This is a genomic window from Shewanella sp. MF05960 (genome assembly GCF_050849305.1).
GTDB lineage: Bacteria > Pseudomonadota > Gammaproteobacteria > Enterobacterales > Shewanellaceae > Shewanella.
On the sequence record NZ_JBOZPS010000001.1, the window covers coordinates 1 to 115,343 of the forward strand.

Sequence of the window (115,343 nt, forward strand, 5' to 3'; positions counted from 1 at the left end):
AAGATGAAAAGAAGATTTGCCTAAATCGATCCCAATTACTTTAATAGTAGACATGATGCTTCGCCTCTTTGATTAGCCTACCCTAAGTTTAGCTTAGGGGTGAGGCGGACCATCTAATTAAGCCCCACAGCCTAATGCCGTGGGGCTTTTTGTTTGGCTTATTGATTTACTTATTGATTAAATACAAAATTAAACCAATAAAAATGGCGACTCAATTGAGTCGCCATTTGTTTTTGAAGGCTTTTATTTACAAACGGTTGCTTACAGCAGTCATTTATAAACTGTAGCTGATAGCCAACCGATTTAAGGGCTGGCCTTCAACCTTAGCCAATCTTAACTCGCGCGTTACGGAACATGCGCATCCATGGACTGTCTTCGCCCCAACCATCTGGGTGCCATGAGTTAGCAACGGTTCTAAATACACGTTCTGGATGCGGCATCATGATGGTGACACGACCGTCAATGGTACAAATACCCGTTAAACCGTCTGGTGAACCGTTAGGATTTTCTGGGTACTGTGTTGCAATGTTACCGTGACCATCAACATAACGCAGTGCAATTGTGCCAGACGCTTGGGCAGCGGCAAGCGCTTGGGCATTGGCAAACTCTGCTAAACCCTCACCGTGAGATACCGCGATTGGCATGCGTGAACCGACCATACCCTCGAAGAATACCGACGGTGTTTGTTGTACTTCAACCAAACTAAAGCGTGCTTCAAAACGCTCAGAACGGTTGCGCACAAAATGTGGCCAATGTTCACTGCCAGGGATGATTTCTTTTAAGTTAGATAACATCTGGCAACCGTTACACACACCAAGCGCAATGCTTGAATCACGTTCAAAGAAGCGGCTGAATTCGTCACGAGCACGGCTGTTAAATAAAATCGACTTAGCCCAACCTTCACCGGCGCCAAGTACGTCACCATAAGAGAAACCACCACAAGCCACTAGGCCCTGGAATTCTTCTAAGCTGATACGACCCGATAAGATATCAGACATGTGTACGTCACGGCTTTCAAAGCCTGCGCGGTCAAATGCTGCGGCCATTTCAATGTGCGAGTTAACACCCTGCTCACGTAAAATAGCCATTTTTGGCGCGGCGCCTTTTAAAATATAAGGTGCGGCAACATCTTCACTCGGGTTAAAGCCTAATTTGACGGTTAAGCCCGGTGCATCAGCTTGCTGTTTAAGGTCAAACTCTTGCTTAGCGCATTCTGGATTATCACGTAACGCTTGCATGCGGTAGGTGGTTTCAGACCACAAAGTGCGTAATGCAGTGCGGGTGTCGGCAAAGATAACGCGTTTGCCATCAGTAATGCTGATCTTATCTGCAGCTTGTAAGCCACCAATGTGATGACAGCTCACACCTTTAGCTTCAAACTGCTTAGCAATGTCAGCGGCTTGAGCTGCACTAACTTGGATTACAGCGCCTAATTCTTCGTTAAACAAACGCTCTAAATCAGTGCCGTTTAAGCCTGCTAAATCGATAGTTAACCCTGTGTTACCGGCAAATGCCATTTCAACTAGGGTGGTAAATAACCCACCGTCACTGCGATCGTGATAAGCAATAACCGCCTGGTCTGATACTAGCTTTTGCATAACCTCAAAGAAGCCAGCTAGGTTAGCCGTGTTATCCAGTGTTGGCGCAATATCGCCAAGCTCGCTGTAAACCTGCGCTAAACATGAACCACCTAAACGGTTTTGACCGTTGCTCAAATCAAGCATCAATAATGCGCTATCACCTTTATCTGAGCGAAGCTCTGGTGTGACGGTTTTACGAATATCTTGCACAATACCAAAGGCTGTGATGACTAACGACATCGGCGATGTCACGGTTTTACTGACGCCATTGTCTTGCCATGCGGTTTTCATCGACATGGAGTCTTTACCAACAGGAATGGTAATGCCAAGGGCTGGACATAAGTCTTCCCCAATGGCTTTAACGGCTTCATAAAGCCCGGCATCTTCACCTGGGTGACCGGCTGGCGACATCCAGTTGGCCGATAATTTAATTCTTTTGAACGAACCAATATCGGTACCGGCAATGTTCATAATCGACTCAGCAACAGCCATACGAGCCGATGCATCAAAATCGAGTAGCGCTAACGGAGTGCGCTCGCCCATCGACATCGCTTCGCCGGTGTAGCTGTCATAACTTGATGCCGTGACTGCACAATCTGCAACAGGTACCTGCCAAGGACCGACCATTTGGTCACGATTAACTAAACCGGTTACAGAGCGATCGCCAATGGTGATTAAAAAGGTTTTGTCAGCAACGGTTGGTAACGTCAGAATGCGTTTAACTGCCTCAGTTAGCTCAATTTTAGTTTGATCCAACGCGGGTGACACTGCCTTAGCAGACACCACATCACGACTCATTTTAGGCGCTTTACCTAATAATACTTCAAGCGGTAAATCAATTGGCTTGTTATTGAAGTGACTGTCAGCAAGCGTTAAATGCATCTCTTCTGTGGCTTCACCTACAACCGCAAATGGCGCACGCTCACGAGCACAAATATCAGCAAACTGTTGCAGGTTTTCTGGGGCAACCGATAACACATAACGTTCTTGAGATTCGTTACACCAAATTTCAAGTGGGCTCATGCCAGGTTCGTCCGAAGGCACGTTACGTAAATTGAACACGCCGCCACGATTACCATCATTAACCAATTCAGGGAAAGCGTTTGATAAACCGCCTGCACCCACGTCATGAATAAATTGAATGGGGTTGGTGTCGCCTAATTGCCAACAGCGATCAATCACTTCCTGGCAGCGACGTTCCATTTCAGGGTTTTCACGTTGCACAGAAGCAAAATCTAAATCTTCACTCGATTGACCAGATGCCATAGAAGAGGCTGCGCCGCCGCCCAATCCGATATTCATTGCTGGGCCGCCCAACACAATAAGCTTAGCGCCAACAGTGATTTCACCTTTTTGCACGTGCTCTTCACGGATGTTACCTAAACCACCCGCAATCATAATCGGCTTATGGTAACCCCTTACTTCAACACCATTATGGCTCGAGACTTCTTGCTCATAGGTACGGAAATACCCGGTAATAGCAGGACGACCAAACTCGTTATTAAATGCCGCGCCGCCTAATGGGCCTTCAAGCATAATTTCTAATGGGGTGACAATACGATCAGGTTTGCCGTAATTACCTTCCCATGGCTGTACAAAACCCGGGATTTTAAGGTTGGACACAGTAAAACCATTTAAACCTGCTTTGGGTTTAGAACCACGACCCGTCGCACCTTCGTCACGAATTTCACCGCCAGAACCTGTTGCTGCACCTGGATATGGGCTGATTGCCGTTGGGTGATTGTGGGTTTCCACTTTCATCAACACGTGCATAGGTTCTGTATGGTAATTGTAAACGCCATCAGGATCGGGAAAGAAACGCCCTGCAACCGAACCTGTCATTACTGCAGCATTATCTTTATAAGCTGATAATACAAAATCTGGCGTCACTTCAAAGGTGTTCTTAATCATTTTGAACAATGATTTAGGCTGCACTTCGCCATCGATTGTCCAATCCGCGTTAAAAATTTTATGACGGCAATGTTCTGAGTTTGCTTGAGCAAACATCATTAATTCGATGTCGTTGGGATTACGATTTAAGCGAACAAAGTTTTCAACTAAATAGTCGATTTCATCATCTGCTAATGCTAAGCCTAACTTCGTATTCGCCACTTCTAACGCACGGCGCCCTTCGGCCAAAATGTTTACGCTGTTAAATTTAGCCGGTTCTGTGCGAGCAAATAACACTTGAGCGTCATCAAAGCTTGGCAACATGACTTCAACCATGCGGTCGTGCAATAAGCTTTGTAATTGTGTTTGCTGCTCGGCTGTTAAGGTGACTGACTCAACATAATAGGCAATACCGCGCTCTAAACGCTTTACCTTATTTAAACCACAATTTTGAGCGATGTCGGTTGCTTTAGATGACCAAGGAGAAATCGTGCCAGGACGAGGAGTAACAAACAGTAATGCACCTTGTGGAGCGTGCGATTCAATCGCTGGGCCGTAGGTAAGAATAGTTTCGAGTTGTAGACGTTCATTCTCATCGAGTGGTTCAGTCAAATTGGCTAAATGCACATATTCGGCATAAATTTGCGACACTGGAAGCGATGCGTTTTCACAAGCCTCCATGAGTTTTTGAACTCTAAATGCAGATAGTGCTGGGGCTCCGCGAATGATTTCCATCACGTCTATTCACCTTATAATTTATATAGGAGGGTCAGAATTGGCGCCATTATAGGGAATTGCACCATACAAATCACCTTCAAGCACGGGTGAAAACAGTGTTTCCTGATAGGAAAAATATCCCATGATAATAATGCTAAAGTGAATAGCATGACGACTTTACATCTGAATACAAAACAATCAAATATTGCTGCTTATTCATACAAGCCTAGGCGTTTAGGAAAACACCTGATAAAGTATCGCAAAAAAAAACGCTATCCCCCTGCATATTTAAAGGCTATTTACACTCGTTTTTCTCTTATTACTCTCGTGAGTTTTACGAACAACTTAAGATAACCAGTTAATAAATATGATTAAAACCTTATTTGTCATTTTACTCTGCGCAATACTCAGCGCCTGTCAGCCAGTTGATATTCAACAGGTGGATATTGCTGCGCCAGCGCAAAAACGTACGGTCCTTAAGGTCGGTACGCTTTATGGACCACAGATATATCTCAATTCTGAGTTAGGTGAAACCGGCTTTGATTTTGAAATGGCTCAACGTTTTGCCGATTACCTAGCGGTTCCGTTAGAAATGATCCCTTTTACCGATCGTAAGGCACTGTTTAAAGCGTTAAAAGATAATGATATCGATATTATTGCGGCAGGCATTGCCAAAACCCCTAATCGCAGTAAACAGTTTAAACTTGGCCCTACGCTATATAAAGTCAACCAGGTTCTGGTCTATAAAGAAGGCACGCCAGAACCCAAAGACATTGGCACCTTGTCTGGTGAAATTACCGTTATGGCGAACTCATCATCGGTAAATACCTTAACCCAATTACAAAAAGATCACCCAGAGTTAATGTGGAACCAGGTTAATGACAAAGATAACGAAGAGTTGTTTGCATTGGTTGCCAAAGGTGAATTGAACTACACCATTTCAGACTCAAATAGCTTATTAATCAACCAACGTTTTTTACCCGAGTTACGCGCAGGCATGATTTTGGAAGAAAAACTCGAAGTTGTTTGGTTATTACCGCCAAAAGACAGTGACCGTTTAATGAGTCAACTGCTGGCTTTTTGGCACAATGAAAAACGAGCAGGTACGTTAGAGCACCTCAACGAAAAATATTTTGGCCATGTAAAACGCTTTGATTATGTTGATACTCGTGCATTTATCCGCGCGATTGACAATATTTTGCCCGAGTATCGCAGCATGTTTGAAGAACACGCGGGTGAATTAGATTGGCGTAAACTGGCCGCAGCGAGCTACCAGGAATCACATTGGAACCCTACGGCTCGTTCGCGAACCGGTGTACGGGGGATGATGATGCTCACCCGCCCTACAGCAACCTATGTAGGCGTTGAAAACCGCTTGGATGCTGAACAAAGTATTCGTGGCGGCGCATTTTATTTAAAAGATATGATGGAACGTTTACCCGATACCATTTCTGAATCACAAAGAATTTGGTTTGCATTAGCAGCTTACAATATCGGATTAGGTCATGTTGAAGATGCTCGCCGCTTAACCGAGTCGATGGATAAAGATCCTAATGCCTGGCGTGATGTAAAAAAGGTTTTACCCCTGTTACAGCAGTCAAAGTATTACAAACAAACCCGTTATGGTTATGCCAGAGGCAGTGAAGCGGTTCATTATGTTGACAGTATTCGCCGTTATTACGACACTTTAGTGTGGGTTGATAATCAAACCAAACAGATGGAAGTGATCGACGAAAGCGACAGCATGGAAGTGATTGCCGAAGAAGTACAAATTAATACCAATGTGTCGGCTCAGCAGCCATAACGATTGCATTGTTAAGTGTGAAAAAATACTATGGCTTATCAACAGCGCTCACTTGCGGCGTTGTTAAGCAATTTAATTCAGCAACATGATTTAAAGGGTATCGGTATGAGAAGAAGAGCGATAAGCAACACCATGTCACGCCGTCGTGTCATGCTAAAAGTACATAAAAACCGCATTCAAAACCGTCAACGCGCACATTTTTTATTAGTTCAAACAGATAGTTAATCAACGATTAACTGCTCAAACAAATCAGTCTTCAACCTGTTGCTTTTTAGCGAACAGTTTGAGGGCTTTTTTTTCGGCTCGCCTGCGCTTAAAAAATGCACTTAACTGCTCTGCACACTCATCGGCTAACACCCCTGCACTCACGGCTAATTGATGATTAAACGCAGGATGTTGCAGTAAATCAATCACGCTACCCGCAGCACCGGTTTTTAAATCATCCGCGCCATAAACCACGCGCTTAATGCGTCCGTGGACCATTGCGCCCGCGCACATCGCGCAAGGTTCAAGTGTCACATACAAAGTCGTGTCTAACATTCGGTAATTATTAAGCACCTTACCTGCCTGGCGAATACATTCCATTTCGGCGTGGGCGGTGGGGTCGTTATTGATAATGCTTAAATTAAACCCACTGGCAATCATGACATCATCTTTAACTAACACGGCCCCAACAGGCACTTCACCTTTTAACTCGGCTTGCTCAGCTAGCTGCATAGCCAAACGCATCCATTGGCGATCAATAATCTGTTGAGCTTCATTCACAGGTGTATCGATAACCTCTGGATTAGCATTCGCATGCGAAGCTGAACAGGAAGAGAGATTGGGATCAAGTTGAGTGGCACACTCTGCCTTGGGAATATCTGTCACGCGATTAGCCTAAGTCATGGGATCTACTCGACTATTCTAACAAATAAAAAAGACGCCGCAGCGTCTTTTTTATTTAACTTCTACACAAGATTAACCCCGTTGGGTTATTCCCATTCGATAGTGGCAGGTGGCTTACCTGAAATATCGTAAACCACACGAGATATACCATCAACTTCATTGATAATGCGGTTTGAAACGCGACCTAAGAAGTCGTATGGTAAATGGGCCCAATGCGCTGTCATAAAGTCGATTGTTTCTACAGCTCGTAGCGACACAACCCAATCATATTTACGACCATCACCCATTACACCAACCGAGCGTACCGGTAAAAACACCGTAAATGCCTGGCTGACTTTATTGTATAAATCGGCTTTATGCAGCTCTTCAATGAAAATAGCATCTGCACGGCGTAACAGGTCGCAGTACTCTTTTTTCACTTCGCCAAGTACCCGCACGCCAAGGCCTGGCCCTGGGAACGGGTGACGATAAAGCATGTTATAAGGCAGACCTAGTTCTAAACCAATCTTACGGACTTCGTCTTTAAATAATTCACGTAGTGGTTCAACTAAGCCCATTTTCATATCAGCAGGTAAACCGCCCACATTATGGTGCGACTTAATCACATGTGCTTTACCTGTGGCGCTACCAGCAGACTCAATAACGTCTGGATAAATAGTTCCTTGAGCTAGCCATTTCGCATTTGCACATTTTTTAGATTCTTCGTCGAAGATTTCAACAAATACACGACCAATGATTTTGCGCTTAGCTTCAGGCTCAGCTTCGCCAGCCATCGCATCTAAGAAACGATTTTCAGCATCGACATGAACAATATTGAGTCCAAAGTGATCGCCAAACATTTCGAGTACTTGCTCTGCTTCGTTTAAACGCAACAAGCCGTTATCCACAAAAACACACGTTAACTTATCGCCAATGGCGCGGTGCAATAGCATCGCCACTACCGATGAATCAACACCGCCAGACAGACCCAGAATTACTTCGTCATCACCAATTTGTTGCTTTAAACGCTCAATCGCATCTTCAATAATTGATGACGGTTTCCAGTTTGCTTCACATTCACAAATGTCTAACGCAAAATGCTCAAGCATACGCTGACCTTGGCGAGTGTGCGTCACTTCTGGGTGAAATTGTACACCGTAAAAGCGTTTTTCTTCGTTGACCATGGCGGCAAACGGACAGGTGGCCGTTTTAGCAACGGTCACAAAGCCTTCTGGGATCACAGACACCTTGTCACCGTGGCTCATCCATACATCAAGCAATGGCTTGCCATCTGCACTTACGGCATCTTCAATGCTTTTAAACAATGCTGACGTGGTTTGAAGTTCGATTTGAGCATAGCCAAACTCGCCTTCGCCAACGCCTTGAATCACTTTACCGCCAAGTTGTTCTGACATGGTTTGCATGCCATAACAAATGCCTAACACTGGCACGCCAGCATTAAATACGTATTCAGGTGCACGTGGTGAATTATCAGCGGTTACGCTTTCAGGACCGCCGGCTAAAATAATGCCGTTCGGTGCAAATTCACGAATTTGAGCTTCGCTCACATCCCAAGCCCATAACTCACAATACACGCCAATTTCACGAATACGACGGGCAATAAGTTGAGTGTACTGAGAACCAAAATCGAGGATCAAAATCTTATGATCATGAATATTAATCATGGGTAACCTTTACAAATTGATTAAATGCCATGGCCAATACATTGGCCATAATGCGAGTAACAAAAGGGCGACAAACGTCGCCCTTGCCGTAATTATGAACGATAGTTTGGTGCTTCTTTGGTAATGGTCACGTCATGTACGTGTGACTCACCCATTCCAGCTGAAGTGACTCTTACAAACTGTGCTTTTTCATTTAAATCTTTAATGGTGGCACAACCGGTTAAGCCCATGCATGAGCGTAAACCGCCCATGTGCTGGTGAATAATTTCTTTCAACTTACCTTTGTAAGGTACGCGACCTTCAACGCCTTCAGGCACTAATTTGTCTGCGGCGTTGTCACTTTGGAAATAACGATCTGATGAACCTTGAGTTTGGCCCATTGCGCCAAGAGAACCCATACCACGGTATGACTTATACGCACGGCCTTGATAAAGCTCAGTCTCACCAGGAGCTTCTTCAGTACCGGCAAACATTGAACCCGCCATAATGCATGATGCACCTGCGGCTAATGCTTTAGCTAAGTCACCAGAATAACGAATACCACCATCGGCAATCACAGGGATACCTAACGCTAATACCGCTTCAGCAGCATCAGACACGGCTGTAATTTGTGGTACACCTACGCCGGTAACAATACGAGTAGTACAGATTGAGCCAGGGCCGATCCCTACTTTAACCGCGTTAACACCGGCTTCAACTAACGCTAGCGCGCCAGAAGCCGTAGCAACGTTACCGCCAACAATTTGTAAATCTGGGTATTTAGCGCGGGTGTCACGAATGCGTTGTAATACACCTTCTGAGTGACCATGTGATGAGTCGATCAACAGTACGTCAACACCGGCTTTAACAAGGGCGTCAACACGCTCTTCGTTACCAGGACCAGCACCAACTGCGGCACCAACACGTAAACGACCTAACTCGTCTTTACAGGCGTTTGGCTTACGCTCAGCTTTTTCGAAATCTTTTACAGTGACAAGGCCTTTAAGTTTAAAATTATTGTCAACCACAAGGACTTTTTCAATACGATGAGAATGCATTAACTTTTGCACTTCATCTAACTTGGTGCCTTCGGTTACTGTCACAAGGCGATCTTTTGGCGTCATCATGTCGGCAACAGTTTTGCTCCAGTCGGTAACAAAACGTACGTCGCGGCCTGTAATAATACCCACAAGTTCGTGTGCATCATTCACCACAGGGTAACCAGCAAAACCATTTCGCTCAGTTAATTCACGTAGGTCAGTTAAACTTGTCGCGGGAGTGACGGTAACAGGGTCTTGAACAATCCCTGCTTCATAGCTTTTAACTTTGCGGACTTCTTCGGCTTGTTGCTCAATACTCATGTTTTTATGAATAAAACCTAAACCGCCTTCTTGCGCCATTGCAATTGCAAGACGAGACTCGGTTACTGTATCCATAGCAGCAGACACTAATGGGATATTCAGTTCGATTTTAGTCGTTAAACGGGTTTTGAGAACAGCGGTATTAGGGAGTACGGTCGAGTGGGCAGGAACCAACAACACATCATCAAAGGTTAGTGCATCTTTCAGTAAACGTAGCATGGCAACATCTCCCTAGTAAGTAGGATTTGAGGTGAAATATTGCGGCGAGATTATACCTTGCATATTGCAGTTGGTAAATGGAAAATAGATTTTTATTACCGTTAGAATGAGAACATTCATGAGTGCCACAAAAAACAATGTTTACACCGTTTCGCAATTAAACGGCGAAGTGAGGCATATTCTTGAAGGTCAAATAGGTAAAATCTGGTTAAATGGTGAAATTTCAAACTTTTCCTCGCCAAGTTCTGGCCATTGGTATCTCACTTTAAAAGACAGCCAATCACAAATTCGCTGTGCGATGTTTAAAGGCCGTAATCAATCGGTACGCTTTAAACCTGTCAATGGTCAACAAGTCTTAGTTAAAGGCGCTATCAGCGTTTACGAGCCTCGTGGCGACTATCAATTGCTACTCGAGTCAATGTTACCTGCTGGCGACGGCTTGTTAGCACAAGAATTTGAAGCATTAAAGCTTAAATTAGCTGCAGAAGGTTTATTTGCCACAGAAACAAAGCGCCCTATTCCAAGCAATATTCAACGCATTGGCGTGATTACCTCTGCCACTGGCGCAGCGCTTCGAGACATATTGCACGTATTAGCCAGACGCGACCCATCTATCGAAGTGATTGTTTATCCAACCCAAGTGCAAGGTGCAGCCGCGAGCCAATTAATTTGCCAAGCCATTGCTACGGCAAACCAACGTCTTGAAGTGGATGTATTACTACTGACTCGTGGCGGCGGCTCGTTAGAAGATTTATGGTGTTTTAACAGTGAGCACCTAGCTCATGCAATTTACAATAGTGCCCTACCGGTAATTAGTGCTGTCGGCCATGAAATAGACACCACTATAAGCGATTATGTTGCCGATGTGCGTGCACCGACGCCATCAGCTGGCGCCGAGCTATTGTCTAAAGACAAAGGTAACAAAGCTGAAAAGCTGATATTACTGTTAGCCCGATTACAACAAAGCATGAAGCATTATCAGTTGCAACAAAATGGTCGCTTAACCCAATTAACCCACCAGCTTCAACGCCATGAGCCACAGCGAAAACTGCAACAATTTGAACAGCGCTTTGATGAAATGCAGATGCGCTTAGAGCATGCCTTACAACACAAACTCAGCCGTTTAACGTTGCGCCACCAGCAACTGAACAATCGCTTACAACAGCGATCGCCAGTCAACACCTTAACGCTTGAAACACAACGCTTGCAGTACCTCACGGAGCGATTTAACGACGCCAGCACCGACTACTTTAAGCAAGCCTCATTGCGCGTAGCTCAAGCAGCCCATAAGCTTGATACTGTTAGCCCACTGGCCACATTGAGCCGAGGCTATTCAATCACTAGCTCAAACAAACAGGTTGTCGAAAATGCCGAACTATTGAATAAAGGTGATGTGATTCATACTCGATTAAAACAAGGAAGTGTCACTTCGACTGTGACCAAAATATCGTTAAAATAATCCGCTATACAAGGCCAAGGAAAATATGCATTCGCTAAAGGAACTAGCTTGAAGAAAATTAATTACCGTAAATACAAAAATGCTGAACTGTTACATGCTCGATATCGGATTAATCAACAAGTATTTCCTGGAAGATATCAGCAATTATGTGATGAAATAGCTCGCCGCAAACAAAATGGCCAACTCAAAGTTGAAAAAAGTAGCGTGATCGATCATGTCAGCTTCTGGGATCATCGAGAGCTGATTATCGAGTTTACTCAAACCCACAAAATATTGCGCATCACTTTTCTGGTGCTGTATGTATTATCCAATATCATTGCTTTTACGTTTATTGCATCAAAGTATTGGGTAACCGACTTCAGTAAACTTCATCAATACACTGCTGTGCTCGATCAAGCAACATGTCGTAAAGATACAGTGGAAGATGAGGAGACAGGTAAAATTGATGAGTATTATGATGTCGTGGTTTCAATTTATCCTGAAATATTTTTAGCCCCAAACTTACCCGCCTCAACATGCAATAAGATTGCCGCAACATTAACGCCTGGCTCACAAATATCGATTTGGCATCAAGATGGACTTATTCATCTGCTGGTATTGGATCAAAGCACATTACTCAGTTATCGAGACATGAAATCAAAAATACGGGATTTCAATAGCCGTGGGTATTTATTCTTTTTATTCAGCTTATTTGGGATAGCTTTGATTTTCTTTAAATCGCTCTACAATGCGGTTTACCCTGGTACATATAAGAAATATTAGCTTCAACATTTTTATTTCTTTCAGAAAAAACTTTAACTGCGATAAATAGATAACAAAAAAGCCATCTTTCGATGGCTTTCATTTAAGTCGTAAATTAACTTACTCATTCGTTACTCAACGATGTGAGAAAGTTACTTACCAATCGGTGTTAATACAATTTCAACACGACGATTCTGCGCACGGCCATCGGCAGTATTATTGCTCGCAATAGGGCTTTCTTCGCCCATACCGGTTGATGACACGCGTGAACCATTTACGTTTTGGCTCGTGATGTATTGAGCCACTTCACTGGCTCGCACTTGCGATAAGCGTAAGTTGTAAGAGTCAGAGCCTGAGCTGTCGGTATAACCAATCACGTTTAAGCGCGTGTCGTCATATTCTTTTGCCACAAGTACTACGCTGTTTAATACTGACTTAGCGCGTTCACTTAACACCGTTTGATCAACGGCAAATGTCACTTCGTTTGGCATGTTAAGGATAATGTTATCACCACTACGAGTCACGCTGACGCCAGTAGACTGTAACTGCTTACGCAATTTCGCTTCTTGTACGTCCATGTAATAACCAATACCACCGCCTACAGCAGCACCCGATGCAGCACCAATCAGTGCGCCTTTACCGCGATCTTTTTTGCTTGCAGAGGCCACACCAATGGCAGCGCCGCCAATAGCACCAATAATTGCGCCATTCGTTGCTTTAGCATTTTCAGACTCGCCGGTGTAAGGGTTAGGTAATTGACAACCTGACAGCAACAATGCTGTACCCACTAAAGAACTGCATAACAACGATGTGTTTAACTTAACTAACATACTCTCTCCTAAAGACCTTGCCCGGGGAAAAGATGAGATAAAAGGTTATCCCAAGCAAAGGTTGACGACTCATTTTTGATAATAATAAAAACTCTTGATGAAAACGAAAGATTGATGAAAACGAAAAATGGCTACATCATAAAGTTCAAGTTTACCTGATGCACAACCAATCATTACGTTATTTTTTGTTCATAAAACTGCGACGGAACCAGGCAAAAGCGCCGAGCAAGCTAAAACTTAACCATGACAATGCGCCAGCATGAACCTCTTCGGTATAGACTTCTTCAACATACACCGCATCTCTGTCGCTACTTTCAAGTGGCAGGGCATACAATGCATCCACATCATCACTGCTAATCGTGGCAACAGGGTCGGCATAACCGAGCTCATAAAGATCGATTAACACGTCATAATGATCGGTTTGATAACCGTTCGCTAACGTCGTTAGCACTTCGTAATCGTCAAAGCTTGAATCGGCATTAAGGGTGAATACGTCAGTTGAGTAATAATGGATCCAAGGGCCACCATTTTGACTTAAATATAATTCTGCAAATACATCAGCTTGCACATCACCACCACTGCTGTTGATATCGGCATCAAAGGTCACGCTAAAGGTCTGATAAAAACCGTCGTAATCGTAATCTTCAAATAATCGCGACTGTGCGCCATAAAATGAAAAGTCATAATAAATCACCTGGTTTTGCTGAGCCAAGGCACGTTGCTGCTGACTGGCTTTAGTCGCTGCGGCTTTTTGATGTACCGCCATACGTTGTTCGCGGGTGACTTTAAGGCTGGTTTGCGCATTACCCGTTAATAACGTGGCTTGTTGATGTAGCTGCGCCACTCGTGTTTCTGCATTATTGTCAGTAGTGGCCGGAATCTCTAATTGCCTTGCCTGGCTTATCGCACCGCTCACTTGTTTTGTACTTATTTGGGCCGCTGGCACTTCAGCACTGTATACGCTGGCAGAACTCAATCCTAAGGCACATGCAACACATAAGCTTAATCCTAATTTAACCGTATTAAACGATGATGTAGTGTTGTTTATGTTATTTGAATGCTGGTTCATGGTGATTCCTCACAACCTTAAATGTTGCGGTCATTAAAACCCACCCAAAATGAACACAACCTGAACATTAGCAAATAGTTATCGCCATCTCGATATTCTGAGTGTCATTCAGTTAGTGTTCATCTGCATATCGGTATACTTGCCCAACAACACGTATTAACATCAACTGCTAGCGCAATTTTTTAAGTAGATGTTTCTATATAGAAAAGGATCTTTTACACTAAGAACAATGAGGTAAATAGGATTAACACTATGCAGCGTATGTTCAAGCTCAAGGCCATTCTTTTAGGCTTAATGTTAGTGATTTCATCACCCAGCTTTGCTGGCGCTTCGCTTGTTTTATCATTAAATTCTGCCGCCCCCTTTGCACTTGTACCTGGCCCTAAAGATAACCGTCAAGGCAATAACCTTGTGGTCAACAGTGCACAGCAAGCCATAAAAATTGCTAAGCGCAGCTATTCAGGCAAGGTGTTAAAAGTACAATCTAGCAGTGTAAATGGTCATCCTGGTTATCGCGTGAAACTCCTCACCAACGATGGCGTCATCTTTTATGTGTCTGTCGACGCCACGAATGGTTCAGTATCAAGGAACTAACTCATGAGATTATTACTGGTCGAAGATGACTTAGCCCTGCAAGCTAACATTAAGCAATACCTTATTGAGGCGCAGTACACGGTCGATGTCGCCTCAGATGGCGAAGAAGGATTATTCCAGGCCCAGGAATACCAGTACGATGTGGCGATTATTGATGTCGGATTACCCAAACTCGATGGACTGTCGCTCATTAGCCAATTGCGCGAGCAAAATATCAGTTACCCCATTATCATTTTAACTGCCCGTGATAGCTGGCAAGACAAAGTGATTGGCCTTGATGCCGGTGCGGATGACTATTTAAGTAAGCCGTTTCAGCTTGAAGAGTTAGTCGCAAGAATTAATGCTTTGATCCGCCGCTCAGCCGGTAAAGCCAGCCCTGTCATTCAAAATGGGCCTTTTAGTATTAATACTCGCAGCCTTGAAATTAAAATGCATCAGCAGGTGGTTAATTTAAGTGGTTCGGAATACAAGTTATTTGAATACCTTATGCTGCACCCTGGTTCGGTACATTCTAAAAGCAGTTTGATTGAACATATTTACGATCAAGATTTTGATCTCGACTCTAACGTTATTGAAGTGTTTATTCGTCGCTTGCGTAAAAAGCTCGACCCAGACAATCAATACCAGCTTATCGAAACACTGCGCGGCCAGGGTTATCGTTTACGCCAATTAGGGCAACATGAATAAGTTATTGGGCTCACTTAAAGTTCGCATTGTGGTCAGTGCATTACTGCTTATTTTAGTATTGCTGCCCATTATTGGCATTACCGTTAACAACGCCTTTGAAACCCAAATTAACGTGGCGGCAAAAAACCAGTTAAAAGCCTATGTTTATTCCGTATTAGCCATGGCCGAAGTGGAAAATGATGAATTACTTATGCCTGAGCACCTGCTCGAAAACCAATTCAATGTCATTGGCTCTGGTCTCTATGCACTGATCACCACCAAAGACAATCAATTACTGTGGACCTCAAATTCGTTTTTAGGCTTAAATACCCCCATTAACTTACCAAAGCCTGCAACGGGTCGAAACAGTTACGCCAGCATTCTCATTAACGATAAACCGCAATTGATCTACAGTTTCAGTGTCAGCTTTGCCACCAGCGAACAACCATTTACCATGACGCTGCACATCATTAAAAACCAACAAGAATACCAACAACAAATTAGCCAGTTTTCAAAAACATTGTGGACCTGGTTATTGATATTAATGGCGCTGTTATTTAGCGTGCAATTAAGTTGGTTATTATGGACCCTCAAACCCTTAGGCCAATTCAGTCAAGAACTCAGTGCAGTGGAACAAGGTAAGTCGATGCAGCTGAGTACTCAATATCCCATTGAACTGCAAAAAGTAGCAAAACAGCTCAATACCTTATTGCAAACAGAACAAAATCAGCGAAAACGTTACCGTAACGCCCTGGCCGATTTAGCCCACAGTTTAAAAACGCCTCTCGCCGTAATGCAAACTCAGGCGAATTTAAATGACGCTTCGCTAGAGCAAATTAATCGTATTAATCAAATTGTGGCGTATCAGTTAAAGCGAGCGCAAAGTGCTGCGGGAACGGGCTGGCATCTTGGGGTGAGTGTTGATGATATTGCCACTCGTTTGGTGCGTACCTTAAGTAAAATATACCAACATCAAGCGTTGAGCATTGATTATCAAGGTGATGCTGAAGCCCGCTTTAAAGGTGATGAGTCTGACTTAACTGAAATGCTCGGAAACGTATTAGACAATGCCTGCAAAGCAGCCAATAGCCATGTGTTATTGAGCGTTAAGCAATTAGCCAACAGCTTACTGATCAGTATTGAAGATGATGGTGCTGGAGTGCCTAAAGACAAGCAACAGCAAATATTTGAACGTGGTATGCGCGCCGACACTTACGAACAAGGTCACGGCATCGGCCTCGCTATTGTGCGCGACTTAGTTGACAGCTACCACGGCACATTAACGGTAGCTGAGTCGACGTCTTTAGGCGGTGCCAAATTTGAGTTCGAGTTTACCCATTAATAAAGTGCTGCAGCCTAGATAAAAATCATCGCACTCTTTTATTCCCTTTAGTTAACTTTCAGCTTATGTTCATCTTCAGCTCGCTATGATGAACATAACAGTCATCAATGACACTGGAGATAACATGAAAAAAGCCATTCAAACACCCGCTAAAGCGCTACTGGCGTTAGCTTTGGTTTGTATGCCATTAGCGAGTGTGCAAGCCGCGCAGCCAACTGAATCATATTCATACAATGCAGCTGATGATGTGGTGAGTGACGCTGAACTTGCGCAAATGCTCGCGCCTATTGCGCTATATCCAGACAGTTTACTCACCCATATTTTGATTGCCTCAACCTACCCGCTTGAGATTGTGCAAGCTAAGCGCTGGTTAGCCAATCAAGGTAATCGCGACACCAATCAAATTATGGCCGAAGTCGAGTCTCAAGATTGGGACCCAAGCGTTAAAGCGTTAGTGGCTTTTCCTAATGTACTCGAGCGTTTAAATAATGATTTGGTTTGGACGCAAAACCTTGGCGATGCCTTTTTACAAGACGAAGGCCGAATGCTCGATACCATCCAAGCATTAAGACAACAAGCAGATGAAGCCAATAACCTGGCAGATCTTGAACAGGTAAAGGTATCGCGTGTTGAACGCCGCATTATTATTGAGTCTGTGCGTCCTGAAATTGTCTATGTACCGTATTACGACAGCCGTATTGTGTATGGCAATTGGCGCTGGAACCGTTACCCACCGGTATATTGGCATGCGCCAGCCTACGTCAACTATCGCCCTAACCATCATGCCATTTTTTGGGACAGCGGTGTACGCATTAGCTTTAACTTTTTCTTCAGTGGTTTCCATTGGCATGACCGCCGTGTAATAGCCGTACCAGTACATAAAAACTACCGTTACTACACACCACGTAGAATAAGCTACAGCCATGGCGCACAACATTGGCAGCACAAACCTAAGCACCGTAAAGGTGTGGCTTATCGCAGCCAGGTGATCAGCAAACGCTATAACGGTCACTATGAAAAACGAAATAAGCCAGTGAGTTACTCGCACGAGCCAAAGCGTCAACTCGCTAATGAGCCGCGCCGTGTTACGTCGCGAAATGATTCAATTAAGGTGAGCGAGCAACGTAAGCACATTAACCAAAATGTGAAGCAAGACAAACGTAATGAGCACACTCGCGTGAAAAATGTGAGCCGTAATGAAGCTGCTGAACATAGAAGTACGCAGCTAAAACGTGAACTTAGCCAGCAACGTCAACCTACATCGCAGGTAAAATCGTTTGAACGTAAAAGTGAGCCAATGAAATCAACTTACAGCCGCGACAGAGAACCGGTGAGCCGCCAACGTGACGTAGTCAATACCAAGGCCAGAAATGAAGTTAAACCTGTGGCTAATGCTATTAACCAACCACGTGCTCAGCAAGTACAACAAGCACAGCGTAATGCTCGCGTTGAGCCTGTTCGTGAGCAGCGAACGCAAGCCGTGCAACAAGCGTCGCGAGCAATGAGTCAACAACGTGACAACTCAGCACGCCAATCGAGTCATTCACGAGACATTAAACCATCACGAGAAAGACAGTAATAAAACGAAAAAGATGAGTTGCTATAGGGCGCTCATCTTTTTTGTATTCAATGTTTCAATGACATTCAAAATGTAGGCTACACGATAATACTGACCTTGAGCCCGTGTGGCTCAACTTGAGTAAAATGTAACTCGCCGTGATGTAAACTAATAATATGCTGGCAAATGGATAAGCCAAGCCCTGCTCCTTGCGAGGTATTTTCATCCACGCGATAAAAGCGGTTTTTCGCTAAGCTGATTTCATCACTAGACATGCCACGTCCTTGATCGATTACCTCTATCAACGTTTGCACACCATGTGGAGTCGCTCGAATCGTAATTAACGACTCTACTGGGCTGTATTTACAAGCGTTCTCAATAATATTTTTTAATACTAATTCAAGATAAAATGGGTCTGCGTTAATGGTCATTCCGGCGGGAATATCAATATGCCATTCATAATCAGCTATGACATGTAATAACTGATTGACCACATTATCAATACTATTTTGCAGGTTACAGTCTGAACGATTAAGCGCTTCAATGGCATCAACTCGCGATAACAGCAGCAACTGCTCAACCGTATGATTTATCCTATTAACCCCTTCACCAATGGCATCAATGTAAGGCAATGTCATTTGCTGAACGTCTTGATGCTGAGCTGACAACACATCATTTAAGCCATCGCTGTGTAACTTAATAATCGCTAATGGGGTTTTGAGCTCGTGAGCGGCATCGGCACTAAATCGACGCTCACGCACTATGGTATCGGCAATACGCAACAAATAACTGTTAAGCGCTTTTTGCACAGACGCTAACTCCGTTGGTAATGTGAAGTTAATTGGCGTGAGATCTTGAGCAGGTCGCTTATCTAAATGACGCTCTAATAACTTAAGCGGTTTAAACAGAAAATAAATAAACAACAACATAAAAAACATCATTATTGGAGTGATAATCAATGGGGTTCGCCAGGTATTACTCACAATTAACGACACTAATTCCTGGCGCACATCATGCCGTTGTGCCGTAACAATCCACACTTGATGAGCCGCTGAAAAATAGCTATACACATGCCATAAATTGCCATTGATGTTGCGCGTATCATAACCTTGAGTGAACTGGGTTAACGTTTGCTCACCAGAACTGTCTGAATAGGCGAGTAATTGCCCGGTAGTCGACAAGAGTTGAAAAGACAATTTGTGTTCATAAGATAGGGATATCGGGTTGGCTTGTTCAGCAAAGGTTTCGATATTGGAATCATCAACATGAAATAATATAGGTCGTGTCACCAACTGGGTAAGCTGTTTTTCCGTGAGTTGATTAACATAAAACTGCTCAAGCATTTTTGCCGTTTGCACCATTTGCGCATCAAATAGCTCTTCAACTTCATGCATGGCATCGCGAGAACTTAATACACTCGAAAACGTTACTGTAAGTACAATGCCAAGTAGCATTAACACGCTGAATAATAATCGTAATGAGAACATAACATCCTTTAAAAATAGTCACGAAGGTTGACTAGTCACTTATGCACAATCGATAGTCGATAGTCGATAGTCGATAGTCGATAGTCGATAGTCGATAGTCGATAGTCGATAGTCGATAGTCGATAGTCGATAGTCGATAGTCGATAGTCGATAGTCGATAGCACCACCCTAAAGCGTCTCAGTCAAGATGTAGCCGATGCCCCGTACCGTTTTAATTAATTCAGTGGCCATTTTTTTCCGTAAATGATGTATGTGCACCTCAATCGAATTACTGCCGACCTCGTCCCAACCATAAGTTAATTGTTCGAGTTGACTGCGGGTTAATACACGCCCGGCTGATTGAGCAAACTCAAGTATTAACTGATACTCACGGCGTGACAATGACACTAATTCACCCCGAAAATGCACTTCACAACGAGTAAAATCTATGTCGAGTGCGCCGTAGCTAAATTGGTTATTGTCTAAACCATGTTGGCGCCGAATAATGGCTCGTAGTCGCGCAATTAATTCTCTAACATCAAAAGGTTTACTGAGGTAATCATCTGCACCAATATCTAAACAAGCCAAGCGAGTGTCAAAGTCAGTATTCGCTGTGAGCACGATAATCGGTAAAGAGACACCACTTCGGCGCCATTGTTTTAACAACTCGGCACCATCACCATCGGGTAAGCCTAAATCAAGAATAATCGCGCTAAAATCTTCGTTGTTGAGTGCAGCTTGCGCTTGCTTAAACGATGATAAATGATCAACTTGAATGCCTTCCTTAGCCAAACTCATTACCACGCCTTGGGCGAGTAATTTATTATCTTCAATCAGTAATACACGCATATTTTTTACCCTCTAAACACCTTAAAGTCGACACCTTGCTGTTGTAAAAAGGCTTCAGCCTCTGATCCTTTTAACATCGCCATGGTGGCTAACATTCCCGCCATCACACAATTAGGTGCAAGCACGGTGACAGACAAAGGCGCCTGCTCAATAGGATAACCCGTTGTGGGATTAATAATGTGGCCATAACGTTTTCCATCCACCTCAATATAACGGCGAGTCGTACCGCTGGTAGCTAGCGCACCTTGACGAATGGTTAAGAGTGCTGCGGCATTATCTAATTTTTGCGGGTTTTCAATTCCCACCTGCCAGCCATCGCTTTTGGTGATCGGACAGGCAATATCACCGCCAAAATTAACCAGCACTGAATAATTAGGCCAGCGCTGAGCAATCATTTGAGCCGCTTTGTCTACCGCATACTCTTTACCGATACCACCAAAATCGATACTCATCCCGACTGGCATATGAATATGGGTTTGCGTGATAGTGATATTGTTTAAGCCGACATGTTGTAAGGTTTGCTTAATATCATGTTGATGAGGGATTTTTTGCTGGCCATCAAAACGCCACAACACCATAAGTGGGCACGCACTGATATCAAATGCACCGTCACTCAATTGATAACATTGCTGGGCAAAATGCAATAAATGCAAGGTCTCTGCATCAACGGGGATCTCAGTACCGTGAGCATGATTTATCTGCCAAATGAGATTGTCTTCAATAAAACGGCTGAACTTTTGCTCAATCCGTTTAGCTTCCTGGTAAGCCATCTGTAGCATTTGCATGGCTACGCGCTCATCATTAACGGCCATCAGCACTTCACAAGGACTTGCCATTGCCTTAAATGAGCCTAAAAAACCCCATTTACGCGGCTGTAAGCTGATGTCACTGACTGTGTTAGTTTCAGAACGTGATAAATTGGCTGGCATAGCACTCTCTGTTGGCTGCATAACACTATCTTAATACCAATAGCCAGTAATTGATAATAGATTCAGTATCTTGAATATACTTCTATCTTAGATTGCCGTTACCAGTAAACAATGCCTTGCCTAAACACGTGTTAATTGTTGTTGAAATCGAGCATCTTCAAGTTGATTGGTTATAGACTTGACCATTATCACTCTTGCAATAATGGCCAAGTCTGTCAGCTTTGAGTTAAAGCATACTTAAAATGAATAACTCACTTGAGCAACAATCGCTTTTACTGATGGGAACAAATCATAGTTTTGTAACTGCCCCGGAATTTCAGTGCCGTTGTTTTCAGGATTTTGCTGATAATACTCAAGACGATAAGTCATCTCATGACCGCCAGATAAACGCTGCCCAAACTTAAGCCCAATGGTATAAGCTGTCATATCGCCAATGCGATAATCGGCGCTGGCATAGTCTGGTAGGGTATCGCCCATCATTAAGAAAGGTTGATAAAACTCAGCCGCTTGTTGTTGGTAATAACGTAAGTGTAACTGCCCATAAAAACTCGGACTAAAGTAATAGCGATAATGCGTTTCCAAGGTGTGCGAGGTAATGTCCCAATCATCGGTACTATAGCGATAAGAAAAATCAACCACGCCAGAATCTAATGCACCTTTTGTCATCACATACACGCTGTGCTTTAAACGTGAATCAGGTCTATTCTCGTAGCGATACCCTTGAGTAATCCCATTGCTATCGACTTCACTCAAAATTTTATACGGGTCGTTCATATAGCCAGACACACTAGACAGGCCATAGTTTGCTTGCATTAACCAATTGCGATTAAGAATTTGAGTGACACCCAACATGACATCCGATGTTTGCTTGGTATCATCGCCACTTAAACGAGTTTGATCAAACGCCGCTTGGTACTCTGCGTCACTGTTGTAGTTAGCCCGATAAACCATCTCACTAAAGGCAACAGGGCGGCCTCCTACAGGATCGACCACATCTTGTGTAAAAGCACCCGATAACGCCAGGGTGGTATTGTTTTTATTAAAGCTACGTTCAAGGCCAGCGTTTAATCCCATTGACAAGTAGTCAAACTCTTTTGAGCCATATACGCCGACGTTACCAGTCCAATCTTGATTAAACACTTCTTGCCAGTTAGCACTTAACTGCACTCGCGTATCGTGGAAAGTATCATCAAGTGGAGTATCACCTGCGCCAACGGTGTACTCGCCTTTACCAGATGGACGTGTAAACGTTTGGCTTTCACCTTGAGCCACAGCGCCCGATGCAGATGAGCCCGTTAAACTGTCGACTACCACTTTCATGTCTAGTAACGAGGTGTCACCAAACGCTTTTTGCACATTACCAATGGCCTCTACAGCTTGTACACGCTCTTGCTCGCCGTAATACATAATGGCAGCATCCACTTTCCAGTCATCATTAGCTGGTACAGTTTCGGCTGCATTGGCTTGGCCAATTAAACTACAACTTGCAATGGCTAAGGCGCTGGCAATGCTCTGTTTTGATGTTAGTTGCATCCACAACCTCCGCCCGCCAATGAACGACCACCGCTGGTACCTTCTTTACTGAAATAAATATGATCATCTAAAGATAAATCAAGTTTCTCGCTGTTTAATGCCATGTCTTTACGGGCAAATTGATCTTTTTCCCAAGGTTGAACACCTAAACTTGAGCATCCCACAAGACTGCTGGCAATGGCTAACGCCACGACCGTTTTGCAAAAGGGTTTAAACACGTTAGTCATGAGTTTACTCCTGTAATAATGTTTGGATTTCTTGCTCGTAGGCAGAAATGTTCTCTTCAAAAAAGCCCATATGCGTTTGCACTAATTCGCCTTGGCGATTAAACAAAAAGCTGCTGGGCATTCCTTGTAAATCAAATGCTTTGGCAACATCACCTTCAGGATTAAACGTCAGATTAAATGTGGCAGGTATTTTAGATAAAAACTCATGAGCTAATGCAGTGTCAACATCAAGGTTAATGGCCACAACCTCTAATCCCTGTTGCTGATATTTAGCTTGCATGGCATTCATCCAGGGGAATGACTTACGACACGGCCCACACCATGACGCCCAAAAATCGACGTATACCACTTTACCTGCATATTGCTGTAGGCTGACAGGTTTAGCTTTAGCATCTAACACAGTGTGATCTAATGAAGGAGCTGCAATTACCGCGGTACTGATACCAAGTGCAAGGCTCAGTAAAGTCGCGGTGATGTTTGAGGAGAGTGAAAATAACTTCTTTGGCATTATATTTTCGCCTAATGACTAGATGAATAACACACTAGATGACCAATCTTAAGGTTTACTTAAGCAATAAACTGCACTCACAAAAATAGCTCAAGACATTGTGTCGTGAGCTATTTAACCTCTCTAACCCTATTGTTGTAATCACCATGTTGGTCTTCTGCCATTTTGATTGTTTGTCACCACTTCAATCAGGCACATCGATGCAGCAATGGGAGAAGCAATGGGAGCAGACCATCACATCAGATTGATTAACCACCAATCATTTTAGAGACTAAACCTTTATCATGACTGGCTTCTGCCAGCAAAATACCTGCTAAATGCAAACTGATAAATGGGATAAAATACCACAATGCGAGTTTATGAATAGTTTCGACTTGTTGCTCTATGGCCTCTGGACCAAATTCAAGTAATAACCCAGTGCTCACTGACATGGCGACGCCGGCATAAAATAACCAATACACCCATGCTTGAAATTTTTGCTTCGTGGTCGCCTGAGCACTGAATGCCGATGGATAATGCAGGCCAAATTTAGCCATGTATGCAAAACGAGCAACAACAAATACGCTTACCGCATAGCCAAAGTAAATATGCCATTTAAACATCACACCACGGATCCCTTTTGCAATGCTAACGGCTTGCTTGTCGGTGATCAGCACATCAATTTTGGCTAAGCCCTGTGTAATCACCGCCGCCATATGATTTTTCTCCATCCACCCTAAGCGTAACAACACAGTGAGTAACATCACCATCATGGTCAAGGCTAATCCCCAATGCAACAGACGATGGAGTAACGGGAAATGAACTTGAGTACGCATATAAACCTCGATAGATTAAGATAACAACGCCATTATTACGTTATAACCTTAACAATCACTTACGGTTTATGGTTTTATACCAATTCTATTAAGTGCAATAAGATCTAATTGTGAGCGCAGCATAAAACGATTTATAAATAGGACTTTCTCATGACTGAGTTTTTTAAACGAACCCAAACGCTTGCATTATTCATTGCCGGCTTGGGTACCTCTTTGGGAGGGTTATATACATTAGCGCCGCAGTGGGCTTTAGCGCAGCTAAACCAATTACCGTATATTGTTAGCGACACGATATTTATCCAGCATTGGGGCTTTTTAGTATTGATGATGGGGTGCAGCTTTTTTATTGCGATATTTCGTAATCACTGGATTATCCCAGTGTTTTGGGTGGCGTTAATTGAAAAACTATTTTTTGTCAGTTTAGTTATAGGTTATTCAAGCCAACCTTTTACTAATGGCTTTTGGTTATCCATGGCAATGGACAGTGTTATCTGCCTGTATATTGCCGGCTACCTATTGAGCTGTAGACAATCGAAAACGAATACTCTCAAATAGCATCTACAGGTTCTTCACGGTCACATTTTTTACAGCTAAGCAGCATACCTAAATGTTGCTGACGGCCAAGATCGGTAGTGACCCATTCGCGGACAGTCCAGGGTGGGTCATGGCGCACATGTTGAAAATGGCCACATACTAACTGCGCAACCCAATGACACTCTTCATCTTGGTGATAACCCACTATTTGCTGCTGCATATACCTCTACCTTACGCTTTTAATATTTCAGCCACAAAAAAGCCTGAACAAGTCAGGCTTTTGTTATCTGTTAACGTTATTTTTTACGGTCACGAATATGTGTCATTGCACGCTTACGACGACGCTCTTGTCCTAAGGTTAACTTTTCAGTTCTGCCTTCAAACGGGTTAGAACCTTCATGGAAACGTAATTGGATTGGCGTACCAACCACTTTTAATGAACGACGGAAATAGTTCATCATATAACGCTTGTACGAGTCAGGCAGCTTGCTGACCTGGTTACCGTGTACCACAACAATCGGTGGGTTATAACCACCAGCGTGAGCATATTTCAGTTTAACACGACGACCATTAACCAATGGTGGCTGGTGATCATCTTGCGACATTTGCATAATACGCGTCAACATTGAAGTACTTACGCGGCGCGTGGCACTGTCGTAGGCTTCTTCGATTGACTCATACAAATGGCCAACACCGGTACCGTGTAATGCAGAAATAAAGTGAATACGGGCAAAATCGATAAAGCCTAAGCGGCGATCTAATTCACTTTTAACGCGATCTTTAATCTTTTGATCAATACCGTCCCACTTGTTTATCGCAATAACCAAAGCGCGACCCGCGTTTAAGGTAAAGCCTAATAAACCCAGATCTTGTTCTGCAATCCCTTCACGGGCATCGATAACTAATAGTACAACGTTAGCATCTTCAACCGCTTTCAAGGTTTTAATCACCGAGAACTTCTCGATAACTTCATGTACTTTGCTGCGACGACGAACACCAGCTGTATCAATCAATACGTATTCACGACCTTCACGCGACATAGGAATGTAAATACTGTCACGCGTGGTGCCTGGCTCGTCATAAACCACAACACGTTCTTCACCTAAAATACGGTTAATTAGCGTTGACTTACCCACGTTAGGCTTACCAATAATAGCAAGCTTAATCGGTAAATTCTGAAGACGAGTTTGCTCTGCTTCAGCTTCTTCTTCAGTATATTCACGCTCTACTTGCTCGCCTTCTTCGTCTAATTCACGAACAATGCCCATAGCCTCTGCATAAGGTGTTAGTGCGTAATCAATCATGTTGGTCACACCACGGCCTTGCGCAGCAGCCATTTGGTAGACTTCGCCTAGACCTAGAGACCAAAACTCAGCACAAGCAGAATCAGCATCAATACCATCAACTTTATTGGCAACAACAAAGGTCACTTTATCGCGACTACGTAAATGCTGAGCAATCGCTAAATCAGCAGCTGTCATACCAGCGCGCGCGTCTGTCATAAATAATACGACATCCGCTTCTTCAATCGCCGCTAATGACTGTTCAGCCATTTTTGTTTCGATCCCTTCTTCGGAGCCATCAATACCGCCGGTATCAACAACGATAAACTCGTACCCAGCTAAGAAAGCACGGCCGTATTTACGGTCACGTGTTAAGCCAGGAAAATCCGCTACTAACGCATCACGAGTACGTGTAAGACGATTAAATAATGTCGATTTACCGACGTTTGGTCGCCCCACAAGGGCCACTACAGGGATCATGATTTTGCCTCTAAAAAAACTTTTCAATAAAAAGCCCCCGGAACACTTCCAGGGGCTCTAGTGAAGACATTATACCTTAATTAATACTGAAATGGTCCTAGGACTTATTCAGCACTCGCGTCGGTATCTTCTTCAACTTTCATTTCTTGTTTGCTCAACGTGACAATGGCGACTTTTCCACTGCGACCTTGAACATAGATTTTGTCGTCAACCACTAGTGGCTGAGCGTATAAACCGTCGCTGTCGACTTGTATACGGCCGACTACATCACCACTGCTACGGTCGATGAAATGTAAATAGCCTTCTAAGTCGCCAACCACGATATAACCTTCAACAACCGCTGCTGCTGTTAATTCGCGATTTTTAAGCGTTGAATTGCTCCAAAGCTCTAAACCATTACGGCGATCAACTGAATAAATACGGCTATGGTCATCCACTAAATACAAGCTTAAACCAGCTTCAGCAAGTTCATTAAAGCTTGAGTATTTACGCGACCAAATAATACGGCCACTGCGTAATTCCATTGACACTAGGTTGCCGTTATAGCTAGCAACATATAAGTTTTCGCCAAGGATTAACGGAGTCATATCCACATCAGCCATACGAGTAAACTCGTTACCACCGCTTGGACTAAAAACCGGTTGTTCCCATGCGGCTTGGCCGTTATTTTTAACAACAACTGCCACTTTGCCGTCAGCTGTACCGACAAAGAATCCACCTGCTTCATAAGCTGCTGAAGAGGTACCACGTAATGTTAAGTTGGGTAGCTGACTTTCGTACGTCCAAAGCTTTTCACCCGTTTCAAGATTAAAACCTTCAAACGCGCCTTTAGCAGTATTTACCGCCACAACGTCTTCGGCCACCGTTGGCGCAGACAGTAATTCACCGTTAGCTTGGGCAGACCATAATACTTCGCCAGTGGCTTCATCTAACGCCACTAATAAACCGGTTTCGCCACCCACAAACACTTTTTTACGTGCAGCGGTTACACCCGCGGCTAAGCGAATACCGTTGGTTTTAGTTTTAAGCTTTTGCTCAAACTCATCGTTAAAGTTTTGCGTCCATAATTCTTCGCCAGTGACTTCATCAAAAGCAACAACAACGCCACTACGATCAGCAACAAATAATTTCCCATAACGGACGGTAGGACGAAGCTGCGAGTAATAATCGCCAACGCCGTTGCCTACACTGGTGTCCCAACTAATTTCTGGAAACACGGTTGCTTGAATATCAACTAATTCACTGACTGGCTCTTCTTCAACATCACTTGAAGAGCAAGCTGATAAAAAAGCAACACTTAGCCCAACGGCAAGCAGATTTCTACACCACGACTTCATTGGCTAAATTCCTTATGCCTTGTTTAGATTGTCTAGTTTCATTGTCAGCGCAGGACTGGCTAATGCGCCGCCATTATCTACCGCTGCTTGATAAGCTAACTTGGCTTTATCCAAATCACCTTGACGCACTAAAAAGTCGCCTTTTAATTCTTCACGCTGTGAAGCAAACGCTTCATCGGTCACTTGCTCAAGCGTGGCTAATGCCACACCTAAGTTATTTTGTTCAGCTTGTACACGTGCTAAACGGATGGTTGCGACCATACCTAAGCCTGAGCCTGGTTGCGCTGCAATCACTTTAGTGAATGCCGTTTCCGCTTTAGCTAAATCGCCCGCGTCAACCGCTGCTTTGGCAACCATTAATTCAAGCAGTGCTTGATAACCCGCTTGGTCATGCTCAGCAGTAAACGCTTCTGCTTGAGTTAAAAACGCAGCAGGATTAGTTGATTGCTCAGCAATAGCTTGAAACGTCTCAGAAGCTTGCTCTGCTGACTCGACTTTCATGTCTGAATAAGTGTTCCAACCATATAGGCCGCCAAGGCCTACCACAGCACCTACTGCAATTGAGGTACCGTAATCTTTCCAGAACTGCTTGATAGCATCTACTTGTTGTTCTTCTGTGCTATAAATTTCCATGTGCACTTCCCCTTTTAAATCAGTTCTGCAATTTTAGTTACCAGTTCATCACGGGCGACTAATTGTTGTTCGTTGTTGTTTCGTAATGGTTTAATAGCAACCTGATTATTGGCAATTTCGTTTTCGCCAATAATTAACGCATATTGAGCACCGCTTTTATCTGCGCGCTTCATCTGCTTTTTAAAGTTGCCACCACCGCAATGACTCATGACTTTAAGCGTTGGTAACTGTTGACGCAACTCTGCAGCAACTTTAATTGCTTCAACTAAGCAATTGTCGCCCATCGCTGTGACATATACATCAACTTCAGCTGCAATATCATTGGTTAGTTCAAGAGTTTCAAGCAGCAATACAATGCGCTCTAATCCCATAGCAAAACCCACTGCTGGCGTATCTTTACCGCCAAGCTGTCCGACTAAACCGTCATAACGACCGCCCGCCAACACAGTACCTTGCGAACCTAAGCTCGAGGTTACCCACTCAAATACCGTGCGGTTATAGTAATCTAAACCACGTACGAGACGCGGATTGATGGTGTATTGGATGCCAACAGCGTCTAAGAGTTCACATAAAGTTGAAAAATGTGTTTTGGTGTCTTCACCTAAGTAGTCCATTAACGCGGGTGCGTCAGCTAAAATAGCCTGCACTTGTGCATCTTTACTGTCTAGCACTCGTAATGGATTTGAATACATACGGCGTTGGCTGTCTTCATCCAACTTATCTTTATGTTGCTCTAAAAAGGCAATCAAAGCGTCACGATAAGCAGCACGTTCGGCCGGATCACCTAGCGTATTAAGCTCTAAGGCAACATGATCTTTAATGCCTAACTGATCCCATAAACGGGCAGACAACATTAATACTTCAGCATCAATATCAGCACTGCCAATACCGTAGACTTCAACACCAAATTGGTGGAATTGACGGTAACGACCTTTTTGAGGACGTTCATGACGGAACATCGGTCCCATGTACCATAAGCGTTGCTCTTGGTTGTACAGTAAACCGTGTTCATTGCCAGCACGCACTGTTGAAGCAGTACCTTCAGGACGCAGTGTTAAACTGTCGCCGTTACGGTCTTCAAAGGTGTACATTTCTTTTTCGACGATATCAGTCACTTCACCAATAGAACGTTTGAAAAGATCGGTACTTTCAACGATAGGCGTACGAATTTCGCTGTAACCAAATGCGCTTACTGATGAACGTAATACCGCTTCGACTTTTTGCCAAATTGGGCTTTGAGTAGGCAGAATATCGTTCATTCCGCGAATTGCTTGGATTTGCTTTGCCACTGTTACTTGTCCAATTTCGAAATTAGTTTGCACTAATAAAATGTAAATTGACTCGTTAAGGTAGTTGCTACCTTTAACAAGTTAGAGAATTATTCTGTTTTGTCGGCAATTTCAATACGATTAGCCATCATCGCCGCTTTTGCACGAATTTTGGCTTCTAAACCATCAACAATACTGTTGTTATCGAAGCGCTCTTTTTGACGCACACCATCATCGTAATAGCCGCTTTTAGCATGACCACCCGTTAAGCCAATGTGCGACACTAATGCTTCACCAGGTCCGTTTACAACGCAACCAATAATAGACACGTCCATTGCTGTGGTGACATCTTCTAAACGTCGCTCAAGTTCGTTAACGGTGCTAATTACATCAAATTCTTGGCGTGAGCAAGATGGGCAGGCAATAAAGTTAATCCCGCGGCTACGGATACGCAGTGATTTTAAAATATCAAAACCGACTTTGATTTCTTCAACAGGATCGGCGGCCAATGAGATACGAATGGTATCACCGATGCCTTCGGCTAAAAGCATGCCTAAACCCACTGCTGACTTTACTGAACCAGAGCGCATTCCGCCCGCTTCGGTAATACCTAAATGCAATGGTTGACGAATTTGTTTAGCCAGTAAACGGTATGAGGCAACGGCTAAAAAGACATCAGAGGCTTTGACACTGACTTTAAATTGGTCAAAGTTAAGACGATCTAATATGTCAACGTGACGCATAGCGGATTCAAGTAATGCCTCAGGCGTTGGCTCGCGGTATTTGTCCATTAAATCTTTTTCAAGCGAACCGCCATTTACACCGATTCGAATGGGAATGTTTTTATCGCGGGCACATTCAACCACACTACGAATACGCTCTTCGTTACCAATGTTACCTGGATTAATCCGCAAACAATCAACGCCATATTCTGCCACTTTTAAGGCGATACGGTAATCAAAGTGAATATCAGCGACTAACGGTACATTGACCGATTGCTTGATGATTTTAAACGCTTCAGCAGCATCCATTGTCGGCACAGACACACGCACAATGTCAGCACCCACTTTTTCTAATGCATTAATTTGCGCCACAGTTGCTGCTACATCCGTGGTTTTTGTATTGGTCATCGACTGTACAGCTATCGGTGCACCATCACCAATAGGCACATTGCCCACGTATATACGAGTGGAAGGTCTGCGAATAATTGGGGATTCGTTATACATGCAAATACGCTCTACTACTGATGCAAAAGCTCGTTATGCTTTTGGCAGGGTTAATCTTGCGACTCGACCGTTGGTAAACTCAGCAAGGCTGACTTTACTTCCGTCAAGACTAATACTGACGACCTGTGGTGCACCCAGTATGATTTTGAAAGGTTTGAGACCGCGGACTTCAACTAACTTAGCAGCTGTTTTGACACCATCAACCAACACTTTACCGTTAGCATCAGTTACGTTAATCCAGCAATCACCGCTTAACTCGATAGCGAGAACACCTTCAACACCAGTGCCAATAGCAGTACTTGCATTGGTATCGATAGTCGACGCAGTGCTTGCCTGGTTAAGGGTACTGGTTGATGTTGGATTTAAGGTACTTGCAGGCAAGGTCGTTGCTTGTGTTGCGCTCGGATTTGCTGAATTAAGATTACTGGCAGCATCAATAGCTGCATCACTTTCGGGTAATCCGTTTGAAGACGTTGCGTTATCAGTAGATGGCACTTGCTCTAAAGCATTTTCAGCGGCAATTTGCGCGCCTACATCCTGCTGACTAAGGCTACGAGTAATTTGTTGCGGCTCAGGCATGGCTGAGTCGGCAGCAATTTCTTCTACCGTTGGCAGTGAAACATCTACGTCAGTCAATAAAGACGACTTTTGAACCCACCAAATCACCAGCATTGCGATCAATACGGTAATGATAAAGTAAGTGACTAAATTAAGTCGGCTATTACGGGCTTGATGAGTGGTTTTTCGCGAAAAGCTTTGCATTGCCGGTGGAACAATTTCAGGCAACTGATGCTTTAAGCATTGTTGTATCTCATTAATATCAGCATGAACAAAACGTGCATAATTCTTAATATAGCCTCTAACATAAGTTGTTGAGGCAATATTTTCAAAAATGTCTTGTTCAATATCGCTGATAATTCTTGGACGCAAATGCAATTGTGTTGCAACGGCTTCGATAGACAACCCTTTTGCTTCACGAGCTGCCTTTAAGATAGCGCCAGCGGTAACAACATTTTTTAACAATGCCGCTTTTTCAGCGTCTTGTTCTACTTCGAATTCTTTAGTCATTAATTCAAGTTAGCTCTATAATTTTTGGCTTGTGGAGATGCAGGAAACTTCGCAATTAATAAAATGCCAAATCGTTTTACGGCTTCTTCGTTATTTGCCGCCTGCTCAATCTTGATCCCTAAGGCTAAACTTTCTGCAGATTCACTTACAACTCGATGGTATCTTGCGAGTTGTTCGCGCGCATCGCCGTAGTCAGCATCTTCCATGGCTAACTCGGTTAACTCTAATAACGTTACTTTTCTTCTTTGATCATACTTTAACGCCATATTAAAATACTGTCGCGCTTTTTCTTTATTTCCCGCTTTTCGGCTGCAGACCCCTAAATTTTCGTAGCTTGAGGCTGTACGAGTATATTTAGGGGTATTAATCGCGGCTAAAAACATCTTTTCTGACTCAGCGAATTTGTTTTGCTGGCATAAAAACACCCCAAAATTATTACGTGCATCTCCTGTCGCATCGCTAAGCGATATGGCGCGTTGGTATGACTCTTCTGTGCGAGCCAAATCCCCGACTACTTGATAGTAATACGCCATTGATACATGCACTTCACTCATTTCTGGCGCGTATTCTACTGCTTTGTTTAAATTATACTTTGCTTGCTCACTGTTACCGCGATTTAAATACGTTAACCCCAATTGCATACGCTCACGCGCAGCGCCAACCTTGTCAAACTTACGCTCGGCAACTGGGATGTCGGTACCACTGTAGGTGCGCTCGGTGACACAACCGCCAAGCGATATCGCCACTACAGTCATCACTAAAATCTTTTGCATTCCATGCTTCATTTATAAGCCTATTATCTATGCAAACAAAGAGTTAATCCATTGTGACTGAAATCTGGTTTTGTTGCATTTGTTTTTTTGCTAAACGCTTTGTTCTATCACGAATATCACCGGCTAACTGACCGCACGCAGCGTCAATATCATCGCCACGGGTTTTACGTACAATGACGGTAAAACCGTATTCCATCAATACTTTAGAGAAGCGATCAATACGTGAATTAGATGAACGCCCGTAAGGTGAACCTGGGTATGGATTGAACGGGATTAAATTAATTTTACATGGCGTGTCTTTCATTAACTTAGCAAGTTCATGTGCTTGGTCAGTGCTATCATTGATATGGTCTAGCATCACATACTCAACGGTCACGCGGCCACGGTTCGCGTTAGATTTCTCTAAATAACGACGAATACCGGCTAAGAATTCTTGTAAAGGATACTTTTTGTTTACAGGCACAAGTACATCACGCAGCTCATCATTTGGCGCGTGAATACTCACAGCTAATGCAACATCAATAGCATCGCCAAGTTTGTCTAACGCAGGGACTACGCCAGAAGTCGATAGGGTTACGCGACGTTTTGATAAGCTGAAACCAAAGTCATCTAACATAATATCCATAGCAGGAATAACATTAGCAAGGTTTAATAATGGCTCGCCCATGCCCATCATCACTACGTTAGAGATTGGACGGTCGCCAGTGTCTTTATGAAAACCTAAAAACTGCGAGACACGCCAAACTTGACCGACAATTTCAGACACGGTTAAGTTGCGGTTAAAGCCTTGCTGTCCCGTAGAGCAGAATGTACATTCTAATGCACAACCCACTTGAGATGACACGCATAAGGTCGCGCGGTCTTCTTCAGGAATATAGACAGTTTCAACTTCTTGGCCCTGGCCAACGTTAATGGCAAATTTAATGGTGCCATCATTCGACTTTTGAAAACTTGCAATTTCTGGTGCAACGATTTCACATTTAGCCGCAAGCTTACCTCGCAGTACTTTGTTAATGTTGTTCATTTCTTCAAAGTCGCTGACGCCAAAGTGATAAATCCACTTCATTAATTGATCGGCGCGGAACGGTTTTTCACCCATTTCGCTGAACAACGCTCGCAGTCCTTTACGATCAAGATCTAATAAATTGATTTTTTTTACACTCATCTGCCTAACCTCAAAACACCAAAACCTGTAACAGGGCGGCAAATTATACAGGTAGCATGGCCTTTTAGCCAGTATATCTACACGCTATCAACCTGAAGATGCTCGATTTCAAAAAGAATTTGCACGTGCGTAGACAAGGCATTGATTACAGATAATAGCTTTTCTCTTTTCAACGTCAGCTAAATTAACCAAAGCCACTGCATAAGCGCATGTAAAACTTGCCCTTTGCGAGTTTCACCGTGTTTCCCTGATGGTTAAATCAAGAGCGTTGTTGCGCTAACGTAGAAGGTACCGACATTAGCGTGTCGAGTATTAAACATACGGTAAAGCCCTGAAGTAGCACCGTCAGGTCAATTGGGAATATACTCACCTTTACTGGTTTAGGTGATGATATTTAATCTTGTAATCGTGCAGCCGGCTTAAACGCCCGAATTGACTAAAATAAAATACTCAAAATATATTCAGATTATATTAACTAAGCTTGTGATATCCTGCGGCTGGGCTATGTGGCCTGCCATGAGGAAGTGTTTACTTTCCCTGTATGACAACCCTTCTGTTTATCGTGTTTTTTGCTATATCCATTTCGTTTTTATGTAGTATTTTTGAAGCCGTGCTTCTGTCGGTTACACCAAGCTATATTGCAAACCTAAAAGAACATCACCCCCACGTCGCTGCCAGATTGCATAAACAAAAGCAGAATATTGACTCACCGTTAGTGTCGATCCTGACGCTCAATACAATCTCTCACACCATGGGTGCCTCGGTTGCCGGAGCTCAAGCCGCGATTGTGTTTGGTAGTGAAATGTTGGGTATTTTCTCCGCAGTATTAACATTTTTAATTTTATTTTTGTCTGAAATCATTCCTAAAATTATTGGGGCGAATCATTGGCGTAAATTAGCGCCCACGGTGTCGATATGTCTATATTGGATGGAAAAGCTGACTTTACCGTTAATATGGCTGTCGCAAAAAGTAACCGGCGTTTTAGGCAAAGGCGATAACAATCTTTACATGCGACAAGAGCTGAGCGCCATGAACCAATTGGCAAAAGACAGCGGCGAGTTAAGCGAACAAGAATCGCAAATTTTAACTCAGATGTTGGCCATGAAAGACATGTCAGTCACACATATTATGACGCCACGTACGGTTATTTTTAAATTACCGACAACCATGACCAACCAACAATTTATTGCCGACCATTTAAGTAGCCCTTTTACCCGATTTCCGGTTTATCAAGATGATCGCGACAACGTGATTGGTTACGTCAATCGTAATGACATCATCTTACAAGCCAGCTTATCGCCGCAAACGGCCATCGGCGACTACGTGAAAAACCTATTGGTTTTACAATCGTCGGTAAGCGTACTGCCATTGTTTCAAACCATGATAAAACGTAACAGTAAAATGGCATTGGTGGTTGACGAATATGGCTCAAGCGAAGGCATTGTGACCATTGAAGATATTATCGAAACCTTAATAGGTTTAGAGATTGTTGACTCAAAAGACATTGCCCCAGACATGCAGGCACTGGCTCGTAAATTGTGGCAACGACGCATAAAGAGCAAAGGTTTAGTAATTTACGGCGAAACCGAAACAAACTAAGGCTACGACATTTATTTTAATGCCAGAGACTCTGCTTACCATAACCCGTTACCACTAACGGGTTATTTTTTATGCGAATTGGCTGTATTTCAATATTGCTGTGGGTGACATCATTACGCCTGATACGTTAAGATAATGACATTACACAGAGGGAACTAATGCAAAAATCTTATCGTTTATCCATCGCTCATATCAACGACACGCATTCTAATTTTGAACCTAGCTCAGTCCAATTTACGCTAACAGCCAATCAACAATCATATAAGTTGGAAGGACATTCTGGTGGTTATGCACGCTTAGGGTTTCAAATCGAGCAAGCAAGGCAGCAAGCGGCCTCTGAACAGTGTCCATTTTTGTTTTTACACGGTGGAGATAGCTTTCAAGGTACCTTGTACTTTCGCGAATTCCAGGGCGCGGCCAATGCTCATCTGCTAAATTTATTAAAACCTGATGCCATGGTATTGGGTAATCATGAAATCGATGCCGGTAACAGCCCGGTACAAGCATTCTTAAACCGTATCGATTTTCCCGTTTTGGCTGGCAACATGGATTTAAGCCAAGAAGACAGACTCAAAGACGGCAGATTATACGGTCATCCAATGCTGTATGATTTTGATGACAGCAATGAAACCGCTAAAGTGTTAATTAAGCCTTTTCATGACACTAAAATAGCCATTATCGGCATTACGTTAGACCAAATGCGCCTAATTGCGAGGCCGGATCCCGACACTCATTTTGTCAATGCCATCGACACCACGCGTGCAACCATTGCTCGCTTAACTCGTCAAGGTATCAAGCATATTATTGTGTTGAGCCATTTAGGTTTAGATCAAGACCGCGAGCTAGCTGAACATGTTGACGGCATAAGCCTTATTATTGGCGGTCACTCTCATACGTTGCAAGGCAGTATGAGTGACATAGGTTTAAGTGACATCCCTTATGCCGAAACCATCAATTCAACGCCCATTTTACATGCAGGCAAGTATGCGGAAACACTTGGCCTAGCCGAAATCGTATTTGATCAACAAGGTCGAGTCATTGAGCTTATTGGCAACAATTACTTTATGCTCGATGACAATATTAACGTGACTCAAGCAGACGGAACAGCAGTTGACAGTGTTCTGAGCAAGCAATTAATCACCCAGTTATTGGCTCATCCGAGTATAAAAGACGCACAACATGACGAACAAATACATCAAGTGATCCATACCCAATACCGTCCTTCACTTGATGCCTTAGAAAACCAGATATTGGCGCATATTCCCCGCGACTTTGTCCATACTCGCTTACCAAGCAAGCATTTACCTCACGGCAGCGAAATTGCGCCATGGGTGAGCCGCAGCATGTATAAAGCGGCTAAATTTATTGAACCCAATATTGATTTTGCACTGCATAATGCTGGCGGCGTAAGGCAATCATTAAACAAGGGGCAATTGTCGCTTGCTGATGTGGTTGGCCGAATTTTACCGTTTGAGTTGCCATTAACCTTGTATCAAATTATGGGCAAGTACGTCATTGAGGCGCTTGAATCATCGATTAACAGTGCTACCAATAACGGCATAATGGGTACTGGCGCAGGAAGCTTCCCCTACCCTTATGGGCTTCGTTATTTTTACGATGGCAAACAAGCTAAAGGCCAGCGTATTACTCAAGTCGAAATTTATAAGCAAGATGCCTGGCAACCACTTGAAGTGAATAAACTGTATATTGGTGTGTCCAGTGCTTATACCGCAGCAGGAAAAGAAGGATATGACGCCCTGTTGCATGCTCACTGGCAACAACCTATTGAGCATCAAACCTTACCCGAAGCCTTTATTGATTTTGTCAGTCAACATGGACATTTAATTGAAGGACAACTGTTTGCTAATGTTCACTATATTAGCCACCGCGAATAACCGCGGCACACCTCCCTGAAATAGCGGCATAAATACACTAAAAAATGTCCTACTTGAAAACAGACAGCGATAATTGGGGTTAGATCACAGACCCCAATCAGCTTAAATGCTTAAATGCTGAAGTAATCCCTTGCGGACCTCTTCTAAATCGTATGACAGGACATTAATATGAAAGCTAAATTGATCGCATTTGCTGCCGCTGCCACCCTAGCATTAGGAATTTCATCTGTTTGGGCACAAGGTGCATTACATCAGGGCGAAGTGCTCGACACCATGAATGGTGGTGGTTACACCTATGTTCAAATTAAAGAAGCAGACAAAACTTACTGGGCTGCGGGTCCACAAACCCAAGTCAGCAAAGGTGATACGGTAGAAATGTCAGAACAAATGTGGATGACAGACTTTGCCAGCTCAAGCCTAAACAGAACCTTCGATAAGATCATGTTTGTTGGCAATATCAGCAAAAAATAGTTCTTTTACGCGCTAAAAAACACCATAATTGACCAATCTTTCGGATTGGTCTTTTTTATGGAAAATACACACACACTGCCCTATAAAATCATTGATTTTTCTGCACAGTATGCAGCTCAAGTCAGCCAGTTATATCATGCCGCAGTGCAGCATATTAACCATCCTCGATATCCACAAGCTAAATTAAACGCCTGGTCATCAGCACCACGGTCAACAAAATTTTGGCAATTGAGATACCAACGCAATCGCGCTTGGCTAGCCGTGAATGACCAGCAAGAAGTCGTGGGATTTATTAGTGTTGAAACTCACTTTAGTCAACAAGGCTATATAGACTGTTTATATGTTGCGCCAACAAGCCAACATCAAGGTATCGCTCGTGCACTGTATAAAACATTAGTGCACTGGGCACTGCAACAACAGTATTCCCACTTGAGTGTCGACGCGTCATATTTGTCTAAAACATTGTTTGAAACAAATGGCTTTGCACTTAAACAAGTCAGTTATCAGCAAAAACGCGGCCAAACGTTTACCGGCTTTTACATGAAAAAACGATTAATAGACTAGATACTAGGGCGGACTTCGTCCTGCTAGGGTCGCTTCGCGGCTAAGATTTTATAGCATCTAGCCGCGTAGCGTTCTAGTTGCTAGGGTTTTTCGTTAATTCGCTTGTCAGCGCTTTAACAGGGGTTGCAACATTTCTTCTAAGCCATTGAGTTTCACTTCATACATTAACGCTAATTGCTCACCAAGCTTACCCGCAGGAAAACCTTTGGAATGAAACCACACTAAATAAGGCTCAGGCAGCTGCAACAACTTTCGCCCAGCATATTTACCAAAAGGCATGGTTTGGTTTATCGCTTCGAGTAATTGTTGCTCATTCATGATTCGGGTTCCAAACACAGCTAATATATACACAAATTATATCACGCCGTTATTAAAAAAAAGTGGAATTTTACCTCGCACCCACTTATATCGATTTGAAATAAATAAATCTATTAAGAGACGTAAAATGCATATAGCGCTTAACGATAGGCAAATTTATCCACCTGCAAAAGCTGACAAATAAAGACTCAACTCGCACAATCTTAGCCTAAGTGTTTATGCTATTTAACTTTTCAATAACATTGACGCACGTAACCGATTAACGTCAACTTTTTGCCATACTCACTCTTTTTGTCAAAAAAACATCTTGATGACTTTTATGAAAAAACGTCAAAAATCAGCTAATTGACGAAATCATCCTGAGAACATAAAGTGAAGATAAGCATTAGATTTGGCCATAGTTTACTCTTACTCATTTAGGGTATGGCCCGATAAAGAGGACAGAGTCGATGATCATACTAGTCGGTGGAGAAAAAGGCGGTAGCGGTAAAAGCTGTCTAGCACAAAACATTGCCGTGTTTCTTACAACAGAGGCTCAAGCCAGTGTCATTATGGTGGACTGCGATCCACAGCGCACGACATCAGACTGGATCCAGGCTCGAAACAATAACCCAGACTTAGCCACCATCAATTGTGTGCAGCTCTATGGAAAAATTCGTAATGACTTGCTCAGTTTAGAACAACACTACGATTATGTGATTGTCGATTGTGGCGGCCAAGATAATCTTGCATTACGCGCATCCATGTCGGTTGCATCGCATGTGTTAATGCCATTACGACCAAAACGTCGCGATTTAAAAACCGTCAGCCACATGGATGACATCGTTTCAACTTGCTTAATGATAAACCCTAAAATGAAGGCCTCTTTTGTTATTACTCAGTGCCCTAGTTTGCCCAATCAAGCAGGTCGAATTATTGAAGCTAAAGATGTCTGCCGCACCTATAACATCAATGTGCTTGATGCGATTAATTACTGCCGTAACATTTATGATGACAGCGAAGAGTCAGGCTTGTCGGTATTTGAAATAGAACCCGATGGCAAAGCAACAGAAGAAATGCGCAGCATTGCATGTGAGCTATTGGGTATTACTGATGCAAAACAGCTTATTGAACAACACAACAATGTGTCTAACGAAACGACATTGAGAGGAAATTATGGGACTAGCCGATCTCAAGAAAAACGCTTCGTTATGTAAAACAGAGCGGCCCATTGCAGTATCAATAGATGACTTTATTGCCGCTGCTGACTTATACGCGGCGGGCAAACCAACATCACTTAATTCAGATAAAGGTCTGCGCAATAACCTGCAGGTTGAACCGACAAATGTGGTTGATTTTTTACAACGAAAATACCCTAATCAACCACAAGCAATACCTAAAGTGAACAGTAGCAGCAAACCATTTAAACGCTGTACATACACGTTAAGCGAATCGGCAATAGATCAACTCACGCAACTTAGCCAACAAGGCAATATTGCTAAATCAAAGTTGATCAGACAATTAATCAGCCACTATTTTTCACTCACGCCCGAGCAACAAAAACGTATTGACGCTAACTTAGGTTAATCTTATTCGTTAATGAGTACTATCCCCACCCTTTTGCTGGCAGCAAATATCCGAACGATATTTGTTTGCCAGTTCTTTTATATTCATCATCGCTCTGTCGCTGGCACTCAACGCCTCACAAACGCTGATAAAAGCCGTACGCAAATACATAAGCTATGATCTCAATCACGACTTAAATCACGCCCTAAACAACAGCCTAAACAGCTGTATTAAATTGGCAAACTTGAATTTAACGCTAACCTCCCCCATACATAGACTATGTAGATTTATTTTTAGGTTAACTTTATGGTTGCGATTGTCTTTGTCGTGTTTATAGCAGTATTGGCCATCGCCTGGATTGGCAGTAGCCGTTGGCGTAAACAACGTCAACGTCAGCAAATTACGGCTCAGCCATTCCCGAATGCATGGCGCGCAATACTTAAAGCTCGCTTTCCATACTTTAAAGCCATGCCAACAGATTTACAGCTACAACTCAAAAAGCACATTCAAGTGTTTATCGCTGAAAAACAATTTGTCGGTTGCAGTGGCTTTATCATCAATGACGAAGTTAAGGTCACCATTGCCGCCCAAGCCTGCTTACTGCTGCTCAATCGTCAAACAGATTACTACCCCAAATTAAAACAGATTTTGGTGTACCCAGCGGCCTTTATTGTTGAACAAAACCGCACAGACATTGCAGGGGTTCAGTCAAGCCAACGTAATGTATTGTTAGGAGAATCTTGGGAGTATGGCAAGGTCGTATTATCGTGGAACAGCACTGTTGAAGGGGCAGCCGATCCGTTTGATGGTAGTAATGTGGTTATTCACGAGTTTGCACATCAACTCGACCAGGAAGACGGCACTGCCAATGGGGCGCCACCATTAACAGACATTACCGCTTACCGTTCTTGGTCACAAACACTAGGCGAAGAATTTAAACAACTTCAGCATTGCGCAGTGCATCAGAAACCGTCATTATTTAACTATTATGGCGCAACCAATCCAGCAGAGTTTTTTGCGGTTATTAGCGAAACCTTTTTTGAACGTCCTGCGGAGTTTTACCAACAACACCAAAAACTATATAAAGAACTCAGTCAGTTTTATCACTTAGATCCAATCCATTGGCATTAACGCAAACCCACAATAAATCACAGCGAAAATGGCATTAACAACGTAAGGAACATTATGCAATCAATTATTCACCGACTTGGCTTTATCGCCATGTTAGTCACCACAGCTGCAGCTTTCGACTTACACGCAACAGAAGCGAATGACTTAACAACGGATCATACTCAAACAGAACCTAAAAATGCGGCAGTGAGTCAGCAAGTGAGCTCTGAAAGCCAAGCCGTTATAAAAGATCTCAACAATGTAGCAGATATTGAAGATAGCCAAGGCTTGTCAGAAGAAGACCGTCAAGAAGTTAGCGCGCTGTTAAACAAACTGCATGAAAGTGCAGCGGCAGCCGATTGGACTAGTTATTTCAGCTTGTATCACCCACAAGCAGTATTTATTGGCACTGATGATTCAGAGCGTTGGAATATGGTCGAATTTGAACGCTACGCAAAGCCAACAAAAGGCTGGCACTATGAACTTCAATCTCGTCATTTACTCCAAATAGACGATACGATTTTATTTGACGAGCAACTGTTTAGCCCAGCTTATGGCGTAAGCCGAGGCACTGGCGCTTTAGTCCACACGGAACAAGGCTGGAAAATCGCTCAATACCATTTAAGTTTTCCTATTCCTAATGAGAAAGCTAAACGTATCACCAGCTTGATTATGCAGTAATGATCTAAAATATTGAATCGAAAAAAAAGAGATGGCCATTGGTCATCTCTTTTTTTATATATACCCAATCAACTTGAAGATACGTGTTTCACAGCTTCAGGTTGATTGGGTATAAAGCTAACCACATTAACTCATCGACACAGCAAAACAGACATTAGCTAACTGGCAAAAATGGGTAAAGCTGTCATTGTCTTGTGGCTCAAAATGGCGAGCGGTGCCATGCCTGTCAGCATAAAATAACCCAAGCACTTTATTACCAATGGCTAACGGTGCAATCAAAAAACCAAACGAGGATAATTTTTCTACAAGCGCATCATCAACTTGCACTTTGCAATCTTGCGAAGAAGGCGCGTTAATCCAAATACTGCGTTTTTGTTCAATACATTGACTAAATACAGATTGAGGATCATTGAGTTCAATCACAAAAGCTTGTTTAAGCATCTCAGCATCGTCCCCCATCATGACCCGAGGTTGCAATAATTTACGGCTTGGCGATAACAACAACACCCCACATCGATCGACTCCCACTCCCGTTAAAATGCCTTCCAGTGTTGTTTGCATAATTTGATTAAAATCAGTTTTCACCACAGCATACTGAGTCAACTGTCGTAACTTGCTGAGTTGATATCCTTGATCCGTTTGACGAACAATGACTTCTTCGACAGGTGTTTCGATACAATCAGCTACGCGGCTCGGTTCAGGTAAATATGACACAATCGCTTTCGCACCATATTCAACCGCCAGTTTGTGGGTCATTTCATTACAATGAATAATCCGTTTAGTGATTTCTTCGACACTCACATCTAACATTTCGGCGGCTTGAGTTAATCTTTTTTGTAATTCTTTGGGATCGGAATAAGCTTGCGATAATACTTCCGAAAGCTTGTCCGCCAAAAATATGCAACGTATTTCAGGCATACGTTCGTCAGGTTGGGCTAAGGATTTCAACAAAACCTCTCCTAACCCCCAACTTCGGGCTATCCCTTGAGTAAGCTGGATAAAGGACGTGCCTAACTCAGCCCTAATTGCTGCGTTTTGATCTACTTTGTTATCAATATGGGCTAACTTACGGTCAAGATTCTCAGTAATATCGCCCCCCATACTCCAAAAAGCGCTCTCGCCAATGCGGTATAACAACGAGGCAATAAACACTTCTTCGCGTAAAGATTCACCGCGATCGCTCATCATCATCCGCGCCAACATCGCAGCTTGAAATGACTGGGCCATCAACTTTAACAAACGCTGGTATACGCCTTCAGACAGGTGCTTATTTTCTAAAAGACTAGTGAGAAGTTTTGCGGTAATACAAATATTGCGGATAGTATCAAAACCCAGCACAACGGCTGCACGACTAACCGTAGAAACCTGATTAATGCCTTTATTATAAATAGCACTGTTGGCCACCCGTAAAATACGTGAGGTTAAGGCGTTATCATGCATTACACTGCGGCCGAGCAACGCCAATGAAGACACATCATCTTTGGCAAGTTTCTCTAAGTCACGCACAGTTGAGCATAAAGCGGGCATTTCTTGATCACTGATACGTTTAGTCCAGTAATCGGCCCCTTTTGACTGAGTTGTGGGTTTCAATAATTAACCTAAAATAATTAACCTAAAATAATTAACCTAAATATAACAATTGTACATTTTAGTATACTCAATTTTGTTCAACTATCGTGTACTGTTTATGCTTTATTGTACTCATCTCTAAAAAAATCACGTAATTGAACATTGAAAGTTTATTTTATATACACTTTAATAAAATGAGCGCAAAAAAAACGGCTCATCAGAGCCGCAATCACAAATTCGTGGTTGGGAAAGCTTACGGGTAGGAAGTACCCAAACAATTAAAATCAACAACTAAGCAATTGCTTATGATCTAACAGATTGGATAAAAATCCCGTGCGACCTGTAGGTGAGCCGCACGGGGTTACAATAGCCACAAAGTGGCTAAACTTGTAAAACGGTTGAGCTAACGATTAACTCTGTTGTTCTTCAGTAGAAACCGTTAATGCGGTGACAGATGACGTCCTCCACTGAATGCAGGTAGTAACCTGGCCAAAGTAACCGGTGCCCACTTCTTGCAGATGCGATACGAATGCATTTGTTGCTGACGAGTTAATTGTGTCGTCATAGTGGCGCTCCTTCCTGACTCAATAAGTGGGCAAAGTGAATATCTTCGACCTTGCGCTATGTGCTCTTTGCTAATAAATGGGTCAATAAGCCGTCTTTACGCAGTTAACAGTTCGTAACCAGGTAAAGTTAAAAAGTCGACTAGCTCATCCGAGGTAGTTATTTGTTCAAATAACGCAGCCGCTTGAGTAAATTGACCTGCATTAAATCGTTCACTGCCGAGCTCTTTTTTCACGTTAGCTGTTTCTTGTTTCAACATGTCTTTAAATAAATCTTTAGTGACCAACTTACCGTTTGATAATGTTTTTTGGTGCTTTATCCATTGCCAGATAGACGTTCTTGAAATCTCAGCCGTTGCGGCATCTTCCATCAGGCCATAAATCGGTACACATCCATTACCTTGGATCCACGCTTCGATATACTGAAGTGCAATACGAATGTTTAAACGCATGCCTTCTTCAGTGCGTTCACCTGCGCAGGTTTCTAACAACTCACTGGCTAAAATTGGCGCGTCTACGTCGCGGGTAATGTGCAATTGATTGGTTTTATCGCCGCCGATGTAGTCGTTAAAAATCTGCATTGCGGTATCGGCTAAACCCGGGTGTGCAACCCACGTTCCGTCATGACCATTGCGCGCTTCTAATTCTTTGTCACCACGTACTTTTTGCAATACTTTGGCATTGGTTTCTTCATCTTTAGCAGGAATAAAGGCCGCCATGCCTCCCATGGCTAATGCACCACGCTTATGGCAGGTTTTGATCAGTAAGCGGGAATATGCACTTAAAAACTTAGTGTCCATGGTCACGGCTTGACGATCTGGCAATACTCGGTCTGGATAATTTTTTAATGTTTTGATGTAGCTAAAAATGTAGTCCCAGCGACCGCAATTAAGCGCCACGATGTTTGAGCGAAGCTCATATAGAATCTCTTCCATCTCAAATACGGCAGGTAGCGTTTCAATTAAACAGGTACATTTAATCGTGCCTGGCTTTAAGCAAAAACGTTCTTCTACGAAGGCAAATACCTTTGCCCACCAACGCGCTTCAACATGGCTTTCTAACTTAGGAATATAAAAGTACGGTCCAGAGTTTTTAGCTAATAATTGGCGATAGTTGTGATAAAAATACATTGCAAAATCAACAAGCCCGCCAGGGATAGGGCTGCCTTTATAAAGCACATGTTTTTCAATTAAATGCAGGCCACGAACACGGGCTATTAACACGGCTGGATCTGGGTTAAGTGAATACTGCTTACCCGTTTCTGGCGCTGTAAACGAAATATCGCCATTAACCGCATCACGAAGGTTAATTTGTCCTTCAACTACTTTTTGCCAGCTCGGTGCTAATGAATCTTCAAAATCTGCCATAAACACTTTTGCGTTAGCATTTAAGGCATTAATAATCATTTTGCGATCGACTGGACCGGTGATTTCCACACGACGGTCAGTTAAGTCTTCAGGCATGCCGCGGATAGTCCAATTGCCATCACGAATAGCACGGGTCTCAGGTAAAAAGTCTGGCAGTTCGCCATTATCAATGCGCGCTTGCTTTTGCTTACGCTTCATTAATAACTCTGGCACTTCAGCAGCAAATGTTGCACACAACGAGTTTAAAAAAGCCACAGCACCTGAGTTGAAAACATCTTGCTGACCTTCTATTACAGGGCCTACAAAGGTAATGTCGGTGGCTGCCGAGTCATCTGTTGATGTGGTCTTATTATATTGAGCTACCAACTGTTCTGCCGTCATATATGGCCCCCTAAGTGCTGCATCGTTTTGTTTGTGATGACTCATCAGTAACAACATCTGTGTTTGTATTTAATCGCAACATGTTGCCTGTTAACCCAATTGAGCCAAGGTCCAACGGTGCTGATTAATGTTCAAACTCAGTTATTACTTTTACTCAATCATTTACCGCGACAAACAAAAACGTTCAAATGTCTGCTTCGAACTAAAAACTAACCAAAAACATTTGTAATTGCAACAGTTTGAATTTAACCAAAGCCTTTATCTCCTCTCGAAAATATCGCTAAAAAACCGCTAAAATCAACATAAAAATAAAATACAAACAATTGATAAATATGAGCTTAAAGGTTTAGAGTTAATAATCTAAATCATATTTTATTAATTCATCTTACCAATTTACCAAGAAATACATTTGGTAAAAATCAATGTAATAAATTTACTACTTGTAAACATTTAATTACTAAACTTCAGTCTAAATAAGAAAGTAGAACAATTTGATTACGTTTTGAGCTTACCTATAGGTAAGGATTAATTTTTCATACTAAACATAATCTTAACAATTAAGCATACAAACCAGAATTTAAACGATCGTTTTAATATTACGTTTACGTAAACGAGAAAGTTGAAAGGTTGAGAACAACTAAAAAGACGAGTTACGTCACCCGATCAACAAGAATTGATAGATTGGTTTTTTGCAAAATAAATGCATTTATTTTGCAAAAAAATGATAAAAACGTCATTAATAGTGCATTTAAGATGATAATTTGCTTAGAAATGGTGCATGTGATTGAGGTGACTAAAGGTAAATTCGACAAGATGAATTTCATCATGGGTTTGGATAAACGCCAAATGACTCAATCAACGCTTAATAGCAATATTGATTGATATATCAATATACAGGGTATTTATCTGCTTTTCTGTCGACGATGTTGCATGCGAATACGCTTTCTTTGTCGATAATAAATCAACGTCATTGATGCATAATTCGGATTAATAATACTGCACAAGGGAACAGCACATGCACAAAATGGGACGTTTAACGACGCTTAGTGATTAGCTCAAAGGATTGGCTCAAAAGATTGGCTATAGCAGATTTGCACGACAGAAATAACATGATGAAGAATAAGCATAATAAATCAGATGATAAGTTGATATTAAGAGCTAGCCCTTAGCTCACCGAATTTATCGAAAGAGGTGTCAGCGCAGTAACGCATTTATGCTTAAGCATCAGGATAGATCAAGCGGGATTAATTTGAAAATAAACGAGTCGGCTTTGCCATTGATTCGTTGTAGCAAACAACACAGTTACGGCCATTATGTTTTGCGCTATAAAGGGCGACATCTGCACGTTGAATGAGTGGATCAAGGCTTAGGTCGTCTTTAGTCGCTGTGCTAACGCCACTACTCACTGTGATGGTGAAGTCGTGTCCTGAGTAACGGGTATTAATGCCTAATAATTCAATACGCACACGTTCTGCAAACTCTGCTGCTGCGGCTTGATCTTGCTTGGGCATAAAAATAGCAAACTCCTCCCCTCCCATTCGAGTAAAGATATCATTTGGCCGTATCATCGCTTCAATCACAGAAGTGACTTTTTTGAGGGTCCAATCTCCTGTTGCATGACCAAATTGATCATTGATGTTTTTAAATAAATCTAAATCCATCAGCAATACAGAAAACGGTTCGTTAATCGTTTGCGCCTCGACAAACTCATTTTCAGCTAATTCCTGGCCAGTTCGGCGGTTGTAAATCCCGGTTAGCCCATCACGCTGAGCTTGCTTCATAAATTGATTACGTTGCAGCCACGCTGAGATCAGCAGCAATAGCAACCCTACAGAAACACCCACTAATAAGGTCGAAAACATAATTGATGAACTTTTATCTTTCATGAATAAATCTTTCTGCTGTACCAGTAATTCATGATCTTGCATCAAACTATTGTTTTCGCGATTTTTCTCAACACTGTCAAAACGCGCCATTTGATAGGCGTTTTCCTTTACTTTTTGTTCGTTTAATATCTGCAGGCTCAATGCATTTGCCACCACTTGATATTGATAAGCTTTATCAAATTGACCTTGCTTACCAGCCACTAATGACAGCGCTTCATTCACGCGCTTTTTCACTAACCAATTATTTGGCGCTATAGGCAGCTGATTGACTTTGTCGGCAAAGAATTTGGCTTGCTGAAAACGGCCTAAATAAAAATAAGTCATGCCTAGATATGAATGAATTTCATTAATTTCGACTTCAAACTTAAACTTTTGATAACCTTCTAGTGAGGTTAATAATAACGATTCAGCCTGGAGATAATCTTCTTTTTCATAAGCCACTATGCCTCGGCCTTTAACCGACATAACGGCAATAAGCGGAAAACCTTGTTCGGCACAATATTGCTCTGTATCGCTAAAAAGGCTCGATGCTTGTTCAAGCTGCTTTAAACGCAAATGGGCCACTGAATAATACAACATCGAATAACATTGATTTTTAGGGTTTTTGCCTTGATTCAGATCCAGCGCTAATCGCGAAATACGTAACATTTCGTCGTACGCTTCTAATTCTAAATAGACATTTAGTAGGCGATTGTAAGTAGCAATTTTAATGCTATTGTCTTGGTAGTTATGTATGCGGGCTAAATTAATCTCTAGTTGGGTAAACGCTTGCTTGTAATCTTTAAGCCCTATGCTGGCAGTGACTTTGTATAAGTAAATCCGCGTTAAAATATCGTCAGGCGGATTAAAAGATAGCGCTTTTTCTAATGCGATATCGGCGTCGTTATACTCTGCTAAATACAGGTGCTTAACGCTTATCAGCATATAGAGGCGACTTTTTTGACTACTCGACAACGTTGCTTCATGGCTTAATACCGAATTAAGTTTAACTATCGCACTTTGGGTGTCGGTATGCATAAAACTTTCAGCGGTATCAAGCTCTGTATCTATTTCGTCTGCATGAGTTATCACCGCGCTACTTAACAGCAACACGGTAACAATCCATTTAATGCAAAAGCGAATCAGCAATGTGCCTACCTACTATGGTGTTGTGATTATCTGGAACATCTGCATCTCATCGTCTCCGGCTAATTGACGAATAAGGGCTTTATCTCCAGACATCACAGCAGCGATTTCTTCATCGGTAATGGCATTGGCTTTCATCACGCCTCGCGGATCTTGTTGATAAGCTTCTAACAATACGGCATCGGTGCCTAATTGAGTAAAAAATTGACTTAAGTTCGACATATCATGTCCTTAATTATAAATTTATTATGTGACACTAAAATGTTTTTCATCCGAGATCAGTCTCAGTTATTGCTAATTTCGCAAGCATTTCATGGTTAAGCCTCAGTGGTTGGCTCGGTGGAATGAGCAACGTACTGATGGTCGTTAATTGAACACCCGCTAATTCACCCAACTTAATTCTTTCTATGCGAGGTGCTTGTACCGCTAAATTTGCCGCTTCATAGATAACCACACCATGATCAAGCGAATACCACTGCGTTAAGTGTTCAACCAATATCTGCATTCTTGCTTTCGTTGTACCAAATTGCGTTAACGTATGTTCTCCAGCCAGCGCAATTTGCCACAACACAAGATGCGCGCAGGTATCGGGTACATGTTGATACAGCATAAATTGGGTGGCTTCATAACTTTGATGACCACTACTGCCAGGATCTATCCCAAGGTCTGCCCATAAACAAGCTTCTGCTGAAACACCCGCGAGCATTTTTGCACTAAAACCTAGCTTTTTTGTTTGTGCAATGGCCATATGGGACACACAGGAAAACACCCCAGGATGCCCATACAAAGCGCATACCACTATTTTATTGGCGCGTACTTCAACTAACATAGCATCAACCATTTGCTGATAACTATCACGTCGATTTTTAATTTCACCCGCTTGCGCGTAATAAAGTTGCAACGAACGAACATCATCATTAAGTGTCGCCAACCATCTGTCGGTAAAACCATCTGGCACCAACGAAAACACCACATCAGCAAGCTGAATGTAACTGACGCTTAGTCGGCCTATTTGTCCTGCAAGTTGTATCCCTGTGCCGACACAAATTAATTGACCGTTTTTTACCGGTTCGCTTGATGAGTCTGGTGGCTCTATTATCATTGTGCCATCTTATTTTATTGATGAATAACACTATTTTAACGCTACTAGCATTAATGCCAGCAATAGCACTACTGTTTAAAGTAAACACTTTAATGACTATTTACCAACATTACTACAACACTATGGTGTAAATATCGTCAGTATAACGACAACACCCAGTTAGAGACGGTGTGATATGTTGCGCGCGCCATATTTCTGTAATGGTCAAGTATTCCTCGACAAGATTGAAATAGCACCATTTAAAAATTAAGATTGAAACGCAACTGGTGCTGAGCTAATGCCATTTCGCATTAAGTAAGTGATCACTCATAATGCGTCCAGCGGTTTTTGATTAAAGCGTCGCTATGATGTAATGATTGTTCCCATTCAAATAGCGAAAACACAGAGCGAAAGCAGCTAAGGTATTCCTTTAAGGCGAGTGTTAATCGCAATATTGTTTTAAATGAGCTTTTCTGGTCATTTAATTGACAAAAAAAGGAACTTACGCCCAGATATTCACTCAAAGCCACAACATCTTCTAATCGGCCCTTGTCAGCATAGGGACAGCTTGGGTATGATGACCGACAGAATTTAGGAAGTAGCGCAGACAATGATAAACAAAAAACAAAGTCTTACCCTTGTAAGCGCAGTAGCGCTTTCACTATCTATGAGCGGATGTAGCGTTTTCGATTGGCTAATTTATAAGCCTGATATTCCGCAAGGTAACTACATGGAAACGCAACAAGTTGAAAAACTGCGCGTGGATATGTCCAAAGAACAAACTGAATATATTTTAGGGCGTCCTGTTTTACGCGACAGTTTTTCTGACGACACTTGGTACTATGTGTACCACTTTAAAAGTGGCCGTAATGCAAAAATCACTCATAAAGAACTCATCGTTCATTTTACCGGTGATAAAATCTCTAGCGTGACTGGCGATTACGATTTAAGTAACGAGTTCAGTACTCCACTTGAGTTGAGCACTTTACCGTCGGTAAACGAGGCTGATTTACAGCCGTTATTGCCTGAAGTGCGTCCAGACGCAAAACCTCTCGTTGAAGAAAAACGTCCTACGTTGAGCAATCAACCAGAAAAAACCAACGAGCCAGATTAATTCTTAATCCGCGCCGACAAAAAAGCAGAATCAACTGATTCTGCTTTTTTATATCTGCAATAAAATCGAAAGTGAACCTACTTCGATTAACTGACCTTAGCACCGGTAATTTTATTAATCCGGCCTTCATCTTTCGCTTTCTCGGCACGTTTACGACGCACGTCTTTAGGGTCGGCAATCAAAGGGCGGTATATTTCAACACGTTGCCCAGGCACGAGCACTTCATCGTGTTTTGCTGCTCGGCTGAAGGTCCCCAGCTTAACGTCATCAAGGTTTATTTCAGGAAAAAACTTCACAATATGACTTTGAACCACCGCTTCAATGAACGTTGTGCCCGCGGTAACCATTGTTGTGATGATTTTTTGCTGCTTTGGTAAGGCATAAATGACATCCACGGCAAATTGTTCTGTTTCACTAGTCACGATAAATTACCTTTGCTCTTTCGGTAAATGCCATCACCATCGACGACATTAACTCTTTAAAAACTTTACCAAATGCCATATCAACTAACTTATTTGAAAATTCAAAGTCTAAGTCAAACTCAACTTTACAGGCTTCGTCAGTTAATTCAGTAAACTGCCATAATCCATGCATATACTTAAAAGGACCGTTTTCAAGCTCAAGAGAAATCGTTTTTGCCTCTACAATCTGGTTGCGCGTTGTAAAGGTTTTACTGATCCCAGCCTTACTCACATCAACAGATGCCACCATGGTTTTACCGTCAAACTCTAGCACCTTCCCCCCTACACAGCCGGGTAAAAAAGCATGGTACGACTCAACATCATTGACTAAATCATACATTTCTTTAGCACTAAACCTAACCAGCATACTTTTGGCAATCTTGGGCATCTGACATCACTATAGTAAAAACAATGTGTGGATTTTATCACGTTACACAAAAAAGGCATCCGCCTTGATGTTAAATCGTGTGGGAAATAACACAATCGTTAAGAAACTGGGTATAATCGTTGATATATCAAAAATCTCCCCCATATCTTTTATATCAATGGTGTTAATTTAAAACATTAATATAATAGCGTTTATTAAATGGGCTAACTGCTGACTGTCAGCTCGCTCTGTTAAAGAGTGATAGCGACATTCACTACGGTAAATACAATGGTAAAGAAAAAAACAGCAAATGCCTCAGCAAGCATCGCACGCAACAAGCGCGCGACCTTTGAATACCGCATCGAAGACAAAGTCGAAGCAGGATTGCAGCTGATGGGCTGGGAAGTTAAATCTATCCGTATGGGTAAAGTTAACTTATCAGACTGTTACGTATACATTAAAGAAGGCGAAGCCTTTATGCATGGTTGTACAATTCAACCACTGAATACGGCATCGACCCACGTAATATGTGACCCAATCAGAACCAAAAAACTGCTACTAAAGCGCAGTGAAATTGACAAACTTGCCGGCTTAATTGAACGTCAAGGCTACACCTTAGTGCCATTATCAATGTACTGGCGCAAAGGCGCTTGGGTAAAAGTTGAGATTGGCTTAGGTAAGGGTAAAAAAGATCACGACAAACGTGAAGACACCAAAGAACGCGAGTGGAAAATTGAAAAAGCACGCGTAATGAAAAAAGACAAAGAAAACGCTTAATCTCGTCAGTAGGCCGCACAAACAACTAAAACAGATAAGTTGTTATTGAACATAGGCCTATAACGAACAGATAGTGAACAAACGATTATATTTTGTTAATGGACACTAGGTATTCGTCCAACAACACGTTATGATTAACTCAATTGGGGGCGATTCTGGATTCGACAGGATTCACGAAACCCAAGGAGCATGTCGAGGGGCGGTTGGCCTCGTAAAAAGCCGCACCGTTATAGTTGCAAACGACTCTAACTACTCTCTAGCAGCTTAGGCTAGCTAGCCATCACCCACACGTTTCGCACGTGGACAGTGGATTCTGATGGTCATATTACAGTGTGCTAGCGAGGGAACTCCGTCCGGGGGTGAACCGCGAAACAGTACCGGACTCACCAAGTAGCATCCTGTCTTTCGGAGACTGCTTGGTTAAATAAAAGAGAGACTAAACATGTAGTGCCGAGGATGTAGGCTTTCTGGACGCGGGTTCAAGTCCCGCCGCCTCCACCAATTAAAGGAACGAAGACGTCTTAGTACGTCTTTTTTTCTGTCTGTAAAATACATAAATCAATGACTTACGTAAAAAGCTGTTCCATTTGTGTACGATAACGTTTGTTGAAAACCAGAACTTTTAGTAACATCAGAAGTAACATCGGCACATTTATAGCCGTTTCGATGTTACTAAAACCATAATTTAGGCCTATAACTGTCAATAATTTATAGGTTTACATATCTTAGTAACATCGCTTTAATCACTCAGGTCAGTGTTACTAAGGATGGTGTTACTATGGCAAGACTTGCAAAGCCCCTTTCTGATACAGAAATCAAAAATGCTAAAGCAAAAGACAAAGAATATAACCTGGCAGACGGTGCGGGGTTGCAGTTAAGGGTAAAGCCTAACGGTTCTAAGCTTTGGCTTCTCAATTACGTCAATCCAATTACCAAGAAAAGACAAAACCTAAGTTTTGGCTCATATCCTGATATTTCTCTTGCTGATGCACGTAAACTTGCACAAGAAGCTAGAACGCTCATCGCGTTAGATGCTGACCCCAAACAACATAAAGCTGATGAGCTAGCTGCAAAAGCGGCACTCACTGAACATACTTTTGAGATAGTCGCTCTGCAATGGTTTGAAGCTAAGAAAGAATCCATAACTCTGGACCATGCTGATTCAACATGGCGCTCTTTCAAGCTACACTTACTCCCTGCTTTAGCTAAAACTCCGATCAGCCATATCACTGCGCCGATGGTTATTAAAGTATTAAGGCCTGTTGAAGCAAAAGGTAATCTCGAAACTGTTAAGCGATTAAGCCAACGCATAAACGAAGTCATGATATACGCCGTCAATACGGGCCTTATTCATGCAAACCCTTTATCAGGCATTAAATCAGTATTTAAAAAACCACGCAAAGAACACCTTGCTGCACTAAAACCAAATGAATTACCTGAGTTAATGCTGACTATTGCGAACGCCAGTATTAAAAAAGTCACCCGCTTTTTAATTGAATGGCAATTGCATACCATGACTCGGCCGAATGAAGCCGCAGCAGCACGATGGGATGAAATTAATTTTGATGACCGGTTATGGTTGATTCCGGCAGATAAAATGAAAATGCGCCGTGATCATGTTATCCCCCTTACAGACCAAACTATTGCGCTACTTGAAGCAATTAAGCATTTCAGCGGTCACAGAGAGTATATTTTTCCTGCTGAGAGAAACCCTAAAACACATTGCAATGTACAAACAGCAAACGCTGCATTAAATCGAATGGGGTTAAAGGGCCGCACCACCGCACATGGCCTTCGTTCGTTAGCAAGTACAACACTCAATGAGCAAGGGTTTGATGCTGACCTTATCGAAACAGCGTTAGCACATATAGATAAAAATCAGATACGTAGCGCTTACAACAGAACGGACTACTTAGAACGCCGTAGAGTGATGATGAATTGGTGGAGTGAGTACATAATGAATGCATCAAGCGGTAATTTTAGTTTGGCTAATAACTTAAAACACTTAAAAGTCGTAGGAGAATAGCGATAAAATTTTGATTAATTGTATAAACAATATTACTACAGGGAGTTTAGATTGTGGCGCTTACCAAATTATTTTTTTCATTAGATGAAATAGCATTAAATTTAGCCGATATGTCATTTTACGATATAGGTTCAGTACACAGGGCAGAAAGTGGGAATTGGAGTGGATGGGAAGAAGCTAAACAATATCTTGAAATTTTATGTGACCATGTAGAAGATCTTCAACTTAGGACAAAGAATGATTCTGTTTTTTTATTCGAACCTATCGATAACTTTGTAAGTAATCGAAGTGTCATACACACAATTTCAGACGACCCTTTGGAGCAATTTCCACCATTTCCTATAGATACTAAAAATACTAAAATTGGACTAGATGAAATCAAAAATTGGTGTTTAAAGCATAATCTAAGGCCTTCATTTCTGTTTAGTGATTCCCCTACCCCTACTTCTGAACTCCAGTCATTTGAACCTCATAATGACTTAATGTCTGAATTAGCATTGTTACTCAAAGGTGAACATCAGCATCAAGCAGAAGAGCTAAAAATTGCAATTAATGCATGGTATCAAGCTTCACTTCTTATCCGAAATAACGAAGGAAGTAAAAGTTACCTAAAACTAATTTCGACTCAAATTGAAAAAATATCGCCAAAATTAAGCAAAGCAACACTAGATAGGATAGCAAAGGTAAGCAACTGGAATAAAAAAGGCAATGGCATAGAAAATAATTAGGTGATCCATTTCTAAAAAGGGATCACCATTTAAGCACACTTAATTCCAACAAAAATATAAGCTTTTGTAATTAATAGAATATTTGTAAATCAAAGATCTTATATGGGTAGTGCTAGCTATTTTATTAAGAATTTAACTTTTAATCTAAGCCCCGTCCAAACAAAACTTAACATGTACGGGGAACACCATGAAAGTACTAAGATTGAAAGAAGTAATGCGTTTAACAGGTTTAGCTAGATCAACCGTTTACGACTACATAGCTAAAAAACAATTCCCAAAACCTATCATTTTAGGGCAGAGAGCAGTTGGCTGGCTCGACCACGAAATTCAAGATTGGATAAGCGAACGCATCGCCGCTCGTGACGCCTAAATCAATATCGGCACCATAATCATGGTGCCGGCTTTCCATAGCAATTATATCGATGTTATGCACTGTATCTGCGTGACATTACCGTATCGTGGTACAAGTTAATGGAATATTTCAGATGATTTCGTACAACAGCTATAGGTTTTTTACCCCTACTTTTTTAAAACACATATTGTTAAAAGCCTTACGCGGCGCTTACTTCGTGCAGCAAAGCAAATGGTGTTTATGGGGGATATTGATAATATCTTATTCTCTACCTTTCTTACCTGCTTTACTTTTTTAGTCGGTACAGCATATGTACGTCACTAAATCAAAATACTATCAGCATCAAGAAAGCTTCTGGAGAATCAACAGCACTACATCTGGCTGTTATACGCCTATGTTAAAAACCATGCTTGACCAATTCTTTAACCTTCATACTTATTATGCTCGAGCATTTGTCCTCAGATTCGATTTAAGACAAGCTTCATATACAGATTCGAATCAGCGAATGACACAGTTTTTCAGAAGGTTATCTAAACAATTAAAAGCAAAATATAAACTTAAAAGATTGGCTTACTTTTGGGTTCGAGAAAAAGATAGATCTCAGGCACAACATTACCACTGCGTGCTATTTGTTGATGGTAGGATGGTTAATTACTCCACCAATATATCGTCATTATGTGAAGCTATTTGGACCGATATGAGTGGAGCATATTGGCGCCCTGAAAACTGTTTCTATCTGAGCCATCGTGATGATGAGGCAGTACAGCAAAAAGTCATCTGGCGAATAAGCTATTTAGCTAAAACGAGAACGAAAGCAGATAAGCCACCACAAACAAAGAGCTATGGTTCAAGTCGAATTTCGCCAAACCCAAAGAGTTTAATACGATGAGCATCCAGGTTTAGAGATTGAGAGCTAGTTGATCACAAATCATAATCAGGATCACACTCACCCGAATTTTCATCGCAATTATTTAAATGACCTTTTTCTATATCGGTATTTTTGCAAACCTTATAGTCAGGCCCTAAGAATCGACATTTCCCATAATATTTTGAATTACAGGCATCCCAGGCCATTTGCTCAGTCTCGTAGCAACCACAACCAGACAGCCCTATCAGTAAGATAGCTGGAAGTGTTTTAAGTATTCTCATTTTTAGTAATCCAATATATAAAGCCTGATATGCATAAACTTAGAATAGTAACTTTTGGGAATGCCGCAGATATGCAATATGCCTTGAAACAAGAGCCGTAACCAAGTTGATTAAAAAACATCACGACAACAAAAGTAGGAATCAAAACAAGTAAAAATCTAATCATATTTTCTTCAAGCCTTTATTTAATAGGCAACTATTAGGGACTAACGAGCCCCTGTAAACTTCCTGTTTTATAGATATGCTTTAACTAAGGCTTTAACTAAGGCTTTAACTAAGGCTTTAACTAAGGCTTTAACTAAGGCTTTAACTAAGGCTTTAACTAAGGCTTTAACTAAGGCTTTAACTAAGGCTTTAACTAAGGCTTTAACTAAGGCTTTACAGTATTAATTCACTTTTAAAAAGCAATGGCAACATACATTAATCTAAATACAAGCTGCACACTGCTTGGTTTCTAGCCTTTTATTAGGCTGGTCATAATTGGAGACTTATTTCTTTTTCCAATTCTAATCCTCTTGCTACCTTCTTTTTATTTTCTAATGCCGCACTAATTTTCCAGCTATAGCCATTTTGCAACCATTCACCGGTTACTAAGCATTCACCATTTGAGCTAATAAAAACACTTGTTAACTTTATACTGCAGAAGTTATCATCATGAGTATAGTCATTATATTTAATTGGTATTTTTGAAGCAAAGTAGAATCCATTTTCAGCATCATTCCAATTACAACGGCCTTCACATGAAAACTCACCAGACTCATCCACACCTTGTAACATGAAGATAATTTCTTTATATGCATTGAAACTAAAGCTCTGTGCCTTAAGCTCCCAATCATCATCTTTTATATCAAAAAAACCAACAAACTGAAGCTCTAAAGGATCAATTTTTTTGAGTGTTTTTCCTTTCATCAACTGTTGCTGCAAACCTTTAGCACTAAGTTCAACTTTATAATTTCTGTTGCCTAAACGTCGACCTTTAGCTTTGCGAGAATTTTTTGCCTCAAAAACACGCAACATCGGATAACAATTAAAATCTATCAAATGATTATCATGCTCATTGTTTATGAAGAGAGAAACTGGACGTTTTTTATTCGAGTTACCCAAGTAAGTGGCAAGTAAAGATATTCCATCACCGTATATGTCTGGATTTGTTTCAAGAGATAACGCTTGAAGTTCATTCTCGTTAATGAGCCAAGATAAAAAATAATTCTCAAATTGCACAGATTGATGTTGAAATTCAATTCGCAAATAAGCGAGATTGTGAAATGTCCAAATAAGTTCAAGCTCAGATTCGTCATCACAATCAAAAAGTATATTTAACCCATTGATATTATGACTAAATACACTTAGGTATTCTATTTCGCATAAATAAAAACCAGGAGAAACATTCGCTAAGTTAATGAAAGCATTGGGGTTGCCTTCAACAATAGAGTTAACTTCATCAAACGTTGGGATAGTATCAAAGACAACTTCCTGCATCATTTCCATATTACTTGGCCTCTTCCATTAAATTTAAGCTATAGCTTACTTATAAAATCTTAAAATTATTCACTAAAATGCTTTAATTACAACTTTATTTCATTAAATAAACTTTTAAATCTCAATAAATAATTACTCATCTTAGTGAAGATTTATCAATGTTCAAAATGGGTAATTTAATCTCAATGCCTTATCGAATGAACAACGCAGAATATTAAAAATGTCTATTCTGCTGTTTCAAAACTAAATTCAACTTTATACTTTTTAAGTGTCAGGTTAGGTACCACTCTTGATGCGGCGATGGCTTTATCATCAAAGTCACCAGCAACCAATATACCTCGGGTATCAACGCTATCTTCAGCAATCAACACATCCCCCATATAACTTAGGATTTGAGCAATAGCCCTTTGCCCAGCAACGCCAGTTTTAAGTTCAATCACAACGGTTCTATTTTGGGCATCCCGAGCCGTAATATCAATAAAACCAGAGTCAACAGAACGTTCTTTGCCATCATCAATAATACAAAGCCCAGGTTCAAGTTGTTCGATATTCAGTCGCAAAGCGGCTTGCATATCTTTTTCAAGACTAATGCTATGAAGAGGCTTTAAATCTTCAACAATAGCATCGTCAACCGGTTCAAACTCAAAGGATTGGTCTACCTCAACAAAGCCTTCTTCTTTGAACCTTTTATACCGCCTTATGGCATCACGATATGAGGCTAAATTATTGTAAGGCACACCATCAAAAGGGATCCTTGTCGGGTTAGGTCTATTGTTTTGTCTATCCGCTTGCGTGTATGTCAGTTCACCAATTAGAGGGTTTAAGCCATCTTTTGCATGTAGGTCATCAAGATCCCCGTAATGACTTTCAACGCGCCCAGCACGATGCATTTGAGCTGTAATAGTATTATCGGCATACCCTTGTAACTTTAGCCAAGATCGATATTGTTCAGATTTCATTATTCCCTCCTTGAAAACCACTTTTAATAGAAGCTTAAGACTTAATAACAATATGCCATCACCTTCATCTATGTCATTAGCTACTCAAGCTTTGGCTTAGTGCTTCTGCTTGCTTTAGGCATAACTCAATGGCCTCATCAGCTCTGTCTGGTGGGTATTTCCATTTGCGCAATGCAAGGCGCGCCAGATTGCGCAACTTAGCGCACAAAGCACTCATGTAAAATGACTCTAATATAATCATCCAGCTCTGGTGCTAGGCCTTCTGGCGCAATGTCATAATCCAAATATTTAAACCAGACGAGGCAAAATTGCCCCTGTTGTTTTTCCGCAATATTCATTACATGATCTATTTAAAATGTGCCGAATAGCCTGTTTCCGGTGTCATTGGTGCCACGACCAACGTAGTAGTTTTGTGACACTCTGCTGACTACGAATTGAGTTTTGGGGTAATGGCGCTCAATCTGAGGCACAAAACCCTCTTGCATCACCAATGAAATTACCATGGAGCTTTTGGCTTCACTAACCTTTTCAAGGTACTTAGCTAATGTTTTTCCAGAGTTTATGACGGAATCGACAATAACGACATGCTGATCCTCAATGGCATTTATAGCTATGTCATCGGCACTATTGGATAAGATGTATTGATGTGGATTGTCACCCAACAGTGAGCGCACACCTTGGCTGACATAGAGTCCGGCTCTGAGCAAACAGATGATGGTGATGCCTGAAAAATCAGTTACTTCGGAAGTACCTAATTTGCCTTGCGCGTTGGTCACCTCCTTGGTCGTCCTAGGTAGCGAGTTAATAAACTCGACCCCGAGTATCTGGCCAATTTGCTGATGAATACTGGCGAGTCGATTCCCCCTCACCTCGATTGAACGCGACTGGGTATTTAGTTCTTGCAAGTAATGATTATTCTCAGACAGTATTTTTAGCATTTAGAAGTCCTCCAATTTGACAACATTTAGGTCTTCATGACCCGCTAAAATAGATAAATGCTTGGGGTTTGCTTGGTCTTTAAAAATGTAGGTGGCCTGATCGCTGTGCAGCAACATGCCCAAATCCACTCGGCCATTACCAAAGGCACTAAGAGGGAGACTGTGTTGCTTGATGATGTCGGCTAGTTGGGTCTTGCTCTCATTGGTCACTATGCATCCACATAAGCCGAAACTAGCACCGCCGATCACATAGTCGGCTAATTGACACTGAGCCTGCCACAAAGCGGGGAAGCCACAAGAGACAAACACTATCAAGGTGCCCTGAGCTTTCAGGGCTTTAATGACATCAATGGCTTTTGGATGTATGGATAAGTCTTGTCGTGCAGCGTTGAAAGTAGTCTGCATCAACTGACTGCGTTGATGGCTATCCAGATACTGAGACACATCAAAAAATGCATCGAAGCAGTAGCTCTCATATCGCTTGAATAGCTCAGTTACACGGGCAGATAAAGACTCCTCCGGCGAGAAATCATAAATGTCGCAGTGATTCAGGGTGCCATCACAGTCAAACAAGGCCACAGATTTTTGATGCGCAACGATTTCCGCTGCAAAGCGCTGTAACACCTGCTCTGAAATGTGTTGGATCATCGTCTTGGTCAATACCGCTTGTGGCAGGCGACCATCGAGTTCGACAAATCTGATATTGCCAGCCGAACAACACTCGGCTAAACCTTGGCGTTCCACGTCCTGCCATTGAGCTAGTTCTGCCTCAGTGAACCTTGCGTGTCGATGCGCATCGTTTTGGAGTTGAGCCTTGATATCATCACTAGGCTTATGCAAGAAAAATATTACATCGTAAAATTTGGCATCGGCCTGAGTCCAGGCAATGTTATAGCCACCCGCTTGAATGAAACTGTAATGGCCACTCACCACGGTATGTTTTCTATGTTGAGAATGCAGCCCTTGTAACTCGGTGATCGCTGCTTCTCTATATGCTTGCTTCTGCTTGCTGTTAGCCTGTTTGAACTCGTCCAGTCCACCAGCGGCAACTTGAGCTATGATGCTTGAGCCATCGTAACAACTGACCACGTTTTCATATCGGCTCAATGCCTGGGCAAGGGTGGTTTTACCCACACCTGACACACCATAGATGCCTATTCTTAGTGTTTTACTGATCACTATAAGACACCTTTCATAGTGGTGAGGAAATCCTTCCTTGGATCACAGGAGTAGTCTTTGGTGTGGTATTCGAGCAGGCAGTCTCTGACGCAATCTGAGGCGACTTGGCAGGTCTTGCAGTCTTGCCGCTCTGGCCAGTGCTTTGCCATTTTCTTGGGGAAGCTATCAATGGGATCATTGATTGACCCCAATAGCCATTTGGATTGACCAAACATGCGGCCACAAGGATAGACTTCGCGGCCCATATAGATGACAAAGTTGCTACCAGCCCCACAACTGCCGCCGAACATGGTGCAGACTTTATCTGGCTTACCGGCAAAATTGCGGCGGTAAGCCTCCAAGTTACCGATTTCAACTCGAGTTAACCCTGCAAGGTCAAACTTTGCCTTAATATCCTGCAAAAATTGATAGTACTGGGCATAGCTCAGGGCTTCTACGTGTTCAGGGGTATCAACCAGGCGGTCGAAGATAACCTTGGTAAATTCTTGTAGCTTGATAAATTCTACATACTCATCCAACTGGTTGAGTAAGTCCATGGTCAGCGTGGTATTAATCGCGACATCAAAGCCTCTGCGCTTGAGTATTTCAATACCCAGCATAGCGGCATCGAATGACCCCTTACCATTGTGATCCAGTCTGTGCTTGTCATGGATGGCTCTAGGGCCATCGATGGACACGCTAGGCACTATGTTTAATGCCAGCATATCCTCGGCAATCTGTTCGGTTACTAGGGTAGCGTTAGTCACTGTGTAGAACTTGAGCGACTCCTGGTTGGGATAGGCTTCTACAAGCAGCTGTACGCCATCGCGTATGTTACGCCAATGAATTAACGGCTCGCCACTGCCGACGAAGTTAATCTTAACCTTTTTGTCGAATCTATAATGCCTGTGGTATTCCAACGCATTTTTCAGGATGACAAAAATCTCATCGGCGCTTAATGGCTTTTCTTTCTCGACTCGATTTTCGGGGTGGAAAAAATAGCAGTAATCACAGCCTAGGTTGCATATGGTATTGACTGAGATACAAATTCTCTCGACTTGCTCTACGGGAAGTAAATATTGCCTTACCGGAATTTGGACCGGCGCGGCTTTTGGTGGGTACAACTCAACCATGTATCTTTCCTTGTAATAACGTCACTGTCTTTTGATGTCCTTTTTCTTTGGCGTAATCCAGCGCCGATTTATCGTTTCTGTCGCGGATATCGATATCGACCCCCTGTTCAAGCAGGTAGCTGACAATGGAGTCATTGCCCTTGATACTAGCCTTGATCAGTGGGGTGAAACCATTGTTGTCAGCCTGATTCAGGCTAAAGCGGATATCGGTGTGGCCGTGAATAAACTGGATCACATTCAAGGCACCATCCCAGGCGGCAATGAGAATGGCTGAGTTCCCTCGGTTATTGCCCTTAGAAGTGATATAGGGGTTGGCCCCCGCGTGTAGCAGCTTGTCCATGGTATTGAGCTGACGGCGCTGGGCTGCATGACAGAAGGCGGTAATTTTTAACTTCGCCTTATCAATCAAGTCAAGCTCCGTCGAGGGCAGCGACAGCAAAAAATCAATCGCATCAAGCTTCTTCTGTTGGATGCAGGTCATCAAGGGAGTCAGGCCAGTGCTGAGATAGAAATTAAAGTGAGCCTCCGATTGAGATGCTAGCTGCTGGTGGAGGCTGACAAAATCTCCCCGTAGCAACAACTCAAACAAGGCCTGGCGTGCGGGCGTTACTGCGCTGTCGGCTTCGCCACTTTGCTGCAAAAACCTATCTAGCGATAGTGCGGCAATATCTTTGGCCTGAGCGCGATTGCGCATGCCGACGTCGTTGCTGATTAATTGGATATTGCCGGCTTTGGTGTGGGACAAGGCTTGGGTCAGAATGATGTCATCATTATTTCCCCGGCTTGAACCCGATCTTTGCTGTGTGCTGACAGCCTTCAGGCGATGCTTCTCAATATGATGCAGGCACAGCTGGGCTTTTTCCTGATGCTCGGCCTTGGTCTTGCGATAATCGAGCTCATCGAGGATCTTCTGCGGCAAAATAACCCGTCGAGAAAATTGATTGAGTAAATCCGGGTTGATCAGCAATACATTGGTATCAAACAGCAATGATTGGGTTTTGTTACTTTCCATAACTATCCTTAGTCTTATTGATCCAAGACGTCCGTGTTGAATTGGTGGATTACCGGGTAAAACTTATCACATTGTACTTATACCAAAAAATAAAAGGTTATAAGACGCCACATCAAAAATATAATGAGTTAAAAAAGCGGCTTAAAACTTCTCCAGAAAAACTTGATCATTATAGTGTTCATATGCATATGAAGGGTGGCTACTTTCATCATGAGAACCTGTTAACTTAATTAAAAGCTTATGAATTTGTTCTGAATTTAACATTTACAGACCTTGTAAAAATACACTAAATTTCTTATCGAACTTGCGCCTGAAATACTTCAAAATCGTTTAATGCTTCAAATGCAGTAAACACATTCCAACCATGTGATCTCAAAGCTTTAGCATTAGACATGTTGATTAACACCGCAACCTTACGTCTAGGCCAGCATAAATCGATAGCAATCATATTACTTTTATCATTGATAACGACACCTAACTCTGCCCCAGGTAATCTCATTGACTGACACTTTTGCAGTAAACCATCTAATGCTGTATCTGCACACTTAAGTAGATTGTTGTAATCAAATACATCAAATTTATGCTGTTCACGGCGTAATTGATTTATTTTTAAAATATCTTCATTACTTACGTATAAATGCCCATGATGAGGTTGTTTTTTATGACAATCAGCACAAAGACCTCGTAAGTTATCACGATTATTATTAGCCTTGTTTCCGTTAATATGATGTACATGTAAAAGCTTAGATTCGTTAATTAAATTAACGCCGCATTGTTCGCAGGTATAATCAAGTTCAAGCCTAATTTTAGATGAAATTGATGGCCAATCAGCTGTATAACCTGCTGATTGAAAACCCGCTGTAGATTTTGGCAATGCCTTAAAATAAGAGCTATATGATTCAAAAAACTTAGAATATGAAAAGTTTTGTATAAATACAGTCTTATCTCCCCAAGATAACGAAGGAAAATTATTATGATTGATAAGAGTTAAACAGTTTTGGCAGACCGCTAACTCTGCGTCACCATTTATTTCTTGTTGACTATGATATTCGATACCAAATACAGGGAAAAATCCATCGATACGATTTATCACATCGTAACGGTCATTAAACCTTCCCCTCTCTCTCATACCAATAATTGTTTTGCATTCTGCAACGTGAACTCTTTTGGCCCACTTCTCTTTGCCATTACTCAAAACATTTTGAATATTATTACCCTGATCTGGAATATAAAGCATGACCTGATGACCGTCATAATTCAGAATCCCATCGGAGCCATCAATTTGGTCTAGTTGGATATCTTTACCGAGAATTAATCCTTTCGTTAAATGGCTTCCAATACTCTCAAGTTCAGTTGAACGGCTACTAATATTAAAATGAGTGACAACATTTCCTAGTGGGGCAACCGCTCGATGCAATGCACTTAAATCAACGGTTAGTTTCATTATTGAGCCTCTAATATCCGTTTAATTTGAATATCAGCGTTGGTAATCGCCCTAAACGAGACTCTGCGAGACATTGCTTCATCTTCAACACCATCGATTAAAATTAACCGTGATGATGAAAAACCAACTGCCGCAATGTTCGCTTTAATCCATTCGGCATCATCTGGCATCAACGAATAGCCATACTCTAATACTGAACGAGTGCGGCCTTGCGATAATTGCATATTATAGAAATAAGCTTCTGCATCTGATGAACCACGTATCCCTAAACTTGACGTATGCCCTTCAATTCGAATTTCATCTAATGAATCTCTATATGGTGCAAGTACCCTAATATAACGAGGGAAAAAATCATTCAAGATCTCTTTATATGCATCACTTAAACGCGTTTCATTATTAGCAAACAATACATCTGGTGATTGAAAATTGAAGGCTAATGTTTCCTTGTCTATAGTCGCTCCCCACTTATCAAGATCGTTTTTAAACTCATCTTCCAAGGCTTGATAAATTGCCACTTGGTTTTCTTGATAAGCAACAGCCACATCTTTGATTTTGTCGTTTTCTTTTTGCGTTATCATCATAAAAACGATAGCAATGAACAAGAAAACCATCATCAAACCAGCCATTAAATCGGACACAGTCAACCAATGTTCGCCACTGTCCTGTGCACTGTGGTTAGTGCCAAATATCTTATCCATTAGGCTACTCGCTGATTAACAACTTCATTCATTGCTTGAGTCAATTTCACATAATCTTCAACAAATTTGCCGCTGACTTGAGCTAAAGCTTGACCCATCTCATTCATCACACGATTGATTTCTTGCTGCATAGCGGTATCAATCAGTTTAAGTTGTGAATCAACGGCCTCACCTGCCAAACCAACTTGTTGTTTAACCTGCTCCTCCATGGCATCGAATGTGCGTTTAGCTTGGTTAATCTGTTGTGTTGCAGCGTCATCAATTACTTCATTAAGTCTTTGCTGTAATTTTTCTGCGGATTTAACTACTGTGTCACGGACATTCTCAGTGTCTGTAACCAAGTTTTTATTGGCTTCTTTCATTGTTGAGTTCATGTCTTTAGCATCAGCGACTAACTTCTCAATCATGTCACGCATGTTGTTATTTAAATCTGTCACAGTATCTTGCAAATGTTCCTTGATAATTTCCGTCTGTGATTTCAGGTAATCAGCACTTGTTTTTAAGCTCTCATTGGAAAGTGCGGTTTTGTCTGTAAATTCATTACCCGCTAATTCAATGTCCTTTCCTATCTTAGTTGAACTTTCAATTAGGCGTTCACCAACACTGTTAATGCCTTTTTCCGTTTCGCTAGCAAATTTTTCTAGAAGCTCATTTGATGTTTTAACATGCGCTTTAATATAATCATCTGACTCAGATAGAAGTGACTTGTAATGATCACTGGCCGTAGTCACTGCTGCAGATATATCTTCTACGGTGCTTTGCACCTGGGCTCTAATTTCTGGTACTGCTTTAACCGCTTCATCACGCATTAATTTAAAGGCTTCTAAATGACGTTCAAGCTCAGCAAGCTGATGTTGATTCACTTCCATGACGCCTTTTAACTCATGCATAGATTCCGGAATGATTTTGCTTTGCTCACTAATGTGCGCAACCGATGACTCTGTTGCAGAAATGGACTCAACACCCTGGGCATATTGCTGCTGCATTTGCTCAAGTTGTAATTTGTAGTTTTCTTGCCATTCAACAAGCTTAATTACTGCTTCATTTAGTTGCTTAAAGTTATCGCCAAACTGCTCAGTTAAATTATTATTAAAGTCCGTAATCACTTGCTTTAGGGCTTCTATAACTTGCTCTGTGGCAGATTTAGATAACGTATCGGCAAAGTCTTGCAGTTTTAGCCACAGTTTTTCAGAGAATGCATCAAAATCCTCTTGTTGCTTGGTTACTTGCTCTTGGGCATTTTTTACTGAGATTTTGGCATTATCATTAATGTCACCACGAAGAATTTTTAACTGGCCAAACAAAGTAGACTCTTCGTTGCCAACAATCGCATCCTTTAAAATACGCGTCTCTGCAACTTGAGCTTGCATAGCTCCAAGAATTGCTTCAGGTGTTGCCAGCGAAACACTCTCTTCAACCTGTTTCGGTTTTAAGAAAGAAAATGTCGATAATGTTTTGAATACCAACGAGAGTAAAATACCCGCCAAACTGGTAATAAATGCGGTTTTTAATCCTTCAAGTAGAGGCGGAATACTGGCTTCAATATCAAGCTGATTAAAATCTAACAAGCCTAAAACAATGCCTAAAAACGTACCAAAAATCCCCATAGTCGTTAATAAGGTCGGCACATAATTGACGAATTCAACTTGCTTTGCTTGTTTGGTAAAAAATAACCCTAATGCACACACTATAACCATCAATACTAAAATGGCACTACTTACTGATTGTGTATCTAAACTGCGCAATAAACTTTCTAATATGTCCATATACTTCTTTCTTTATAAGTTAAGGTTTAATGTTAAATAGCCTGTTCGACGATGGCGTCGGTCAGGTGTAGTTGAGTTGTTTGTGCGGCACTTAAACGAGCTTTTAGGTGGTCGCAGAGTGCCATTAGTTCATCGACTTTAGCGACAATGCGGTGTTGCTCTTCGAGTGGAGGGATTATCGCAACAAGGTTGGCAATAGCTCCAAGAAAGAGGTTAGCCTGTGCAGACTGTTTAGAACGAGCTTTCATTTGCCTCTGCAAATAAGGACTTCTTAACATGAGTGCCAGAAATAAAGGGCTTAAGTTATTATTACAAGGGCGAATCATTGCTGCACTTCTGACCATTGAGTAAGCATCATCTCTATCAACTAATGCAACACGACCGACACTTCCTGAGCATGATATTAAAATGTCACCAATATTTGGATCGCATCTATTTCTTATCCTATTAAATTCATGAGTGGGCACAAAATCAACATCATTCAAAACAATACCTTCATTCGTGACATTTCTTGCAGATAATAAATAATGTCCAGAATCCGTTCGTTCGGGTGTAGCATGTTCACCATCGGTAATTTTGTGACAGATATCTTGGCATTTTTCCCATTCCCACCCTTCCGGCAGTTCAAACGGCTTTTCTTCGTCTGTGATGGCGGGCAGTGGTTTCTGTTTTTTGATTTTACCGTCTTTAATCAGCTGAGTTTTTTCGGCAGCGATGCGCTCTAGTAGCTTGGCGGCGGGTTCGTCGTTTTCATCTTGTGGCACCAGCTTACCCATAACGGCGAGTTGGAGGATGGTTTGTTTTAGGGTGTCGATGCTGGCTTCTGTGGTGAATAGCGTGTCGAAGTGTTCGGCGACACGTTGCCAGCTTTCTATAAAACTCTCATTAAGTGAATGCTCAAGGCTGTCAGCAAAAGAAGGCTCAAGGCTGGCTGATTGGCTATCTGCTGCCTGAGAAGTGTTAGGCAGTAACAATGCATTCAGTAGTGTTTCAACTAAGGTTTGGTGGGCCGAAATACTTGCTTCGGTTTGTGTTTCTAGGGCATCACACAAGCTCATCAACTCTTCTACTTTAGCGACGATACGGTGTTGTTCTTCGAGTGGAGGTAAAGCTATAAGCATTTCACTGAATTTCGCTGCAGATATACCTCCAATAATACCGGTCATTGACTCGCTAAATTGCTGGAAGAATGAAGGTGTTAAGTAGGTTGATAAAACAAATTTTGGTTCAATATCCCCATAGAGCTCAATAGCAAATAATTTATTTCCAAAACAAATATCTTGAAGTGCAATACCACATTTTTTGCCTGCACTACCACCTTCGGCACATATTAATACTGAGTTTTTCTGAGCTACTTTAAATTTAGGTTCATCAAATGGAATTAACACTCCATTTTTGTAGTCCAGTGTTTCAAATCCATAACCAACATCTTTAGTTGCAATAAAAGGTAATCCTTCACTTAAACCAGTATACTTATCTTCCTTCAATCGAGCATTAACACTGTTTCCATTAAAAATATTACCAATACTACCTAACCGAACACATTGCCATCCAAGCGTCAATTCAAACGGCTTTTCATCCTCGCCAATCTCAGGCAAGGCTTTCGGCTTTTTAATCTTCTTGTCTTTGACCAATTGGGCTTTTTCAGCGGCAATACGCTCAAGTAATACAGAAGCTGGCTCATCATTCGCATCTTGTGGCACTAATTTACCGCGCACGGCAAGTTCTAAAATCAGTTCACGCAGTTTTTTAATGCCATAGAGCGAAAACTTGTTCGATGTGCCGCGCCCTGCTGAGGACTTTTGCTCAATGGCGGTCGTCCAAATATCAATGTGCTGGGTGATTAAGCTTTCTGCTGTTTGCTCAGATTGACCGTCGTTTGTAGGTGTTGATAAATCAGCCATTATTTGCCCTCACCGTCTGATGTTGAAGGTGACGCTAACGCGGCTGACAAAATACCTTTTAGTTGGTCGCGTAGTGCTTGAATATCCGCTTGTTGTTTGGCGTAATCGCTTAGTAACGTTTGTGGGTCATGGCTAATGACTTCGCCCACATGGGGGTTTTTAATGTCGAGGTTATAGTTACGTGCAATAATATCTTCAATCGACACTTTCCAGGCTTGCTCGTTTTCAACACGCGATGCAAAACCGTCGGCATCATTGCCCCACCATGCAAGTTCTGTCTCGAACTCTTCAAACTTCATTGGTTTGGTTTTATTGTAGTTTTTTACCCCTGCTGGGTATGGATGCTCGTAAAACCACACATCTTTAGTTGGCGTGCCTTTGGTGAAGAACAAAATATTGGTTTTAATGCCGGTGTACGGATTAAACACGCCATTAGGTAAACGCACTATGGTGTGTAGATTACATTCGTCCATTAACATTTTTTTGATTTTTGTTTTAACACCTTCACCAAACAAGGTGCCGTCTGGCAACACTACCGCTGCTCTACCATTCTTTGCCAATACTTCAATAATGAGCTGTAAAAATAAGTCGGCGGTTTCGCGGGTTTGGAATTCGCTCGGGAAGTTTTTTTCGATACCGTCTTCTTCAGTGCCGCCAAATGGCGGATTGGTAATGATAACGTCAACTTGCTCGTCCCAACTTGAAAGCGGTTTGTTTAGGGTGTTGCCGTGTTTAATTTGCACGGGCACTTCAATGCCATGGAGCATCATGTTAGTGGTACAGAGTAAATGCGGCAGCTGCTTTTTTTCCACCCCAAAAATTTGCTGTTGCAGGGTTTGGTGGTCGTCGCTGGTTTTCACATAGTTAGTTTTAACGTGGTCAAAAGCGCAAGCTAAAAAGCCGCCGGTGCCGCAGGCGGGATCCATAATGGATTCACCAAGCTGTGGGTTAGTTACCGCCACGATAAATTTTGTAATGGCGCGAGGGGTATAAAACTCGCCAGCGTTACCGGCACTTTGTAAGTCTTTTAATATTTGCTCGTATAAATCACCAAACAAGTGGCGCTCGTTAGAGTCGGTAAAATCAATTTCGTTGAGCTTGTTGATCACCTGACGCAATAGCGTGCCGTTTTTCATGTAGTTAAAGGCATCAGAAAAGGCTTCTTTTACCACATAGCCGCGGGGGTTTTTATCAATAGGTGCGGTGTGGTTTTTAAGCTTAGGGAATAGCTCGTCGTTAACAAACTCAAGTAGTTCGTCGCCAGTAATGCCTTGATTGTCTGTCGCCCAATTGCGCCATAAAAATTCTTCAGGGATTGGCTCACGGTAATCGTCTAGTTCAAGCTCTAACTCTTGTTCTTGGGCATCAAACACTTTTAAAAACAGTAACCAAGACATTTGCCCTAATCGCTGGGCGTCGCCGTCGACACCGGCATCTTTACGCATAATATCTTGGATTGATTTAATGGCTGAACTGATAGACATAGTATTCTCTTTTATTTTTTACAGCGATAATAATATGAAAGCCTTGGCTGTAACCTATTGTATTGATAAGCGATAAGCGCCTTGGTAACTAAGCGCTTTGCTGGTTAATTTGGTAAATTTGATCTTCAAGCTCTTTAATTGCTTGTTCGTATTCTTGTTTGCCGCCAAAGCCTTTTTTAACGATTTCACTCAAATTGCCGTATTCGGTAAATGGCGCGACTTTAAGCACTTGCATGTTTTCAATTTCTTGCACGCCGACATCAGCATATTTTACCAGTAAATTTTGCAGTACGGCTTGTGCAGTGTCGGAATATTTGGTGAAGTAATTGCGCTTTTGCACATTGTTTGCGCGATCTTTGCGGGTTAATGGCGGTTGGTCGTACACCACATGACAAATCATATCGAAAGGGTCCATTTCTTTACCCACTTCTTCCTCTAACGCCGACCAAATAATGCCTTCTAATGCCAGTTCATCAATCACCGCTTGTTTGCGGTCAGACTCATTCCAGCGCTTAACAAATTCATCGAGTGAGCTAAACTGTTTCGCCATGGTTTTACGGGTGTAATCTTTAAAAGATTCGGTAACTAATTTACCGTCGCTGTCGTAATACTGCACTCGTTCAGCCACTTTGCTAACAGTAACACCCGACACGCGGTACTTGTTGATTTTACGGGTTTCGCCTTCGTCCCATTCGCCTTCTTCAAAGCTACCATCGCCTTGAGGTTCATTTATGGTGTCATTTTGAGTTGCATCAGATTCATCATCTTGGTAGTCACCTTGATTGTCTGCAGCACCGTTATTACCAGTTAGATCCTCGTCAACAGAGTCGATATCAACGTTTTCATCTACGATATCTTCAGGCGTCACTTTAATGATTTTTTCTGGTGTACCGTCAAAGCGTTCGTCGGCAAATAACTCGGTGGCCTTTTTAAAGTCGAGAATGGTGAACCACAGCTTGCCGTACCGGTCGTCAATGCGGGTGCCACGACCAATAATCTGTTTAAATTTGGTCATGGACTGAATGTTTTGGTCCAGCACCACTAACTTACAAGTTTTAGCATCAACGCCTGTGGTCATAAGCTCTGAGGTGGTGGCAATCACGGGATAGGCTTTTTTAGGGTTAATAAAGTTGTCCAGCTGCGCTTTACCAAGCTCATCATCGCCGGTGATTTTCATCACGTATTTTTCATTTTTGGCCATTTGCTCTGGGCTGAGATTGGCAAGGGCGCGGCGCATACGTTCGGCGTGGTCGATGTCGTTACAAAACACAATCGTCTTTGCCATTGGATCGGTGCGTTTTAGGTAGTTGGTAATGGTTTCGGCCACTAATTGGGTGCGCTCGTCAATCACCATGGTACGGTCAAAATCTTTTTGGTTGTAAATCCTATCTTCTATCACTTCACCATTGTTATCGATTTGGCCTTTTGTGGGGCGCCAGCCTTGTAAATCGACATCAATATCTACCCGCACCACTTTGTAAGGTGCTAAAAAGCCGTCTTCAATGCCTTCTTTAAGTGAGTAGGTATAAACAGGATCGCCAAAGTAGTCGGAGTTTGATACTTCATCGGTTTCTTTTGGGGTGGCGGTTAAACCAACTTGAGCAGCGCTGCTGAAATATTCTAAAATTTCTCGCCAGGCGCTGTCATCTGCGGCACTACCACGGTGACATTCGTCAATAATGATTAAGTCAAAGAAGTCTGGGTCGACTTGCTTAAAGGCTTTTTGGCTTTCTTCAGGGCCGGTTAATGCTTGGTATAAGGCTAAATGAATTTCAAATGCTGGATCAACCGTGCGCCCAGTGATTTTGGTCATTGAAGTGCCAAAGGGCTGAAAGTCATTGATGCGTGTTTGGTCTACTAAAATATTGCGGTCAGCTAAAAATAAGATGCGTTTTTTAGCGCGAGACTTCCATAAACGCCAGATGATTTGGAATGCAGTGTAAGTTTTACCCGTACCGGTCGCCATGACAAGTAACACGCGGTCTTTACCGGATGAAATAGCTTCAATGGTTTTATTAATGGCTTGCAGTTGATAATAACGAGGGTGCTTACCCGTGCCATCATCATGATATTCTTGATTGATAATCGGTAACTGGGTTTGGGTATAACCTTTCCACACGCAGTACTTAGCCCATAATTCTTGTGGTGATGGAAAGTCTACTAAGCGGATTTCTGTTTCGAGTTGGTGCGCTTCGCTAGTCCCGAGCTTGGTTTTATCATGGAAGATAAAGCCATCGCCATTGGAGGCAAAAATAAAAGGAACTTCAAGTAAACGGGCATAATCTAGCCCCTGCTGCATGCCTTTACCCACTTCGTGTTTATTGGCTTTAGCTTCGATCACCGCAAGCGGCATACTAGGTTTATGGTAAAGCACGATGTCAGCAGACTTAACCGTTTTACGCACGCCCATTTGACCACGCACAATAACTTTACCGTCGCGCAATTTTACTTCCTGGCGAATTTGCGACATATCATCCCATCCAGCGTCTTTAATGGCTGGCATGATAAATTTAGTAATGATATCGGTTTCGGTAAGCTTTGTTTTGTTAATGCTCATTGCTCATCAAGGTCCTTCTTAGAAGATAACAAACAGCTTTGGACTTACTAGTCGCGCTAAGATTGTGCCATAAAGAGTTGTTATTACATAGAATTAGAGTAAAAAATTATCCATATGATTTATACAGATGAGTTAGTGTTTAGATAAATTCATTTGAATGTAAGGTTGAAGCCCCTTTGAAGCCCCTTTGAAGCCCCTTTGAAGCCCCTTTGAAGCCCCTTTGAAGCCCCTTTGAAGCTCCTTTGAAGCTCCTTTGAAGCTCCTTTGAAGCCTAGTAAGTAAAAACCAAGCTCTATTAATGACAAGATAATTTTATCACTGAGCACTCAAGACTAACCGGTCGATGTAGTAATGAGCATACATTGATTGCTCACTGATGATTCAGTGAATGCTCAGTGAATGCTCAGTGAATGCTCAGTGAATGCTCAGTGAAAGCTCAGTGAGCAGTCATTGTTTATGACACCCAGAGTTAGTTAACTGAATTTTTGGTTTACGATAAGCTTCGAGCAAGCTTAAAATTGTGATGAACTCGATTCACAAAAAAACAGTGCTGGTTTACGCTGGATTAGCGCGGATATGGTCGGAGCTTATTTTATAAATAATTCAACTAGAGATAACTTGCGCTATAGGCGTGAAAATTACTTTTAGTAACACCATAAGTAACACTGACAACAGCCAGCTTAAATATAATCAATTATAAACAATGAATTGCGAAAACAATTCAGATGACGCCGCCCCACCAATTTATAGAAGGGCTTAGCAGCAATGCTAAGCCCTTTTTGTTTGTCTGCTAGCCCAGATTTCTGCTTTATTATTGTGGCTAGATGGGTATTTGAATCAAATGAGTATATTCGGTACCAACACTTCATTGGTACTTATAGCCTGCCGCAGGTGATGTATAGGAAATACAAATGTCACAATCACATGGATGTGAAAGAGTGACCTTAGTGCAATCGCTTCTGTGACAAGCTGTAAACCCATCCATGGGCGCTCTGCGAAAACATCCATGTTTTCGAAGGGCACAGCCGCGCTTGCACCTGTAATTTTACTCGTCTTCCCGGTGATGCTTTTGAGCCGGGATCCAGGTGTTTGCTTTGTACTTTTGTACTTTTGTACTTTTGTACTTTTGTACTCATGGCCTGCGGCCACTAACGTCGTGGCGCTTCGCCCACACCAGACCAAAAGGAAACCAACGGCTGTTCCCTCTTGGAACTCCCAGCCGCCACATCAAAATTATCTGAAAAGCGATAATTTCGCGACGTGGTTGAATCCAGCTTTTGGCGGCGTTTGTAAACTGCTTCGGCCACCTCTTTATAGTAAAGAATGAAAATGCTAACGCTTCAGATGGGGCGTCCCTTCCCCTCTAAAGCTAGCTGGCCGTCCATGGCCAGCTTACGTCATTTTCTTCAACGTCCTCAAGTCCAGAGTTGAATCAACCAATTACAAGCAAAGCATGAAACTCGTTTTTGCCCCAAAACTTGATACTCTTTAATGAGTAAGCTGTCCATTGCCAAGTAATCTCCAGTGTATTCAGCGTGTGCTATTTCATTATTACGATCTAGATGTATTCATTTACTGCTAAAAACAGCAAAACTACGTTACTAAAACTGTACTCTCAGAAACATACATGCTGACTTTATTTATTGAGAAATATTTACTAGAAGTATTGATGTGCTTTTCTATATAAACCATTATTTAATGACTAGATTGTGCTTGACCGAATGAACTGATTTTATATGCAGGTATAAATAGATTTAGCTTAATTAAAATCAAACAACTCATTAGGTAGGTCTAAAGTTGCAATGTAGATTTATGTCGAAAAGTATAATTGATTGATAATATTGTAAATAAACATCATCGCTTGTTTTTTAAACGACATTATCGTGCAACCTCGATTTATTTTGGTATGTTGAGAGTGTTTTATCACTTTACATCAAAGACATAGAGAATGTAGGATGATATAAATCAATAACTTGAACAGCCGACTTTATCGGGTGAGCCGTTCAATAAGCTTTGAATCTCAGGGAGATTAGCGTGCCTATTAATGTATCGGGTCAAACAATACATAATGGATTCATATTGTCTGAACCATTTATTCATAACGGTAACATGGTAGTACTCACAGGTCGAAACGGATGTGGTAAGACACGCCTTCTAGAAAGCATCAAAAATCAAATGTCAGTAGTTGATTTAGCAGGCGTTAGGATTACAAATCAAGAAATTATGCTTGTAGGTCAAGCCCAACTAACTCCTAATTTTGGTGGTGCATATAATGACGGCCAGTTTCAGACGAAAATAACGTCATCACTCCAAATGTTTGATCGAATTAAGAATCAATTCGACTCACCTTTATCTCATGAAAATGCTAGAAATTATGGAAGGATGCAAGAAGATTCATTACCTTATGAATCACTTTTTAGATTATGTAGTTCAATTAGTCAATATTTAAATAAGCGACCAAGTGAATTAACACATGATGAAATTAAAGTGCATTTCGAAGACCATATTCATAGTGTTCTAGGCTCTCAAAATATATCGAGTATATGTAATCGATACATTCAACGGAAAAAACTTAATAAATTTAATAAATATTGTGCCGAACAAGAGGGAGAGGATGTTTCATATCTTAGCGAAGAATCATTTTTAAACAGATTCGGCGATGAGCCATGGAAAATCATAAATAAAATTATCGAGTCAACTTTTGATAATAAGTTTAAATTCTCTGAACCCGATACTCTGTCACAAAGTTATTCGTATAACGCCACTCTAATACAACAAGGTAGCGGCCTTCCTGTCGCGGTCGATGCTTTATCATCAGGTGAAAAAACCTTACTTTGGTTGGCTCTAACATTATTTAACAGCCAATATTATGATCACACTGCCGTGCAAGCCCCTAAATTGCTACTGCTAGATGAGCCAGATGCATTTTTACACCCTCAGATGGTAGTTAAAATGTACAGAGTTCTAACTGAATTTTCTGAAAGTTTTAAATCACGAATATTTATTACTACACACTCCCCAACAACTGTCGCCTTGTCACCAGAAAATAGTACATATATTGTTAGTGAAAACTCAATTTCTCCAGTTACTAAAGATGAGGGAGTTGCGGAGCTATTAGACGGTGTCACTCAAATATCAATTAATCCAGAGAACCGAAGGCAGGTTTTTGTCGAAAGCCAATATGATGCTGATGTATATCAATCTATCTATGCAAAACTATTACATAGTTCAAAATGCTTAGATCCTAAAATTTCACTTAACTTTGTAAGTTCAGGCCCTAAAATGCCAGAACAGCAGTTGAAGGATAAGGTTAAACAGATTTTAAAAATTCATGATGAAAATCTACTGAATGAATTCATAAAATCAATAAACGGTGTTGGAAATTGTGTACAAGTCGTTGGTCAAGTAAAGGCATTAGAACAGGGGGATAATAAAACAGTAAGAGGAATAATAGACTGGGATTTGAAAAATAAACCTTCCAAGCACGTTTCGGTTTTAGCTCAAAATTTTTCGTACTCTATTGAAAATATTACCCTTGATCCTATATGCATACTTCTATTGCTTCATACTAATAAACCTGATGTTTTTACTATGGCCCAAATTTGTGGTGTTGAAGTTCATTGGTCAGATTGGCTAAATAATGACAAACTACTACAAGAGTCTGTAAATCGTTTTATTTATAAGGTGCTGGGTGAAGACAACAATAAAGAGGAGGAGCTTTCTTATGTATCAGGGAAAACGTTACTTACTGATTCTCGATATTTGAAAATGAAAGGGCATCCATTGGAAAAGCTAATCAAAGAAAAATATGGCGCTCTGAATGAATTTTCAAAAACAGGAAAAGAAGGTGAGCTAAAGTATTCCATAGTAAGTAAATCAATGGTAAACCTCACAAATGGACGTTTTATCCCTAGTGTTTTTGAAAATGTACTTTCGTTGGTGCAGAAATAACAGCGAACAAGAGACTATGGCTCAATAACTATGATTAAGCTTTAACATTTGAGGCTGAACATTCTTCTGATGATAAAAGTAACAGTTTGGTGTAACAATTAACTAATCCAATACTCGTACAACCCGCGAATACAGGCGTCTTAGAATTAGGGGGAGGGTTCAAATCTCTACCCCTTGGTCACACAAAGTAATTAACTCATGTTTTAATAGCGCTTTTATCACAATCATCTAACTACTTAATTTAGTGGTCAGGTTAAACTTTTATAAAAACAGTTCAAACTTATTCCTTAAACGTATCTCAGCCCAAAAACGAGTTAACAATGGCTTTCAAATGCCTAAATTCAACTCAGAAATTGAGGCCGTTGAAGAAAATGACGTGAGCTGGCCATGGACGGCCAGCTAGCTTTGGAGGGGAAGGGACGCCCCATCTGAAGCGTTAGCATTTTCGAATAAGGCCGAAGAACACTCAAACGAAGTCAAAAGCTCGATAATTTTCCGTCGCAATTTTTTCGCTGCCGTTGTTTGGTTAAAAAGCGAAAATGTTGCCGGAACGCTGAGGGTTTGCAAAGGGGTACAAGCGCTTTACCCCTTTGCTCTGGTGTGGGCGAAGCGCCACGACGTTTGGCGGCGGGACTTGAACTGGCGTCCATAAAAAATCCCCGTTGATATTGCTATCAGCAGGGATTTTTATACATCAGGGTTGAGCTCACTCGTGGGTAACCTAAAGTGGCTGGCTCAATCAATTAGTTTTGTTTTTTTACAAACTGCGATTTCAGCATCATTTGGCCGTTACCGTCGACTTTACAATCGATGTCGTGGTCGCCTGTTGAAAAGCGGTTGATCACTGCTTTAGTACCGACTTTAAGCACAAGTGATGAACCTTTTACTTTAAGATCTTTGATTAAGGTGACTTTGTCGCCTTCTGCCAATAGGTTACCCACGGCGTCTTTTAAAATGATTGCGTCTGGATCAACCACTTCTTCATTTGGGTTCCACTCATTGGCGCATTCTGGGCAAATTAATAATGTACCGTCTGAATAAGCGTAAGGAGATTCACACTTTGGGCATGGCGGGATGACATCACTCATATACTTCACTCTCTATTTTTAGCTTAAGTCGAACCAGATAAAGGAGCTAAGGCACTGTTCGAAAAGCATTATCGATTGGCATGAGATAGCCACTAAAACCACCTCACCTTAAATTGTAATAACATTATAATGCTATTATCACAATTTAACTAGCCTAAGCGGTTAAGCCCAGTTAACACTCCACCATAAAATGCGATAGATTAGCTTTTAACTTGAGGGTTCGGTCGGCTTTGATTGTCACCAAAACTGACATCGTGTTTTTCGAGATATTCACGAATAAGCTGGCGGGTAACTTGTGATGGAGTGAGATCTTGTGCCGCACACAATTTCTCAAATGCCTGCTTTTTTAGCGGGTCCATTAATACAGTAAAACGGGCAGTTTTGTTTTCCACTGGTGATGACCTTTAATTGCAACATGATAATTTGATTATAATGCAGTGATAGGTTAAAGACCATATTTCACAGTGGATATTCAATTTTACTAAATAATGGTGCTCAGCAATGCCGCCTAGTAATACAAGTTACATTGCTAAGCACCATCATAGTGGCAACTTAAGCCATGCTGGCTAGCTGTTGTTTAAGGTCATTAAAACTCGGTCTGGCGCTTAAGTTAGGCCGCAAACAATCTTGCACCAATTGATGTAGAACTTGCGCCTTGGGGCTATGAGGATGTTCAACCAGATTTAGCATGTCTTCAATCAGGTTACCAAATGCCCTGACCTCTATAGCTTGCATTAACTGCTGGTACTCGGGGGTAAATTTATTGAGGTTAGACGCTGCACCAAAATCGCCAAATAACACATTATCTTGAGGGTTTATCATGATGTTGTGCGCATAAATATCGCCATGGCTAATGCCATTTTGATGTAAGTGAGCCAAGGTATCTGCCATTTGAGAACCTATCTTAACAATCCGTTGCCAGGTAAAACGGGTGTGGGCTTCAAAGGTATCTCGACTACAGGTTTTTAAGGATGGCGGTAAACCTAAATTTGCGTAGCTTGGCGGAATAAGCTGCATCACTAAGCCTAATTGATCAGCCTGGTTAATCTGTGCCAATACATTGATTAAATTAGGGTGATCGCCAGCAGTTAAGCAACAATCTAGTTCATCTGCAGGGTAACCGTCGCTGGTTATCATGCCCTTAAACAGCTTTATTGCGACATCATCTTGGGCAATAGCGGCTAAAGACGTCGGTAACGCCTTAGGTTCGGTATGTAATCTAGCTTGATAGATTAACCCAGATGCTCCCTGCCCTAATAATTTACCTAAGCTAGATTGGCCTAACTCAATAGTGGGCACACGCGTGTTATCACAATGTTCAACATGGCTAAAACGATTACCAGAAAATGCTAACCACGCCAGCCTAGGTAAACTAAATAACCAATCAGGTAACTCGGTAAGCTGGTTAGCAGACAAACGGATTAACGCTAACTGATGGCAATTTACCATGCTGCTCGGAAGCGAAGTTAAGCGATTGCCCGCTAATGCCAGTTTCTCAAGACGATGACATTGACCCAAACTGTCTGGCAGTTGTTCAATCTTGTTGTCGGTTAAAATTAACCAGCGGGTTTGCTTGGGAATAGATGCTTCTGAAACCGTTCGAATTTGGTTGGCTTTAAAGCCAATCATTTCTAATTTTGGACACTGGCCAAGCACATCGGGTAAATGTTCGAAGAGATTATTCGACAAAAACAGGATTTTTAACTGATGTAAATCGGCAAAATTATCAGGTAACGATGACAATTGATTGTCAGTTAAATCGAGCACTTCAAGCGAGTCTGCTAATTCAAATAGTTTGCCGGGAAATACTGTTAACCCTTGTGCTATTTTAACTTGCTTAGCACCCAATAGCAGGCCATCGTTTAGTTGTTGTAATGTTTGCATGACGTGACTCTTTACCAAAATTGTCGACATAGTAATAGACAGTGCCAGCAGAGACAAATTTAAGGCAAAAAAAAGACCACAGCAAAGGCTGTGGTCAAGACGGATGCTAAAATACACAAATTGGGGCTGATTATTTAGCACCACTCATTGGCATTAGCATGACAACAAGTGGGTTCCTACAAAAATACGCTTATATAATCCGTAAGGATTAACCACGCAAACAACAAAAACTTAAATCAATTCAGCTAACATGGTGTCTGCATAAGGCACAAGTTCGACGCCATCACGCACTTTTGCGACGTAATCTGGGTTAGCAATAAACGGGCGACCAATAGCTAACAAATCAAACTTATTCGCTTCAATTGCAACACTACCCGTTTCGGCTGTGTAGCTACCAACACCGACTAACGTACCGCGATAAACACTGCGTAAGTAGGTTGAAATGCGGCCACCTAAGTAATCAAACTCCATTGAGTCGTCAAAAATACCACCGTGTAAAAATGCTAAGTTACGCTTGGCCAACTCAGGTAATAAATAGTCAAACACATCACGGTCACGTGGATCGCTGGCCATATTGAAATAGGCACCAGGCGATACACGCAGCGCAGTGCGGTCTGCACCAATGCGAGCGATAACAGCATCAACGACTTCTAAGGCAAAGCGTGACATGTTTTCAGGTGTTTGACCGTATTCATCTTCGCGGCGGTTATTGTCGTGATGTAAAAACTGGTCAATTAAATAACCATTTGCGCCATGAATTTCTACACCGTCAAAACCGGCATCAATCGCATTAGCTGCTGCTTGGGCATAATCGATGACGAGTTGTTTGATATCTTCTAACGTTGCTGCTTTTGGGGTTTGGTACACTAATTCGCGCATTCTTGGCACTGTGCCTTCAACTGCTTGAGCTGAAGCAGACAATACGTCTCCACCACCAAAAAAGTGTGGATGAGCAACACGACCGGTATGCCATAACTGAGCAAATATTTTGCCACCATTTTTATGCACTGCATCGGTCACGACACGCCAACCCTCTATTTGAGCTGGCGTAAATAAACCTGGAGTATTTGGATAACCTTGGCCATCAGGACGAATAATCGTCGCTTCGCTGATGATCAATCCCGCCTCTGCACGGCGCGCATAATAATCAGCAATCTGCTGTGTCGGCACTAAGTCATCATCCGCCATACAACGCGTTAATGGTGCCATTAAAATCTTGTTTGATAATGTTAGGGTTTCATTGAGTTTGTAAGGTGTAAATAAACTGGCCGTCATGTGACGATCTCCTTTCTTGAATATGTATTCAAGAATATTCTTAATTGAACATACATTCAAGTATTTTTTGAATAGTCGATCAAATTTAGTTAGACTCAAGACATATGAGTTATCACGCTTTGTTATTGACCAAAAGTGGCCGAACATGAGACATGCTGAATTTGATAAAGAAAAAGTGTTACGCGCTGCGATGTGTACCTTTATGGTGAATGGATACGCGAAAACAAGCATGCAGGATCTCACCAAAGCGACAGGATTACATCCTGGGTCAATTTATTGTGCATTTGATAATAAAAAAGGCTTATTTATTGCCGCTATTGAGCAATATCAACAAGACCGCAACGAACAGTTTCAACAACTGTTTGTTAATGAGCGTTCAGCCTTAGACAACCTCGGCGATTACCTAGCATTAATTGTGAAAGAGGGCTTAAGTTGCGATGCGACCCAATCGTGCTTATTAACCAAGTCGTTAAGCGAAATGGGTGAGCAAGATGAACAGATTAAGCAAATAACCTGTAATTTTTTACAATCTTGGCATCAGGCTTTAGCACATATTTTTGATACAGCTAAACAACAGCAACTGATTTCGCAGCACAGCGACAGTGAGTTTTTAGCACAATATTTGGTGATGGGGATTTACGGTTTACGCACAGTTGCCAATACTCAACCTTACCTAGAAGTATTACAGCCCTTGGCAGACAAACTGCTAGCGGATTTAATCAGACAATAAAAAAGACACGTGAGTGTCTTTTTATGTTGGTAAGTAACTGAGATAGATTAGCCAACGGTACGCTGAGAATACACACGCTCGCCTAATGAGTTCAGTATTGTGCATTCCCCTTCGAGTACTGCAATAATTGATTTACCGCGTCGAAAAGATTCAGGGATCATCACACGACCCGTTTTGCTAACGTCAAGATCAGTTAACACAGCGTTATACATTTCAAGGCCGGCGGGTGCTTCATAAAACAGCACGGTGACTGTTGCGCTTGATACTTGACCTGCATCTGCAGATTCGGATTTCATAATAGGACTCTCATTTCTAGCATGTATGAACGGTGCATAAATGATATTGATACTTGTAAAATATCAACATCAACTCAGAATAAATGACAATAAACTCAGACATGATTCCATGAACATTGTCACAGAGAAGTCCTTTCTCTTATTATTTAATTATAGTAGGTAATCGATACCATATAGCTAAATTGTATTATTGATTGGCCTCACTTGATACATAAACTTAACACATCTGATGTGTAAATCATGGTATTTCGAGCAAACTCACACTCCTCGCAACGGCCCTAATAAGGATATTTATCGTGTTATCAAGCCTATATACCTATATTAATACAAAATTTAGAACCAGCACCTAAACAGCACCACATATTCCTGCTAGAATCGATGACAATTTTTAGCCTTAAACATTTATTAAAACGAGATTAAGATGGGCAGAGCATATCAAAATAAAAAAGAATCCATGGCGAAAACCGCTGGCCAAAAGACACGAATTTACTCACGTTACGGCAAAGAGATTTATATTTGTGCTAAAGGCGGTGTTGACCCTGATGGTAACCTCGCACTACGTAGCTTGATTACCCGCGCAAAGAAAGACCAAGTACCCGCACACGTAATTGAACGTGCCATTGAAAAAGCTCGTGGTGGTGGTGGTGAAGATTATGATACTGCCCGTTATGAAGGTTTTGGCCCAGGCGGCTGTATGGTGATAGTGGACTGCTTAACCGACAACGGTAACCGCACCTTTACTCAGGTTCGTCAGGCTTTTGTTAAAAACGACGCCAAATTAGGTAGCCCTGGTACTGTTGGCCATATGTTCGAGCATCAAGCCGTATTTGTGTTTGAAGGCGAAGACGATGAAGCCATTCTAGAATTATTGATGATGGCTGACGTAGATGTGACCGACGTTGAACTAGAAGATGGCATCGTCAGCGTTTTTGCACCAGTATCAGAGTTTAACAATGTACGTACAGCCTTGACAGAAGCCTTTCCTGAGATTGACTTTAAGGTAGAAAACTTAGCATTTGTACCGCAAACAATGACTGAATTGACTGGCGACGATGTTGAAAGTTTTGAAAAGTTTTTAGCGGCTCTTGATGATTGTGATGACGTACAAAACGTTTACCACAATGTCGAGTTTAGCGACGAAGCATAATTCGATTGGCTGTTTAAGTGCCCTGTTTGGGGCACTTTACAGCTTAATGCTACACCCCTCCCCCTCACAATTTACGCGCTAAAGACTCACCATATACCTTCAAAGCCATTACCTTTTTAATATAAATCTTAATTATCGATTCCGTCAGATGCAATGAAATCTTAGCCGCTACAGTACGTTTGAAATAGGCGGACTGTTATCGGCATGCGTCTCTACATTGTGATCCAAGGTTAATCCCATTTCGCATTAATAAGTGATGACTCTGCGGGAGTGTAAAGAGCTTAAACAAGGCGCATGACTGAATGACTAGCGGTTCTCTTTCGACGTCATACAACGCAGTGTCAGCCCTTTTAAAATTCGCCAGAAAGGAATGCCCCAGCAGCTTTTGCTCTGGGTCTCGTTATTTGGGAATAACGATGACGCCATAGTGACGTCTTAATCAAAAACCGCTGGACGCATTCTGAATGGTTACTTATTAATGCAGATTGGTATAACACCGACATGAATGAGCGTCTTCTTTTACCCACTTCATAAACGTTAGACAATAAAAAACGCAGCCAGTAAGCTGCGTTTTTTGGGGAATAAACCGAGTTAATCAACGATTAACGTAGGTCCATCTCTTGTACTTTTTCATAAGCGATTTCAGGCGCCGTAACGTCCGGCTTTTCATGTAAATCTGCTTTAAGTTGGCCTTTACGGTGTTTCAGTGCAGCATCTAATTTTTTAGCAGCGCTAGTAATGGCTGGATACATTACTGCGTTGTTACCTTTTGCAGCAATTCGAGTTCCTTCGTAGTTGGTTCGAATTTCAACATCATATTCACCATGCTCTTTAGCGATGATGATATCTAGCGAAATAAGCGTTGGGAAATGGCTAGCTATTTTAGCGAATTTTTCTTCTACGTGTTGTTTGACAGTATCAGTAACATCAACATGGTGACCAGAAAGATTTATTTTCATAGATTGTCCTTAACAGAATTTTACTTGCCAAATATATCGCGTGGTACAGATGCATGCTGACATAAATAACTTCGTTGTACAAATGCATGCTTACATTATTAGACATGGGGCATGTCGGTTAAATCACAAGTGGTTAATTTAATCATGTGACATGTGCATCAAAATCAATATTGTTAAAACCAACTCGCATGGGCTATATCAAATAGACCTAACCCCTACATTGATTAAACATCAGATTACTGTTTAAGTATAGACACATTTTTATCTCCATTGGGTGCAACTTTTGTGTTGTTTATACAAATGGTGATAAACCCATCAATTAACCGCTAAAAGCAGTTAATTTATAAGCAAATATAGCAATTTTTATTTTTTAGGTTTAGCTAAATTAAGCCGAATTAATCATTAATAGGAACGACCATGGCAACAAAATCACTCCAAATTGACATCGTTTCAGACGTAATGTGCCCATGGTGCATTGTAGGTTATCGCCGTCTTGAACAAGCATTGAGCCAATTTGACGATATCGATGTCACACTGCAATGGCACCCTTTTGAACTCAATCCTGCAATGGGACCAGATGGTCAACATTTAGGCGAGCACATTGCCGAAAAGTACGGTTCAACACCAGAACAGAGTGCACAAAATAGACAGCGACTCACTCAAATGGGTGCCGATTTAGGTTTTGAATTTAACTTTTCAGACTCATCGCGTATTTATAACACCCTACTTGCCCACCAGCTGCTGTATTGGGCTGCTGAGTCTGGTAAACAAACTGAGCTGAAGCTGGCGTTGTTCACCAGCTACTTTACCGAGCAGAAAAACCCAGATGATATTGAAGTGCTCATTGAAGCTGCGACAAAGGTTGGCTTGGATGCAGTTGAAGCACGTGCCGTACTCACAGATAAACGCTTTGAAGCAGCTGTCAAAGAGGAAGAACAATTGTGGATTAGTCGCGGCATTCAGGCCGTACCCGCCATTGTATTTAATCAGCAATATTTAGTGTCTGGCGCACAAGAGCCCGCGACAATCGCAGAGTTAATCACGAAGTTGACTACTGACGCGGCGTAATTCCCCTAAGATGACTTAAACCTAATGAGAAGTGGCAGATTGAAAGCTTTTTTTTCGATCTGCCTCATAGACTTTTGCACGCGCTTGGTGTTGAATCTAGCATAATAGGTTATCGTTTTACTCACCTTCGCTCTGACAGTAAACGGTACATTGAGTCGTCATAAATATCACTAAATATAACAGTGGCTTTGGAGTACGAAATGGGCTTTAAAACAACAATAAATTGGCAATCGTCACCCAGCGAAGAAGGTGAGTTTAATCGCGATCATGAGGTTAAGTTTGGTACTGGGCAAACGATTCAGGCGTCATCAGCACCAGAATACAAAGGCAATGCAGAAAAAGTGAACCCAGAGGAAAGCTTATTAGCTGCGTTGTCGTCGTGCCACATGCTGACTTTTTTAGCGATTGCCCATTTAAAGCGACTGCCCGTGTTGAGCTATGTTGACCATGCGACTGCCGATTTAGGTAAAAATGAAGCGGGTAAAGTGGCGGTAGTAAAAATGACCCTTGAACCAACAGTGACCTTTGCTGAAGGCATTGAAGTGGACCAGGAAACCTTAGATAAAATACATGAAAAAGCCCATGCCAACTGCTTTATTGCTAACTCAGTTGCCTGTGAAGTAGAGATTAAAACCAATTAAGCAACGCATTAACCCTCGTTAGGTTTAATGCCAAGCTCATGTTTCATCATTAATAAAAATGCCCCTACCAAATTGAATTTGGCAGGGGCATTTTTTTACTGACATACAGTGCTTAAATACTGTGCTAACAAACGTGCTTACTGCCTTTGCTTGCAAGCATGGAAACACTAAACCTATTGGGTTTTTATGTCGCCCGCTTTACCTGTTTTTGACATAGGTAAACCTTGTAATGGCGCAATAGGTTGTTGTACCAACTCATCTTTTAAGTAACTGATAGCCGCCTCAAGCTGCGCATCGTTACCACTAAACGTCGCATAAGGTAGGTTATCGACTTCAATGTCTGGCTCAACGCCGTGGCCTTCAACAATCCAGCGACCATCTATTGCATACTGTGGGTATTCAGCAACACGTGCCATGCCATTGTCGGTGACAGAATTTCGCCCCGACAACCACACTCCAGCACCAGCCGTTTGCTTACCAATAATGGGCGCAATATTAAGCGCGCGAATACCGGCAGAGAAGGTTTCGCCGTCTGAATAAGTCATCTGATCGGCCAATACCACTAAATGGCCTCTAAACGTTTGTTGCATGTTGGCATTGGTGCTGCCATGGGTTGGTTGCCAAAATGCCCATGCTCTGCGAAGCAGTTTTTCAATAATCCAACTGTCGATATTGCCGCCACGATTACGGCGAACATCAATGATTAACCCATCTTTGTCGTAGTTGGTATAAAACTCGCGGGCAAAGCTTTCAACATCACCCGAGCCCATCGCATACAGATGTAAGTAACCAATATTGCCTTTAGAGGCTTTAGCGACTTTGGCGCCGTTGTGCTCTACCCAATCTAGATAACGTAATTTGGCATCTGTCGCGCTATCGTGTGGGGTGACTACGGTATTAATCGAATTTTTACCACGTTGTAGCCCTAATAAAACCTGTTTATTGCCTTGATTACGCAGCAACTGGGTGACATCGGCAATTGAAGCGATATTTTTACCATTAATCGCACGGATCACGTCGCCCTCTTGGGCATCAACTTCAATACGGGCAAGCGGTGATGTTGATAATGGCAGCTCATTGTCGGTTTGATAAATATGACTAATCACCACCCCGTTATCGGTTTGCGTTAACCTGGCACCTAACGCCGCGGCTTTAGCAACGTCTTTATCTTGCGCAATGTCGCCACCACGCACTTGCGAGTGTAATGAGTTAAGTTCACCCATCATTTGCATGAAAATGTCATTAAGCTCGTTACGGTCGGTGAGTCTGTCTACTAATGGCTGGTACTTGGCTTTGGCAGCTTGCCAGTCTACTCCGCGCATTTTAGGGTCAAAAAATGAGTCGCGATGCATAAGCCAGGCATCTTCAAAAATCTGTTGCCACTCTTGTTGTGGCGAAATGCTTAACTGCCATTGATCGGTACTGACTTTAGCCTTTGACACGTCAGTCGGTAATTTGTCGCCTGCATCAACAATTATGATGTTTTTAGGATCAGATTGTTTGCGCAGCATGAGTTTACTGCCGTCTTTTGCCAATGCATATTGGCCAACATCGTCGCTAAAGGTCTCTACTTTTGGTTGTTGTGCATCAAACTTAACCAGCTTTAGCTCGCTTTTATCCTGGCTAACGTCCAATAAATACAGCTTATCTTTAGTTGCCGTTAAACTGCTGTAGTTGCCGGCATCGACTGGCACTTGCCATAAACGCTGATTTAATCCGTCCCAGTCGACTTTGGTTTTCGCTGGACTGTCTTGATCTGTTTTATCGGCTTTTTTCGCACCGTTGTTAACGGTTAGCTCAGTGGGTTTAGCAAACGGAAACGACGCTTTAGCATCTAACGCTAAGGCGAATATTTGAGTACGTTTGTCAAAAATAGGCCCCATATTACGGTCGCCCCAGGGCGAGCCAGGATTGGCTTTAAACTCGCGGTTAGACAAGAAATAAAGCCATTTACCGTCATCACTAAAACTAGGCGAAAACGACTCGTATTTGTCTGTGGTTAAGGTTTGTGATTTTGATTCGTTAATGGAATACAACACAATTTGCGGACGCTGTTTGCCGATTTCTGATTTCGTTAACGCAATAAATTGGCTGTCGCCAGACCATTTTATGTCTTGATAAGGGCCTAAACCTTCACCATTTTCGATTATTTTTTGATTGTTGTTGCGAGTTAAATCCAGTAACCACACATTGCCCATGTAATCGTCGTGCACTAAATAGCGGCCATTAGGTGATAACGATAAGCTAGTGCGCAGGGTGTTGCCGTCTTTAGTCAGTTGTTTTGCCCCAGCTGAGCCGTCTGCTGGATATTGCCAAATTTCTTGTTCGCCAGAGGCATCACTAATGCCATATACCCATTTGCCGTCATCACTTAATAATGCATCGCGCACGCGACTGTTTGCTGGCGAGTCGATTTGCACTAAACGGCGACCGTCGTTACTGGCAATGGCGACATGGCTGCGAGCGGTAATCACCACATTGTCGCCTTGATGTGCAAACACGGTCGAGGTAGCGTAATCCATTGGGTCGTTAACCCATTGTTCACGGCGGTGAGCAAAGTCACTAGTGAGTTCGATATCAAGCGTGTTTTCGGCCATGTCGGCTAAATTGAGCAACTTAATATCTGCGCCTTGCTGAAACACAATCCGGCCATTATCGAGTTGGGCGTCACGCACTTGCCATTGGGTATATTGGGTATGTTGTTTGATGTCTTTGCCATCCACACTCATTGACCAAATATTGTCGTTACCCGATTGGTCGCTGACAAAATACAGCCGTTGCTGCCATACCATCGGCTGTTTGACAGAGCCTTCATGAGCGGCGGTTAATTGTTGTGCCTCTTGCTTACTGCCAATCTTATAACGCCAAATTTCGCCTTTGGCGCCACCGCGATACACTTTGGCATTGTCGCCACTCACTTGCAGGCCAAACTGAGTAAAATACACATACTCGCCTTTATCATCGATAGTGCCTTCAAAAGCATCGGCTAATGGCAAGTCGGTTAACGTTAGGGTTTGTGGATTAACGGTTTTAAGTACCCAAAAGTTAGCAGGGCCAAAGGCATTGTCGGTGGAATACAACACCTCACCAGCGGCGGTCCAACCTTGTAGGCGCACTCGGCTGTTTTCAAAGCTCACGCGTTTAGCCACGCCGCCTGTAATTGGCATGACATACACTTCGGTAGCACCTTCGTAATTGGCGGTATAAGCCACCCATTTGCCATCTTTAGAAATAGTGGCATCGAGCTCTTCTGCCGCCAAACTGGTTAAGCGACTGGCTTTGATGTTAGCGTTGCCTTGATTGAGTTGTGTGGTCCACAAGTCGCCTTCTGCGGTAAAGACTACCGTTTGGTCATGCAGCGCTGGCGCACGGTAATAGCCTTGATTTGATGCATTGGCGAAGATCATTGATGAGCAGGCTAATGTGCCTAAAGCCAACATGCAATGTGTTACAGAGCGGCGAAGTTTCATGACGAAGTGTTTCCTTTATTCTGTTTAAGGCCTTTTTAACGATGTTTTCACATTATCAGACTTATGCCATTTTTTGCAGCACAAAAATGTAACCAAAAACGGCTAAGCAATCATTGCTTAGCCGTGGGTATTTTCTAACCTTCAGATTCTGATATTTTGCTTATTGCGAAGTCAATTGCAGTACGATTTTATGGTATTGCTCATAAAGTGGATGCGACGGGTCTGATAGCTCAGGGAAGCGTTGATCGATGGTGATCATATAACGCTCTGCCTGGATAAGTTTATTGTCGGCCATCAATACGGTTAAACGTTCCAAGGCAACATCGGCAGTATCTAACTCAATGTCCCCTTTTAGTGAACCATTAAATGATTGTTTCACTTGTTGTACCTCTTTGGCATGGCGACTAGATTGCAGTTGCAGGGCTTTCTTTTGTGCTTGTGGATTGACGTTAGCTGGCGCAGCACTCATTACCGCAGACGATTTGTCTGCCATTTGAGAACCAACAGATCCAGTAATATTAGCTGCTTCAGTGCTCTCATTACGGCTTTCTTCACTGATCGATTGACGATTAACACTTTGGGTATCCATTGGTGTAGCACTCATCGATAATCCCTGTACGGCAATCGATTCTGCAGCTGTGGCATCTTCAATAGGTGACTCAGAGACTTGAGGAGCATCTACTTTCGATTTAAGCGGCTTAAATGATGCCGACGGTTCAGGTAAATGTTGATCTAAGTCTGTGCCAAACTGCTTTTGTAAACTTGGGTTTAAGATAAATAGTCCCGCCACCAGCAATACCGAGGCTGCGCTTGAAAACACCCATGCATTGCGTTGCCAGATTGATTTTTTTACTGAACGGGTAGCTTTAGTTACATTAGCACCTGAACGCGCTTTGGCTAATATGGCTTCATCTAGTTCTGCTGAGGGTTGCTCTAATGGTTGTTGATGGTAAGCATCTTTAATTTCGGTTTGTAATGCTGTGAACTCTGCATCATGATCTTGTGGCTTATTCATCATGTTATCTCCTGCAATTGATTCGCAATACATTGTTTAATACTTTGATAAGCATAACGAATGCGGCTTTTGGTTGCTTCTAGGGTGACGTTAGCAATGTCGCTGATCATGGCTGCAGTCATGCCCATTTCGATATTGAGTAAAAATGCTTCTTTTTGCACAGCGGGTAACTTGGCTATGCACCCTTTTATCATGTTGGCCTGTTGCTGTTGCTCAACTTGTGGCTCGGGCGAAGTTTGATCATCAGCTTGCAGGCTGTCCATGGTTTTATCTTCGCCAAGTGCGGTTACCTTATCGAGGGGCTTAACCGCCCGCACATGGTCAATCAGTAAATTGTGGGCAATTTTATACAGCCAAGTCGTAAATTTAGCGCTGACTTGATATTGCGACGAGGCATTGATGACTTTGCCCCAGGTGTCTTGATACAAATCCTCAGCTAATTGTTGGTCACGTAATTGACGAACAAAATAACGATATAAAGGGCCTTTGTGTTTACGATATAGCGCGTCAAATGCACTGATGTTTCCAGCCTGGTAGTCGAGCATAAGTTGCTCGTCACTACCGGCTTGAGGCACTAAAATGTCATCTTTGGGCAGCGCATCTTTTGGCTGTGCATCTTTTGACTGTATGAGTGTTGGCACCATTTTATCCTTAGTATGGGTTAGTAGGGTTAACGGTCAATGCAGTTTGCTCAGACAATACTTTGGCCGTTTTCAATAACTGTACAAACTCATGGCGATAACCAAAACTGTCTTGGCCCATTGCCGATTCGGCAAGTGCAATTAACTTAGCATAATCAGTATCGTGGACATAATTATTATGGTTGAGCAATTGGCCAAATCCGGCTACCGCAGCGGCAAAGCGCAAGTCTTCACTGGCTTGTTGTAAGTGGTTTAATTGTTGCTGCCGACTAATTGGATAAGTTAATAACTGACTTGCTTGGCCGCCAATGGCTTTATAACGCAGTTTGAGAAAAGCCACTTCATCGGTATTTATCGCAACATCAGCATCAGCAACCGTTGATGCAGAGTAACGCAGCGGATCAACTAGCTTATTGTGGCTGTCATTATAGCGTAACTCGTATAGTGCGGTGACACTGTGGCCTGCACCAATCTCGCCAGCATCAACGGCGTCATTGTTAAAGTCGCTGCGATTTAATAAACGGTTTTCGTAACCGATTAAGCGGTATTCTGATACCACTGCAGGGTTAAACTCTACTTGCACTTTGACGTCATGCGCAATAGTTAACAAGGTGGCACTGAGCTGATCAACCAACACTTTACGCGCTTCATTTAAGGTATCAATGTAGGCATATTGGCCATTGGCTTTATTCGACAATTGCTCCAACAAATGGTCGTTATAACCACCATTACCAGACCCTAAACCAAAACCTAGCGTCGATAACCCAATCCCGCTTTTACTGTGTTTTGCCACATAATCCACCAGCTGCTGATGGTCAGTCATGCCGAGGTTAAAGTCGCCATCGGTGGCTAAAATAACGCGATTAGTGCCGTTTTCAATAAAATGCTTCTGTGCCATTTGATACGCGAGTTGTATCCCTTGGCTGCCATTGGTGCCACCTTGAGCAGTTAACTGATTCAGCGCATGGCTGATTGCCGTAAAGTCATTACCGGCAACACCATCTAACACTATCCCACTGGCACCCGCGTAAACCACAATCGAGACTTTATCTTGTGCCGACAATTGCTGGCTGAGCATTAATAGTGCTTGTTTTAATAATGGCAGTTTATCGTGTGATGACATTGACCCAGACACATCTAACAACAACACCAGATTACTGGCACCGAGTTGCTCAGCGGCAATATCATAGCCTTTAATACCGATGCGTAATAATTGCGAGTCTTGATTGTAGGGCGATGGCGCTAATTCTGTGGTGACATTAAAGGGCGCATCGGCATCACTTGGCGCTGGATAATCGTAGCTAAAGTAGTTAATCAACTCCTCGACTCGCACGCTGTCTTTAGCCGGTAATTGGCCTTGATTAATCATACTGCGAGTGGTGCTGTAACTTCCGGTATCAACATCGATTGAAAACGTTGAAACTGGCGTTTCAGCCGCCACCATATTGCCGTTTTGCACCACTGCGGCAAATTTATCATTATTGATAGGCGCAGAGCTTAGGTGGCGATTCTCGCTGTGCATTGGCATGACACTGGCCATCACATTCGCTTCACTCAATTGTTGGCGCTGTTTAACAAGTCGATGAGCTTGTTCCTTTGCAGAAATCATTATTTCAGCTTGTTGTGGTTTTAGCTGATAATCGCTCACTGGTAGATCTTTTTTCGCGGCTATGGGTTCAGGGGCACTCATAGTGGAATGACTCTGACCTTGCTGGTGCTGAGCGGAATCGCTTGACTCTTTTGCGCAGCCGCCCATAACAATGCCACTGATTAATAGTGCCAACATACTTCGGTTAAATACGTGCTGATAATCCATCATAATGGTGCCCTTTTGATTAAGCGTCTGTTGTGTCGTTACTGACTATTAACGAGTGCAAATTCAAAAAGGGTTATTTGAATGGTATTTTTTAGTTACTTAAACATCACAAAACAGTTTTCGTATTTAGAAACTGAGTGTTAGCCTCAAGAAACACTGAAGTGCAGCCAATAGCGCACGGCTTATGCTATTATCTAGCCCCTTTTTTATCGCCTTAATATTGAGGTTGATCGCTCGGGTTATTTACCCAGTGAATTAACAAAATATACTAATAGAATAAGTACATTAAGGAGTTAACATGCAAGCCCTAGTTGCTGTTGTAATGGGTTCGAAAAGTGATTGGCCGACAATGGAAGCCGCCGCTGAAATAATGGATAAGCTCCAAGTGCCTTATCATGTTGAAGTTGTTTCAGCTCACCGAACACCAGACAAGCTAATGGAATTTGCAAGTTCTGCTGCAGATAAAGGCTATAAAGTCATTATTGGTGGCGCAGGCGGAGCAGCCCATTTACCAGGTATGATCGCCTCTAAAACTCGTTTACCTGTATTAGGTGTGCCAGTGCAAAGTAAGGCGTTATCAGGCATGGACAGCTTATTGTCTATTGTTCAAATGCCTAAAGGGATTGCGGTTGGCACTTTAGCCATTGGTACTGCCGGCGCATTTAACGCAGGCCTACTGGCTAGCCAAATTTTAGCCCTTACTGACGCTGATTTAGCTGCGCGCTTAGAGGCGTTTCGCGATGAGCAAACTCGCTCTATTCTAGATAATCCCGATCCGAGAGAAGACTAATGACATTGCCAAAAAATCTTTGGGTATTAGGCGATGGTCAATTAGGCGCAATGCTCAGCCATGCAGGGCAGCCACTGGGCATTAATGTGCGTCCAGTTGATATTATGACCCCATCTGATGTGCAATTACCGCTACTGGCCGACGACATTATTACTGCTGAACGTGAACAATGGCCAGAATCGCAACTCAGTTTGCAATTAAGCCAGCACCCACATTTTATCAACGGCCCTGTATTTGGTCGTTTAGCGGATCGTTTTACGCAAAAAAGCCTGTTAGATGAATTGTCGGTGGCAACCTCACCGTGGCAATTAGTCGATGGCAATACCAGCACCGAAACACTACACAGTGCTTATGGTGAACGGGTATTGTTAAAACGTCGCACAGGCGGTTATGACGGTAAAGGTCAACATTGGTTAAAACAGGTCGAAGCAACCACGATTCCTGATGATTGGCGCAATGAAGCCATTGCCGAGCAAGCGATTAATTTTGACGAAGAAGTGTCATTAGTGGGTGTGCGCACCCAGGATGGCCGTTGTTTGTTTTACCCTTTAACACTCAATCTGCATCAAGACGGTATTTTAATGGCATCGATAGCGCCACTAAGCCGTTTAGCACCGCTACAAGCGGAAGCGGAAACCATGTTAAGCAAGGTGATGAACGGCCTTGAATATGTGGGCGTAATGGCGATGGAGTGTTTTAGAGTTGGTGAACATTTAATGGTTAACGAGCTTGCACCAAGAGTGCATAACTCAGGCCATTGGACTCAGGCTGGCTGTCACATTAACCAGTTTGAACTGCATTTACGCGCGCTGTGCAATTTACCTATGCATCAACCACAGGTTAATTTTCAATGTGTGATGGTTAACTTAATTGGCGTTGATAAAGACGACCGCTGGTTAAGCCTGCCTAATGCTGAGTTATTTTGGTACAACAAAGACGTCAGAGTTGGCCGAAAAGTGGGTCACTTAAACTTGTCGGTGCACAATAAAGCCATGTTAGATGACAGCATAAGCCAACTAAAAAACTGGATGCCACAGCAATACCAGGCACCATTAGATTGGATTTTGGCTGAATTTGCTTAATATCTTATTAACGACGAAATCTGATTAACGACGAAATCTGATTAACGACGAAAAAAGGAGCCTAGGCTCCTTTTTTTATGACTGACAACTTTAAATAAATTCAATTAATTAGGGTGGTTCATCACCACCAGGATGAATCTAAATCGTCTTTGCATTGACCGTATTGGGCCGCGTAACGTCTGGCGCGTTGGTCAACTTTGTTGGCAACAGGGATTAACCATTTCTTCGCTTTATAAGAGCCGCGTTTATAACCGCTCCAACCTTCGTGATAATTTAAATATTGATTCTTAGCATCCCATTTAGACACGCCATTCACTTTATTGGTTTTATAGATATACCAGCCCATAAAATCCATCGCATCGTCAAAGTCGCTGCGACTTGACCAACTGTTACCGGTTTCTCTTACGTAGTCGTCCCAGGTCATGTTTTTAGCCTGAGCATAACCATAGGCATCACTCGCGCGACCCGTTGGAATGAATCCTAAAAAGTATTCCATTGGCGGCGCTGCATTATGTCTAAAGCCACTTTCTTGATACATCATCGCTAATGGAATATGCACTGGCACACCCCACTTTTCTCGGGTATCAACCGCAGCATCGTACCAGGAGCTGTGTTCTTTAAAGATGGAACAAATGTTGTCTGGTTCTTTTGGCGGAGAGGTGGCACAACCTGATAGTTGCAGTAATACGACTGAGCTAATAATAGCTAAAAAAAGCTTCATAACACCTCTATTTGCACTTAATGAACAACTCACGCTAGCCAAAATGACACTCAAGTTAACAACCTAAGCCTATGATGATGCTGGTGAGTTTTACATCAATAAACCATTAATGCAATTCAGGTTTGCGTTTCATTTCACACTCATGTGATTCTGTTTGCCAAACAATTGGCTGCCAATAACCTTGATTTGAACCAATATAAATTCGGTCGATATTGAATTGAGCGGCAATGTGGTAGCGTTGGTCGGCGCTCACATCAACGCTAAGCACTTTAACTTTACGAGCCGCTAATGACACTTTGAGCTCTGGCGCGTTAATGAGCTCAGCGACAGTAAACTCGTGTTTACCGACAGAAAGTGGGTAGTTGGGTCTGGAAATTACTGGTACACCATCAAGATGGGTCACCACAACGCGGTACAGCTGGGCACTGTTATCGGGCGCTAAGTAGCTCGACACAGTGCCACAGGCGGCGATGTCATCTGGCGACGAAGCACACCCTTGCAATATAGTTATCGATAAACACATTGCAACAGGTGATGCTAAGCGGCGCCAAGATAACTTGCTTTGCATGTTTATTTAACCTCAAACGTGCCTGCTGGCACGACATCTTTAAAATACTGCTTTAAAAACTCACTAAACGTATCTTGAGGCTGATCTTCAATGTGTTGCAGTTCAACTAACGAAGCTTTGGCTTCGTCGGCATAGCCCTTTTCAGTCGCTTCACTTAACGGATAATGGCTTAAAAACTCGTGATAGTCTCCGGCAAGTTGCTTTACCCACACACTATGATCGGTGCCTTTTACAACCACTTCATTCATCACACGGCCCGATAAGGTTTTATCTGGATCGTCAATCGCTTCTTTCCATGAGCTCAACGCCGTTTGATAAGCATGGCTATCATCGCCGTCCAGTAATACCGCAAGGGTAGATAACTCGGTAAACAACTCATGCATCCATGGATTTAAGCCTATGGCTTGGCCATTACGTTGCAACATTAATCCTGGTTTTCGCCCTTCTAGCACCACCGCTTTTAAGTTAGCAGCGATTTCAGCTTCGCCAACAGCATCAGTGTCTTCTGAAGGTGACAGTAAACAATGTAATAAAAATAAGTCGAGGAAGCGCACTTGTGTTGCATCAATACCGACTGGGCTAAACGGGTTCACATCTAATGCGCGCACTTCGATGTATTCAACCCCTGCCCGCGCCAATGCTTGCGAAGGCTTTTCGCCTTTCTTTGTCACTCGTTTGGCACGAATTGGTGCATAAAACTCGTTTTCAATTTGTAAAATATTGCTGTTAAGTTGACGGAACTCACCATCAACATTAACCCCAATTTGAGCAAACTTTTTCGATGGCATCTTAATCGCGGCGCCCACACCTTCGAGATATTCTGGCAATGAGTTGTAGCTGATATTTAACGTGTCTTGCTCTTTATTGGTGTAGCCTAAATCACTCATACGCAACGAGGTTGCATAAGGCAAATATAAGGTGCCCTTTCCGGTTTTTTCAAACTCAAAGTCGACTTCTTGATCTTTAATAAACGAGCTACATAACGCAGGCGATGAACCAAATAAATACGGTAACACCCACACTAGGCGGCGGTAGTTACGGATCATGCCAAAATAAGACTCTGAAACAAAATCATCAAAAGTGATACTTTTGCTGCAACACGCGGTGCCATTGCCGTTAGCAATTTTGTCGTCATACAAACGTTGCCATAAATCATTGGATACCGAAAAGTTAAAATGCACACCCGCAATAATTTGCATGAGGGCACCATATCGGTGAGTTAAGCCTTTACGGTATAACGTTTTCATCTTACCGGTATTGGAAGTGCCATAACGCGCAACGGGGATGCTAGCGACGTCACCGACAAAACAAGGCATGCTGACTGGCCACAATTTTTGACCATTAAGATTGCGAACGCTGTAAGCATGAGTTTGAGTTAAGCCTTCAAGTAAATCATCAATACTTTTACTTACAGGAGTAATAAATTCGAGTAATGCTTCACTGTAATCTGTGGTGATCCGCGAGTTGGTTAATGCTGAACCAAGCGCTTTTGGATGCTCGTCTTGAGCTAAATGACCTTTTTCATCAATACGCAATGCTTCACGTTCAATACCACGTAACATGCCCAATAATGCCTCTCGGCCTTGAGTGTCGCTTAAGTGTTCGACTTTTTCATTGAAAGACTTCAATTTATTACTCTCTTTTATGGATTCGCATTGCGAGTAAACAGCTAGACCTGATAATAAAGGATATTGTTACTAAATTCGCAAAAAATGTTTCTCTACGTGAACTAGTCATCTTGCTAGCTACGCTGAATAAAATAAAAACGGCAACACGCTACGGTTACCGTTTATAAGGCCTAAGCCGTTCAAATACTTTAATGACCGACGTTGATGAGCTAATACGAACGATGGCGATTAGTTTGGTCAATGACATTAAAAAAAGCCAGTAAGCATCGCCTCTGGCATAACAATATGAGGTTAACACTGGCTTGTTTCAAGTGCCAGTGTTAACTCGGAGCGTATCAAGTGTTCAACTACTGGGCAAGTGTTACTGTTTCAACCTGATAACCCAGTGCGCGTAAACTCGGTTCAATGCTGGCTTTGTCGCCGACAACGAGCATTACCATATCGTCGAGATTCAATAACTTACTCGCAAGCTGGTTTAACTCTTTTGTCGTGATATTGTTAACGATTTCATCTTGCTTTTGGGTAAAGTTTTTATCGAGTTGATAACGTTGAATCATTCGCAAAAATCCTGCTTTTTGATACGGCGTTTCGTACTCAAGTGCTTGGCTTTGTGCAATCGAGCTGCGCATAAAGTTTAGCTCATCGTCGCTCATGCCGCTTGCTTGATAAGCGTTAATCTCATTTACAAACTCGACTAAAGCATTTGCTGTCACATCACTACGCACACTGGCGTAAGCCATAAACTCACCCGAATCTTCGGCACCGACAAACATGGTTCTTGCGCCATAGGTGTAGCCTTTGTCTTCACGTAGGTTCAAGTTAATACGGCTATTAAAAGCACCACCTAATGGGTAGTTCATCAGGTAAGCTTTAAAGTAATCGCCTGTGGCATCGTAAATTAACGATGTTTTGCCAATGGTAATCACCGATTGTGCAGCACCTGGTTTATCGATTAAATAAATGGTGTTTTTGGGGTGCACAGGTACATCAGGTAACTTAGCGACTTGAGTTGCATCACCTTGCCATTGTGAAAACACTGATAATTTAGGCAATATTTGTTGTTGGTTTAAATCTGACACCACGACCATCTGCGCGTTACCGGCACGATATTGCTGCTGATAATATTGCTTTACATCATCTAAGGTCATAGCCGATAACGATGCTACAGTACCGTTGCTGCTAATGCCCATTGGGCTTTGACGCCCGTAAAGTAGCTCATTAAATCCGCTGCTGGCAATGTAGTTAGGATCTGACAATTGATGCTGTAAACCTTGTATTGCCTGTTGCTTAACACGGTCAAAATCAGCTTGTAAAAAACCTGGGCTAAATAAACGCTCTTCAACCAATGCTAAGGTAGCATCTAGATTTTCAGTTAAGCTCGATACTTTAATGTAGCTTTGCTCACTACTCGCGCCAAAGCTAATGGTTGAGCCTAGCATGTCTAATGCACCAGCAAGCTCTTCGCTGCTGCGCTTAAGACTTGACTCATTTAACATTGAAGCAGTTAAATCGGCCACGCCGGCTTTATCAAGCGTTGCGAGGCGATGACCGCCGTTTAGGTAAATTAATAACTCTACGGTCGGCGTTTCGTTACTTTCTGTGCCCATCACGTTAATGCCGTTCTCAAGCTTAGCTTGCCAAAGCTGCGGCACTGTCAGTGACGGCGCGGCTGAAGATGCTGGCATGTTATTGCGGTCAAAAGATGATTTAGCAAATGCGATGTTTGTTAACCCCGTTACCGCATCTTGCGCTATTGGTAGCACTGTCGGCTCAAAGTTATCAGCATGGGCAATTAATTGCGTTTGCCCTTCTGGCACTATGCTCATGACCACCATAGGTTTGTTTTTGATGTAAGTATTAAACACTCGCATGACATCTGCTTTAGTCACATTGGCATATCGGGCTAAATCAGAGGCCACCATATCTGGCTGACCAAAGAAAGTTTGGTTAGCCGCTAATGTAGACACTTTACCTTGCACACTTTGCATGCCAAATATGGTATCGGCTTCAAACTGCACTTTGACTTTTTGTAAGTCATCATCGGTCACGCCACGTTGCTCAAACTCAGCAATAGTCTGGTTAACCTTGGTTTCAATGTCAGCGAGATTACCGCCTTTAGCGGGGTTTGCAACCGCATACAAAGACAACTGACATGCTAGTTCCTGGCAAGGATGGCTGACACCGGCTTGTACGGCAAAACCTTCTTTAACGAGGTTTTTATAAATCAGTGAGGTTTTACCGCCACCTAATATATTGGCCAATAAGTCGAGTGCGGCTTCATCTGGATGCTGGGCATACACGGTTGGAAAACCAATATAAAGTAACGGCAAATGGACTTTGTCTTGCATCGAAATATAGCGAGTTTTATCTAATGTCACTGACGTTTTTTCGTCTGGTTTGACTTCTGGCCCACGCGGAATTTCACCAAAGTATTGGTTAATCCAGGCTAAAGTTTGCGCTTCATCAAAGTCGCCGCCAATCGTTAATGTGGCATTGTTGGGGCCGTACCAGCGTTGGAAAAAGTGCTTAACATCGTTTGCAGTAGCACGGTCTAAATCTTCTGGCCAACCAATAACCGGCCAAGAATAGGGATGACCCGCGGGATAAAGAGCTTGATTGAAGCGTTCATTTAAGCGCCCATAAGGGCGATTGTCGATGCGTTGGGCACGTTCGTTTTTAACGGTTTCGCGTTGTACTTCAAATTTTTTGTCGGTTAATGCTGGCAATAAAAAGCCCATGCGGTCTGACTCTAGCCAGAGCATTTTTTCGAGTTGATTGCTCGGTACGGTTTCAAAATAGTTAGTGCGGTCGGTATTAGTGGTACCGTTAAGTGTGCCACCAGACTCGGTCACCACTTTAAAATGCTGCTCGTCTGCGACATGCTCAGAGCCTTGAAACATCATGTGTTCAAATAAATGCGCAAAACCACTGCGACCTGCAAGCTCACGAGCTGAGCCTACGTGATAAGTCACGTCAACATGCACTAATGGATCTGACTTGTCTTGATGTAAAATCACCGTCAGGCCATTTGCAAGTTGGTACTTTTTATAGGGAATACTCACTTGGTTTTCTGCCTGGGTAACGGCTTCAATTAAGCTGACGCCTTGAGGCAATGATGATGCTTGTTGCCCATCATATGCACAGCCTGCAAGAGCTGCACTGATGGCACTGGCCAATAACCATTTTTTTAAATGTAGTTTCAAAATCGAGTCCATCCTTTTAGCAAAGCGTCTAACGCACAAGGAACTTGTTGCGCTAGCCTATTAATTCGAGATTCATTTCATATTGTCATACCGACAGAAAGATGAAAACAATCACACTGTAACGTAATATTTTTCCGACAAACATCAATAATGTTGATGCCACTAGAGGCCACTTTAACCAGCCAGCAAGTAGACATAGCACATCACCCACGAGTGGCAACCAAGATAATAACAACGACCAAATGCCGTAACGTTCAACCCACACCAAGGCGGTTTGATGAGATTTACTTTGAATGTCTTGCGGATTTTTAGCCATCCGACCAGCGCGGCCTAAGCCGTAACTAGTCAGCGCGCCCAACGTATTGCCTAACGTCGCCATAAGTAACAACTCAGGCCACATTGTCGACGTATCATTGAGTAACGCCACCAGCAATACTTCGGAGCCGCCCGGTAATAAGGTGGCCGCTAAAAAAGCGCCAGAGAACATCATCCATAAACTGGTCATGACTTGTTTTATTATCTCGTAAAAAGGTTATGAGTGAACGGGCTATACTTTCGACCAACAAAAATCGGTTTTGTTATTGAAATAGGTTAAAAAAGCGTAAAAAATTTAAAGTTATAATAACAAACCCACTTATTCTTATAAGTTATAACAAAATAACGTTGTCGGCTATGAGTTCAGTTCATACAATGCAATTAATAATTATTAACCTTATGCGGGACCTCTGGACGTTTTAAACGCCATGGCCTGCTATTTAACCCATTAACATGCTATCGACTTTGGCATAACACCGTGGGTTTACACTTGGAATTGACATGATACTGCAAACGCTCAATCGTATTCCGTTTTGGCAAAAAGTTATTGCTGGTTTTGTATTGGGTACCCTCACCGGTGTTGGTTTAGGTGAATCGGCGGTCATCCTAAAACCCCTTGGCGATTTATTTATCAGTGCCATCAAAATGTTGGTCGCGCCGCTGGTATTTTGTGCCATCGTGGTCAGTATTACCTCGCTAGGATCGCAAGGTAATTTAAAGCGCTTAAGTTTTAAAACCTTAGCGATGTTTATGTTTACTGGCACCATTGCCTCGTTTATCGGTCTCACCATTGGTAGCCTTATCGACATGGGCGGTAGCCTGACGCTGGCCACCACAGAAGTGCGCGAACGCGATATCCCTGGGTTTGCGCAAGTATTATTAAACATGATCCCGGTGAATCCATTTGCTTCGCTAGCTGAAGGTAACGTGTTGCAAATTATTGTATTTGCTGCGTTGGTGGGCATTGCAATTAATGCCGTGGGCGAAAAAGCCGTTCCGCTTAAAAATATCATGGAAGCAGGTGCTGAAGTGATGTTCCAGTTAACTCGCATGGTACTTAAATTAACCCCTATCGGCGTATTTGGACTGATGGCTTGGGTTGTGGGCGAGTATGGCTTAAGTACGCTTTTGCCGTTAGGTAAGTTTATTATGGCGATTTATATTGCTGCGCTTATCCACATTATTGTTGTTTACGGTGGCCTCGTTAAGTTTGCTGCGGGGTTAAGCCCAATACAGTTTTTCCGCAAAGCATTGCCAGCACAAGTTGTGGCATTTAGTACTGCATCAAGTTTTGGTACTTTACCGGCTAGCACCCGCTGCACTGAAGCCATGGGCGTGTCAAAACGCTATAGCGCGTTTGTACTGCCACTAGGCGCAACCATGAACATGGACGGTTGCGGCGGAATTTACCCTGCCATTGCTGCAATATTTATTGCGCAAATTTATGGTATTCCACTGGATATGACCGATTACATGCTGATTGCGGTGACCGCAACGGTAGCTTCGGTGGGTACTGCGGGCGTGCCTGGTAGTGCGATGGTGATGTTAACGGTGACATTAGGTGTGATTGGTTTACCGCTTGAAGGTATTGCCTTTATTGCGGCCATTGACCGTATTATCGATATGATCCGCACTGCCACTAACGTCACAGGCGATATGATGACGGCCGTTGTCATTGGTAAAAGCGAAGGTCAGTTGGATGTAGAGCAGTTTTATGCTGATGAAAAGCCGGTTGAACAAACCGCATAACGTTATCGATGTGAACATATAAATCATTAAGCCAGCACTAACGTGCTGGCTTAATGATATTAACGATATAGATTAATGATTGTCTGACGGTTTCAATACCCTATCTCGGACTCGACAGCTTTAACCCCACGATAGCGATAACGCTGTTAGTCATAGCACGCTTAAGTAAATAATCTCAACTCTAGATACATAATATAAAACCGCCCAAACCGGTTAAGATTTGGGCGGTTAATAATTTGATATGCCAATATCTAAATCAGGATGTTAAGGCTAATCTTGAATCTCAACCTTGAAACTCAATCTGAAAAATAAGCCAATCTGTGATTCAGATAATATTACCCTAACACAGCCAATAATACCCCAGCAGCTACAGCGCTACCGAGCACACCTGCAACATTTGGCCCCATCGCGTGCATGAGCAAGAAGTTTTGGTCGTTAGACTCTAAACCCACCTTGTTAACCACTCGCGCCGCCATAGGTACAGCAGATACACCAGCCGCGCCAATCAACGGATTAACTTTACCGCCAGACAGCTTACACATTAATTTAGCCATTAATACACCCGTTGCAGTGCCAATACTAAAGGCTACCGCGCCAAGGATTAAAATCCCTAAGGTTTCTATGCGTAAAAACTGATCGGCTGATAACTTTGATCCCACAGCTAGCCCTAAAAAAATGGTCACGATGTTGATCAACTCGTTTTGTGCCGTTTTAGACAAACGGTCAACCACGCCAGATTCACGCATCAAATTACCAAGACAGAACATGCCAACAAGTGGTGTTGCTGCAGGCAAAAACAGAATGGTCATTCCCAATACCATCAAAGGGAAGATGATTTTTTCTTTTTTGCTGACTTCACGCAGCTGCTCCATTTTAATTGAGCGTTCTGCTTTGGTCGTTAGTAATCTCATAATTGGAGGCTGAATTAACGGTACTAATGCCATATAAGAGTAGGCCGCAACAGCAATAGCACCTAACAAATCCGGTGCAAGCTTAGAAGCCAAGAAAATAGCCGTTGGACCGTCTGCTCCACCAATAATGGCTATGGCAGCAGCATCTTGCATCGTAAATGAAAACCCAGGCACGGCATTAAGTGCAATCGCCCCTAATAAGGTCGCAAAAATACCAAACTGAGCAGCAGCACCTAATAACAAGGTTTTCGGGTTAGCAATTAGCGCACCAAAATCGGTTAATGCCCCTACGCCCATAAAAATCAGTAGCGGAAACACGCCTGTCTCAATCCCGACATGATAAGCAAAGTAAAGTAAGCCGCCTTCTTCAGTAAAGCCTGCATTAGGGATATTGGCCAAAATAGCGCCAAAACCGATAGGTAGCAGTAAAAGTGGCTCAAAACCTTTCACAATGGCTAAAAATAATAACAAACACCCTACTGCCATCATCAATACTTGGCCGCCAGAAAAATTGGCAATACCCGTTTCGGACCAAAAGGCCATTAATCCTTCCATTTTGACCTCTTATGCTAATGCAAGTAATGCTGAACCGACTGTCACGCTGTCACCTTGCTTAACTGCAAGGTTAGCGATGATACCGTCTTGTGGTGCACGAATTTCGGTTTCCATTTTCATAGCTTCTAAAATAATGACCACCTCACCGGTTTTAACCGCTTGGCCGTTGCTTACAAGCACTTTAAAGATATTTCCCGATAGAGGCGCAGACATAGTACATTTAACCTCACCAGCAGAGGCTGGAGCAGCTTGAGCTGGTGCACTGGCCACTGATGTTGCTGATGTTGCTGATGTTGGCGCAATATTGCTAATGTCACCGCCTTCGCTGACTTCAACCACAAAGCTTTGACCATCAACATTAACGGTATAGGTTTGCGGGCCTTTATCATCAGTAACCTGCAAATCATCTGCGCTAGGTACGGGTTCAAATGCATCCGGATTGCCACGATTTTTAAGAAACTTAAGACCAATTTGATTAAACAACGCGTAAGTCATGACATCGTCATCTAACTCAGCCGCTAAGCTAAAACCTTGTTCTTTTGCAGCTTGTTCAAGCTCAACACGTAATTTATCCAGTTCTGGTGCAATCAAATCTGCCGGACGGCACGTAATCGGTGACTCGCCTTTTAACACACGTGCTTGTAGCTCGGCATTAACGGGCGCAGGCGTGGCACCGTATTCGCCTTTTAGTACGCCTTCGGTCTCTTTAGTCATGGATTTGTAGCGCTCGCCCATCAATACGTTAATCACGGATTGTGAGCCAACAATTTGCGAGGTAGGTGTCACTAATGGTAAAAAGCCAAGATCTTCACGTACCCGTGGAATCTCCTCAAGCACGGCATCCATTTTGTCAGCAGCGCCCTGCTCTTTTAATTGGTTTTCCATGTTAGTTAGCATGCCGCCAGGCACTTGTGCACGTAAGATACGTGAATCAATCCCTTTTAACGCACCTTCAAAGCGCACGTATTTTTTACGCACTTCACGGAAGTATGCGGCGATTTCTTCTAACAGCACCATGTCATAGCCCGTGGCTCTGTCAGTATCTTCGACCATAGCAACAAGTGTTTCAGTGGCACTGTGACCATAAGTTTGGCTCATTGAAGAGATCGCGGTATCCAGTACATCAACCCCGGCTTCAATCGCCTTTTGATAGGTTGCGGTGCTTAACCCTGTGGTGGCATGACAATGCATCGAAACCATTAAGTCTGTTTGCGACTTTAAACGGCTAATAAGCTCATAGGCCTGCATTGGCTTAAGTAAACCAGCCATATCTTTAATACATAAAGAATCTGCGCCCATGTCTTCTAAACGCTTAGCCATATCCACCCAGGTATCGATGGTATGCACTGGGCTTGTGGTAAATGAAATTGTACCTTGTGCATGTCCGCCAACGTTTTTAACTGCCTTAACTGCCGTTTCAAGGTTACGTACATCATTCATAGCATCGAAAATACGGAACACATCGACACCGTTGGTATGAGCACGCTCGACAAAGCGAGTCACGACATCGTCGGCATAATGACGGTAGCCTAGTAAATTTTGCCCACGCAATAACATTTGCTGCGGCGTATTAGGCATGGCTTTCTTTAATTCACGAATACGGTCCCACGGATCTTCGCCAAGATAACGAATACAAGAGTCGAATGTGGCTCCACCCCATGACTCAAGTGACCAAAATCCAACTTTGTCTAATAGCGGTGCAATGGGCAGCATATCGTCGATACGTAACCGCGTGGCCAGTATTGATTGGTGGGCGTCACGTAGGACAACATCGGTTAGTGCTAATGGCTTGCTCATATTGACTCCAAATTTATTTCGCGCGGTATTGATGTATCGCAGAGGTAATTGCGCTTACCAGCTTAGGATCTAATGTTGACTGAGCCGATGCTCTTGGTGCTATCGGCGCAGGTGTTGGTGTAGCCACTGGCGCAGGAAAAAGCTTTGCAACAATCCCTATACCCACGATCAATAGACTTAAAAATATAAACACTAGGCCCATGCCCATTATCATGATGCCCAGCGCATCGGATAACTGCTCAGATATCGATGTCATGCTTCCTCGCTTATTTTTCTAACCATTAAATCTTATGTCGTAAATTGTTGAGGCTGTCGATGCACCATCACTGTGCGCGATGGTGACAAGTCGATTTGCAGCCGTAATTTTGAGCCACGGATTAACAATTGCTAATTCAGAAAGCATAAATATTCAATTTAATATCGATTTAATACTGTGTTCCATTGAGTCAACGTCACGATTAACGCGACATAAACTCAAAATCCTGTCACAAAATATAAACAATATACGTCAACATTGCTATCCTTTTGTAAATTGGTCTTACCAAAACAAATGTTCAATGACAGTGCAGCAAAGGAATATTCAAAATAAACCCCCAATAAATAAAGATTCTATAATTATTTACGCGATTTCAATCTACAAATCACAAAATCGATAACATTAACGGTCAAGCAACATGCCGAAATAGTGCATCATACTTAAGCAAACGAATAAAATAACTGACATTAAGCAATAAAAATGAATAAAAATGTAATTAGCCAACCTAAACTCGAGATAAGAGATGGAAACAAAATGTTTAATATCAAATCATTAAGGTTCAAATGTTTCAAACTTGTGATTTTTTGCTAATAAGGTGAATTAACGCGTCAATAGCTAGCCGATTGCAAGTTCATTCAACGCATTCAGCGAGACAAAAGGCTTTTTGAAAACCTTTTTTATTCCCAGTTCAGATTGGTTAAGAAATATGTACTTGATTGAGCCTAAATCATCACGTTGATGAGCCCAACGAATAGCTGAAAGGATATGAAAGAGGATTAGCAATGTGAATGAGACTGGCAAACAGACATAAAAAAACGCCCTGTATAAATACAGGGCGTTTTTAATATGGTGCGCGTGGGAGGATTCGAACCTCCGACCGCCTGGTTCGTAGCCAGGTACTCTATCCAGCTGAGCTACACGCGCAAAATCGGTACAACATGCCATTTATTAGTAACACAACCATTATAGCTGCTAAAACAATAAATGGCGGAGAAGGAGGGATTCGAACCCTCGATGGGATTTAAAGCCCATACTCCCTTAGCAGGGGAGCGCCTTCGGCCACTCGGCCACCTCTCCGCAAAAATGGTGCGCGTGGGAGGATTCGAACCTCCGACCGCCTGGTTCGTAGCCAGGTACTCTATCCAGCTGAGCTACACGCGCGAAATTTGGGTTTTGGTGAAACATGAATGGTGCGCGTGGGAGGATTCGAACCTCCGACCGCCTGGTTCGTAGCCAGGTACTCTATCCAGCTGAGCTACACGCGCATTCATGGTTTACACATTAATAGTAAATGGTGCGGATGGGAGGATTCGAACCTCCGACCGCCTGGTTCGTAGCCAGGTACTCTATCCAGCTGAGCTACATCCGCATCGATTTTACTATTTTAAGAAATGGCGGAGAAGGAGGGATTCGAACCCTCGATGGGATTTAAAGCCCATACTCCCTTAGCAGGGGAGCGCCTTCGGCCACTCGGCCACCTCTCCGTTTTCTTGGCGCACATATTACTGTTTGACGAAAATAAGTCAAACCCTTTTTAGGGATCCTATCTTCATTTGGACTGTTTTTAATCACATTGGGGATAATAGCTTCAAATAGTCGTGAAAACTGTATTCATTTTTACGAATATTACTTTAAAAAATGATTTTCAAAGACTTTTTTTATACCGCTCAAAAATGATCATTTACTCAGAAAACAAAAAAGTCAGCAAACTGCTGACTTTATTTTTATCGGACAAAATAGCCGAAATTAGTAATTGCCACCTTCTGGAGGCGTACCTGATTTCTCAGATTGAATACGTTGGTAGATCTCTTCACGGTGAACCGATACTTCTTTAGGTGCATTAACACCAATACGTACCTGATTACCTTTAACACCTAACACAGTAACGGTGACTTCATCACCAATCATTAATGTTTCGCCTACACGACGAGTCAAAATTAGCATTCGATTGCTCCTTTAGTTCAATCTGCATAACACGCTTTGTCCGTAATATGCGTTTATTATAAGGTTCGCTTTACATAAAATCATAGTATCTATTTCTAAATACGTCAGTTTATAAAGCATTATCTATTCGGAAATTTTAAAGTCTGACGAAAATATCAACTATCAATACGTAATAAGTCCAAATTCATCATATTTGCACTCACCACGGTGTTAAATAAATCTAAACAGCAAAACCAATAACAAAACGACAGAGATAAAACCATTAATGACCTGTGTACGCACACAGTTGCAATCACAACTTATTACCCTAGTAATCCCTTTAAACGCTTTTTACTGTTAGCGAGTTACTTCACTATGCCAAATCTACTGTTGGCACTCAAGTTATAAAGTTGAATATCTTAGACTTTATGCCCTAAGTGCCAATTAAAGCGCTATTTTGGCTAAATGTTAGCTCAAACGCTCAGTAATCCAAGGTTCAACAGATGCTAATGCAGCCGCTAAGTTCTCAGGTTGTGTGCCACCAGCTTGAGCCATATCAGGGCGTCCACCGCCTTTACCGCCTACTTGCTGAGCGACCATAGCAACCAGTTCACCTGCTTTAACTTGTTTAGTTAAGTCGTTGCTAACACCCGCAATCAGGTTAACTTTGCCATCTTTTGCAGTGCCAAGCACAATAATGGCTGATTTAAGCTTCTGCTTTAATTCATCTTGCAAACCACGCAATGAGCCAGGGTCAACGCCCTCCATCAATTTAACCAGCACTTTAACGCCATGAATGTCTTTAGCATCACCGGCCATATCAGCACTGGCTGCAGCCGCTAATTTATCTTTAAGTTGCGATAACTCTTTTTCAAGCTGCTTCACTTTATCTAATTGGGCTTTTAATTTAGTCACAACAGATGCATTGTCTGATTTGAGCAACTGCGCAGCTTCATCTAGCATTGCCTGTTGCTCTGCAACATAGCTCATAGCCGCTGAACCCGTTACGGCTTCAATACGACGTACACCCGCAGCGATACCACCTTCGGAAGTGATTTTGAATAAACCGATATCACCCGTGCGGCCAACGTGAGTACCGCCACACAATTCAATAGAAAAGTCACCCATAGTCACAACACGTACTTGGTCATCGTACTTTTCACCAAATAGCGCCATAGCGCCTTTTTCTTTGGCTTCATCAATGGCCATTTCGGCAGTTTTTAATTGATGATTACGACGGATCTGGGTGTTAACTAATTCTTCTACCGCTTTTAATTCTGACGGTTTAACCGCTTCAAAATGTGAAAAATCGAAACGCAGACGCTCAGGATTCACTAACGACCCTTTCTGTGTAACATGTGAACCTAATACTTGACGTAATGCAGCATGCAACAAGTGAGTCACAGAGTGATTTAACTGAGTACGGTGACGTAATTTTTTATCCACTTGTGCAGATAACGTTTGCCCTACGACTAATTGACCTTGCGCTAATTGGCCTTGATGACCTGTCGCTTGACCAAACTTTTGAGTATCACTCACTGTAAATTCAATACCTTGAGCCGTTAACAAGCCTTTATCACCAACCTGCCCGCCTGATTCAGCATAAAATGGGGTATTGGCTAAAACGACAATAGCATCTTGACCGGCAACAACTTGCTCAACAGCTTTTCCATCAACATATAAACCCGTTACCGTTGACTCACCCGTAAGCTCCGTATAGCCACAGAACGCGGTTTCAGCATCAATGATTAAATTACTGTTGTAGTCTGCACCAAAGTTACCTGCAGCTTGAGCACGACGCCTTTGCTCTGCCATTGCGACTTCAAAACCCGCTTCGTCAACATGAATATCACGTTCGCGACATACGTCAGCAGTCAAATCGACAGGGAAGCCATAAGTGTCATACAGTTTAAAGACCGTTTCACCATCTAACGTGTCGCCTTTAAGGGTATTTAATGCGCCGTCTAAAATGACTAAGCCGCGCTCTAGGGTTCGGGCAAACTGCTCTTCTTCTGCTTTTAATGCTTTTTCAACAATCGCCTGCATGGCGTTTAAGCCGTTTGCTGCATCGCCCATCACGCTGATTAGGGTCGGCACTAATTTGTAGAAAAAAGCATCAGTTGCGCCTAACTTATTACCATGACGCACTGCGCGGCGAATAATACGGCGCAGCACATAACCACGCCCTTCGTTTGATGGCATAACACCGTCAGCGATTAAAAAAGCACATGAACGGATATGGTCAGCAATAACACGTAGCGATTTATTTTCTAAATCGGAGAATCCAATAATGTCAGCAGCTTTAGCGATTAATTGCTTAAAGATATCGATTTCGTAGTTTGAATGAACACCTTGCATGATGGCTGCAATACGCTCAATACCCATACCGGTATCAACTGAAGGTTTAGGTAATGGCAACATTTCACCGTCTGCTTGACGGTTATATTGCATAAATACAATATTCCAAATTTCAATAAAACGATCGCCATCTTCTTCTGGAGTGCCTGGACGACCACCCCAAATGTGATCGCCATGATCATAGAAAATTTCACTGCATGGACCACAAGGACCGGTATCACCCATTTGCCAGAAGTTATCTGAAGCGAACGCAGCACCTTTGTTGTCACCGATACGGATCATGCTTTCAGCAGGTACGCCAATTTTTCGGGTCCAGATGTCATAAGCTTCATCATCGGTTTCATAAATAGTGACGCATAAACGTTCTTTAGGAAGTTTTAAGGTTTCAGTTAAAAATGTCCAAGCAAAACGAATCGCTTCTTCTTTAAAGTAATCACCGAAACTGAAGTTACCGAGCATTTCAAAAAAAGTATGATGACGTGCGGTATAGCCTACGTTGTCTAAATCGTTGTGTTTACCACCCGCACGAACGCAGCGTTGTGAAGATGTCGCACGTGTATAATTTCGCTTATCCATGCCGAGGAACACATCTTTAAACTGGTTCATACCCGCATTGGTAAATAACAGTGTTGGATCGTTTGTGGGAACGAGTGAGCTGCTATCAACAACCTGATGTCCGTTATCTTCAAAATACTTTAAAAAAGCACTTCTTAACTCTGCTGTAGTCTGAAACATGAAATGGCCCTGAAATAGAAGAATACAAAGGTAACTAGCTTGACATGCAAGCCAGTAAATGTAGGCATTATATACTGAATTTAACGCAAGAAGCGAGACGAGCGAGCCGATTATCATCTGAGCAAAAATCGATGAATGAACGATACATTTCACAACCATTCTCAGCAGATGAAACGTGTTTGCTCATTAGGTGTCTTATTAGATTTTTTACTGATATCTAGGGTCTGTTGTTCTTTGATGGTTGAATTTTGTTCGAGTTAAAAACGTTTTAATCGAGACGAATGGATTGATGCCTAGTCATCTAAGCAACTCTTTATTTACAAAGAGTCATTCAACAAAGAGTAAAACGTTTTTAGCCGAACCCTTCGGGCAGCGTTTGTTGACCACTTTTACGGCGTAATCGACTTTTTATGTAGAATAACTATACCTCACAGTTTCTGCAGCGCAGTAATATATGTAAGTAGTGGCCAACAATTCGCTGCAAAAACAACCTTGAAAGATCAATAGGACCTAAGATTAGATCAGATTAAATATAACGCGGAAACAGTGCTTAGGCATCTCACATATAAAGCAGGTACAGAATTTGAGTTAGAAGTGTGTAGCGAGGGAATTTAAGACACTGACGTATTAAATAAATACACTTTAGATAGAGATAACTGAGTCGTTTTAATATTTACCGCGTTTTCTATAAAAAAATCGCGGTGCACTATATGCGCACCGCGACACTTTATTCATTTTACTTATCAGTCAATGAGTCAGATGACTAAGGCTTAATTAAAAAACTTCGCCCGTTTCTAAATCAATGTTTTCATCACCGTCGTCAGCACTTGATGAACTGCCTGTACCACTAGCAAGTAACATTGAACGTAAGGTAGTATCAATTTCTGTCGCAATGGCTGGGTTTTCAGTTAAGAATTTACCAGCATTTGCACGACCTTGACCAATTTTCTCACCTTTGTAGCTATACCATGCACCGGCTTTATCGACGATTTTGTGAAGTACACCTAAATCAACTAATTCGCCCGTACGGTTAATACCTTGACCATAAAGAATTTGGAATTCAGCTTGTTTAAAAGGCGCTGCAATTTTGTTTTTAACGACTTTAACGCGTGTTTCGTTACCCACCACTTCATCACCGTCTTTTACAGCACCGGTACGACGAATATCTAAACGTACAGAAGCATAAAACTTAAGTGCATTACCACCTGTAGTGGTTTCTGGGTTACCAAACATCACACCAATCTTCATGCGGATTTGGTTAATGAAAATAAGCAAAGTATTAGATTGCTTAAGGTTACCCGCAAGCTTACGCATTGCCTGGCTCATCATACGTGCGGCTAGGCCCATGTGTGAGTCACCGATTTCGCCTTCGATTTCCGCTTTAGGTGTTAGTGCAGCTACCGAGTCAACAATGATGACATCAACAGCGCCAGAGCGAGTTAAGGCATCACAAATCTCAAGGGCTTGCTCACCAGTATCTGGCTGAGAACACAATAAGTTATCAATATCTACGCCAAGCTTTTTAGCATAAATAGGGTCTAACGCATGCTCTGCATCAATAAACGCACAGGTTTTACCTTGACGTTGAGCTGCTGCAATCACTTCGAGTGTTAATGTTGTTTTACCTGATGACTCTGGTCCGTAAATTTCAACGATACGGCCTAGAGGTAAACCACCAGCACCTAGGGCGACGTCCAATGAAAGTGAACCGGTAGAGATAGTTTCAACATCCATTGTGCGGTCTTCGCCCAATTTCATAATTGAGCCTTTACCAAATTGCTTTTCAATTTGGCTTAATACGGCGGCAAGTGCTTTCTCTTTGTTTGGATCAACCTTCATTGTAAAACCCTCTTAAGGCATTCAATACGTTTAGTAAAATGCGATTTTTATTTAGGTGAGATGTTATAACTCATCTCAATATGTTCATCAGTATACTGTATAGTCATACAGTATCAAGTGTTGATCGTAATTTTTTTTATTCCTAGCCGAATTGCCTTTTTACATCAATATTTTACCCACCAAGCATTTTTATTGTGAATTGATTTATACCCCGAAGATAAAAATTGTTAAGATTAGCGCCATAAAGTTTCATGCCCCAAGATTGATAGAGTGAAGAGTCCATAATGACTGTAATTGATACCAGCGATTTAGAAAAACATACCCCGATGATGCGACAATATTTGAGCTTAAAAGCCGCTCATGCCGACATGTTGCTGTTCTATCGAATGGGCGATTTTTACGAGTTATTTTATGATGATGCTAAAAAAGCATCTGAACTGTTGGGCATTTCATTGACCGCTCGCGGTAAAAGCGGTGGCGACCCAATCCCAATGGCGGGTATTCCTTATCATGCTGTTGAAGGCTACTTAGCTAAGTTGGTACAGATTGGACAGTCGGTGGCCATTTGTGAGCAAATTGGCGATCCTGCAACATCAAAAGGCCCAGTTGAACGTCAAGTGGTACGTATTGTGACTCCTGGCACATTAACTGATGAAGCGCTATTACAAGAGAAACAAGACAACTTACTCGCGGCGCTTTATCAAGGTAAAACGGGTTTTGGTTATGCCACGCTCGACATTTCATCAGGACGTTTTGTTGTTGCGGAACTACCGACTCGTGAAGCATTAGAAGCAGAGTTACAGCGTACTCATCCA

General features: G+C 42.3%; 96 protein-coding genes, 6 tRNA genes, 1 other RNA gene and 1 pseudogene (1 of these 104 running past the window's edge). 33 read left to right on the forward strand and 71 right to left on the reverse strand.

Annotated features, from left to right (window positions below; translation table 11 throughout):
* Nucleotides 1–323: 323 nt before the first annotated feature.
* Nucleotides 324–4,205, reverse strand: coding sequence for a phosphoribosylformylglycinamidine synthase (gene purL / locus ACROAE_RS00005; RefSeq protein ID WP_432399199.1), 3,882 nt, complete (start codon nucleotides 4,203–4,205; stop codon nucleotides 324–326).
* A 349-nt stretch (nucleotides 4,206–4,554) separates the two neighbouring features.
* Here purL and mltF point away from each other — a divergent pair, with 349 nt between their 5' ends.
* The gene (mltF, locus tag ACROAE_RS00010) at nucleotides 4,555–5,991 is read left to right on the forward strand and encodes a membrane-bound lytic murein transglycosylase MltF (RefSeq protein ID WP_432398880.1); all 1,437 of its coding nucleotides are present in this window, start codon (nucleotides 4,555–4,557) and stop codon (nucleotides 5,989–5,991) included.
* A gap of 30 nt (nucleotides 5,992–6,021) precedes the next feature.
* The gene (locus tag ACROAE_RS00015) at nucleotides 6,022–6,216 is read left to right on the forward strand and encodes a hypothetical protein (protein WP_432398881.1); all 195 of its coding nucleotides are present in this window, start codon (nucleotides 6,022–6,024) and stop codon (nucleotides 6,214–6,216) included.
* A gap of 24 nt (nucleotides 6,217–6,240) precedes the next feature.
* On the opposite strand, the gene tadA is transcribed toward ACROAE_RS00015, so the two are convergent.
* The 3 genes from tadA to guaB all read right to left on the reverse strand — a co-directional run bounded on the left by tadA (nucleotide 6,241) and on the right by guaB (nucleotide 10,102).
* Nucleotides 6,241–6,768, reverse strand: a complete 528-nt coding sequence (gene tadA, locus ACROAE_RS00020) for a tRNA adenosine(34) deaminase TadA (RefSeq protein WP_432399200.1) — start codon at nucleotides 6,766–6,768, stop codon at nucleotides 6,241–6,243.
* A 197-nt stretch (nucleotides 6,769–6,965) separates the two neighbouring features.
* On the reverse strand, nucleotides 6,966–8,543 hold the full coding sequence (gene guaA, locus ACROAE_RS00025) for a glutamine-hydrolyzing GMP synthase (RefSeq protein ID WP_432398883.1): 1,578 nt from the start codon (nucleotides 8,541–8,543) through the stop codon (nucleotides 6,966–6,968).
* 92 nt (nucleotides 8,544–8,635) lie between these two features.
* A complete protein-coding gene (gene guaB / locus ACROAE_RS00030; RefSeq protein ID WP_432398884.1) occupies nucleotides 8,636–10,102 on the reverse strand; it encodes an IMP dehydrogenase in 1,467 nt (488 codons plus the stop codon).
* 118 nt (nucleotides 10,103–10,220) lie between these two features.
* On the opposite strand from guaB, the gene xseA reads away from it, so the two are divergent.
* Nucleotides 10,221–11,561 carry an exodeoxyribonuclease VII large subunit gene (xseA, locus tag ACROAE_RS00035; protein ID WP_432398885.1) on the forward strand — a complete coding sequence of 447 codons (1,341 nt, stop codon included), beginning with the start codon at nucleotides 10,221–10,223 and terminating at the stop codon, nucleotides 11,559–11,561.
* A gap of 48 nt (nucleotides 11,562–11,609) precedes the next feature.
* Nucleotides 11,610–12,323, forward strand: coding sequence for a hypothetical protein (locus tag ACROAE_RS00040; RefSeq protein ID WP_432398886.1), 714 nt, complete (start codon nucleotides 11,610–11,612; stop codon nucleotides 12,321–12,323).
* A 131-nt stretch (nucleotides 12,324–12,454) separates the two neighbouring features.
* Here the strand turns inward: ACROAE_RS00040 and ACROAE_RS00045 are convergent, their stop codons facing one another.
* Both ACROAE_RS00045 and ACROAE_RS00050 read right to left on the reverse strand, forming a co-directional pair.
* Nucleotides 12,455–13,132, reverse strand: coding sequence for an OmpA family protein (locus ACROAE_RS00045; protein ID WP_432398887.1), 678 nt, complete (start codon nucleotides 13,130–13,132; stop codon nucleotides 12,455–12,457).
* Between the two features lie 178 nt (nucleotides 13,133–13,310).
* Nucleotides 13,311–14,201 carry a choice-of-anchor H family protein gene (locus ACROAE_RS00050; RefSeq protein ID WP_432398888.1) on the reverse strand — a complete coding sequence of 297 codons (891 nt, stop codon included), beginning with the start codon at nucleotides 14,199–14,201 and terminating at the stop codon, nucleotides 13,311–13,313.
* A gap of 252 nt (nucleotides 14,202–14,453) precedes the next feature.
* Between ACROAE_RS00050 and ACROAE_RS00055 the strand changes: the two genes are divergently transcribed.
* The 4 genes from ACROAE_RS00055 (at nucleotide 14,454) to ACROAE_RS00070 (ending at nucleotide 18,382) form a co-directional block, all read left to right on the forward strand.
* The gene (locus ACROAE_RS00055; RefSeq protein WP_432398889.1) at nucleotides 14,454–14,795 is read left to right on the forward strand and encodes a PepSY domain-containing protein; all 342 of its coding nucleotides are present in this window, start codon (nucleotides 14,454–14,456) and stop codon (nucleotides 14,793–14,795) included.
* Nucleotides 14,796–14,798: 3 nt separating this feature from the next.
* A complete protein-coding gene (locus ACROAE_RS00060; protein WP_160053762.1) occupies nucleotides 14,799–15,482 on the forward strand; it encodes a response regulator transcription factor in 684 nt (227 codons plus the stop codon).
* Nucleotides 15,475–16,803 (forward strand): ATP-binding protein, encoded by a 1,329-nt coding sequence (locus tag ACROAE_RS00065; RefSeq protein WP_432398890.1) that lies wholly within the window; start codon nucleotides 15,475–15,477, stop codon nucleotides 16,801–16,803. Before ACROAE_RS00060 ends, ACROAE_RS00065 begins: the two co-directional genes overlap by 8 nt.
* A 124-nt stretch (nucleotides 16,804–16,927) precedes the next feature.
* Nucleotides 16,928–18,382: a DUF3300 domain-containing protein gene (locus tag ACROAE_RS00070; protein WP_432398891.1), complete on the forward strand. Its 1,455-nt coding sequence runs from the start codon at nucleotides 16,928–16,930 to the stop codon at nucleotides 18,380–18,382.
* A 77-nt stretch (nucleotides 18,383–18,459) separates the two neighbouring features.
* On the opposite strand, the gene ACROAE_RS00075 is transcribed toward ACROAE_RS00070, so the two are convergent.
* From ACROAE_RS00075 to ACROAE_RS00110, 8 genes are all read right to left on the reverse strand, one after another.
* Nucleotides 18,460–19,848: an ATP-binding protein gene (locus tag ACROAE_RS00075; protein ID WP_432398892.1), complete on the reverse strand. Its 1,389-nt coding sequence runs from the start codon at nucleotides 19,846–19,848 to the stop codon at nucleotides 18,460–18,462.
* A 35-nt stretch (nucleotides 19,849–19,883) separates the two neighbouring features.
* Entirely contained in the window at nucleotides 19,884–20,015 is a 132-nt protein-coding gene (locus tag ACROAE_RS00080; RefSeq protein WP_432398893.1) for a hypothetical protein, read from the reverse strand.
* A 1-nt stretch (nucleotide 20,016) separates the two neighbouring features.
* Nucleotides 20,017–20,676 (reverse strand): response regulator, encoded by a 660-nt coding sequence (locus tag ACROAE_RS00085; protein WP_432398894.1) that lies wholly within the window; start codon nucleotides 20,674–20,676, stop codon nucleotides 20,017–20,019.
* A 5-nt stretch (nucleotides 20,677–20,681) separates the two neighbouring features.
* Nucleotides 20,682–21,605, reverse strand: a complete 924-nt coding sequence (locus ACROAE_RS00090; RefSeq protein ID WP_432399201.1) for an FAD:protein FMN transferase — start codon at nucleotides 21,603–21,605, stop codon at nucleotides 20,682–20,684.
* 237 nt (nucleotides 21,606–21,842) lie between these two features.
* Nucleotides 21,843–23,138 carry a DUF3570 domain-containing protein gene (locus ACROAE_RS00095; protein ID WP_432398895.1) on the reverse strand — a complete coding sequence of 432 codons (1,296 nt, stop codon included), beginning with the start codon at nucleotides 23,136–23,138 and terminating at the stop codon, nucleotides 21,843–21,845.
* Entirely contained in the window at nucleotides 23,129–23,365 is a 237-nt protein-coding gene (locus tag ACROAE_RS00100) for a DUF4266 domain-containing protein (protein ID WP_160053756.1), read from the reverse strand. The genes ACROAE_RS00095 and ACROAE_RS00100 overlap by 10 nt, the downstream gene beginning before the upstream one ends.
* Nucleotides 23,366–23,369: 4 nt before the next feature.
* Complete coding sequence (locus tag ACROAE_RS00105; protein WP_432398896.1) at nucleotides 23,370–23,873, reverse strand: TlpA family protein disulfide reductase; 504 nt, start codon at nucleotides 23,871–23,873, stop codon at nucleotides 23,370–23,372.
* A 248-nt stretch (nucleotides 23,874–24,121) separates the two neighbouring features.
* Nucleotides 24,122–24,688, reverse strand: a complete 567-nt coding sequence (locus ACROAE_RS00110; protein ID WP_432398897.1) for a cytochrome b/b6 domain-containing protein — start codon at nucleotides 24,686–24,688, stop codon at nucleotides 24,122–24,124.
* 150 nt (nucleotides 24,689–24,838) lie between these two features.
* Here ACROAE_RS00110 and ACROAE_RS00115 point away from each other — a divergent pair, with 150 nt between their 5' ends.
* Nucleotides 24,839–25,243 (forward strand): hypothetical protein, encoded by a 405-nt coding sequence (locus ACROAE_RS00115; protein WP_432398898.1) that lies wholly within the window; start codon nucleotides 24,839–24,841, stop codon nucleotides 25,241–25,243.
* On the opposite strand, the gene ACROAE_RS00120 is transcribed toward ACROAE_RS00115, so the two are convergent.
* The 9 genes from ACROAE_RS00120 to ACROAE_RS00160 all read right to left on the reverse strand — a co-directional run bounded on the left by ACROAE_RS00120 (nucleotide 25,236) and on the right by ACROAE_RS00160 (nucleotide 34,455).
* Entirely contained in the window at nucleotides 25,236–25,442 is a 207-nt protein-coding gene (locus ACROAE_RS00120; protein ID WP_432398899.1) for a DUF3565 domain-containing protein, read from the reverse strand. The genes ACROAE_RS00115 and ACROAE_RS00120 overlap by 8 nt on opposite strands.
* Before the next feature lie 76 nt (nucleotides 25,443–25,518).
* A complete protein-coding gene (der, locus tag ACROAE_RS00125; protein ID WP_432398901.1) occupies nucleotides 25,519–26,985 on the reverse strand; it encodes a ribosome biogenesis GTPase Der in 1,467 nt (488 codons plus the stop codon).
* A gap of 104 nt (nucleotides 26,986–27,089) precedes the next feature.
* The gene (gene bamB, locus ACROAE_RS00130) at nucleotides 27,090–28,322 is read right to left on the reverse strand and encodes an outer membrane protein assembly factor BamB (protein ID WP_432398902.1); all 1,233 of its coding nucleotides are present in this window, start codon (nucleotides 28,320–28,322) and stop codon (nucleotides 27,090–27,092) included.
* 12 nt (nucleotides 28,323–28,334) lie between these two features.
* The gene (locus ACROAE_RS00135) at nucleotides 28,335–28,955 is read right to left on the reverse strand and encodes a tetratricopeptide repeat protein (protein ID WP_432398903.1); all 621 of its coding nucleotides are present in this window, start codon (nucleotides 28,953–28,955) and stop codon (nucleotides 28,335–28,337) included.
* A gap of 14 nt (nucleotides 28,956–28,969) precedes the next feature.
* Nucleotides 28,970–30,244 (reverse strand): histidine--tRNA ligase, encoded by a 1,275-nt coding sequence (hisS, locus tag ACROAE_RS00140; RefSeq protein WP_432398904.1) that lies wholly within the window; start codon nucleotides 30,242–30,244, stop codon nucleotides 28,970–28,972.
* An 89-nt stretch (nucleotides 30,245–30,333) separates the two neighbouring features.
* On the reverse strand, nucleotides 30,334–31,449 hold the full coding sequence (gene ispG / locus ACROAE_RS00145; protein ID WP_432398905.1) for a flavodoxin-dependent (E)-4-hydroxy-3-methylbut-2-enyl-diphosphate synthase: 1,116 nt from the start codon (nucleotides 31,447–31,449) through the stop codon (nucleotides 30,334–30,336).
* Between the two features lie 33 nt (nucleotides 31,450–31,482).
* Entirely contained in the window at nucleotides 31,483–32,517 is a 1,035-nt protein-coding gene (locus ACROAE_RS00150; protein ID WP_432398906.1) for a RodZ domain-containing protein, read from the reverse strand.
* Entirely contained in the window at nucleotides 32,517–33,302 is a 786-nt protein-coding gene (gene pilW / locus ACROAE_RS00155; protein WP_432398907.1) for a type IV pilus biogenesis/stability protein PilW, read from the reverse strand. Before pilW ends, ACROAE_RS00150 begins: the two co-directional genes overlap by 1 nt.
* Before the next feature lie 31 nt (nucleotides 33,303–33,333).
* The gene (locus tag ACROAE_RS00160) at nucleotides 33,334–34,455 is read right to left on the reverse strand and encodes a bifunctional tRNA (adenosine(37)-C2)-methyltransferase TrmG/ribosomal RNA large subunit methyltransferase RlmN (RefSeq protein ID WP_432398908.1); all 1,122 of its coding nucleotides are present in this window, start codon (nucleotides 34,453–34,455) and stop codon (nucleotides 33,334–33,336) included.
* Between the two features lie 541 nt (nucleotides 34,456–34,996).
* Between ACROAE_RS00160 and ACROAE_RS00165 the strand changes: the two genes are divergently transcribed.
* From ACROAE_RS00165 to ACROAE_RS00180, 4 genes are all read left to right on the forward strand, one after another.
* On the forward strand, nucleotides 34,997–36,055 hold the full coding sequence (locus tag ACROAE_RS00165) for a CNNM domain-containing protein (protein ID WP_432398909.1): 1,059 nt from the start codon (nucleotides 34,997–34,999) through the stop codon (nucleotides 36,053–36,055).
* A 158-nt stretch (nucleotides 36,056–36,213) separates the two neighbouring features.
* Entirely contained in the window at nucleotides 36,214–37,950 is a 1,737-nt protein-coding gene (locus tag ACROAE_RS00170; RefSeq protein WP_432398910.1) for a bifunctional metallophosphatase/5'-nucleotidase, read from the forward strand.
* A 168-nt stretch (nucleotides 37,951–38,118) separates the two neighbouring features.
* A complete protein-coding gene (locus ACROAE_RS00175; RefSeq protein ID WP_188954409.1) occupies nucleotides 38,119–38,421 on the forward strand; it encodes an NrfJ in 303 nt (100 codons plus the stop codon).
* A 57-nt stretch (nucleotides 38,422–38,478) separates the two neighbouring features.
* The gene (locus ACROAE_RS00180; RefSeq protein ID WP_432398911.1) at nucleotides 38,479–38,985 is read left to right on the forward strand and encodes a GNAT family N-acetyltransferase; all 507 of its coding nucleotides are present in this window, start codon (nucleotides 38,479–38,481) and stop codon (nucleotides 38,983–38,985) included.
* 105 nt (nucleotides 38,986–39,090) lie between these two features.
* Here the strand turns inward: ACROAE_RS00180 and ACROAE_RS00185 are convergent, their stop codons facing one another.
* Nucleotides 39,091–39,303, reverse strand: coding sequence for a DUF3820 family protein (locus ACROAE_RS00185; protein WP_188954405.1), 213 nt, complete (start codon nucleotides 39,301–39,303; stop codon nucleotides 39,091–39,093).
* A 449-nt stretch (nucleotides 39,304–39,752) separates the two neighbouring features.
* On the opposite strand from ACROAE_RS00185, the gene ACROAE_RS00190 reads away from it, so the two are divergent.
* The 4 genes from ACROAE_RS00190 (at nucleotide 39,753) to ACROAE_RS00205 (ending at nucleotide 42,639) form a co-directional block, all read left to right on the forward strand.
* Nucleotides 39,753–40,499, forward strand: a complete 747-nt coding sequence (locus tag ACROAE_RS00190; protein WP_432398912.1) for an AAA family ATPase — start codon at nucleotides 39,753–39,755, stop codon at nucleotides 40,497–40,499.
* Nucleotides 40,459–40,869 (forward strand): hypothetical protein, encoded by a 411-nt coding sequence (locus ACROAE_RS00195; protein ID WP_432398913.1) that lies wholly within the window; start codon nucleotides 40,459–40,461, stop codon nucleotides 40,867–40,869. The genes ACROAE_RS00190 and ACROAE_RS00195 overlap by 41 nt, the downstream gene beginning before the upstream one ends.
* Nucleotides 40,870–41,154: 285 nt before the next feature.
* Nucleotides 41,155–41,979 carry a zinc-dependent peptidase gene (locus ACROAE_RS00200; RefSeq protein ID WP_432398914.1) on the forward strand — a complete coding sequence of 275 codons (825 nt, stop codon included), beginning with the start codon at nucleotides 41,155–41,157 and terminating at the stop codon, nucleotides 41,977–41,979.
* Nucleotides 41,980–42,033: 54 nt separating this feature from the next.
* Nucleotides 42,034–42,639 (forward strand): nuclear transport factor 2 family protein, encoded by a 606-nt coding sequence (locus tag ACROAE_RS00205; RefSeq protein ID WP_432398915.1) that lies wholly within the window; start codon nucleotides 42,034–42,036, stop codon nucleotides 42,637–42,639.
* A gap of 126 nt (nucleotides 42,640–42,765) precedes the next feature.
* On the opposite strand, the gene ACROAE_RS00210 is transcribed toward ACROAE_RS00205, so the two are convergent.
* The 5 genes from ACROAE_RS00210 to ACROAE_RS00230 all read right to left on the reverse strand — a co-directional run bounded on the left by ACROAE_RS00210 (nucleotide 42,766) and on the right by ACROAE_RS00230 (nucleotide 50,632).
* On the reverse strand, nucleotides 42,766–44,229 hold the full coding sequence (locus tag ACROAE_RS00210) for an HDOD domain-containing protein (protein WP_432398916.1): 1,464 nt from the start codon (nucleotides 44,227–44,229) through the stop codon (nucleotides 42,766–42,768).
* 640 nt (nucleotides 44,230–44,869) lie between these two features.
* Nucleotides 44,870–46,519 carry a malate synthase A gene (gene aceB / locus ACROAE_RS00215; protein ID WP_432398917.1) on the reverse strand — a complete coding sequence of 550 codons (1,650 nt, stop codon included), beginning with the start codon at nucleotides 46,517–46,519 and terminating at the stop codon, nucleotides 44,870–44,872.
* Between the two features lie 1,244 nt (nucleotides 46,520–47,763).
* The gene (locus ACROAE_RS00220) at nucleotides 47,764–49,497 is read right to left on the reverse strand and encodes a diguanylate cyclase (RefSeq protein WP_432398918.1); all 1,734 of its coding nucleotides are present in this window, start codon (nucleotides 49,495–49,497) and stop codon (nucleotides 47,764–47,766) included.
* 48 nt (nucleotides 49,498–49,545) lie between these two features.
* Complete coding sequence (locus ACROAE_RS00225) at nucleotides 49,546–49,752, reverse strand: hypothetical protein (RefSeq protein WP_432398919.1); 207 nt, start codon at nucleotides 49,750–49,752, stop codon at nucleotides 49,546–49,548.
* Nucleotides 49,753–49,798: 46 nt separating this feature from the next.
* Nucleotides 49,799–50,632 carry an SAM-dependent methyltransferase gene (locus tag ACROAE_RS00230; protein ID WP_432398920.1) on the reverse strand — a complete coding sequence of 278 codons (834 nt, stop codon included), beginning with the start codon at nucleotides 50,630–50,632 and terminating at the stop codon, nucleotides 49,799–49,801.
* 589 nt (nucleotides 50,633–51,221) lie between these two features.
* Between ACROAE_RS00230 and ACROAE_RS00235 the strand changes: the two genes are divergently transcribed.
* A complete protein-coding gene (locus tag ACROAE_RS00235) occupies nucleotides 51,222–51,725 on the forward strand; it encodes an outer membrane protein assembly factor BamE (RefSeq protein WP_432398921.1) in 504 nt (167 codons plus the stop codon).
* An 86-nt stretch (nucleotides 51,726–51,811) separates the two neighbouring features.
* Here the strand turns inward: ACROAE_RS00235 and ACROAE_RS00240 are convergent, their stop codons facing one another.
* Nucleotides 51,812–52,147: an RnfH family protein gene (locus ACROAE_RS00240; protein ID WP_432398922.1), complete on the reverse strand. Its 336-nt coding sequence runs from the start codon at nucleotides 52,145–52,147 to the stop codon at nucleotides 51,812–51,814.
* Nucleotides 52,140–52,574 carry an SRPBCC family protein gene (locus tag ACROAE_RS00245; RefSeq protein ID WP_432398923.1) on the reverse strand — a complete coding sequence of 145 codons (435 nt, stop codon included), beginning with the start codon at nucleotides 52,572–52,574 and terminating at the stop codon, nucleotides 52,140–52,142. Before ACROAE_RS00245 ends, ACROAE_RS00240 begins: the two co-directional genes overlap by 8 nt.
* A 267-nt stretch (nucleotides 52,575–52,841) precedes the next feature.
* Here ACROAE_RS00245 and smpB point away from each other — a divergent pair, with 267 nt between their 5' ends.
* The 6 genes from smpB to ACROAE_RS00275 all read left to right on the forward strand — a co-directional run bounded on the left by smpB (nucleotide 52,842) and on the right by ACROAE_RS00275 (nucleotide 57,325).
* Nucleotides 52,842–53,330 carry an SsrA-binding protein SmpB gene (smpB, locus tag ACROAE_RS00250; RefSeq protein WP_188954380.1) on the forward strand — a complete coding sequence of 163 codons (489 nt, stop codon included), beginning with the start codon at nucleotides 52,842–52,844 and terminating at the stop codon, nucleotides 53,328–53,330.
* Between the two features lie 145 nt (nucleotides 53,331–53,475).
* Nucleotides 53,476–53,831: a transfer-messenger RNA gene (gene ssrA / locus ACROAE_RS00255) on the forward strand.
* 277 nt (nucleotides 53,832–54,108) lie between these two features.
* The gene (locus tag ACROAE_RS00260) at nucleotides 54,109–55,356 is read left to right on the forward strand and encodes an integrase domain-containing protein (protein ID WP_432398924.1); all 1,248 of its coding nucleotides are present in this window, start codon (nucleotides 54,109–54,111) and stop codon (nucleotides 55,354–55,356) included.
* A 53-nt stretch (nucleotides 55,357–55,409) separates the two neighbouring features.
* The gene (locus ACROAE_RS00265; protein ID WP_432398925.1) at nucleotides 55,410–56,084 is read left to right on the forward strand and encodes a hypothetical protein; all 675 of its coding nucleotides are present in this window, start codon (nucleotides 55,410–55,412) and stop codon (nucleotides 56,082–56,084) included.
* A 187-nt stretch (nucleotides 56,085–56,271) separates the two neighbouring features.
* Nucleotides 56,272–56,454 (forward strand): helix-turn-helix transcriptional regulator, encoded by a 183-nt coding sequence (locus ACROAE_RS00270; RefSeq protein WP_432384611.1) that lies wholly within the window; start codon nucleotides 56,272–56,274, stop codon nucleotides 56,452–56,454.
* Between the two features lie 292 nt (nucleotides 56,455–56,746).
* Complete coding sequence (locus ACROAE_RS00275; RefSeq protein ID WP_432398926.1) at nucleotides 56,747–57,325, forward strand: YagK/YfjJ domain-containing protein; 579 nt, start codon at nucleotides 56,747–56,749, stop codon at nucleotides 57,323–57,325.
* A 734-nt stretch (nucleotides 57,326–58,059) separates the two neighbouring features.
* Here ACROAE_RS00275 and ACROAE_RS00280 read toward each other — a convergent pair.
* The 13 genes and pseudogenes from ACROAE_RS00280 to hsdR all read right to left on the reverse strand — a co-directional run bounded on the left by ACROAE_RS00280 (nucleotide 58,060) and on the right by hsdR (nucleotide 74,117).
* Nucleotides 58,060–59,073 carry a hypothetical protein gene (locus ACROAE_RS00280; protein WP_432398927.1) on the reverse strand — a complete coding sequence of 338 codons (1,014 nt, stop codon included), beginning with the start codon at nucleotides 59,071–59,073 and terminating at the stop codon, nucleotides 58,060–58,062.
* A 215-nt stretch (nucleotides 59,074–59,288) separates the two neighbouring features.
* The gene (locus ACROAE_RS00285; protein ID WP_432398928.1) at nucleotides 59,289–60,023 is read right to left on the reverse strand and encodes an endonuclease NucS domain-containing protein; all 735 of its coding nucleotides are present in this window, start codon (nucleotides 60,021–60,023) and stop codon (nucleotides 59,289–59,291) included.
* A gap of 76 nt (nucleotides 60,024–60,099) precedes the next feature.
* Nucleotides 60,100–60,225, reverse strand: a pseudogene (locus tag ACROAE_RS00290) (type I restriction enzyme endonuclease domain-containing protein); the annotation flags it as partial.
* Nucleotides 60,226–60,373: 148 nt separating this feature from the next.
* Nucleotides 60,374–60,961, reverse strand: coding sequence for a uracil phosphoribosyltransferase (locus ACROAE_RS00295; RefSeq protein ID WP_432398929.1), 588 nt, complete (start codon nucleotides 60,959–60,961; stop codon nucleotides 60,374–60,376).
* A complete protein-coding gene (locus ACROAE_RS00300) occupies nucleotides 60,962–62,140 on the reverse strand; it encodes an AAA family ATPase (RefSeq protein WP_432398930.1) in 1,179 nt (392 codons plus the stop codon). It abuts the gene before it with no gap.
* Nucleotides 62,140–63,252, reverse strand: coding sequence for a radical SAM protein (locus ACROAE_RS00305; RefSeq protein WP_432398931.1), 1,113 nt, complete (start codon nucleotides 63,250–63,252; stop codon nucleotides 62,140–62,142). The genes ACROAE_RS00300 and ACROAE_RS00305 overlap by 1 nt, the downstream gene beginning before the upstream one ends.
* Nucleotides 63,245–64,264, reverse strand: a complete 1,020-nt coding sequence (locus ACROAE_RS00310; protein ID WP_432398932.1) for an ankyrin repeat domain-containing protein — start codon at nucleotides 64,262–64,264, stop codon at nucleotides 63,245–63,247. Before ACROAE_RS00310 ends, ACROAE_RS00305 begins: the two co-directional genes overlap by 8 nt.
* A gap of 295 nt (nucleotides 64,265–64,559) precedes the next feature.
* Entirely contained in the window at nucleotides 64,560–65,708 is a 1,149-nt protein-coding gene (locus tag ACROAE_RS00315; protein WP_432398933.1) for an HNH endonuclease, read from the reverse strand.
* Complete coding sequence (locus ACROAE_RS00320) at nucleotides 65,708–66,406, reverse strand: OmpA family protein (protein ID WP_432398934.1); 699 nt, start codon at nucleotides 66,404–66,406, stop codon at nucleotides 65,708–65,710. Before ACROAE_RS00320 ends, ACROAE_RS00315 begins: the two co-directional genes overlap by 1 nt.
* Nucleotides 66,406–68,172, reverse strand: coding sequence for a hypothetical protein (locus ACROAE_RS00325; protein ID WP_432398935.1), 1,767 nt, complete (start codon nucleotides 68,170–68,172; stop codon nucleotides 66,406–66,408). The genes ACROAE_RS00320 and ACROAE_RS00325 overlap by 1 nt, the downstream gene beginning before the upstream one ends.
* A gap of 32 nt (nucleotides 68,173–68,204) precedes the next feature.
* On the reverse strand, nucleotides 68,205–70,076 hold the full coding sequence (locus tag ACROAE_RS00330; RefSeq protein ID WP_432398936.1) for a restriction endonuclease subunit S: 1,872 nt from the start codon (nucleotides 70,074–70,076) through the stop codon (nucleotides 68,205–68,207).
* Nucleotides 70,076–71,560: an N-6 DNA methylase gene (locus ACROAE_RS00335; RefSeq protein ID WP_432398937.1), complete on the reverse strand. Its 1,485-nt coding sequence runs from the start codon at nucleotides 71,558–71,560 to the stop codon at nucleotides 70,076–70,078. Before ACROAE_RS00335 ends, ACROAE_RS00330 begins: the two co-directional genes overlap by 1 nt.
* An 88-nt stretch (nucleotides 71,561–71,648) precedes the next feature.
* The gene (hsdR, locus tag ACROAE_RS00340) at nucleotides 71,649–74,117 is read right to left on the reverse strand and encodes an EcoAI/FtnUII family type I restriction enzme subunit R (protein ID WP_432398938.1); all 2,469 of its coding nucleotides are present in this window, start codon (nucleotides 74,115–74,117) and stop codon (nucleotides 71,649–71,651) included.
* A 2,034-nt stretch (nucleotides 74,118–76,151) separates the two neighbouring features.
* Here hsdR and ACROAE_RS00345 point away from each other — a divergent pair.
* Entirely contained in the window at nucleotides 76,152–78,068 is a 1,917-nt protein-coding gene (locus ACROAE_RS00345) for an ATP-binding protein (protein WP_432398939.1), read from the forward strand.
* A 743-nt stretch (nucleotides 78,069–78,811) separates the two neighbouring features.
* On the opposite strand, the gene ACROAE_RS00350 is transcribed toward ACROAE_RS00345, so the two are convergent.
* From ACROAE_RS00350 to ACROAE_RS00365, 4 genes are all read right to left on the reverse strand, one after another.
* Nucleotides 78,812–79,156 carry a zinc ribbon domain-containing protein YjdM gene (locus ACROAE_RS00350; RefSeq protein WP_432398940.1) on the reverse strand — a complete coding sequence of 115 codons (345 nt, stop codon included), beginning with the start codon at nucleotides 79,154–79,156 and terminating at the stop codon, nucleotides 78,812–78,814.
* Nucleotides 79,157–79,356: 200 nt separating this feature from the next.
* Nucleotides 79,357–79,548 carry a CopG family transcriptional regulator gene (locus ACROAE_RS00355; RefSeq protein WP_432398941.1) on the reverse strand — a complete coding sequence of 64 codons (192 nt, stop codon included), beginning with the start codon at nucleotides 79,546–79,548 and terminating at the stop codon, nucleotides 79,357–79,359.
* 160 nt (nucleotides 79,549–79,708) lie between these two features.
* The gene (locus ACROAE_RS00360) at nucleotides 79,709–81,040 is read right to left on the reverse strand and encodes a protein kinase (RefSeq protein WP_432398942.1); all 1,332 of its coding nucleotides are present in this window, start codon (nucleotides 81,038–81,040) and stop codon (nucleotides 79,709–79,711) included.
* Nucleotides 81,041–81,271: 231 nt separating this feature from the next.
* The gene (locus tag ACROAE_RS00365; RefSeq protein WP_432398943.1) at nucleotides 81,272–82,315 is read right to left on the reverse strand and encodes an alkene reductase; all 1,044 of its coding nucleotides are present in this window, start codon (nucleotides 82,313–82,315) and stop codon (nucleotides 81,272–81,274) included.
* Nucleotides 82,316–82,460: 145 nt separating this feature from the next.
* Here ACROAE_RS00365 and ACROAE_RS00370 point away from each other — a divergent pair, with 145 nt between their 5' ends.
* Nucleotides 82,461–83,045 (forward strand): TetR/AcrR family transcriptional regulator, encoded by a 585-nt coding sequence (locus ACROAE_RS00370; protein WP_432398944.1) that lies wholly within the window; start codon nucleotides 82,461–82,463, stop codon nucleotides 83,043–83,045.
* Between the two features lie 47 nt (nucleotides 83,046–83,092).
* Here the strand turns inward: ACROAE_RS00370 and ACROAE_RS00375 are convergent, their stop codons facing one another.
* Entirely contained in the window at nucleotides 83,093–83,341 is a 249-nt protein-coding gene (locus tag ACROAE_RS00375; protein WP_432398945.1) for a TIGR02922 family protein, read from the reverse strand.
* 421 nt (nucleotides 83,342–83,762) lie between these two features.
* On the opposite strand from ACROAE_RS00375, the gene ACROAE_RS00380 reads away from it, so the two are divergent.
* Complete coding sequence (locus ACROAE_RS00380; RefSeq protein WP_432398946.1) at nucleotides 83,763–84,488, forward strand: YebC/PmpR family DNA-binding transcriptional regulator; 726 nt, start codon at nucleotides 83,763–83,765, stop codon at nucleotides 84,486–84,488.
* Between the two features lie 602 nt (nucleotides 84,489–85,090).
* Here the strand turns inward: ACROAE_RS00380 and hpf are convergent.
* Nucleotides 85,091–85,447 carry a ribosome hibernation-promoting factor, HPF/YfiA family gene (hpf, locus tag ACROAE_RS00385; RefSeq protein ID WP_188923838.1) on the reverse strand — a complete coding sequence of 119 codons (357 nt, stop codon included), beginning with the start codon at nucleotides 85,445–85,447 and terminating at the stop codon, nucleotides 85,091–85,093.
* A 417-nt stretch (nucleotides 85,448–85,864) separates the two neighbouring features.
* Between hpf and ACROAE_RS00390 the strand changes: the two genes are divergently transcribed.
* Complete coding sequence (locus tag ACROAE_RS00390) at nucleotides 85,865–86,515, forward strand: DsbA family oxidoreductase (RefSeq protein ID WP_432398947.1); 651 nt, start codon at nucleotides 85,865–85,867, stop codon at nucleotides 86,513–86,515.
* Between the two features lie 200 nt (nucleotides 86,516–86,715).
* Complete coding sequence (locus ACROAE_RS00395; RefSeq protein WP_432398948.1) at nucleotides 86,716–87,156, forward strand: OsmC family protein; 441 nt, start codon at nucleotides 86,716–86,718, stop codon at nucleotides 87,154–87,156.
* Nucleotides 87,157–87,329: 173 nt separating this feature from the next.
* On the opposite strand, the gene ACROAE_RS00400 is transcribed toward ACROAE_RS00395, so the two are convergent.
* The 4 genes from ACROAE_RS00400 to ACROAE_RS00415 all read right to left on the reverse strand — a co-directional run bounded on the left by ACROAE_RS00400 (nucleotide 87,330) and on the right by ACROAE_RS00415 (nucleotide 94,098).
* A complete protein-coding gene (locus tag ACROAE_RS00400) occupies nucleotides 87,330–90,626 on the reverse strand; it encodes a S41 family peptidase (protein WP_432398949.1) in 3,297 nt (1,098 codons plus the stop codon).
* Between the two features lie 160 nt (nucleotides 90,627–90,786).
* Entirely contained in the window at nucleotides 90,787–91,644 is an 858-nt protein-coding gene (locus ACROAE_RS00405) for a hypothetical protein (RefSeq protein ID WP_432398950.1), read from the reverse strand.
* Nucleotides 91,641–92,186, reverse strand: coding sequence for a sigma-70 family RNA polymerase sigma factor (locus ACROAE_RS00410; protein ID WP_432399202.1), 546 nt, complete (start codon nucleotides 92,184–92,186; stop codon nucleotides 91,641–91,643). Before ACROAE_RS00410 ends, ACROAE_RS00405 begins: the two co-directional genes overlap by 4 nt.
* A 106-nt stretch (nucleotides 92,187–92,292) precedes the next feature.
* Complete coding sequence (locus ACROAE_RS00415; protein WP_432399203.1) at nucleotides 92,293–94,098, reverse strand: vWA domain-containing protein; 1,806 nt, start codon at nucleotides 94,096–94,098, stop codon at nucleotides 92,293–92,295.
* 298 nt (nucleotides 94,099–94,396) lie between these two features.
* Between ACROAE_RS00415 and purE the strand changes: the two genes are divergently transcribed.
* Together purE and purK are read left to right on the forward strand one after the other, a co-directional pair.
* The gene (purE, locus tag ACROAE_RS00420) at nucleotides 94,397–94,888 is read left to right on the forward strand and encodes a 5-(carboxyamino)imidazole ribonucleotide mutase (protein ID WP_432398951.1); all 492 of its coding nucleotides are present in this window, start codon (nucleotides 94,397–94,399) and stop codon (nucleotides 94,886–94,888) included.
* Complete coding sequence (purK, locus tag ACROAE_RS00425; protein ID WP_432398952.1) at nucleotides 94,888–95,970, forward strand: 5-(carboxyamino)imidazole ribonucleotide synthase; 1,083 nt, start codon at nucleotides 94,888–94,890, stop codon at nucleotides 95,968–95,970. Before purE ends, purK begins: the two co-directional genes overlap by 1 nt.
* Before the next feature lie 121 nt (nucleotides 95,971–96,091).
* Here the strand turns inward: purK and ACROAE_RS00430 are convergent, their stop codons facing one another.
* The 5 genes from ACROAE_RS00430 to ACROAE_RS00450 all read right to left on the reverse strand — a co-directional run bounded on the left by ACROAE_RS00430 (nucleotide 96,092) and on the right by ACROAE_RS00450 (nucleotide 102,595).
* Complete coding sequence (locus tag ACROAE_RS00430) at nucleotides 96,092–96,691, reverse strand: hypothetical protein (RefSeq protein WP_432398953.1); 600 nt, start codon at nucleotides 96,689–96,691, stop codon at nucleotides 96,092–96,094.
* A 106-nt stretch (nucleotides 96,692–96,797) separates the two neighbouring features.
* Entirely contained in the window at nucleotides 96,798–97,259 is a 462-nt protein-coding gene (locus ACROAE_RS00435; RefSeq protein ID WP_432398954.1) for a hypothetical protein, read from the reverse strand.
* A gap of 2 nt (nucleotides 97,260–97,261) precedes the next feature.
* Nucleotides 97,262–98,887 carry a glutamate--cysteine ligase gene (gene gshA, locus ACROAE_RS00440; RefSeq protein WP_432398955.1) on the reverse strand — a complete coding sequence of 542 codons (1,626 nt, stop codon included), beginning with the start codon at nucleotides 98,885–98,887 and terminating at the stop codon, nucleotides 97,262–97,264.
* A gap of 347 nt (nucleotides 98,888–99,234) precedes the next feature.
* A complete protein-coding gene (locus tag ACROAE_RS00445) occupies nucleotides 99,235–102,090 on the reverse strand; it encodes a M16 family metallopeptidase (RefSeq protein ID WP_432398956.1) in 2,856 nt (951 codons plus the stop codon).
* Nucleotides 102,091–102,175: 85 nt separating this feature from the next.
* On the reverse strand, nucleotides 102,176–102,595 hold the full coding sequence (locus tag ACROAE_RS00450; RefSeq protein ID WP_432398957.1) for a YqaA family protein: 420 nt from the start codon (nucleotides 102,593–102,595) through the stop codon (nucleotides 102,176–102,178).
* A gap of 311 nt (nucleotides 102,596–102,906) precedes the next feature.
* Between ACROAE_RS00450 and ACROAE_RS00455 the strand changes: the two genes are divergently transcribed.
* The gene (locus ACROAE_RS00455) at nucleotides 102,907–104,154 is read left to right on the forward strand and encodes a dicarboxylate/amino acid:cation symporter (protein ID WP_432398958.1); all 1,248 of its coding nucleotides are present in this window, start codon (nucleotides 102,907–102,909) and stop codon (nucleotides 104,152–104,154) included.
* Between the two features lie 335 nt (nucleotides 104,155–104,489).
* On the opposite strand, the gene ACROAE_RS00460 is transcribed toward ACROAE_RS00455, so the two are convergent.
* From ACROAE_RS00460 to recA, 12 genes are all read right to left on the reverse strand, one after another.
* Nucleotides 104,490–105,620, reverse strand: coding sequence for a sodium ion-translocating decarboxylase subunit beta (locus ACROAE_RS00460; RefSeq protein WP_432398959.1), 1,131 nt, complete (start codon nucleotides 105,618–105,620; stop codon nucleotides 104,490–104,492).
* Nucleotides 105,621–105,629: 9 nt separating this feature from the next.
* Nucleotides 105,630–107,417, reverse strand: a complete 1,788-nt coding sequence (oadA, locus tag ACROAE_RS00465) for a sodium-extruding oxaloacetate decarboxylase subunit alpha (RefSeq protein WP_432398960.1) — start codon at nucleotides 107,415–107,417, stop codon at nucleotides 105,630–105,632.
* Between the two features lie 13 nt (nucleotides 107,418–107,430).
* The gene (locus ACROAE_RS00470; protein WP_432398961.1) at nucleotides 107,431–107,673 is read right to left on the reverse strand and encodes an OadG family transporter subunit; all 243 of its coding nucleotides are present in this window, start codon (nucleotides 107,671–107,673) and stop codon (nucleotides 107,431–107,433) included.
* Nucleotides 107,674–108,520: 847 nt separating this feature from the next.
* Nucleotides 108,521–108,597: transfer RNA gene (locus ACROAE_RS00475), tRNA-Arg, on the reverse strand.
* 61 nt (nucleotides 108,598–108,658) lie between these two features.
* Nucleotides 108,659–108,750: transfer RNA gene (locus tag ACROAE_RS00480), tRNA-Ser, on the reverse strand.
* Nucleotides 108,751–108,757: 7 nt separating this feature from the next.
* Nucleotides 108,758–108,834: transfer RNA gene (locus ACROAE_RS00485), tRNA-Arg, on the reverse strand.
* A gap of 27 nt (nucleotides 108,835–108,861) precedes the next feature.
* A tRNA-Arg gene (locus tag ACROAE_RS00490) sits at nucleotides 108,862–108,938 on the reverse strand.
* Between the two features lie 27 nt (nucleotides 108,939–108,965).
* A tRNA-Arg gene (locus ACROAE_RS00495) sits at nucleotides 108,966–109,042 on the reverse strand.
* A 23-nt stretch (nucleotides 109,043–109,065) separates the two neighbouring features.
* A tRNA-Ser gene (locus ACROAE_RS00500) sits at nucleotides 109,066–109,157 on the reverse strand.
* A 262-nt stretch (nucleotides 109,158–109,419) separates the two neighbouring features.
* Nucleotides 109,420–109,617 carry a carbon storage regulator CsrA gene (gene csrA / locus ACROAE_RS00505; RefSeq protein ID WP_160053698.1) on the reverse strand — a complete coding sequence of 66 codons (198 nt, stop codon included), beginning with the start codon at nucleotides 109,615–109,617 and terminating at the stop codon, nucleotides 109,420–109,422.
* A gap of 447 nt (nucleotides 109,618–110,064) precedes the next feature.
* Nucleotides 110,065–112,689 (reverse strand): alanine--tRNA ligase, encoded by a 2,625-nt coding sequence (gene alaS / locus ACROAE_RS00510; protein ID WP_432398962.1) that lies wholly within the window; start codon nucleotides 112,687–112,689, stop codon nucleotides 110,065–110,067.
* Between the two features lie 774 nt (nucleotides 112,690–113,463).
* A complete protein-coding gene (gene recA / locus ACROAE_RS00515) occupies nucleotides 113,464–114,528 on the reverse strand; it encodes a recombinase RecA (protein WP_432398963.1) in 1,065 nt (354 codons plus the stop codon).
* Nucleotides 114,529–114,812: 284 nt separating this feature from the next.
* Here recA and mutS point away from each other — a divergent pair, with 284 nt between their 5' ends.
* Nucleotides 114,813–115,343 carry the 5' end (the start) of a DNA mismatch repair protein MutS gene (gene mutS / locus ACROAE_RS00520; protein ID WP_432398964.1) on the forward strand. The gene runs 2,046 nt beyond the window's last position, so the window shows 531 of its 2,577 coding nt (coding positions 1–531); the start codon lies at nucleotides 114,813–114,815; the stop codon falls past the right edge of the window.

Coding starts and splice junctions, on each gene's coding strand:
- purL (WP_432399199.1), bottom strand. CDS start 4,205: ATGGAAATCATTCGCGGAGCCCCAGCACTATCTGCATTTAGAGTTCAA.
- mltF (WP_432398880.1), top strand. CDS start 4,555: ATGATTAAAACCTTATTTGTCATTTTACTCTGCGCAATACTCAGCGCC.
- ACROAE_RS00015 (WP_432398881.1), top strand. CDS start 6,022: ATGGCTTATCAACAGCGCTCACTTGCGGCGTTGTTAAGCAATTTAATT.
- guaA (WP_432398883.1), bottom strand. CDS start 8,543: ATGATTAATATTCATGATCATAAGATTTTGATCCTCGATTTTGGTTCT.
- guaB (WP_432398884.1), bottom strand. CDS start 10,102: ATGCTACGTTTACTGAAAGATGCACTAACCTTTGATGATGTGTTGTTG.
- xseA (WP_432398885.1), top strand. CDS start 10,221: ATGAGTGCCACAAAAAACAATGTTTACACCGTTTCGCAATTAAACGGC.
- ACROAE_RS00045 (WP_432398887.1), bottom strand. CDS start 13,132: ATGTTAGTTAAGTTAAACACATCGTTGTTATGCAGTTCTTTAGTGGGT.
- ACROAE_RS00050 (WP_432398888.1), bottom strand. CDS start 14,201: ATGAACCAGCATTCAAATAACATAAACAACACTACATCATCGTTTAAT.
- ACROAE_RS00055 (WP_432398889.1), top strand. CDS start 14,454: ATGCAGCGTATGTTCAAGCTCAAGGCCATTCTTTTAGGCTTAATGTTA.
- ACROAE_RS00060 (WP_160053762.1), top strand. CDS start 14,799: ATGAGATTATTACTGGTCGAAGATGACTTAGCCCTGCAAGCTAACATT.
- ACROAE_RS00065 (WP_432398890.1), top strand. CDS start 15,475: ATGAATAAGTTATTGGGCTCACTTAAAGTTCGCATTGTGGTCAGTGCA.
- ACROAE_RS00070 (WP_432398891.1), top strand. CDS start 16,928: ATGAAAAAAGCCATTCAAACACCCGCTAAAGCGCTACTGGCGTTAGCT.
- ACROAE_RS00075 (WP_432398892.1), bottom strand. CDS start 19,848: ATGTTCTCATTACGATTATTATTCAGCGTGTTAATGCTACTTGGCATT.
- ACROAE_RS00085 (WP_432398894.1), bottom strand. CDS start 20,676: ATGCGTGTATTACTGATTGAAGATAATAAATTACTCGCCCAAGGCGTG.
- ACROAE_RS00090 (WP_432399201.1), bottom strand. CDS start 21,605: ATGCCAGCCAATTTATCACGTTCTGAAACTAACACAGTCAGTGACATC.
- ACROAE_RS00095 (WP_432398895.1), bottom strand. CDS start 23,138: ATGCAACTAACATCAAAACAGAGCATTGCCAGCGCCTTAGCCATTGCA.
- ACROAE_RS00100 (WP_160053756.1), bottom strand. CDS start 23,365: ATGACTAACGTGTTTAAACCCTTTTGCAAAACGGTCGTGGCGTTAGCC.
- ACROAE_RS00105 (WP_432398896.1), bottom strand. CDS start 23,873: ATGCCAAAGAAGTTATTTTCACTCTCCTCAAACATCACCGCGACTTTA.
- ACROAE_RS00110 (WP_432398897.1), bottom strand. CDS start 24,688: ATGCGTACTCAAGTTCATTTCCCGTTACTCCATCGTCTGTTGCATTGG.
- ACROAE_RS00115 (WP_432398898.1), top strand. CDS start 24,839: ATGACTGAGTTTTTTAAACGAACCCAAACGCTTGCATTATTCATTGCC.
- ACROAE_RS00120 (WP_432398899.1), bottom strand. CDS start 25,442: ATGCAGCAGCAAATAGTGGGTTATCACCAAGATGAAGAGTGTCATTGG.
- der (WP_432398901.1), bottom strand. CDS start 26,985: ATGATCCCTGTAGTGGCCCTTGTGGGGCGACCAAACGTCGGTAAATCG.
- bamB (WP_432398902.1), bottom strand. CDS start 28,322: ATGAAGTCGTGGTGTAGAAATCTGCTTGCCGTTGGGCTAAGTGTTGCT.
- ACROAE_RS00135 (WP_432398903.1), bottom strand. CDS start 28,955: ATGGAAATTTATAGCACAGAAGAACAACAAGTAGATGCTATCAAGCAG.
- ispG (WP_432398905.1), bottom strand. CDS start 31,449: ATGTATAACGAATCCCCAATTATTCGCAGACCTTCCACTCGTATATAC.
- ACROAE_RS00150 (WP_432398906.1), bottom strand. CDS start 32,517: ATGACTAAAGAATTCGAAGTAGAACAAGACGCTGAAAAAGCGGCATTG.
- pilW (WP_432398907.1), bottom strand. CDS start 33,302: ATGAAGCATGGAATGCAAAAGATTTTAGTGATGACTGTAGTGGCGATA.
- ACROAE_RS00160 (WP_432398908.1), bottom strand. CDS start 34,455: ATGAGTGTAAAAAAAATCAATTTATTAGATCTTGATCGTAAAGGACTG.
- ACROAE_RS00165 (WP_432398909.1), top strand. CDS start 34,997: ATGACAACCCTTCTGTTTATCGTGTTTTTTGCTATATCCATTTCGTTT.
- ACROAE_RS00170 (WP_432398910.1), top strand. CDS start 36,214: ATGCAAAAATCTTATCGTTTATCCATCGCTCATATCAACGACACGCAT.
- ACROAE_RS00175 (WP_188954409.1), top strand. CDS start 38,119: ATGAAAGCTAAATTGATCGCATTTGCTGCCGCTGCCACCCTAGCATTA.
- ACROAE_RS00180 (WP_432398911.1), top strand. CDS start 38,479: ATGGAAAATACACACACACTGCCCTATAAAATCATTGATTTTTCTGCA.
- ACROAE_RS00185 (WP_188954405.1), bottom strand. CDS start 39,303: ATGAATGAGCAACAATTACTCGAAGCGATAAACCAAACCATGCCTTTT.
- ACROAE_RS00190 (WP_432398912.1), top strand. CDS start 39,753: ATGATCATACTAGTCGGTGGAGAAAAAGGCGGTAGCGGTAAAAGCTGT.
- ACROAE_RS00195 (WP_432398913.1), top strand. CDS start 40,459: ATGGGACTAGCCGATCTCAAGAAAAACGCTTCGTTATGTAAAACAGAG.
- ACROAE_RS00200 (WP_432398914.1), top strand. CDS start 41,155: ATGGTTGCGATTGTCTTTGTCGTGTTTATAGCAGTATTGGCCATCGCC.
- ACROAE_RS00205 (WP_432398915.1), top strand. CDS start 42,034: ATGCAATCAATTATTCACCGACTTGGCTTTATCGCCATGTTAGTCACC.
- aceB (WP_432398917.1), bottom strand. CDS start 46,519: ATGACGGCAGAACAGTTGGTAGCTCAATATAATAAGACCACATCAACA.
- ACROAE_RS00225 (WP_432398919.1), bottom strand. CDS start 49,752: ATGTCGAACTTAAGTCAATTTTTTACTCAATTAGGCACCGATGCCGTA.
- ACROAE_RS00230 (WP_432398920.1), bottom strand. CDS start 50,632: ATGATAATAGAGCCACCAGACTCATCAAGCGAACCGGTAAAAAACGGT.
- ACROAE_RS00235 (WP_432398921.1), top strand. CDS start 51,222: ATGATAAACAAAAAACAAAGTCTTACCCTTGTAAGCGCAGTAGCGCTT.
- ACROAE_RS00245 (WP_432398923.1), bottom strand. CDS start 52,574: ATGCCCAAGATTGCCAAAAGTATGCTGGTTAGGTTTAGTGCTAAAGAA.
- smpB (WP_188954380.1), top strand. CDS start 52,842: ATGGTAAAGAAAAAAACAGCAAATGCCTCAGCAAGCATCGCACGCAAC.
- ACROAE_RS00260 (WP_432398924.1), top strand. CDS start 54,109: ATGGCAAGACTTGCAAAGCCCCTTTCTGATACAGAAATCAAAAATGCT.
- ACROAE_RS00270 (WP_432384611.1), top strand. CDS start 56,272: ATGAAAGTACTAAGATTGAAAGAAGTAATGCGTTTAACAGGTTTAGCT.
- ACROAE_RS00275 (WP_432398926.1), top strand. CDS start 56,747: ATGTACGTCACTAAATCAAAATACTATCAGCATCAAGAAAGCTTCTGG.
- ACROAE_RS00280 (WP_432398927.1), bottom strand. CDS start 59,073: ATGGAAATGATGCAGGAAGTTGTCTTTGATACTATCCCAACGTTTGAT.
- ACROAE_RS00285 (WP_432398928.1), bottom strand. CDS start 60,023: ATGAAATCTGAACAATATCGATCTTGGCTAAAGTTACAAGGGTATGCC.
- ACROAE_RS00295 (WP_432398929.1), bottom strand. CDS start 60,961: ATGCTAAAAATACTGTCTGAGAATAATCATTACTTGCAAGAACTAAAT.
- ACROAE_RS00305 (WP_432398931.1), bottom strand. CDS start 63,252: ATGGTTGAGTTGTACCCACCAAAAGCCGCGCCGGTCCAAATTCCGGTA.
- ACROAE_RS00310 (WP_432398932.1), bottom strand. CDS start 64,264: ATGGAAAGTAACAAAACCCAATCATTGCTGTTTGATACCAATGTATTG.
- ACROAE_RS00315 (WP_432398933.1), bottom strand. CDS start 65,708: ATGAAACTAACCGTTGATTTAAGTGCATTGCATCGAGCGGTTGCCCCA.
- ACROAE_RS00320 (WP_432398934.1), bottom strand. CDS start 66,406: ATGGATAAGATATTTGGCACTAACCACAGTGCACAGGACAGTGGCGAA.
- ACROAE_RS00325 (WP_432398935.1), bottom strand. CDS start 68,172: ATGGACATATTAGAAAGTTTATTGCGCAGTTTAGATACACAATCAGTA.
- ACROAE_RS00330 (WP_432398936.1), bottom strand. CDS start 70,076: ATGGCTGATTTATCAACACCTACAAACGACGGTCAATCTGAGCAAACA.
- ACROAE_RS00335 (WP_432398937.1), bottom strand. CDS start 71,560: ATGTCTATCAGTTCAGCCATTAAATCAATCCAAGATATTATGCGTAAA.
- hsdR (WP_432398938.1), bottom strand. CDS start 74,117: ATGAGCATTAACAAAACAAAGCTTACCGAAACCGATATCATTACTAAA.
- ACROAE_RS00350 (WP_432398940.1), bottom strand. CDS start 79,156: ATGAGTGATGTCATCCCGCCATGCCCAAAGTGTGAATCTCCTTACGCT.
- ACROAE_RS00360 (WP_432398942.1), bottom strand. CDS start 81,040: ATGCAAACATTACAACAACTAAACGATGGCCTGCTATTGGGTGCTAAG.
- ACROAE_RS00365 (WP_432398943.1), bottom strand. CDS start 82,315: ATGACGGCCAGTTTATTTACACCTTACAAACTCAATGAAACCCTAACA.
- ACROAE_RS00370 (WP_432398944.1), top strand. CDS start 82,461: ATGAGACATGCTGAATTTGATAAAGAAAAAGTGTTACGCGCTGCGATG.
- ACROAE_RS00375 (WP_432398945.1), bottom strand. CDS start 83,341: ATGAAATCCGAATCTGCAGATGCAGGTCAAGTATCAAGCGCAACAGTC.
- ACROAE_RS00380 (WP_432398946.1), top strand. CDS start 83,763: ATGGGCAGAGCATATCAAAATAAAAAAGAATCCATGGCGAAAACCGCT.
- hpf (WP_188923838.1), bottom strand. CDS start 85,447: ATGAAAATAAATCTTTCTGGTCACCATGTTGATGTTACTGATACTGTC.
- ACROAE_RS00390 (WP_432398947.1), top strand. CDS start 85,865: ATGGCAACAAAATCACTCCAAATTGACATCGTTTCAGACGTAATGTGC.
- ACROAE_RS00395 (WP_432398948.1), top strand. CDS start 86,716: ATGGGCTTTAAAACAACAATAAATTGGCAATCGTCACCCAGCGAAGAA.
- ACROAE_RS00400 (WP_432398949.1), bottom strand. CDS start 90,626: ATGAAACTTCGCCGCTCTGTAACACATTGCATGTTGGCTTTAGGCACA.
- ACROAE_RS00405 (WP_432398950.1), bottom strand. CDS start 91,644: ATGATGAATAAGCCACAAGATCATGATGCAGAGTTCACAGCATTACAA.
- ACROAE_RS00410 (WP_432399202.1), bottom strand. CDS start 92,186: ATGCTCGACTACCAGGCTGGAAACATCAGTGCATTTGACGCGCTATAT.
- ACROAE_RS00415 (WP_432399203.1), bottom strand. CDS start 94,098: ATGGATTATCAGCACGTATTTAACCGAAGTATGTTGGCACTATTAATC.
- purE (WP_432398951.1), top strand. CDS start 94,397: ATGCAAGCCCTAGTTGCTGTTGTAATGGGTTCGAAAAGTGATTGGCCG.
- purK (WP_432398952.1), top strand. CDS start 94,888: ATGACATTGCCAAAAAATCTTTGGGTATTAGGCGATGGTCAATTAGGC.
- ACROAE_RS00430 (WP_432398953.1), bottom strand. CDS start 96,691: ATGAAGCTTTTTTTAGCTATTATTAGCTCAGTCGTATTACTGCAACTA.
- ACROAE_RS00435 (WP_432398954.1), bottom strand. CDS start 97,259: ATGCAAAGCAAGTTATCTTGGCGCCGCTTAGCATCACCTGTTGCAATG.
- ACROAE_RS00450 (WP_432398957.1), bottom strand. CDS start 102,595: ATGACCAGTTTATGGATGATGTTCTCTGGCGCTTTTTTAGCGGCCACC.
- ACROAE_RS00455 (WP_432398958.1), top strand. CDS start 102,907: ATGATACTGCAAACGCTCAATCGTATTCCGTTTTGGCAAAAAGTTATT.
- ACROAE_RS00460 (WP_432398959.1), bottom strand. CDS start 105,620: ATGGAAGGATTAATGGCCTTTTGGTCCGAAACGGGTATTGCCAATTTT.
- oadA (WP_432398960.1), bottom strand. CDS start 107,417: ATGAGCAAGCCATTAGCACTAACCGATGTTGTCCTACGTGACGCCCAC.
- ACROAE_RS00470 (WP_432398961.1), bottom strand. CDS start 107,673: ATGACATCGATATCTGAGCAGTTATCCGATGCGCTGGGCATCATGATA.
- csrA (WP_160053698.1), bottom strand. CDS start 109,617: ATGCTAATTTTGACTCGTCGTGTAGGCGAAACATTAATGATTGGTGAT.
- alaS (WP_432398962.1), bottom strand. CDS start 112,689: ATGTTTCAGACTACAGCAGAGTTAAGAAGTGCTTTTTTAAAGTATTTT.
- recA (WP_432398963.1), bottom strand. CDS start 114,528: ATGAAGGTTGATCCAAACAAAGAGAAAGCACTTGCCGCCGTATTAAGC.